General features: G+C 56.2%; 94 protein-coding genes, 1 tRNA gene and 2 pseudogenes (2 of these 97 only partly in view). 49 read left to right on the top strand and 48 right to left on the bottom strand.

The features are described from left to right. The 6 genes from gltB to ACFPLB_RS15630 all read right to left on the bottom strand — a co-directional run. On the bottom strand, nucleotides 1-4,203 hold the 5' portion of the coding sequence (gene gltB / locus ACFPLB_RS15655; protein ID WP_378231325.1) for a glutamate synthase large subunit. 540 nt of this gene lie to the left of the window's left edge; 4,203 of the gene's 4,743 nt are visible here — the first part of the coding sequence; its start codon is at nucleotides 4,201-4,203; its stop codon lies beyond the left edge, outside the window. Between the two features lie 502 nt (nucleotides 4,204-4,705). Then, nucleotides 4,706-5,458 (bottom strand): iron ABC transporter ATP-binding protein, encoded by a 753-nt coding sequence (locus ACFPLB_RS15650; protein ID WP_378231322.1) that lies wholly within the window; start codon nucleotides 5,456-5,458, stop codon nucleotides 4,706-4,708. Then, nucleotides 5,455-6,423: an iron chelate uptake ABC transporter family permease subunit gene (locus ACFPLB_RS15645; RefSeq protein ID WP_378231320.1), complete on the bottom strand. Its 969-nt coding sequence runs from the start codon at nucleotides 6,421-6,423 to the stop codon at nucleotides 5,455-5,457. Before ACFPLB_RS15645 ends, ACFPLB_RS15650 begins: the two co-directional genes overlap by 4 nt. After that, entirely contained in the window at nucleotides 6,413-7,381 is a 969-nt protein-coding gene (locus ACFPLB_RS15640; protein WP_378231318.1) for an ABC transporter permease, read from the bottom strand. The genes ACFPLB_RS15645 and ACFPLB_RS15640 overlap by 11 nt, the downstream gene beginning before the upstream one ends. 78 nt (nucleotides 7,382-7,459) lie before the next feature. Continuing rightward, nucleotides 7,460-8,362, bottom strand: coding sequence for a siderophore ABC transporter substrate-binding protein (locus tag ACFPLB_RS15635; RefSeq protein WP_378231316.1), 903 nt, complete (start codon nucleotides 8,360-8,362; stop codon nucleotides 7,460-7,462). A gap of 562 nt (nucleotides 8,363-8,924) precedes the next feature. Further along, a tRNA-Ala gene (locus tag ACFPLB_RS15630) sits at nucleotides 8,925-9,000 on the bottom strand. Between the two features lie 141 nt (nucleotides 9,001-9,141). Between ACFPLB_RS15630 and ACFPLB_RS15625 the strand changes: the two genes are divergently transcribed. Together ACFPLB_RS15625 and ACFPLB_RS15620 are read left to right on the top strand one after the other, a co-directional pair. Then, entirely contained in the window at nucleotides 9,142-9,432 is a 291-nt protein-coding gene (locus tag ACFPLB_RS15625) for a YggT family protein (RefSeq protein WP_378231314.1), read from the top strand. Between the two features lie 8 nt (nucleotides 9,433-9,440). Beyond that, entirely contained in the window at nucleotides 9,441-9,755 is a 315-nt protein-coding gene (locus tag ACFPLB_RS15620; protein ID WP_378231427.1) for a DUF167 family protein, read from the top strand. Nucleotides 9,756-9,773: 18 nt separating this feature from the next. On the opposite strand, the gene ppa is transcribed toward ACFPLB_RS15620, so the two are convergent. Together ppa and ACFPLB_RS15610 are read right to left on the bottom strand one after the other, a co-directional pair. Continuing rightward, nucleotides 9,774-10,307 (bottom strand): inorganic diphosphatase, encoded by a 534-nt coding sequence (ppa, locus tag ACFPLB_RS15615; RefSeq protein ID WP_378231312.1) that lies wholly within the window; start codon nucleotides 10,305-10,307, stop codon nucleotides 9,774-9,776. 142 nt (nucleotides 10,308-10,449) lie between these two features. Beyond that, nucleotides 10,450-10,956, bottom strand: a complete 507-nt coding sequence (locus tag ACFPLB_RS15610; RefSeq protein ID WP_378231310.1) for a GNAT family N-acetyltransferase — start codon at nucleotides 10,954-10,956, stop codon at nucleotides 10,450-10,452. Between the two features lie 181 nt (nucleotides 10,957-11,137). Here ACFPLB_RS15610 and ACFPLB_RS15605 point away from each other — a divergent pair, with 181 nt between their 5' ends. The 3 genes from ACFPLB_RS15605 to ACFPLB_RS15595 all read left to right on the top strand — a co-directional run bounded on the left by ACFPLB_RS15605 (nucleotide 11,138) and on the right by ACFPLB_RS15595 (nucleotide 12,662). Continuing rightward, the gene (locus ACFPLB_RS15605; RefSeq protein WP_378231308.1) at nucleotides 11,138-11,377 is read left to right on the top strand and encodes a hypothetical protein; all 240 of its coding nucleotides are present in this window, start codon (nucleotides 11,138-11,140) and stop codon (nucleotides 11,375-11,377) included. 3 nt (nucleotides 11,378-11,380) lie between these two features. Further along, on the top strand, nucleotides 11,381-12,250 hold the full coding sequence (gene pdxY, locus ACFPLB_RS15600) for a pyridoxal kinase PdxY (protein WP_378231306.1): 870 nt from the start codon (nucleotides 11,381-11,383) through the stop codon (nucleotides 12,248-12,250). Between the two features lie 202 nt (nucleotides 12,251-12,452). Continuing rightward, entirely contained in the window at nucleotides 12,453-12,662 is a 210-nt protein-coding gene (locus tag ACFPLB_RS15595) for a DUF1858 domain-containing protein (protein WP_378231303.1), read from the top strand. Here ACFPLB_RS15595 and ACFPLB_RS15590 read toward each other — a convergent pair. Then, a complete protein-coding gene (locus ACFPLB_RS15590) occupies nucleotides 12,659-13,354 on the bottom strand; it encodes a Crp/Fnr family transcriptional regulator (RefSeq protein ID WP_378231301.1) in 696 nt (231 codons plus the stop codon). The two genes, ACFPLB_RS15595 and ACFPLB_RS15590, sit on opposite strands and share 4 nt — an antisense overlap. A 196-nt stretch (nucleotides 13,355-13,550) precedes the next feature. Here ACFPLB_RS15590 and ACFPLB_RS15585 point away from each other — a divergent pair, with 196 nt between their 5' ends. Continuing rightward, nucleotides 13,551-13,997, top strand: coding sequence for a pseudoazurin (locus tag ACFPLB_RS15585; protein ID WP_378231299.1), 447 nt, complete (start codon nucleotides 13,551-13,553; stop codon nucleotides 13,995-13,997). 48 nt (nucleotides 13,998-14,045) lie between these two features. Here ACFPLB_RS15585 and ACFPLB_RS15580 read toward each other — a convergent pair whose 3' ends face one another. The 3 genes from ACFPLB_RS15580 to ACFPLB_RS15570 all read right to left on the bottom strand — a co-directional run bounded on the left by ACFPLB_RS15580 (nucleotide 14,046) and on the right by ACFPLB_RS15570 (nucleotide 17,917). Then, nucleotides 14,046-15,170: a sensor histidine kinase gene (locus tag ACFPLB_RS15580; RefSeq protein ID WP_378231425.1), complete on the bottom strand. Its 1,125-nt coding sequence runs from the start codon at nucleotides 15,168-15,170 to the stop codon at nucleotides 14,046-14,048. Between the two features lie 120 nt (nucleotides 15,171-15,290). Continuing rightward, nucleotides 15,291-17,117, bottom strand: coding sequence for a glycosyltransferase (locus ACFPLB_RS15575; RefSeq protein ID WP_378231297.1), 1,827 nt, complete (start codon nucleotides 17,115-17,117; stop codon nucleotides 15,291-15,293). Between the two features lie 278 nt (nucleotides 17,118-17,395). Next, entirely contained in the window at nucleotides 17,396-17,917 is a 522-nt protein-coding gene (locus ACFPLB_RS15570) for a GcrA family cell cycle regulator (protein ID WP_378231295.1), read from the bottom strand. A gap of 348 nt (nucleotides 17,918-18,265) precedes the next feature. Here ACFPLB_RS15570 and ACFPLB_RS15565 point away from each other — a divergent pair, with 348 nt between their 5' ends. The 4 genes from ACFPLB_RS15565 to ACFPLB_RS15550 all read left to right on the top strand — a co-directional run bounded on the left by ACFPLB_RS15565 (nucleotide 18,266) and on the right by ACFPLB_RS15550 (nucleotide 22,405). Continuing rightward, the gene (locus tag ACFPLB_RS15565) at nucleotides 18,266-19,459 is read left to right on the top strand and encodes an aspartate aminotransferase family protein (RefSeq protein WP_378231293.1); all 1,194 of its coding nucleotides are present in this window, start codon (nucleotides 18,266-18,268) and stop codon (nucleotides 19,457-19,459) included. Nucleotides 19,460-19,473: 14 nt separating this feature from the next. Continuing rightward, on the top strand, nucleotides 19,474-20,397 hold the full coding sequence (argF, locus tag ACFPLB_RS15560; protein ID WP_378231291.1) for an ornithine carbamoyltransferase: 924 nt from the start codon (nucleotides 19,474-19,476) through the stop codon (nucleotides 20,395-20,397). A 138-nt stretch (nucleotides 20,398-20,535) separates the two neighbouring features. Beyond that, entirely contained in the window at nucleotides 20,536-21,552 is a 1,017-nt protein-coding gene (locus ACFPLB_RS15555; RefSeq protein WP_378231289.1) for an Hsp33 family molecular chaperone, read from the top strand. Nucleotides 21,553-21,760: 208 nt separating this feature from the next. Then, the gene (locus ACFPLB_RS15550; protein ID WP_378231286.1) at nucleotides 21,761-22,405 is read left to right on the top strand and encodes a carbonic anhydrase; all 645 of its coding nucleotides are present in this window, start codon (nucleotides 21,761-21,763) and stop codon (nucleotides 22,403-22,405) included. Between the two features lie 72 nt (nucleotides 22,406-22,477). Here the strand turns inward: ACFPLB_RS15550 and ACFPLB_RS15545 are convergent, their stop codons facing one another. Then, entirely contained in the window at nucleotides 22,478-23,047 is a 570-nt protein-coding gene (locus ACFPLB_RS15545) for a UbiX family flavin prenyltransferase (RefSeq protein ID WP_378231284.1), read from the bottom strand. A gap of 206 nt (nucleotides 23,048-23,253) precedes the next feature. Here ACFPLB_RS15545 and ACFPLB_RS15540 point away from each other — a divergent pair, with 206 nt between their 5' ends. The 6 genes from ACFPLB_RS15540 to otnK all read left to right on the top strand — a co-directional run bounded on the left by ACFPLB_RS15540 (nucleotide 23,254) and on the right by otnK (nucleotide 30,618). Then, nucleotides 23,254-23,586, top strand: coding sequence for an XdhC family protein (locus ACFPLB_RS15540; protein ID WP_378231281.1), 333 nt, complete (start codon nucleotides 23,254-23,256; stop codon nucleotides 23,584-23,586). Nucleotides 23,587-23,683: 97 nt separating this feature from the next. After that, nucleotides 23,684-25,081, top strand: a complete 1,398-nt coding sequence (locus ACFPLB_RS15535; protein ID WP_378231279.1) for an aspartate ammonia-lyase — start codon at nucleotides 23,684-23,686, stop codon at nucleotides 25,079-25,081. Nucleotides 25,082-25,259: 178 nt separating this feature from the next. Continuing rightward, nucleotides 25,260-26,831 carry a Re/Si-specific NAD(P)(+) transhydrogenase subunit alpha gene (locus tag ACFPLB_RS15530; protein WP_378231277.1) on the top strand — a complete coding sequence of 524 codons (1,572 nt, stop codon included), beginning with the start codon at nucleotides 25,260-25,262 and terminating at the stop codon, nucleotides 26,829-26,831. Between the two features lie 10 nt (nucleotides 26,832-26,841). Then, nucleotides 26,842-28,290: an NAD(P)(+) transhydrogenase (Re/Si-specific) subunit beta gene (locus ACFPLB_RS15525; RefSeq protein WP_378231275.1), complete on the top strand. Its 1,449-nt coding sequence runs from the start codon at nucleotides 26,842-26,844 to the stop codon at nucleotides 28,288-28,290. Nucleotides 28,291-28,590: 300 nt separating this feature from the next. Further along, nucleotides 28,591-29,328, top strand: a complete 738-nt coding sequence (locus tag ACFPLB_RS15520; protein ID WP_378231273.1) for an FCD domain-containing protein — start codon at nucleotides 28,591-28,593, stop codon at nucleotides 29,326-29,328. Nucleotides 29,329-29,358: 30 nt separating this feature from the next. Further along, on the top strand, nucleotides 29,359-30,618 hold the full coding sequence (otnK, locus tag ACFPLB_RS15515; RefSeq protein WP_378231271.1) for a 3-oxo-tetronate kinase: 1,260 nt from the start codon (nucleotides 29,359-29,361) through the stop codon (nucleotides 30,616-30,618). A 106-nt stretch (nucleotides 30,619-30,724) separates the two neighbouring features. On the opposite strand, the gene ACFPLB_RS15510 is transcribed toward otnK, so the two are convergent. The 6 genes from ACFPLB_RS15510 to ACFPLB_RS15485 form a co-directional block, all read right to left on the bottom strand. Next, nucleotides 30,725-31,465, bottom strand: coding sequence for an SDR family NAD(P)-dependent oxidoreductase (locus tag ACFPLB_RS15510; RefSeq protein ID WP_378231269.1), 741 nt, complete (start codon nucleotides 31,463-31,465; stop codon nucleotides 30,725-30,727). A gap of 16 nt (nucleotides 31,466-31,481) precedes the next feature. After that, a complete protein-coding gene (locus ACFPLB_RS15505; RefSeq protein ID WP_378231266.1) occupies nucleotides 31,482-32,477 on the bottom strand; it encodes a transketolase family protein in 996 nt (331 codons plus the stop codon). Next, nucleotides 32,474-33,319, bottom strand: coding sequence for a transketolase (locus ACFPLB_RS15500; protein WP_378231264.1), 846 nt, complete (start codon nucleotides 33,317-33,319; stop codon nucleotides 32,474-32,476). Before ACFPLB_RS15500 ends, ACFPLB_RS15505 begins: the two co-directional genes overlap by 4 nt. A gap of 49 nt (nucleotides 33,320-33,368) precedes the next feature. Continuing rightward, on the bottom strand, nucleotides 33,369-34,196 hold the full coding sequence (locus ACFPLB_RS15495) for an SDR family NAD(P)-dependent oxidoreductase (protein ID WP_378231261.1): 828 nt from the start codon (nucleotides 34,194-34,196) through the stop codon (nucleotides 33,369-33,371). A gap of 2 nt (nucleotides 34,197-34,198) precedes the next feature. After that, entirely contained in the window at nucleotides 34,199-36,064 is a 1,866-nt protein-coding gene (locus tag ACFPLB_RS15490; RefSeq protein WP_378231259.1) for a TRAP transporter large permease, read from the bottom strand. A 174-nt stretch (nucleotides 36,065-36,238) separates the two neighbouring features. Then, complete coding sequence (locus tag ACFPLB_RS15485) at nucleotides 36,239-37,255, bottom strand: TRAP transporter substrate-binding protein (protein WP_378231423.1); 1,017 nt, start codon at nucleotides 37,253-37,255, stop codon at nucleotides 36,239-36,241. A 208-nt stretch (nucleotides 37,256-37,463) separates the two neighbouring features. Here ACFPLB_RS15485 and ACFPLB_RS15480 point away from each other — a divergent pair, with 208 nt between their 5' ends. The 9 genes and pseudogenes from ACFPLB_RS15480 to ACFPLB_RS15440 all read left to right on the top strand — a co-directional run bounded on the left by ACFPLB_RS15480 (nucleotide 37,464) and on the right by ACFPLB_RS15440 (nucleotide 49,268). Further along, complete coding sequence (locus tag ACFPLB_RS15480) at nucleotides 37,464-38,258, top strand: IclR family transcriptional regulator (RefSeq protein WP_378231257.1); 795 nt, start codon at nucleotides 37,464-37,466, stop codon at nucleotides 38,256-38,258. A 35-nt stretch (nucleotides 38,259-38,293) separates the two neighbouring features. Further along, entirely contained in the window at nucleotides 38,294-39,172 is an 879-nt protein-coding gene (locus tag ACFPLB_RS15475; RefSeq protein WP_378231255.1) for a PCC domain-containing protein, read from the top strand. Nucleotides 39,173-39,189: 17 nt separating this feature from the next. Then, nucleotides 39,190-41,472, top strand: coding sequence for a molybdopterin guanine dinucleotide-containing S/N-oxide reductase (locus tag ACFPLB_RS15470; RefSeq protein ID WP_378231253.1), 2,283 nt, complete (start codon nucleotides 39,190-39,192; stop codon nucleotides 41,470-41,472). 424 nt (nucleotides 41,473-41,896) lie between these two features. Next, nucleotides 41,897-42,397, top strand: coding sequence for a sigma-70 family RNA polymerase sigma factor (locus ACFPLB_RS15465; protein ID WP_378231252.1), 501 nt, complete (start codon nucleotides 41,897-41,899; stop codon nucleotides 42,395-42,397). Between the two features lie 11 nt (nucleotides 42,398-42,408). Further along, nucleotides 42,409-43,395 carry a FecR domain-containing protein gene (locus tag ACFPLB_RS15460; RefSeq protein ID WP_378231250.1) on the top strand — a complete coding sequence of 329 codons (987 nt, stop codon included), beginning with the start codon at nucleotides 42,409-42,411 and terminating at the stop codon, nucleotides 43,393-43,395. Nucleotides 43,396-43,533: 138 nt separating this feature from the next. Continuing rightward, nucleotides 43,534-44,976 carry a TonB-dependent receptor gene (locus ACFPLB_RS15455; RefSeq protein ID WP_378231248.1) on the top strand — a complete coding sequence of 481 codons (1,443 nt, stop codon included), beginning with the start codon at nucleotides 43,534-43,536 and terminating at the stop codon, nucleotides 44,974-44,976. After that, nucleotides 44,868-45,980, top strand: a pseudogene (locus ACFPLB_RS15450) (TonB-dependent receptor domain-containing protein); the annotation flags it as partial. The gene ACFPLB_RS15455 and the pseudogene ACFPLB_RS15450, both read left to right, overlap by 109 nt. A gap of 75 nt (nucleotides 45,981-46,055) precedes the next feature. After that, nucleotides 46,056-46,793: an outer membrane protein gene (locus tag ACFPLB_RS15445; protein ID WP_378231421.1), complete on the top strand. Its 738-nt coding sequence runs from the start codon at nucleotides 46,056-46,058 to the stop codon at nucleotides 46,791-46,793. A 492-nt stretch (nucleotides 46,794-47,285) separates the two neighbouring features. Then, the gene (locus ACFPLB_RS15440) at nucleotides 47,286-49,268 is read left to right on the top strand and encodes a BCCT family transporter (RefSeq protein ID WP_378231246.1); all 1,983 of its coding nucleotides are present in this window, start codon (nucleotides 47,286-47,288) and stop codon (nucleotides 49,266-49,268) included. A gap of 259 nt (nucleotides 49,269-49,527) precedes the next feature. Here ACFPLB_RS15440 and ACFPLB_RS15435 read toward each other — a convergent pair whose 3' ends face one another. The 8 genes from ACFPLB_RS15435 to ACFPLB_RS15400 all read right to left on the bottom strand — a co-directional run bounded on the left by ACFPLB_RS15435 (nucleotide 49,528) and on the right by ACFPLB_RS15400 (nucleotide 59,794). Beyond that, nucleotides 49,528-51,924, bottom strand: coding sequence for an aldehyde dehydrogenase family protein (locus ACFPLB_RS15435; protein WP_378231244.1), 2,397 nt, complete (start codon nucleotides 51,922-51,924; stop codon nucleotides 49,528-49,530). 71 nt (nucleotides 51,925-51,995) lie between these two features. Beyond that, nucleotides 51,996-52,955 (bottom strand): deoxyribose-phosphate aldolase, encoded by a 960-nt coding sequence (deoC, locus tag ACFPLB_RS15430; protein WP_378231242.1) that lies wholly within the window; start codon nucleotides 52,953-52,955, stop codon nucleotides 51,996-51,998. A gap of 41 nt (nucleotides 52,956-52,996) precedes the next feature. Further along, nucleotides 52,997-53,941: a ribokinase gene (rbsK, locus tag ACFPLB_RS15425; RefSeq protein WP_378231240.1), complete on the bottom strand. Its 945-nt coding sequence runs from the start codon at nucleotides 53,939-53,941 to the stop codon at nucleotides 52,997-52,999. Nucleotides 53,942-53,960: 19 nt separating this feature from the next. After that, nucleotides 53,961-55,070, bottom strand: coding sequence for an aldose 1-epimerase family protein (locus ACFPLB_RS15420; protein WP_378231238.1), 1,110 nt, complete (start codon nucleotides 55,068-55,070; stop codon nucleotides 53,961-53,963). Continuing rightward, a complete protein-coding gene (locus ACFPLB_RS15415; protein ID WP_378231236.1) occupies nucleotides 55,060-56,058 on the bottom strand; it encodes an ABC transporter permease in 999 nt (332 codons plus the stop codon). The genes ACFPLB_RS15420 and ACFPLB_RS15415 overlap by 11 nt, the downstream gene beginning before the upstream one ends. 14 nt (nucleotides 56,059-56,072) lie before the next feature. Next, nucleotides 56,073-57,050, bottom strand: a complete 978-nt coding sequence (locus tag ACFPLB_RS15410; protein ID WP_378231234.1) for an ABC transporter permease — start codon at nucleotides 57,048-57,050, stop codon at nucleotides 56,073-56,075. 11 nt (nucleotides 57,051-57,061) lie between these two features. Further along, nucleotides 57,062-58,564, bottom strand: coding sequence for a sugar ABC transporter ATP-binding protein (locus tag ACFPLB_RS15405; protein WP_378231232.1), 1,503 nt, complete (start codon nucleotides 58,562-58,564; stop codon nucleotides 57,062-57,064). A gap of 183 nt (nucleotides 58,565-58,747) precedes the next feature. Next, nucleotides 58,748-59,794 (bottom strand): autoinducer 2 ABC transporter substrate-binding protein, encoded by a 1,047-nt coding sequence (locus ACFPLB_RS15400; RefSeq protein WP_378231230.1) that lies wholly within the window; start codon nucleotides 59,792-59,794, stop codon nucleotides 58,748-58,750. A 305-nt stretch (nucleotides 59,795-60,099) separates the two neighbouring features. Between ACFPLB_RS15400 and ACFPLB_RS15395 the strand changes: the two genes are divergently transcribed. Further along, nucleotides 60,100-60,810 (top strand): DeoR/GlpR family DNA-binding transcription regulator, encoded by a 711-nt coding sequence (locus tag ACFPLB_RS15395; protein ID WP_378231228.1) that lies wholly within the window; start codon nucleotides 60,100-60,102, stop codon nucleotides 60,808-60,810. Nucleotides 60,811-61,259: 449 nt separating this feature from the next. Here the strand turns inward: ACFPLB_RS15395 and ACFPLB_RS15390 are convergent, their stop codons facing one another. The 3 genes from ACFPLB_RS15390 to ACFPLB_RS15380 all read right to left on the bottom strand — a co-directional run bounded on the left by ACFPLB_RS15390 (nucleotide 61,260) and on the right by ACFPLB_RS15380 (nucleotide 63,559). Beyond that, nucleotides 61,260-62,024 carry a siderophore-interacting protein gene (locus ACFPLB_RS15390; protein WP_378231226.1) on the bottom strand — a complete coding sequence of 255 codons (765 nt, stop codon included), beginning with the start codon at nucleotides 62,022-62,024 and terminating at the stop codon, nucleotides 61,260-61,262. 264 nt (nucleotides 62,025-62,288) lie between these two features. Further along, nucleotides 62,289-62,771 carry a hypothetical protein gene (locus tag ACFPLB_RS15385; protein WP_378231224.1) on the bottom strand — a complete coding sequence of 161 codons (483 nt, stop codon included), beginning with the start codon at nucleotides 62,769-62,771 and terminating at the stop codon, nucleotides 62,289-62,291. 5 nt (nucleotides 62,772-62,776) lie between these two features. After that, entirely contained in the window at nucleotides 62,777-63,559 is a 783-nt protein-coding gene (locus tag ACFPLB_RS15380; RefSeq protein ID WP_378231222.1) for a response regulator transcription factor, read from the bottom strand. Between the two features lie 637 nt (nucleotides 63,560-64,196). On the opposite strand from ACFPLB_RS15380, the gene ACFPLB_RS15375 reads away from it, so the two are divergent. From ACFPLB_RS15375 to ACFPLB_RS15360, 4 genes are all read left to right on the top strand, one after another. Then, on the top strand, nucleotides 64,197-65,981 hold the full coding sequence (locus ACFPLB_RS15375) for a hypothetical protein (RefSeq protein ID WP_378231219.1): 1,785 nt from the start codon (nucleotides 64,197-64,199) through the stop codon (nucleotides 65,979-65,981). Between the two features lie 142 nt (nucleotides 65,982-66,123). Then, nucleotides 66,124-68,121 (top strand): hypothetical protein, encoded by a 1,998-nt coding sequence (locus ACFPLB_RS15370; protein WP_378231217.1) that lies wholly within the window; start codon nucleotides 66,124-66,126, stop codon nucleotides 68,119-68,121. Nucleotides 68,122-68,251: 130 nt separating this feature from the next. Further along, nucleotides 68,252-70,549: a type I secretion system permease/ATPase gene (locus ACFPLB_RS15365; RefSeq protein ID WP_378231215.1), complete on the top strand. Its 2,298-nt coding sequence runs from the start codon at nucleotides 68,252-68,254 to the stop codon at nucleotides 70,547-70,549. 13 nt (nucleotides 70,550-70,562) lie between these two features. Beyond that, a complete protein-coding gene (locus ACFPLB_RS15360) occupies nucleotides 70,563-71,903 on the top strand; it encodes an HlyD family type I secretion periplasmic adaptor subunit (protein WP_378231213.1) in 1,341 nt (446 codons plus the stop codon). A gap of 88 nt (nucleotides 71,904-71,991) precedes the next feature. On the opposite strand, the gene ACFPLB_RS15355 is transcribed toward ACFPLB_RS15360, so the two are convergent. Next, complete coding sequence (locus ACFPLB_RS15355; protein WP_378231211.1) at nucleotides 71,992-72,201, bottom strand: hypothetical protein; 210 nt, start codon at nucleotides 72,199-72,201, stop codon at nucleotides 71,992-71,994. Here ACFPLB_RS15355 and ACFPLB_RS15350 point away from each other — a divergent pair. Both ACFPLB_RS15350 and ACFPLB_RS15345 read left to right on the top strand, forming a co-directional pair. Next, nucleotides 72,179-72,517 carry a hypothetical protein gene (locus tag ACFPLB_RS15350; protein ID WP_378231208.1) on the top strand — a complete coding sequence of 113 codons (339 nt, stop codon included), beginning with the start codon at nucleotides 72,179-72,181 and terminating at the stop codon, nucleotides 72,515-72,517. The two genes, ACFPLB_RS15355 and ACFPLB_RS15350, sit on opposite strands and share 23 nt — an antisense overlap. Before the next feature lie 342 nt (nucleotides 72,518-72,859). Continuing rightward, the gene (locus tag ACFPLB_RS15345; RefSeq protein WP_378231206.1) at nucleotides 72,860-73,483 is read left to right on the top strand and encodes a transglutaminase-like cysteine peptidase; all 624 of its coding nucleotides are present in this window, start codon (nucleotides 72,860-72,862) and stop codon (nucleotides 73,481-73,483) included. A gap of 323 nt (nucleotides 73,484-73,806) precedes the next feature. On the opposite strand, the gene ACFPLB_RS15340 is transcribed toward ACFPLB_RS15345, so the two are convergent. From ACFPLB_RS15340 to ACFPLB_RS15310, 7 genes are all read right to left on the bottom strand, one after another. Then, nucleotides 73,807-75,324 carry a M81 family metallopeptidase gene (locus ACFPLB_RS15340; protein ID WP_378231204.1) on the bottom strand — a complete coding sequence of 506 codons (1,518 nt, stop codon included), beginning with the start codon at nucleotides 75,322-75,324 and terminating at the stop codon, nucleotides 73,807-73,809. A 16-nt stretch (nucleotides 75,325-75,340) separates the two neighbouring features. After that, nucleotides 75,341-76,291 (bottom strand): ABC transporter ATP-binding protein, encoded by a 951-nt coding sequence (locus tag ACFPLB_RS15335; RefSeq protein WP_378231202.1) that lies wholly within the window; start codon nucleotides 76,289-76,291, stop codon nucleotides 75,341-75,343. Beyond that, nucleotides 76,288-77,205, bottom strand: a complete 918-nt coding sequence (locus tag ACFPLB_RS15330; RefSeq protein ID WP_378231199.1) for an ABC transporter ATP-binding protein — start codon at nucleotides 77,203-77,205, stop codon at nucleotides 76,288-76,290. Before ACFPLB_RS15330 ends, ACFPLB_RS15335 begins: the two co-directional genes overlap by 4 nt. Next, a complete protein-coding gene (locus tag ACFPLB_RS15325) occupies nucleotides 77,202-78,023 on the bottom strand; it encodes an ABC transporter permease (RefSeq protein WP_378231197.1) in 822 nt (273 codons plus the stop codon). Before ACFPLB_RS15325 ends, ACFPLB_RS15330 begins: the two co-directional genes overlap by 4 nt. A gap of 3 nt (nucleotides 78,024-78,026) precedes the next feature. Then, a complete protein-coding gene (locus ACFPLB_RS15320; RefSeq protein ID WP_378231195.1) occupies nucleotides 78,027-78,962 on the bottom strand; it encodes an ABC transporter permease in 936 nt (311 codons plus the stop codon). Between the two features lie 64 nt (nucleotides 78,963-79,026). Continuing rightward, nucleotides 79,027-80,619 (bottom strand): ABC transporter substrate-binding protein, encoded by a 1,593-nt coding sequence (locus ACFPLB_RS15315; protein WP_378231193.1) that lies wholly within the window; start codon nucleotides 80,617-80,619, stop codon nucleotides 79,027-79,029. A 63-nt stretch (nucleotides 80,620-80,682) separates the two neighbouring features. Next, nucleotides 80,683-82,308: an amidohydrolase gene (locus tag ACFPLB_RS15310; protein WP_378231190.1), complete on the bottom strand. Its 1,626-nt coding sequence runs from the start codon at nucleotides 82,306-82,308 to the stop codon at nucleotides 80,683-80,685. Between the two features lie 338 nt (nucleotides 82,309-82,646). Between ACFPLB_RS15310 and ACFPLB_RS15305 the strand changes: the two genes are divergently transcribed. Further along, nucleotides 82,647-83,579, top strand: coding sequence for a LysR family transcriptional regulator (locus ACFPLB_RS15305; protein ID WP_378231188.1), 933 nt, complete (start codon nucleotides 82,647-82,649; stop codon nucleotides 83,577-83,579). Between the two features lie 7 nt (nucleotides 83,580-83,586). On the opposite strand, the gene ACFPLB_RS15300 is transcribed toward ACFPLB_RS15305, so the two are convergent. Both ACFPLB_RS15300 and ACFPLB_RS15295 read right to left on the bottom strand, forming a co-directional pair. Next, complete coding sequence (locus tag ACFPLB_RS15300; protein WP_378231420.1) at nucleotides 83,587-84,615, bottom strand: DmpA family aminopeptidase; 1,029 nt, start codon at nucleotides 84,613-84,615, stop codon at nucleotides 83,587-83,589. Between the two features lie 89 nt (nucleotides 84,616-84,704). After that, nucleotides 84,705-85,454, bottom strand: coding sequence for a helix-turn-helix domain-containing protein (locus ACFPLB_RS15295; RefSeq protein ID WP_378231186.1), 750 nt, complete (start codon nucleotides 85,452-85,454; stop codon nucleotides 84,705-84,707). 270 nt (nucleotides 85,455-85,724) lie between these two features. Between ACFPLB_RS15295 and ACFPLB_RS15290 the strand changes: the two genes are divergently transcribed. Genes ACFPLB_RS15290 through ACFPLB_RS15260 form a run of 7 tightly spaced genes read left to right on the top strand, consistent with a single transcriptional unit; the run spans nucleotide 85,725 to nucleotide 96,555 of the window. Next, entirely contained in the window at nucleotides 85,725-88,433 is a 2,709-nt protein-coding gene (locus ACFPLB_RS15290; RefSeq protein ID WP_378231184.1) for a nitrate/nitrite transporter, read from the top strand. A gap of 17 nt (nucleotides 88,434-88,450) precedes the next feature. Next, on the top strand, nucleotides 88,451-92,200 hold the full coding sequence (locus ACFPLB_RS15285) for a nitrate reductase subunit alpha (RefSeq protein ID WP_378231182.1): 3,750 nt from the start codon (nucleotides 88,451-88,453) through the stop codon (nucleotides 92,198-92,200). Continuing rightward, nucleotides 92,197-93,717, top strand: coding sequence for a nitrate reductase subunit beta (gene narH / locus ACFPLB_RS15280; RefSeq protein ID WP_378231180.1), 1,521 nt, complete (start codon nucleotides 92,197-92,199; stop codon nucleotides 93,715-93,717). Before ACFPLB_RS15285 ends, narH begins: the two co-directional genes overlap by 4 nt. After that, nucleotides 93,714-94,412 carry a nitrate reductase molybdenum cofactor assembly chaperone gene (gene narJ, locus ACFPLB_RS15275; protein WP_378231178.1) on the top strand — a complete coding sequence of 233 codons (699 nt, stop codon included), beginning with the start codon at nucleotides 93,714-93,716 and terminating at the stop codon, nucleotides 94,410-94,412. Before narH ends, narJ begins: the two co-directional genes overlap by 4 nt. Before the next feature lies 1 nt (nucleotide 94,413). Further along, complete coding sequence (narI, locus tag ACFPLB_RS15270; RefSeq protein WP_378231176.1) at nucleotides 94,414-95,145, top strand: respiratory nitrate reductase subunit gamma; 732 nt, start codon at nucleotides 94,414-94,416, stop codon at nucleotides 95,143-95,145. Next, nucleotides 95,142-95,993, top strand: a complete 852-nt coding sequence (locus ACFPLB_RS15265; RefSeq protein WP_378231174.1) for a peptidylprolyl isomerase — start codon at nucleotides 95,142-95,144, stop codon at nucleotides 95,991-95,993. The genes narI and ACFPLB_RS15265 overlap by 4 nt, the downstream gene beginning before the upstream one ends. A 4-nt stretch (nucleotides 95,994-95,997) precedes the next feature. Further along, nucleotides 95,998-96,555: a DUF2478 domain-containing protein gene (locus ACFPLB_RS15260; protein ID WP_378231172.1), complete on the top strand. Its 558-nt coding sequence runs from the start codon at nucleotides 95,998-96,000 to the stop codon at nucleotides 96,553-96,555. Nucleotides 96,556-96,745: 190 nt separating this feature from the next. Here ACFPLB_RS15260 and ACFPLB_RS15255 read toward each other — a convergent pair whose 3' ends face one another. From ACFPLB_RS15255 to ACFPLB_RS15245, 3 genes are all read right to left on the bottom strand, one after another. Next, nucleotides 96,746-98,059, bottom strand: a complete 1,314-nt coding sequence (locus ACFPLB_RS15255; protein WP_378231170.1) for a sulfurtransferase — start codon at nucleotides 98,057-98,059, stop codon at nucleotides 96,746-96,748. A gap of 128 nt (nucleotides 98,060-98,187) precedes the next feature. After that, nucleotides 98,188-98,904, bottom strand: a complete 717-nt coding sequence (locus ACFPLB_RS15250; protein ID WP_378231168.1) for a cytochrome c biogenesis CcdA family protein — start codon at nucleotides 98,902-98,904, stop codon at nucleotides 98,188-98,190. Then, nucleotides 98,905-99,333 carry a TlpA family protein disulfide reductase gene (locus ACFPLB_RS15245; RefSeq protein ID WP_378231166.1) on the bottom strand — a complete coding sequence of 143 codons (429 nt, stop codon included), beginning with the start codon at nucleotides 99,331-99,333 and terminating at the stop codon, nucleotides 98,905-98,907. It lies immediately after the preceding gene. A 205-nt stretch (nucleotides 99,334-99,538) separates the two neighbouring features. Here ACFPLB_RS15245 and ACFPLB_RS15240 point away from each other — a divergent pair, with 205 nt between their 5' ends. Genes ACFPLB_RS15240 through ACFPLB_RS15230 form a run of 3 tightly spaced genes read left to right on the top strand, consistent with a single transcriptional unit; the run spans nucleotide 99,539 to nucleotide 101,615 of the window. Beyond that, on the top strand, nucleotides 99,539-100,750 hold the full coding sequence (locus ACFPLB_RS15240) for a YeeE/YedE family protein (protein ID WP_378231164.1): 1,212 nt from the start codon (nucleotides 99,539-99,541) through the stop codon (nucleotides 100,748-100,750). Continuing rightward, nucleotides 100,747-101,028 (top strand): hypothetical protein, encoded by a 282-nt coding sequence (locus ACFPLB_RS15235; RefSeq protein WP_378231161.1) that lies wholly within the window; start codon nucleotides 100,747-100,749, stop codon nucleotides 101,026-101,028. Before ACFPLB_RS15240 ends, ACFPLB_RS15235 begins: the two co-directional genes overlap by 4 nt. After that, nucleotides 101,028-101,615, top strand: coding sequence for a DUF6969 family protein (locus tag ACFPLB_RS15230; protein ID WP_378231160.1), 588 nt, complete (start codon nucleotides 101,028-101,030; stop codon nucleotides 101,613-101,615). The genes ACFPLB_RS15235 and ACFPLB_RS15230 overlap by 1 nt, the downstream gene beginning before the upstream one ends. A gap of 36 nt (nucleotides 101,616-101,651) precedes the next feature. On the opposite strand, the pseudogene scpB reads toward ACFPLB_RS15230, so the two are convergent. Beyond that, nucleotides 101,652-102,360 (bottom strand): annotated as a pseudogene (scpB, locus tag ACFPLB_RS15225) (SMC-Scp complex subunit ScpB). Then, complete coding sequence (locus tag ACFPLB_RS15220) at nucleotides 102,360-103,403, bottom strand: DUF1403 family protein (RefSeq protein WP_378231157.1); 1,044 nt, start codon at nucleotides 103,401-103,403, stop codon at nucleotides 102,360-102,362. The pseudogene scpB and the gene ACFPLB_RS15220 overlap by 1 nt, the downstream one beginning before the upstream one ends. A 166-nt stretch (nucleotides 103,404-103,569) precedes the next feature. On the opposite strand from ACFPLB_RS15220, the gene ACFPLB_RS15215 reads away from it, so the two are divergent. Next, nucleotides 103,570-103,767, top strand: a complete 198-nt coding sequence (locus tag ACFPLB_RS15215) for a hypothetical protein (protein WP_378231155.1) — start codon at nucleotides 103,570-103,572, stop codon at nucleotides 103,765-103,767. A gap of 262 nt (nucleotides 103,768-104,029) precedes the next feature. Here the strand turns inward: ACFPLB_RS15215 and ACFPLB_RS15210 are convergent, their stop codons facing one another. Further along, nucleotides 104,030-104,188, bottom strand: coding sequence for a hypothetical protein (locus tag ACFPLB_RS15210; protein ID WP_378231154.1), 159 nt, complete (start codon nucleotides 104,186-104,188; stop codon nucleotides 104,030-104,032). Nucleotides 104,189-104,371: 183 nt separating this feature from the next. Here ACFPLB_RS15210 and ACFPLB_RS15205 point away from each other — a divergent pair, with 183 nt between their 5' ends. Beyond that, nucleotides 104,372-105,328, top strand: coding sequence for a glutathione S-transferase family protein (locus tag ACFPLB_RS15205; RefSeq protein WP_378231152.1), 957 nt, complete (start codon nucleotides 104,372-104,374; stop codon nucleotides 105,326-105,328). A 130-nt stretch (nucleotides 105,329-105,458) separates the two neighbouring features. Here ACFPLB_RS15205 and ACFPLB_RS15200 read toward each other — a convergent pair whose 3' ends face one another. Beyond that, nucleotides 105,459-106,355, bottom strand: coding sequence for a LysR family transcriptional regulator (locus ACFPLB_RS15200; protein ID WP_378231150.1), 897 nt, complete (start codon nucleotides 106,353-106,355; stop codon nucleotides 105,459-105,461). A gap of 218 nt (nucleotides 106,356-106,573) precedes the next feature. Between ACFPLB_RS15200 and ACFPLB_RS15195 the strand changes: the two genes are divergently transcribed. After that, nucleotides 106,574-108,628, top strand: a complete 2,055-nt coding sequence (locus tag ACFPLB_RS15195; protein WP_378231148.1) for a M3 family metallopeptidase — start codon at nucleotides 106,574-106,576, stop codon at nucleotides 108,626-108,628. On the opposite strand, the gene ACFPLB_RS15190 is transcribed toward ACFPLB_RS15195, so the two are convergent. Then, the gene (locus tag ACFPLB_RS15190; RefSeq protein WP_378231145.1) at nucleotides 108,625-108,906 is read right to left on the bottom strand and encodes a hypothetical protein; all 282 of its coding nucleotides are present in this window, start codon (nucleotides 108,904-108,906) and stop codon (nucleotides 108,625-108,627) included. The genes ACFPLB_RS15195 and ACFPLB_RS15190 overlap by 4 nt on opposite strands. A 223-nt stretch (nucleotides 108,907-109,129) precedes the next feature. Between ACFPLB_RS15190 and typA the strand changes: the two genes are divergently transcribed. The 3 genes from typA to ACFPLB_RS15175 form a co-directional block, all read left to right on the top strand. Beyond that, nucleotides 109,130-110,956, top strand: coding sequence for a translational GTPase TypA (gene typA, locus ACFPLB_RS15185; RefSeq protein WP_378231143.1), 1,827 nt, complete (start codon nucleotides 109,130-109,132; stop codon nucleotides 110,954-110,956). Nucleotides 110,957-111,352: 396 nt separating this feature from the next. Beyond that, entirely contained in the window at nucleotides 111,353-111,967 is a 615-nt protein-coding gene (locus ACFPLB_RS15180; RefSeq protein ID WP_378231418.1) for a LysE family translocator, read from the top strand. A gap of 87 nt (nucleotides 111,968-112,054) precedes the next feature. After that, nucleotides 112,055-115,343, top strand: the 5' portion of a protein-coding gene (locus tag ACFPLB_RS15175; protein WP_378231141.1) for an NAD-glutamate dehydrogenase. The gene runs 1,487 nt beyond the window's last position; 3,289 of the gene's 4,776 nt are visible here — the first part of the coding sequence; it begins with the start codon at nucleotides 112,055-112,057; the stop codon falls past the right edge of the window.

The raw sequence follows: 115,343 nt of genomic DNA, 5'->3' as shown, positions 1-115,343 counted from the left end.
GGTGTTGCCGACGATGATCGAATCCTCGGCGACGATTTTCGCGTCGCCCGATGGACGGATAATGATCCGGCCGCCCGACAGCCCCTTGGCGACATAATCATTGGCTTCACCGACAAGCTCGAAGGAAATGCCACGCGACAGGAACGCACCGAAGGATTGACCAGCGGTACCGGTCAGTTTTACGCAAATCGTGTCATGCGCCAGCCCCTTATGGCCGAAGCGCCGTGCCACTTCGCCCGACAGCATTGCACCTGCTGAACGGTCGGTATTGCGGATTGGCGTTGTGATTGTAACCTTGCGGCGCGCATCAAGCGCCGGGGCAGCCTGCGCAATCAGCCGGTGGTCAAGTACATTATCGATCGGGTGCTGTTGAAGCCTTGTATGCCGCAGTTCTTCGCGTGGCACGTCGGGCTTGTAAAAGATGCGCGAGAAGTCGAGACCCCGTGCCTTCCAGTGCTCGATCATTGCCTGTCTTTCGATCAGGCCGGTCTCACCGATGATTTGATCGAGTTTGTGAAAGCCCATGGCGGCAAGGATTTCACGCACCTCCTGCGCCACATAGAAGAAGTAGTTGACGACATGCTCCGGCGCGCCCTTGAAACGCTTTCGCAACACCGGATCCTGCGTCGCTACGCCCACCGGACAGGTGTTCAAATGGCATTTTCTCATCATCACGCAGCCAGCCGCAATCAATGGCGCGGTGGCAAAGCCGAACTCGTCGGCTCCCAAAAGTGCGCCGATGACAACGTCACGTCCGGTGCGCAAGCCGCCATCGACTTGCAATGCCACACGCGAGCGCAAGCCATTCAGCACCAGCGTCTGCTGGGTTTCGGCAAGGCCAATTTCCCATGGGCTACCGGCATGTTTGAGCGAGGTCAGCGGCGACGCACCCGTGCCGCCATCATAGCCGGCAATAGTGATGTGGTCGGCGCGCGCCTTGGCGACACCCGCCGCCACAGTGCCCACACCCGCCTCCGACACCAGCTTGACCGAAATATCGGCAGAAGGATTGACATTTTTCAGATCAAAAATAAGCTGCGCCAGATCCTCGATCGAATAGATGTCATGATGTGGCGGTGGCGAGATCAGGCCGACGCCCGGCGTCGAATGCCGTGTCTTGGCGATGGTGGCATCCACCTTGTGGCCGGGAAGCTGGCCGCCCTCGCCGGGCTTGGCCCCTTGCGCCACCTTGATCTGGATGACGTCGGAATTGACCAGATATTCGGTGGTGACACCGAAGCGGCCCGAGGCCACCTGCTTGATCGCCGAACGCTCGGGATTGGGCGACCCATCCGGGAGCAAGGCGTAACGGTCCGGCTCTTCGCCGCCCTCGCCGGTATTCGATTTGCCACCAATACGGTTCATGGCAATGGCAAGCGTCGTATGCGCCTCGCGGGAAATCGAGCCGAACGACATCGCCCCGGTCGAAAACCGCCTGACAATGGAGGCGGCTGGCTCAACCTCATCGAGCGGCACTGGCGTACGGCCATTTTCCTTGGCCATTTTGATGCTGAACAGGCCGCGAATGGTGCGCGCCCTTGCCGCTTCGTCATCGATCTGGCGCGAGAATTCCTTAAAAGTCTCCCATGAGCCGCTGCGCACGGCATGTTGCAGCGAGGCGACCGCATCCGGCGTCCACATATGTTCTTCACCGCGCATGCGGTAGAGATATTCACCACCGACTTCCAGCGCATGTTTCAGCACCGGATCGTCGCCAAAAGCCTGTGTGTGGCGGCGCACTGTCTCGGCACACATTTCGGCCAGGCCAATGCCTTCAATCGCGGTCGCCGTTCCGGTGAAATATTTTTCGACGAAAGCCGATGACAGGCCGACAGCGTCAAAAATCTGCGCGCCGCAATAGGATTGATAGGTCGAAATGCCCATCTTGGACATCACCTTCAATATGCCCTTGCCGATCGACTTGATGTAGCGGGCAACCACCTCCTGTTCCTCGATTTCCGGCGGGAAGCGGCCCTTGCGGTGCATGTCGATCAGCGTGTCGAAGGCAAGATAGGGGTTGATCGCCTCCGCGCCATAACCGGCAAGGCAGCAGAAATGGTGAATCTCGCGCGGCTCACCCGATTCCACCACCAGTCCGACCGAGGTACGAAGCCCCTTGCGGATCAGATGCTGGTGGACGGCGGCTGTTGCCAGAAGTGTGGGAATATCGATGCGGTCCGGCCCGATCTGCCGGTCGGACAACACGATGATGTTATAGCCACCGGCGACTGCCGCTTCAGCGCGCTCGCACAGCCGCTCGATGGCAGCGGGCATGCCTTGCGCCCCTTCGGTGACGGCATAGGTAATGTCGATGGTCTTGGTGTCGAAGTGGTCTTCGGTGTGGCCGATGGAGCGGATTTTTTCCAGATCGGCATTGGTCAGGATCGGCTGGCGCACCTCCAGCCGCTTCCTGCGCGACGAGCCGACGAGATCGAAAATGTTGGGTCGTGGCCCGATGAAGGAGACGAGGCTCATCACCAGTTCCTCGCGGATCGGGTCGATGGGCGGGTTGGTCACCTGCGCAAAATTCTGCTTGAAATAGTCATAAAGCAGTTTTGGCTTGTCGGACATTGCCGCAATTGGCGTATCTGTACCCATCGAGCCGATTGCCTCCTGACCGGTAGTGGCCATTGGTGACATTAGAAGTTTTAAATCTTCCTGCGTGTAGCCAAAGGCCTGCTGACGATCGAGCAGCGACACGTCCGTGCGCGGAGCACGTGGTTCGACGGGTTTCAGTTCTTCCAGAACAAGCTGGGTGTTGCTCAGCCACTGGCGGTAGGGGTGACGGGTTGCAATCCCGGTCTTGATCTCGTCATCGGGAATGATGTGACCCTGATCAAGATCGATCAGCAGCATGCGACCCGGCTGCAACCGCCATTTTTTTACAATCCTTTCTTCGGCCACCGGCAGCGCGCCTGCTTCGGAGGCCAAAATCACCCGGTCATCGTCGGTAACGATATAGCGGGCAGGGCGCAGGCCATTGCGGTCAAGCGTTGCGCCGATCTGGCGACCATCGGTGAAGGCGACCGCCGCCGGTCCGTCCCACGGCTCCATCAAGGCGGCGTGATATTCGTAGAAAGCGCGCCGGTTAGAATCCATCAGCCGGTTGCCGGCCCAGGCTTCCGGGATCAGCATCATCATGGCGTGGGCAAGGCTGTAGCCGCCCTGCCAGAGAAATTCGAGCGCATTGTCGAAACAGGCGGTGTCGGACTGCCCCTCATAGGAAATCGGCCACAGCTTGGCGATGTCGTTGCCGAACAGTTCGGAATCGACCGATGCCTGCCGTGCCGCCATCCAGTTGACATTGCCGCGCACGGTGTTGATCTCGCCATTATGGGCGACCATGCGGTAGGGATGCGCCAGCTTCCATGACGGAAAAGTGTTGGTCGAAAAGCGCTGGTGAACGAGGATCAGCGCCGTCTCAAAACGCGGATCGGCAAGATCGCGGTAATAGGCTCCGACCTGAGAGGCCAGAAACATGCCCTTGTAGACGATGGTGCGCGATGACAGCGAAACACAATAAGCGCCGATGTCGCGATTGTCATTTTCGGCGTAGATACGCCCTGAAATCACCTTGCGCAGGATGAAAAGCCGCCGCTCATAGTCATCATCATTGGCAATGCCTTCCGGGCGGCCAAAAAATACCTGCCGATGACAAGGCTCACTGGCAGCAATGTCTGAAGCCTTTGATAGCAAGGAGTTATCGATCGGCACGTCGCGAAAACCCAGAAGCGGCACGCCTTCGGATTGTGCTGCTTCTGCAATCACATCCTCAATATGGATGCGCATTGCAGTATCCTGCGGCATGAACCAGTAACCGATGGCATAGTGGCCGGGTGGCGGAAGCTGTATATTTTGTTCCGCCATCACCTTGCGGAAAAAGCGATCGGGAAGCTGGACGAGCACGCCCGCGCCGTCGCCCATCAGCGGGTCAGCTCCGACCGCACCGCGATGGGTCAGGTTTTCCAGCATGATGAGCCCGTCGCGCACGATCTGGTGCGACTTTATATTTTTCATCTGGGCGATGAAGCCAACACCGCAGGAATCATGCTCGTTGCGTGGATCGTAAAGACCGTGGGCTTTTGCTGCGCGGATGGGTTCGGTGCGGGTGCTGGCGGTGGTTTTGGTGCGGTTGCTGGCGGTGGTTTTGGTGCGTCCCGTCCGCGCCTGAGCCGTCGCTACAGGTGGCGTCCGATGTATCATCGCCGTAGTCCTTCCATCGCTATATCTATGTCGTTTCCACTCTGCCGGATGAGCACCGGCATCGGGGTGCAAGGCCCGCCTGCTGCGCGGGATTCATCGGAACGTTGAACACGCCCGCAGCCCGACTGTTGCAGTGGGGCAATAAGTCAGCATTGCTGCCCTATAAAATAAATGTCACAGGAGCAGATCATGCGCAAGATGGAAAGATAAAAAAATCTGGCATGAAACGAAATTTAAGTATGAAAAATTTAGTCAGGACGATCTTTTCGGTCTTGGGGCAACAGGCGTTCTGACCGGAGCAAAGTGTGGCAGGTCCATCAACTTGCGCTAAATTTCTGGCAATAGAAGCTCGGCGCTTCGATCAATCCCTGAGCCGATGGAATTTACTCCGGCTTTCTCATTAGAGCATTTCTGCGACGCCAGACGGTTCCGTCTGTACTCACAAAATGCTCATTCAAAGTGTTAGAGCGTCCTTTGTGCGTCCGATTGGACGCACGGCGCTCTAGTAAATCGCCACAAGCCGCTCTGCCACTGTGTGAACGGAAACGTCAGCATCATAGACGCTGCTTAGCAGTTCATCGGTCATGATCTTTTGCGGGGGGCCATGCTCTATGACCGCACCATTCTTCATGATGATGATGTGGTCGCAATAGGCTGCCGCCATATTGATGTCGTGTAGAACCACCACCACCGTTTTGCCAAACTGATGCGCCGTGTCGCGGATCAGTTGCATGATCGTGATGGCGTGCTTGATGTCGAGATTGTTCAGGGGCTCGTCGAGTAGCATGTAGTCGGTATCCTGACAGACGACCATGGCGATGAAAGCCCGCTGACGCTGGCCGCCTGACAATTCGTCGAGAAAACGCTCAGCCAGCTTCTCAAGCCCAAGGAACCCGATGGCGCGCTCGACATGCGCCTTGTCATTGGGCGTGTAGCGGCCTTTTGAATAGGGATAGCGACCGAAGGTGACAAGTTCGCGCACCGTCAAGCGTGCCGACATATGGTTATCCTGACGCAGAAACGACAGCCGCCTGGCGATGACGTCGCCCGGTGTGGTTGCAAGATCAAGGCCATCGACGCGCGCGCTGCCGCCATCAGCCTTGAGCAGGCGCCCGAGGATCGACAGAAGCGTCGATTTGCCTGCTCCATTGGGGCCGATGATTGCCGTGACACCTGATTTGGCCAGTTGCACTGACACGCTATTGAGAACGCAGGTGTCACCATAGGTTTTGGTAAGGGCTTCGACTTCGATCAACGTGCGGCTCCACGAATGACAAGGAGAAGAAAGACAATGCCACCGGCAAACTCGATCACCACCGACAAGGCTGTGTCGAAACCAAACACACGTTCAAGGATGGTCTGCCCGCCAACAAGGAAAATAATGGCCAGCAGTGCTGCAGTGGGGAGAAGGACTGCGTGACGTGCCGTTGGCATCAGCAGATAAGCGAGATTGGCAACAAGCAGGCCAAAAAAACTGACCGGCCCTACCAGTGCTGTTGATATCGCAACCAGCAAGATTACCAGCAGCAGCGTACCCGACACGATCAGATGATGATTGATCCCGAGCGCAATTGCGTGCTCACGCCCCAGCGCCAGCACATCGAGTTTTGGCAACAGCCACCAGATGGCAGTACAGCAGGCGCCAAGGATTGCAGCTGAAAGTGTCAATAAGACCGGGTCGATGCTGTTGAAGCTTGCAAACAGCCGGTCTTGAAGGATGAGAAACTCGGTTGGATCGATAATCCGTTGCAAAAAGCCGGAAATCGAGCGAAACAGCACACCAAATACAATGCCAACCAGTAACAATAGATGCAGGCTGCGCGCCGTGGTTGCAAACAGCCAGCGATATAACAAGCTGGCGAATAACAGCATGGCGCCGGTCTCGGCGACAAACATCAGCCGCTTGTCAAAGCCTGAAACACCGGCTGCGCCAAAGATAAACACCAGAATTGTCTGGAGTAGCGCATAAAGTGCATCAAACCCCATGAGTGACGGGGTAAGGATACGGTTGTTGACGATTGTTTGAAATATCACCGTTGACAGCGCGATGGCGACTGCAACCAGAAGCAATCCCGCCAGCTTCACCCCGCGAAATGGCAGCACGAATGACCAACTGCCGCGCGCGCCAAGCGTCATGAACAGGATTGACGCCAGCAAGCTGGTCACCGCCAAAATGGCAAAGACCAGTGTTATCCTGTGGCTGCGGGCTTCAGGCGACACGGGCCCGGCTCCGCAACAGCAGATAAAGGAAACAGGCGCTGCCAAGCACGCCCATGGTTGCGCCGATGGGGATTTCGTAAGGGGCGATGATGATCCGGCCAACAATATCACAGGCCAGAACCAGCCCGGCTCCCATTAGCGCGACCAGTGGCAGGGAACGGCGCGCATTGTCACCAACCATCAGGCTCACGATGTTGGGCACCACCAGACCGAGAAATGGGATCATCCCGACCGAAACCAGCACCGAGGCGCTGACCAGTGACACAATCACCAGCCCGAGTGTGATGATGACGCCGTGATTGACGCCAAGATTGGTGGCAAAGTCCTTGCCAAGCCCGGCAACCGTAAAGCGGTCGGCAGCTATATAAGCCAGAATGACCATTGCGCCTGAAAGCCACAGCAATTCGTAGCGACCGCGCAGGACAATGGAAAAATCCCCGGTCGTCCATGCACTGAGCGACTGAAGCAGGTTGTAACGGTAGGCAAAAAAGGTGGTCACCGCACCGATGACGCCCGACAGCAGGATGCCAACCAGCGGCACCATCAGGATTGAGCGCAACGGGATGGCCTGCAACAAGCGCAAGAAAAGAGCCGTGCCGAGCAGCGCGAAGAATGCCGCCACCAGCATGCGCCCGATCACCGGCATGTCCGGCACGAACAGCACCACCATCAGCATGCCGAAACTTGCCGATTCCATTGTGCCGACGGTTGAAGGTTCGACGAAGCGATTGCGCACCAGCATCTGCATTAACAGCCCGGCAACCGCCATTCCAGCCCCTGCCAGAACAAGGGCAAATGTTCGTGGCAAGCGACTGGCCAGCAGCAATTGCATCGAGCGGCCTTCAAGCCCTTCTGCCCAAAGCGAGCGCAAGGAGACATCGCTGACGCCGACAAACAGGCTGATGACAGCAAGCGCCAGAATCACAGTGGGTGCTATAAAAACACGGATGCTCTTCATCGGGTTACACGGCTTGCCTTAAATGGCAATGCCGGCCTGAAGGCCGGCGCTGCACAGGTTTTCTTGAAATGGGAAAGGTCAGTTTTTGGCGAGCGCCTCAGCAATTTGATCGATGCTGATACTCATGGCGGTGAGGCCGCCACCAACCAGATACCAGCTGACCGGATCGAGATAGACGACCTGATTTTTTTGCCATGCAGTGGTCTGGTTCACCAGTTCATTGTCGAGCATCTGGCTGGCCGCAACTCCCTCGCGCCCGATGGCCGCATCACGGTCAACGACAAACAGCCAGTCCGGATTGGTTTCCAGAATAAACTCGTTGGAAATTGCCTGGCCATGCGTACCGGTGTCCAGCCCATCAACCGCGGGCTTGAAGCCGTAATCGGAAAAGACCACATCGAAGCGCGATCCCGGTCCGTGCGCACTCATGCGCCCGCCAGTGGTAATCATTACCAGCACATTGCCTGCGTTTTCGGCTGAAGCTGCCAAGCCTGCCAGCGAGGCGTCGAGTGCGGTGACAGCCTTGGCAGCTTCAGCCTGCTTGCCAAAAATTTCACCCAGCGTCACGGCATTCTGCTTGGCGCTGGCGAAAAAATTGGTGCGGTCAACCGTCAGGTCGATGGTTGGCGCCAGCCTGGACAGCTCTGCATATTTCGGCGCAGAGCGACCGCCAACGATAATCAGATCCGGCTCTAGCGCAGCAACCGCCTCGTAATCCGGCTCGAACATCGTGCCGATATTGGCGATGTCGGAATCTGCATATTTTTGTAAATAAGATGGCAAAATACCGGTAGGCAGGCCGTCAATTTCGACGCCGAGCACGTCCAGCGTATCCACAACAGCAAGGTCGAACACGACGATCTTTTGCGGCACGCCGTCGATGTTGGTTTCGCCCTGTGCGTGTTTAACCGGTGCAGCGTAACCGAGCGTGACCGCCGACAATGTCAGCGCCAGTGCTGAAAGGAAGGTTTTGACATTCATAGGACTATTCCATCTGGATGGTTGATCAGGATTTGGCTGTCACATAGAGTGTTGATGCCGACCCTGGTAGAAAAACAATTGCTGAAGTCGTATTTTGCCGCGATATCCATCACGCAATATTTGGCATCCGGTTCAGATCGGCGTCTTTTGCATTCTGGCCCCAGGCACCAGAGGCTGCTGCTGCGGCAAGGCAGGTGTTGAGCAGAAGGGCTTTGATTAGGCCGTTTTTTGGCTGGCGCAACGCTGAAGAGGAAATTTCGACCATAAAAGTCCTGTCTGCTCTTTATTGGTGAGTAAAGTCCTCATATTAATGAGAGACAGGCTGGTCAACATCTAAATCTTAGAACGATTCCAGATTCAGGATTATGCAACACTCATCGCCAAGACGGAGATTTTCTCCCCAAACAGGGTTCTCGTGAGACTACTGTTTCCGGTTCCCGGATAAGCAGAGCATTTCCTGTTGCACTCGATGCGCTGTGTGTTGAGGGTAGCGTCACGCGGGCGGCCAAGGGGTGGTCTCGACACCGTTTGCTGAAAATTTACGTGGCCGTGTCCAGTTTATTGGTGGAGCTGAGGGGGATCGAACCCCTGACCTCGTCATTGCGAACGACGCGCTCTCCCAGCTGAGCTACAGCCCCATCAATGAGAATGATGCATTTATGAGAGCGGGGCAGAAAGTGTCAAGCAGCCAATTTATCCAACTGCATTCGTTTGCAGTTCACAAGGACTTGTCGGCTACTCCTGCAATGGTTACATGTCGCAAATAATCGGAGACCGGCATGATCGCCCTTATCAATACCCTTCTCATGGCGCTCAACCTTTACTGGTGGGTTATCATTCTTTCTGCCGTTTTTTCCTGGCTTTACGCATTTAATGTCGTCAATCCGCGCAATCGGTTTGTGGGGGCTGTCGGCAATACGCTGTTTCGTTTGACCGAGCCGGTTTTGCAGCCGATCCGCCGTTTCATGCCCGATCTTGGCGGTCTCGATATTTCGCCGATTATTGTTCTTTTGGCGATCTTCTTCCTGCAGCAATTCCTGATTACCAGCGTAGCGCCGCTGTTTTATTAGAGCCGGTGCTGGACCTGCCCTGCAAACTGCGTGATGACGGCCTTGATCTTTATGTGAGGTTGACGCCCAAATCGTTAAAAGATGAGCTGGGTGGCGTGGAAGCTTCGGCTGACGGCAAGATATATGCCAGGGCGCGCGTGCGGGCAGTGCCGGAAAAGGGGGCGGCCAATGTGGCGCTGGAAAAGCTGCTGGCAAAAACCCTTAAGGTGCCCGTCTCAAATGTTAATCTGGTGGCAGGCAGCACTGCCCGGCTCAAGACAGTGCGTATTCAAGGTGATGCGCAAGATTTGCAACAGAAATTGAAACAGGCCCTGTCAGAATAACAGGGCCTGTCTGGTTCCTTACTTTGCCGTGCGGGCGCGCTCAAGACCTTCCACAATCATCTGGCGGGCGCGCTCTGCACCATGCCAGCCACCGATCTTGACCCATTTTCCGGGTTCCAGATCCTTGTAGTGGGCAAAGAAATGGGCGATCTGCTCAAGCGAAATTTCCGGCAGATCGGTATAATCGTGCACATTTTCATAGCGTCTGGTGATGTGCGGTGAGGGAACGGCAATGATCTTTTCATCCTGGCCGGCATTGTCTTCCATGATCAGGACGCCGATTGGTCGCACATTGATGATGCAGCCTGGAATGAGGGCACGGGTGTTGCAGACCAAGACGTCCACCGGATCACCGTCGCCGGAAAGCGTGTGAGGAATAAAGCCGTAATTTCCCGGATAGCGCATCGGCGTATAGAGAAAGCGGTCGACAAAAAGGGTGCCTGCCTCCTTGTCCATCTCATATTTGATCGGTTCGCCGCCGACGGGAACTTCGATGATGACGTTGACATCTTCCGGCGGATTGTTTCCCGGCGATATGGCGTCGATGCGCATGTCTTGAGCCTCTTGGGGTTTGTTTGATTGGCAGGGTTTTGGGCAGCTATGACCTTGCGGGTCGCAATAGCGGGGCTTGAGGGCAGACGCAATGCGACGGAACGCACCGACTGTGAATTTTGATATATTTTTCAGAAACGGCTTAATCCCAGATGAAGGCGATTTTCTTCAAGGCCCTGTGCTCAAAGACTTCGACGCCTTCCGCCATATCCTTGCCACCGGCGCCAGCATAAAAAGCAAGCGCATTGGTGTTTTCTTCCAGTACCCAGACAACGAGCCCTTTCATCCCGTACCGGGTCAAATGGCTGCGGGCCGCCGCAAACAGACGGCTGCCAAGGCCGATGCCCTGATATTCAGGGCGCAGGTAAAGTTCATAGATTTCACCCTGCTGGGGCAGTTTGCGGGCACGGTTGCGGCCGATGGTGGCGTAGCCGGCAATGACGCCACCGATTTCCAGAACCAGCACGGTGGCGGTGCGGTGGATGGCGTTGGCCCACCAGTCGCTGCCTCTGCGGTTGATCATCAAGGTCAGTGATTTATGCGGGATGATCCCGGCATAAGCGCCTTGCCAGGCTTCCAGATGTACGTCGGCGATTGCAGCAGCGTCGTGCGGTTTGGCCTTGCGAATATCGATCGTCAGGGTTTTCATGATTTGTTAACCATAATCGCCTGTCAAACGAACGCAAGCCTTGTGCCTGGAGCATTTCTTGCAGTCAGATGGAAATATTTGGCGTCACAATAATATAGAAAAATGCCCTCGATTGAAGATTGTCGTGGTATGGCGTTATGGGACGAAGAAGGCAGGGCTTTAAAGTTTGGGAATCTGCGCCATGGCCACAGATGAAAACAGGCGGCAGCAACAGGAATCACACCGTATCCTGAAAGACATCGCGGCCGAATCTGCTTCGGCCGGGGCGCCTCTTGCGGGGCGGGCGGCAAAAAAGACGGGTGACCCCGGCCAGTTGGATCCTGTTGAAGACTGGGGTATGCGCATTGGCCGGGTGCTGGGCATGGCGCTCACAATCGGGATGGCGATCTGGCTGATTCGTCTCATTTTCAGCAATGGGTAGAATATGAGCACAGATTTGCCGGAGCCCAAACAGGCTGTCATCGTCATTTCCAGCCATGTGGTGCGCGGTACGGTGGGCAACCGGGCGGCTGTTTTTGCGCTGGAGGCGCTGGGCTTTCCGGTCTGGGCGGTGCCGACCGTCACTTTACCATGGCATCCCGGACATGGCCCCGGCACAAGGATTGTTGCGCCACCGCAAGAATTTGCTTCATTGTTGAAAAATCTGGAAGATTCACCCTGGCTGGGTGAGGTCAAGGGTGTGCTGTCCGGCTTTCTGGGGGATTACCGGCAGGCACAGGCGGTGGCCTCATTGGTGGGGGCGGTCAAGGCGCGCAACAGCCAGGCCCTTTATGCCTGCGATCCGGTGATCAGCGACAAGAACGGGCTTTATGTGCCGCAGCAATTGGCCGAGGCCATGCGCGATCAACTCGTGCCGCTGGCCGATATTGTCACGCCCAACCGCTATGAACTGGCCTGGATGGCCGGGCGCGATCTGCCGGATCGTGTCGCGCTGGCCAAGGCGGCGCGGGCTTTGTGCGCCAAAACCATGCTGGTGACTTCTGCTCCATCACGGGCAGCGGGACGGATTGGCAATCTTCTGGTTGAGGGCACACAGGAAATATTTGCAGAACACGACCTGATTGCCGACCCGCCCAATGGTGTTGGCGATCTGACTGCAGCGCTTTATCTGGCCCGGCTGCTTGGCCGGTTTACCTCTGCTGGCGCGCTACGGGCCACGACAGCCTCGGTTTATGAACTTCTGCAAAGAGCATCCTTGCGCGGCAGCAATGAATTGCAGATCGAGACCGATGCCCACAGCCTACTGCATCCTTCAGCCGAGGTGGCGCTTCAGCATGAAAGGCATGCCTGCTGAGGTTTTGCCCTGTGCTTACGTCAGGGCTGGTTATTTGTGTTTGCGCAAAGTCACGCATCTGTAAAGCCGATAGGCTTTGCATGATGTCATGATTAAAGGCGCTCTTGCGATGTCCTTCTCAAAGCAGAACCAGCCCAGATCATTTGATGTTTCCATCTTCTTTTGAGCAAGGTCTTGATAGCAGGAAGGACCCGCGCGGCGCATGGCCACCAATATGAAATATCGGGATGACATGAGCATGAATGAAATCATGCGGCAATGGCCAGCCACCATTCGTGTCGTGCTCGATCATGGCTTGTTATGCGTTGGTTGCCCGATAGCGCTTTTTCACACGGTTGATGATGCAGTTCGTGTTCATGGAATTGATGGTGAAGAATTTCGCAAGGCGTTGATGGAAGCCATTGAAGGTTAGGTTCTTCCTTCGGCCAGCAGAAGCAGTGCATGCGGGTCGGTAATGTACACTTGCATCCGCCCGCCACTAACCAGTTTTTTTGTCTCCCATGCGGTCAACAGTCTGCTGACTGTGTGCAATGTGGTGCCGGTCATTTCAGCAATGTCCTGGCGGGAAATGGGAAAATCGATCAGGATTCCGTTGTCTGTTTTGCGTCCCGATTGATGCGCCAGCCGCAGCAAGGCATGGGCCACCCGCCGTTCAACCTGCTGGGTGGCCATCTCGATCACCTGTGTCTGCACATCGTTTAAGCGCACACCGACCATTTTATAGGTGTTGAGACCAAAGCCCGGCCATTTTTGTACAAACTCATTCCACAACTGGCCATTCCATATCAGCACAACGCAATCCAGAACCGCCAGGGCTGTTGCCGGATAGGTATCGCGCCCCAGCGCCTGGGCAATGCCCATCAATTCACCGGGCATGATATAGCGCATGATAACCTGCTGGCCGTCAGGCGTTGTCTTGAGAACGCGCACCCGCCCATCAAGCAGCAGGAAAAAGGATTGCGCCTCCTGATCCTGTTCAAAAATGGCAGCCCCTTCCGCAACACGGCTGGATCGGGCGCTTTGGATAATATGAACCAGCGCATCCGGCTCCAGCGCTTCAAAGGGCGGCAAATCGGCAATCAGGCAGGGGTCAAGGCGATTCAATCTGCATCTCCAAATGAGCGCCGGACTTTCTCACGTCACGCTTTCGACAACAAGCTCTCGTATCAGTATCTGCATATGCGCTGTGTTTGTATTTTCGCAAAGTTGCATGTGGTTGTTCACGCTATATATATCTTATCGTCAGACGGGTCCGAATTCTGGATGAGGCCTGAAAGGCTGGACAAGAAAGGAAGAAATCATGAAAAAAATACTTCTCGCTGCAGCACTTGCCTCGGGAATGCTGGCTATTTCTGCGCAGGGTGCGGCAGCGGCTGAACATGAGGTCCAAATGCTCAACAAGGGCGAGAAGGGCTCAATGGTGTTTCAGCCTGATTTTGTCCGGGCCGAGCCGGGCGATACGATCCGCTTTGTGCCGGTCGATAAAGGCCATGATGCCGAGTCGATCAAGGGAATGCTCCCCGAAGGAGCCGAGCCTTTCAAGGGCAAGATCAACGAGGAAATCGTCATTACCGTTGATAAGGAAGGCGTTTACGGTGTCAAATGCACGCCGCATTACGGCATGGGCATGGTGATGCTGATCAGCGTTGGCGCACCGGTCAATCTGGAAGAAGCCAAGGCTGTCAAGACGCCGGGCAAGTCGAAGAAGGTGTTTGCGGAATTGTGGGATATGGTCCCGTCTTCCTAAAGCATTTTGTGAGTACGGATGGTACCATCTGTGCCCACAAAAAATGCTCTAGCATAAGTTTTTTGTGGGCAGGTGGACTGTGAAGGTTGATCCCTTGCCGGGTTCCGACTGGATGGACAGTCGGCCCTGATGGCGTGTGAGAATATGCTTGACGATGGCAAGTCCCAGACCTGTGCCCTTGCGTGACTGGGTGGTTTGCGTATCGATGCGATAAAAACGCTCGGTCACGCGGGGAATATGTTCTTCGGCAATACCGGGTCCAAAATCACGGACGGCGACCTCAATTCCGGGATGGGGAGGCGTGTTGCTGCTAGTGATGGTGACAATGATGCGTTCGCCGTCACGCCCATATTTGCAGGCATTTTCCAAAAGATTTTGAAACACCTGATAAAGCTCGTCATGGTCGCCGGCTGTCTGTGTGGGGCTGTCAGTAAAGTCACATTCAATGACAAGGCCGCTTTCCTCCGCAAGAGGTTTCAGCGAATTGAGGACGCTTTTAACAATCTGCTTTATATCAACCAGCGTGCCGGGTTTGAGATTGGGTTTCATCTCCAGCCGTGACAGCGACAACATGTCGTCAATCAGACCAGCCATGCGCCCGGTCTGGTTTTGCATGATCTGAAGAAACTGCTCATGCGCGGCCGGATCATTGCGGGCGGGGCCTTGCAAGGTTTCGATAAAACCGGCAATCGAAGCCAGCGGTGTGCGCATTTCATGGCTGGCATTGGCAATGAAGTCGGCCCGCATCCGGTCGATGCGGCGCGCTTCGCTCTGGTCCTTGAACATCAGCACATAAAGCTGTGAACCATGTCCGATCGCAGATGCGGTGGCCTGATAAACACGTTCGACCGGCAGCTTGTTGGTAATATCGGCAGATTGCGAGCCATTATTGGCCAAAACTGTTTCAATCAATATCTGCATTTCCGGCGAGCGAAATTTGAGTTGCAGCGCCATGCCTGCGCGCAGATCGCCAAAAGCTTCCTGCGCTGCTGCATTGGCATGGATAATGGCGGCATTCTCATCAAAGATGATCAAAGGGTCTGTTACGGCTGCTGCAAGATTTTCTGCCGACAGGTCTTGCAGCTTGTCGGTTCTGGGGGTGGTTGCATGTTTCCTGCCGGTCTTTTTTGCATGAGTTTGAAAGCCGGTTTTTTGCAGGGCTGTGCGCCACATATTATGCAGGAAATGCCCTGGAGCATGTTTTTGTCGGCTGTTTGAATCGGCCAAGATGCTTCTCGTTAAATTCTTGTTTGCGTCGCATATGCGCTGCGTCAGGCAATTGTATGAACCTTACTATATGAAAGGTCTGTGACAAGAAGCTGTGGGATCGTGCAAAGTCGACAATTTTTCAGACGGCGGCGTCATGGCCTCATGCGGGGTCTTTTCCCATTTGAATGGCTGACGCCACAAGTGCCAGATGGCCCGCCAGCCTGCCAGCGACATCATCACCCAATAGACCGGGGTCAAAAACACGATCCTCCAGAAACCGTGCTTTTGTGGTGGGTGCAGGGTGCGCCAGCCCAGCAGCAGGAAAGCAAAATAGCCAAGAGACACGTTGATCAGATCAAGGGCCATCAAGGCAGGAAAAAGGATTTCATTTGTCATGCCGAGCTGAAGGCGCAGGAAGAGAATGAAAAATGTTAGCAACAAGACCGGATGCAGGAGGATGGAGGCCAGCATTCCTGCAAACAGCACCTGTACTAGCAGGTAGGAAAAAAGGCCCAGATCGCGGCCCAGTGCAGCAGGGGTGCGCATATGGACCAGCCAGGTTTGCGCCCAACCCTTGAACCAGCGGGTGCGTTGGGGAATCCAGACCTTGAATTTGCGAGGAGCCTTTTCCCGGGTGGGAAGTGACAGGACATCAAGCCGGTAGCCAAAGCGGGCAAGCCTGACGCCCAGATCGGCATCTTCTGTCACGTTGAACGGGTCCCAGCCGCCGACAGCTTCCAGTGCTTCCCGGCGGAAATGGTTGGAGGTTCCGCCCAGCGGCAAAAAAAGCCCCATACGCGCCAGAAAAGGCAGCAATCCATAAAAAAGCGCCCGGTATTCAAAGGCGAACATGCGTGCCACAGCACTTTCATGGCCATTGGAAATTTCCAGCGGGGCCTGAAGAACTGCAAGTTTGGGACTGTTGCGCCGGAATTTTTCCCAGGCTTGCGCAAGTTGCAGGGGATGGGGCCAGTCCTCGGCATCATAAAGCACAATCAACTCGCCACTGGTCAGAGGCAGCGCATAAGAAAGCGCTTTGGGCTTGGTGCGCGGCCCGACAGGTGGCACTTCGATAATCTCGATATGGGCAGGCAAGGTGCGGGCGCGAAGGGCAGCCAATGTCTCAAGATCATCGGCTTCACAGACCAGTTTGATTTCCAGCCTGTCTCTCGGCCATATGATCCGCTCCAGTGCAGTGAGCAGATCAGGAACGATATTGGCTTCCTTGTAAAGCGCGACCAGCACCGAATAGACCGGTGCGTCAGTCCGGGGGAGGGGCGCGGCCTTGCTTTTTTCAAGGCGTGTCGAAAGAGCGGCCGTAATGCGCAAGATCACACAGGCAAGAAAGAACAAGGTTGCAAGCAGGTGAATAAAGGTAAGCACCTGCAAGGGCTTGAGCAGTATGGCAACGGGCAGCAATGTTATGAGCACACCCACCATATAACCCTGCCACGCATTGACAACGATATGGGCAGACATTTCAGGATGTCGATCGGCCAGACCTTTCGTGGCGATATGCAGCAGCATCGGGCGAGCGCGTTCAATCAGCGCGGCACGTAAAATGCTTTCATCGACAATCCGCACCCGTGGCGCCAGACGCGAATACTTGCGCAAACTGGCCTGCAAACGCTCAAGCCGGATTACTCTTGTCGATAGCAGGAAATAGACCTTGTCATCATCATGCAGATATCTGACAGGCAGGTGACTTTTATGTCTGCGCAGGAGCAGGCGAAGCTGTTCGTCGCTGACAAGAAAGCGGTGCGGGTCGATCGTATCGAGCCAGGCCAGTCCCAATTGCCCGGTGAATGCCCGGATATCTGCCGGGCATTGCTGGTCGTAATCTTCACCTCTGGCTTCACCTCTGGAAAGAGGCGCATCATCTTTGCCAATTCCATACATCATCCGAAGCATGACACCGCCTTGTCATGCAGGACCGGGTTTGTTCAGCTCTTTACATATATGCAGACAATAAATCCCCAGTCTGGATTGACCATCCAGACAGCCCCGCCATTTGAATTTATATATCTGACGATCAAGCTGCTTTTGATGAGTAAGTCTGAGTGAGGATCGCCAGATATACTTTATTTTTTTGCTTTACTGGCAAGACGCTAACATGGATTTTTATTTGATCAACAATAAAAAACCCCGCCTTGTGGCGGGGTTGTCCGTGGAAGCAGCCGGTGTCTGGATTATCGAGCGCGGCGGCGCTCGGAAGCTGGCTGGAAAGCCAGTCGCGCATGATAGGCGCAATAAGGGCCGGATTCACCTGCCTGATTGCCGCAGAAACTAAAGTCGTCAGAAAGAGGATCGCCATTTGGCCATTTGCAGGTCTGCTCGGTCAGTTCCGTCAGATCAAGGCGTCGTGAAATCGGCACAACAACATCATCGACAGGCCGGTTGTCCTGCCGCAGGACAGGTTTTGCATCGGGCTGTGCCTGCAAGGTTGTGGGCGCCACGCTGGCAGCGGCCCGCGCAGGGCTGGCAGCCGCGCGGGTTGCGGGTCTGGCTGCCGGTGCTGCCGATGCGGTCGCCTTTTTCTGGCGTGCGGGAGCAGTCGTTGCCCGGCCACGACCAGACAGTTTCATGCGGTGCACTTTTCCGATAACGGCATTACGGCTGACGCCGCCGAGCTGCCCGGCAATCTGGCTGGCGCTCAGGCCCTCGGCCCATAATTTCTGCAAGAGCTCAACACGCTCGTCAGTCCAACTCATAGACTGTACTCCTTTGAACAGACGGATTCCAGAATCCTTCCTCGTGCCAACAATAGCTGGTTGGACACCACATCTATGTGGAGGATGGGGGAGGCCGTACTAAATCTGGTTATGCCCGACCTATGAATACAATAGGTGTGGACTCCGTGACAAGAGTCTGCACCCGATCCCGAATCAGTTTTTGCAGTTTTCCCCAGCTTGCCTTGTCTTGCGGCCCGCCGGATCCGGAATATGGGCCGGAATATATGGGTATGAGCTTTCCATTGACAGAAACTTGCAAAACCCTGATAAACTGAAAAGGCCGCCGATTGGGCGGCTTTTTAGTTTCCGGTTTCGGAGAGATATATAATGAGCGGTTCGGCGCTTTACGACACTTTTGCCCGCATACCACTGGTTTTTGAACGTGGTGAGGGGTCGTGGCTGATAACGGAGAAGGGCGCGCGCTACCTTGATTTTGCTGCAGGTATTGCGGTCAATTCGCTTGGTCATGGCCATCCGCATCTGGTTGCGGCCCTGACAGAGCAGGCCGGCAAGCTCTGGCATCTGTCCAATCTTTATGAAATCCCCGAACAGACACGGTTGGCGCAGCGTCTGACCGATGCAAGTTTTGCCGATAAGGTGTTTTTTTCCAATTCAGGCGGCGAAGCGCTTGAATGCGCAATCAAGACCGCGCGCCGCTATCATTATGTCAATGGCCAGCCCGAGCGCTATCGGACCATCACCTTTGAAGGCGCCTTCCATGGCCGCACACTGGCAACGATCGCCGCTGGCGGCCAGCAGAAATATCTGGAAGGTTTTGGTCCGAAGGTCGATGGGTTCGATCAGGTTCCGTTTGACGATATGGACGCCCTGGCAAAGGCGATCACGGATGAAACCGCTGCCATTCTGGTTGAGCCGGTTCAGGGCGAGGGGGGCATCCGTCCCATTTCCTCACAATCATTGAAGCGTTTGCGCGAATTGTGCGACACGCACGGTTTGCTGCTGATCTATGATGAAGTGCAATGTGGTGTTGGGCGCACCGGCAAGCTGTTTGCCTATGAGTGGAGCGGTGTTGCCCCCGACATTATGGCTGTTGCCAAGGGTATTGGCGGTGGTTTTCCGGTGGCGGCTTGCCTTGCAACAGCAGAAGCGGCCAAGGGCATGACGGCTGGCGTGCATGGCACCACTTTCGGCGGCAATCCGCTGGCCATGGCGGTTGGCAATGCGGTGCTTGATGTGGTTCTGGCCGATGGCTTCCTTGATGAGGTCAAGCGCAAGGCGCTGCTGTTCAAGCAGGGATTGGCAGCCATTGCCGATGAGTTCCCGACGGCAATTGCGGAGATTCGCGGTTCTGGTCTGATGATGGGTCTGAAATGTGGCGTACCGGCTGCTCAACTCAATATGGCCTTGCGCACTGAAAAACTGCTGGCTGTTCCTGCCGGTGACAATGTCATTCGCCTGTTGCCGCCATTGACTGTGACGGATGAGGAAATCCAGCAGAGCCTTGGCCGGATCCGCGCTGCTGCGGAAACTGTCGCGAAAGCCCCTGCCGAAGCCAAGTGATCGGAAAGCCCTAGATGAGCCTACGCCATTTTACCGACCTGTCTGCCCTGTCTGCACAGGTATTGCGCGCCATGCTGGAGGATGCAGCCCGGCGCAAGGCGCGCCTCAAGGCCGGAGCAAGAACCCGGCCGCTTGACGGCAAGGTTCTGGCCATGATCTTCGACAAGCCCTCAACGCGCACCCGCGTGTCCTTTGATGTGGGCATGCGCCAGCTTGGCGGTGAAACCATCATGCTCACCGGCGCTGAAATGCAGCTTGGACGCTCCGAGACCATTGCCGATACTGCAAGAGTTTTATCACGCTATGTCGATGCCATCATGATCCGCACCATGGAGCATGAGCGCCTGATCGAACTGACCGAAAACGCCAGCGTTCCGGTCATCAATGCGCTGACCGATGATACGCATCCTTGTCAGATCATGGCAGACCTGCTCACCTATGAAGAGCATCGCGGCCCGGTTGCGGGGCGCACCTTTGCCTGGACGGGAGATGGCAATAATGTGCTGCATTCCCTGATGGAGGCCGCCGCGCGTTTTTCCTTCAATGTTAATGTTGCGGTGCCGCAAGGAAGCGAACCGGGACAGAAATATGTGGACTGGGCGCGTGACAATGGCGCAAAGATAACCTTCTTTTCGACGGCTGAAGAAGCGGTTGCCGGTGTCGATTGCGTGGTGACGGATGCCTGGGTGTCGATGAACCAGGAACACAGGGCGCGTGGCCATAATGTGTTTTTGCCGTTTCAGGTGAATGCGCAATTGATGGCCAGGGCCGCTCCTGACGCGCTGTTCATGCACTGCCTGCCTGCACACCGGGGCGAGGAAGTGACCGATGAGGTGATCGACGGGCCGCATTCGGTAGTGTTTGATGAGGCGGAAAATCGCCTTCATGTGCAAAAGGCCATTCTGGCCTGGTGCCTGGGGGCTGAAGAGGCTGCTTGAAACGGTTGAGATGCGTGCCTATCTCCGGCGCACCATCCCATAATCAAAGATGCCCTGCCGGTCCTTTATGAAAAGGAGCGGCTTTGTGGCCGGAGACAAGCCATGCCGGATCCCAGCCAAGTGAGCGGAAACAAAACCATGACCCGTGAGCCGAAACTCGGTGAATTCGGCCATGCGGGGGATGACCATGTCGTGCCTTTCGAGGTTGCGTCTCTGGATGTGCGCGGGCGTGCTGTCCAGCTTGGTCCCATGCTGGACGCTATCTTGTCGCGTCACGCTTACCCTGAGCCGGTGGCCCGGCTTTTGGCGCAGGCCAGTGTGTTGACGGTTTTGATGGGCACGTCACTGAAATTTCAGGGCAAATTCATTCTTCAGACCCGCACGGACGGGCCGGTCGATATGCTGGTTGCTGATTTCAGCACGCCGGATGCGCTGCGCGCCTATGCAAAATTTGATGCGGACAGGCTGGCGGCACTGGAGGCTGAAGGCAAGGCTGATGAGGTCAGCCTGCTGGGTTCGGGCGTATTGGCGCTGACCATTGATCAGGGCGCGCATATGCAGCGCTATCAGGGCATTGTGCAGCTTGACGGCATCACATTGGAAGAAGCCGCGCGCGTTTATTTCCGCCAGTCGGAGCAGATTCCGACAGATTTGCGTTTGTCAGTTGCCCGCCAGCTTCTTGCCGGGGGTGTCGAGCAATGGCGCGCGGGCGGCATGTTTGCGCAATTCCTGCCGCAAGCGCCGGAACGTATGCATATGCCCGATCTCAATGGCGGCGATGGCGATGAGGCCGATCATGGTGATCATCCGCAAGACGATGCCTGGCAAGAGCTTCTGGCGCTGCTTGGCACCATCGAGCCGACAGAGCTGGTTGACCCGATGGTTGGCGCCGAGCGCCTGCTGTTTCGCCTGTTTCATGAGCATGGCGTGCGCGTGTTTGACAAGGTGGAAGTCGCGGATCGCTGTTCTTGTTCCTCGGAGCGGATTGAGGGCATGTTGCGCGGCTTTACGGCTGAAGAAATTGCCGACAGCATCGAAAATGGCAGCATCCGTGTCGAATGTCAGTTTTGCTCAAAAGTTTATGAATTTGATCCGGCTGATTTTGGCTCTGTCGAAAATGAGAGCATTGTTGCGCCGTCAGACGGTTCCGTCTGACGGCGCAACAATGCGGTGAGAAAAAGAAGCTGGAGCAGTAGAAGCAGCTGTCGTCAGAACGCCCGCTGTTCTAAGCAGCTTGTCGCATCAGGCATGGCCAAATCCTGAGATAAATTCCAGTAACTTTGCAAATTTTGGGATTATCCATTGATCCGCAGGGCAGCTTGCCGGTAAACCACAATATCCCTTACCGAAAAGTGCTGCCAATATGACCAATCTGCCCGAACACCTCCTCCATGGATACCGCAATTTCATGCAGGGCCGCTATAGTGCCGAGAGCGGGCGCTATACTTCTTTGGCGCATGAGGGGCAGCACCCCGAAACCATGATCATTGCCTGCTGCGATTCGCGCTCGGCGCCTGAAACCATTTTTGATTGCGGGCCGGGCGAGCTTTTCGTGTTGCGCAATGTGGCCAATCTGGTGCCGCCTTATGAGCCCGATGGTGTGTTTCGCTCCACTTCGGCGGCCCTTGAATTTGCGGTGCAAAGCCTGCGGGTAAAAAATATTGTCGTCATGGGCCATGGCCGCTGCGGCGGCATCAAAGCTGCCCTTAACAATGGCGGTCCGCCGCTTTCGCCAGGTGATTTCATTGGCAGGTGGATGAGCCTGATCGGTCCGGCCGCCGAAACGGTTTCGACCAGCACGCTGATGACAGCCACGGAAAGGCAGACCGCGCTGGAGCGGATTTCGATCCGCTATTCGCTGGCCAATTTGCGCAGTTTTCCTTGTGTAAGCATTCTTGAAGGCAAGGGAAAGCTGACGCTTTATGGCGCCTGGTTTGACATCTCGACCGGCGAATTATGGGTGATGAACAAGGAAACCGGCGATTTCGAGCGACCCGAACTGGATTAGAACTGTTTGATCCCGGGCTTTTGAGACGCATGATCTTGTCTAAAAAGTCTGCAACTTTTTTTAGGATCAGGTTTAAGGCCCAAACTCTTTCCAGCGCCGCACCATCGGTAGCTCCATATTGAAAAGATCAAGAGCCCGGCCAACACTTTGGGTGACAATGTCATCCAGACTTTGCGGGCGGCTGTAAAAGGCTGGCACTGGCGGCATGATGATGGCGCCATTTCTGGTCGCCTGCGCCATCAGTTCGATATGACCGGCATGAAACGGCGTTTCGCGTAACATCAACACAACCGGCCTGCGCTCTTTCAGACAAACATCGGCAGCGCGCACAATCAGGTTGTCATTATAGCAATGGGCAATACCACTCAGCGTCTTGATGGAACAAGGCGCCACCAGCATTCCACAGGTTTGAAACGAACCGGAAGAAACCGCCGCACCAATATCGCGATAATTATGGATGACATCGGCCAGATCGCGTATCTGCGCCGGGCTGATGTCAATCTCTTCTTTTGCGGTTTGCAATGCCGCGGGCGAAATGATGGCGTGGGTTTCAATGTCTTGCACTTCGGCCAGAAGTTGCAGCGCCCGAACACCATATATGACACCTGACGCTCCGGTTATGGCAATAATGATGCGGCGCATATTCATTCCTTTGAAACGGCAATTTTAAAGAAAATCAACGCCGTCTGGAGCATTTTGCGAGTACAGATAGCACCATCTGGCGCAAGCACAAATGCGACTGGATAAAAGCAGAGCGCTTGTCCGCTCAGGCCTGATTTGTCATCATGCCCAAAATGCTGAAAATTCTCTTGTCACAGAATTCAGGCTGGCCTCAAAGGTGATCTCAAATGCCCCTGTCTCATGATCTGCAAAACGACCCCCTTTCAATTGGCGAGAAATGGCTGAAGGAGGGGCGAGATGTGGCGCTGGCAACCGTGGTTGAAACCTGGAACTCGGCGCCGCGTAGAACAGGCAGCCAACTGGTCATCGATGCAGACGGACATTTTGAAGGCTCTGTATCGGGCGGCTGCGTGGAAGGAGCCGTCATAACAGAAGCGCTTGACGTGATTGAGAGCGGGCAAGCAAAAATGCTCGACTTTGGCGTTGCTGATGAAACCGCATGGCAAGTGGGTTTGTCCTGCGGCGGGCGCATCCGGGTCTATGTGGAAAAGCTGGAATAAGGCTTTAAACTGTCTCGTTATCTTTCAAATGGTTGATCGCTGCCGTAGCCTGTGCAAAAGCAGGATCACACCAACAGCAGATATTCGAGACAAAAGCATGCTGGCACAAAATCGGACCGAACAGGATTTTCTGGGCAAGATGGAACTTCCCAGAGACACGCTCTATGGCATTCAAACAGCCCGGGCCCTGGAAAACTTTCCCATTACCGATGTACCGGTCAGCCATTATCCTGAACTGGTCGTGGCGCTGGCCATGGTCAAGAAAGCCTGCGCGCTGGCCAATCTGGATACACAGGTGCTTGAAAAGAGCCTGTGCGACGCCATTGTCGGTGCTTGCGACGAAATCATTGCCGGACAGCATCATCACTATTTTGCCGTGGACATGATTCAGGGCGGGGCGGGTACCTCAACCAATATGAACGCCAATGAGGTGATCGCCAATATCGCCTTGAAAAATCTTGGCGCACAGCCTGGCGACTATCACAGGCTTCATCCCAATGATCACGTCAATCGCTCGCAATCCACCAATGATGTCTATCCGACCGCCATGCATCTTGCCATACTGGCCCAATGCAAGGTGCTGACAATCGCCCAGGACCAGTTGCGTCAGGCTTTTGCCGACAAGGCAGCCGAATTTCGCGCAATCAACAAGGTCGGGCGCACCCAGTTGCAGGATGCGGTTCCCATGACGCTGGGCATGGAATTTGCCGCTTTTGCCTCGACAATCGAAAAAGACATCGCCCATATCGTGCAATTGAGCGAAGATCTGAAAGAAATAAACCTTGGCGGCACCGCCATTGGAACCGGCATCAATGCGCCTGAAGGCTATTCAAAAATTGTCGCCGCTCATCTTTCGCAGATCAGCAATTATCAACTGACCCCGGCCAGGGATCTCATTGAGGCCACCTCAGATGTCGGGGCTTTGGTCGCCTTTTCTTCCGGGTTGAAGCGCATTGCCCTAAAACTGTCGAAAATCTGTAATGATCTTCGCCTGCTCAGCAGCGGGCCACGCACCGGCCTTGGCGAAATCATGCTGCCTGCCGTTCAGCCCGGCTCTTCCATCATGCCGGGCAAGGTAAACCCGGTCATCCCCGAAGTCGTCAATCAGATCGCCTTTCAGGTCGTCGGCAATGATCTGACCGTGAGTTTTGCTGCCGAAGCCGGACAGATGCAATTGAATGCGATGGAGCCGGTAATACTGTTCAACATCCTGCAATCCACCCGGATTCTTACCCGGGGCATGAATGTCTTACGCCAGCGTTGTGTTGACGACATTGTGGCAGACACAAGACATTGCGATATGCTGGTCAATAACAGCCTGGTCGTTTCCACGGCTCTGGTGCCGAAAATCGGCTATGAAGAGGCCGCGCGTATTGCCCGTCTGGCTACAGATAATGGTTGTACGGTTGCAGAAGTCGTCGCCGATCTGGGGATCATGACGGCAGATGAATTTGCCGCGCTCAAACAACAGACATGGCTGGCACCCGCAAATTGATTGGTGTTGCATTCTTTTAGAGGTTTCACAGGCGCAATTTATGCTTTGCACTTTCCTGCCAGTCTTGAATCTGTAAAAAAGATCAGATGACAGACAAGGCGAATCGGCTCCTGTCGGGGCCGGTTTTCTTTTATCTTTATATTGGTGCCGCATCTTGGTGCGGTCGGGAGCGCAGTTGATGAAAATCGGGGCTTTGGCGGAAGATTTTACAGGCGAAAACAGGGTCGCACTGACCCCGGATTCGGCTGTGCAATTACAAAAACTGGGCCATGAGTGCCTGATCGAGGCAGGCGCGGGCGACAAGGCCGGTTTTCCCGACAGCGCCTATGAAGCAGCCGGTGTTGTCGTCGTGAACGGGCGCGAGGCGCTGGTCAACAGCGCCGATGTGCTGGTCAAGGTTTTGGCGCCGCAGCCGCAAGACATCGATTTGATGAAAAAAGGCCAGACGCTGATCTCGTTTTTCTGGCCAGCCCAGAACCCGGAACTTCTGGAGCAGGCCAAGGCCCGCGGTGTGACGGTTCTGGCCATGGATATGGTGCCGCGCATCTCGCGCGCGCAAAAAATGGATGCCTTGTCGTCGATGGCCAATCTGGCTGGCTATCGCGCCGTCATTGAAGCGGCCAATAATTTTGGCCGGTTCTTTACCGGGCAGGTTACCGCAGCAGGCAAGATTCCGCCCGCACGGGTGCTGGTGGTGGGTGCTGGCGTGGCCGGTCTTGCCGCCATTGGCGCCAGTGTCAGCCTTGGCGCCATCACCTATGCGTTTGATGTTCGCCCCGAAGTGGCCGAGCAGATTGAAAGCATGGGGGCGGAATTCGTCTTTCTGGATTTTGAACCGACACAGGACGGTTCTGCAAGCGGCGGTTATGCGCAACCCTCATCGCCGGAGTTTCACGCCAAGCAACTGGAAAAATTCCGCGAACTGGCGCCTCGGGTCGATATTGTCATCACAACAGCGCTCATTCCGGGGCGGCCCGCACCCAAATTATGGACACAGGACATGGTCGCCGCCATGAAGCGCGGTTCGGTCATTGTCGATCTGGCGGCAGAGCGTGGCGGCAATTGCGATCTGACCGTTCCCGATCAGCGCATTGTTACAGACAACGGCGTGACCATTATCGGTTATACGGATTTCCCCAGCCGGATGGCGGCGCAGGCTTCAAATCTTTATGCCAGCAATGTGCGCCATATGCTGGCCGACCTGACGCCGGGCAAGGATGGCGTGATCAACCAGAATATGGAAGATGACGTTATTCGTGGCGCCACCGTGGTACATGAGGGTGAAATTACCTGGCCGCCACCGCCCCCCAAGGTCAAGGCAATTGCCGCTGCCCGGCCAAAGGACAAGCCAAAAGAACTGACGCGCGAGGAAAGACTGGCGCAAGAGGCTGCACAGGCAAAGGCGCAGACACGCTCGCAAGCGCTGCTGCTGACTGGTTTTGTTGCGATCACAGCCCTGCTTTCGCTTTATGCGCCGCCCAGCTTCATGGGCCATTTTATCGTGTTTGTGCTTGCCTGCTTTATCGGCTTTCAAGTCATCTGGAACGTGTCTCACAGCCTGCATACGCCCTTGATGGCGGTGACAAACGCCATTTCCGGCATCGTCATTTTGGGCGCTGTTTTGCAAATCGGAACCGGAAACTGGCTGGTGCTGGTGCTGGCCGCCATTTCGGTGCTGATTGCTTCCATCAATATTGTCGGCGGCTTCCTGGTGACACGCCGGATGCTGGCTATGTTCCAGAAGTCGTGAGGGCGCGGATATGACAATTGGTTTGACACAAGGCGCCTATATTGCGGCGACCGTTCTTTTCATCCTCTCCCTTGGCGGCCTGTCAGGTCAGGAAAGCGCCAAACGCGCCGTCTGGTATGGCATTGTGGGCATGGCTCTGGCGGTCTTTGCCACCATTTTCGGGCCACAGGTTTCGCTTGACGGCATGGTCTGGACCGTTCTGGTGGCCATGCTGGCGGCCGGCAGTGTTTTAGGCGTCATGGTCGCCATTCGCGTCCAGATGACCGAAATGCCGGAACTGGTGGCGGCCCTGCATTCCTTTGTCGGTCTGGCCGCCGTTTTCATCGGCATCAATGCCCATCTGGAAGTGGCCCGGATCGCCTTGATGGACGAGGCGACGCGCAGTTCACTTTTGGGTTTTGCCTCGATTCTGGCTGGCAAGACACAGGTTGAGTTGAACATCTTGCGCGTTGAGGTGCTGCTCGGCGTCTTTATCGGTGCGGTCACCTTCACCGGTTCGGTGGTTGCCTTTGGCAAGCTTGCCGGGAAAATCACCGGCAAGGCGACAAAACTTCCCGGCGGCCATGTGCTCAACGCCATAGCCGCCCTTGCCTGTATCGTTCTGCTGGTCGTTTATGTGCAGACGGAGCAATTGTGGCCGCTGCTGGTTGTGATGCTGCTCGGCTATTTCATCGGCTATCATCTGATCATGGGCATTGGCGGGGCCGACATGCCGGTGGTGATCTCGATGCTCAACAGCTATTCCGGCTGGGCAGCCGCGGCAATCGGCTTTACCCTTGGCAATGATCTGCTCATTGTCACCGGCGCGCTGGTCGGCTCATCAGGTGCAATCCTTTCCTACATCATGTGCCGGGCCATGAACCGCTCCTTCATCTCGGTCATATTGGGCGGCTTTGGCTCAACCGCATCGGTTGCTCAGGAAATCGAGGGCGAGCAGGTCGCCATTGACAGCGAAGGGGTGGCGGCTGCACTGGAAGATGCCGACAGCATTGTCATCGTGCCCGGCTATGGCATGGCGGTGGCGCAGGCCCAGCAATCCATTTCCGAACTGGTGCGCCGCCTGCGGGCCATGGGCAAGCAGGTGCGTTTTGCCATTCACCCGGTTGCCGGTCGTTTGCCCGGCCATATGAATGTGCTTTTGGCTGAAGCCAAGGTGCCTTACGACATCGTGCTGGAAATGGACGAGATCAATGACGATTTTCCCGATACCGATGTGGTGATTGTTGTCGGCTCAAACGACATTGTAAACCCCTCCGCCCAAGAAGACCCCAACAGCCCGATTGCGGGAATGCCGGTTCTGGAAGTGTGGAAGGCAAAGCTGGTGATTGTCTCCAAGCGCGGGCAGGGCACGGGCTATTCGGGCATTGAAAACCCGCTGTTTTACAAGGACAACACGCGCATGTTTTATGGCGACGCCAAGAAAAGTGTTGATGAGTTGTTGAAATCAATCAGGGATTGATTTTTTTAAAAACATCGCTGGAAACGCCGGGAAGAGGGGGCTTCCCGGCGTTTTTTATGAAAGCATTTTGTGAGCACAAATGGCATTATCTGTGCGCAAGCACAAATGCGGCTAAAACAAGAGATTAGAGCATTTCATCCGTTTCCATGAAAACAAGAAATGCTCTAAAACAAAAGTTTCTTCCCAAGAACCATGATTGACAATCAGCCTGTCAAGCTGTCATACCAATAAGCAGAAAATACTCTGGCAGAGATGGCCGCAGGCTGGTCAAGCAGTTTTTTTGGTGAGGAATCTTTGGGCATGAGTGGTTTTGACGAACCGGTTCACCTGCGCCGTGATCGGTTGTCGGACCAGATCGCCAGGGATCTTGAAGCGCGTATCCTGTCTGGCGAACTGGCAATTGGCGATCGCCTGCCCTCCGAGCGGGACCTGATGGCCCATTATGGCGTGGGGCGCCCAGCCGTGCGCGAGGCTCTGTTGTGGCTGAACAAGACCGGAATGTTATCCATATCGACCGGCGATCGTTCCCGTGTCACCGCGCCTGACCCGCGCGACTTGCTGCAGCTTCTTTCCGGAACGGCCAAAATGCTGGTCATGCGCCCCGAAGGCATTCGCCAGTTTCAAAAGAGCCGCATTTTCGTTGAAGTTGCCATGGTGCGCGAAGCTGTGCGCCAGGCCACGCCCGACGATATTGGCGAACTTGAACATCTGCTGCACGAAAATATAAAACATGTGGCCGATATTGATGCTTTTTCAGCTTCCGATAATGCGTTTCATCAAGGAATTGCCCGCATTGCCCGCGATCCGCTTCTGGATGTGCTTTATGAGGTCGTTCTCGATCTTCTGGAAGCGCAGCGCTACAAGTCGCTGAGCCATCCTGAAGCCCTTGAAAGAGCCGTGGCTTGTCATCGCAACATTTTTACAGCCATCCGCGACCGGGATGCCGACCGCGCCGAAGCGGCCATGCGCGAGCATCTTGAGACCGTCATTTCAACCTATTGGGACATTCATGCCAGCAATCAGCCCAACAAAGGCTGATGGCAACAGAAATTTGAAGGAGCTTGAACCATGCTTTTAGGCTGCATAGGCGATGATTTTACCGGATCGAGCGATCTGGCCAACACCTTGTCGAAGCAGGGAATGCGGGTCACGCAGTTTTCCGGCGTTCCTCAAGGCGCGGCTGATCCTTCCGTCGAGGCCGGTATTGTCGCCCTCAAATCACGCAGCATTCCTGCCGATGAGGCCATTGCCCAGTCCCTGAAAGCTCTTGAATGGCTCAAGGCGCAAGGCTGCACTCAGTTTCTGTTCAAATATTGCTCAACCTTTGACAGCACGCCTGAAGGCAATATCGGTCCGGTCGCAACTGCATTGGCTGAGGCGCTCAATGCTGAAAAAGTGGTTGTCTGTCCGGCGTTTCCCGGGGCAGGGCGCACCCTTTATCAGGGGCATTTGTTTGTTCATGACCAGCTTTTGAATGAAAGCGGCATGGAACACCATCCGCTAAACCCGATGACCGATGCCGACATCCGGCGCTGGCTGGCGCGCCAGACACAGTTGAGCGTGGGCCATGTCGGCTATGAGCATGTGCGCCAAGGTGCAACCGGCATTGCCGCAGCCCTTGATCAGGCAAATGCCAGCGGTGCAAGGCTGATTGTCGTTGATGCGGTGACCGATACCGATCTGATCGAGATCGGCACCGCCCTTGACGGGTTGCCGCTGATTACCGGCGGTTCCGGAATTGCGCTTGGCCTTCCTGAAAATTTCCGCCGCCGTGGCCTGCTGGCGGGAACCGGCAATAAATGGACAGGTGTTGCCGGACAAAGCGTGGTGCTGTCAGGCTCCTGTTCCACGGCAACGCGCGGTCAGGTGGCGCGCCATAGTCAGGCTGGTTTGCCGATGTTTGAGATTAAAGCTGATGCAGCCATTGCCGGACAGCTTGAGCCCAAACATATTGCACAATGGGCCTTGAAGCAGACAAAGCGGCCGCTGATCTATTCTTCCGCCGACCCGCAAGTGGTGCGCCAGGTGCAGGAAACCTATGGGCGCGAGCGCGCAGCCGATGCCATTGAGGGGCTGTTTGGCGCCATTGCCCGCGAATTGGTGGCAGGCGGCATTGGCCGGTTGATTGTTGCCGGTGGCGAAACCTCTGGTGCAGTGGTTGAAAGCCTGACAATCGAAGCACTCGAAATCGGCCCGGAAATAGCCCCCGGCGTTCCCGCCCTGCTGGCCACCAGCCGCGATGGCGACAAGCTCGCCCTTGCCCTGAAATCCGGAAATTTCGGCGGGCCTGATTTCTTTGCCGATGCCGACAGCCTGCTCTCGCCTTAGAGCAGCGGAAGCTGCGTTCTGACGAACGTAGCTTCCGCTGCTCCAGCTTCTTTTTTAGCCGCATTTGTGCGACGTCAGATGTAACCATCTGTACTCACAAAATACTCTATTTGGCCATCAGCCCGGAGACCGTAAAACCGCCATCGACAGCTATTACTTGCCCATTGACGTAAGATGACACCTCGTTGTCCAGCAATATCATGGTCATTGAGGCGATCTCATCAATCGTGCCGTAGCGTGCGAGCGGGACGCGGGATACCCAGTCATTCCGCGTCTTCTGATCATGCCATTTCTGCGCCATAGGAGTATCCACCGGCCCCGGTGCTATCGCGTTGACACGAATACTGGCAGGCGCAAGCTCGACAGCCATGATGCGCGTCATCATATTGACGGCACCTTTCGAGGTTCCATAGGCTACGCGGCCGACGCTGCCCTGGATACCGGAAACGGACGTGATGTTGACGACAGCTCCCCCTTCCATGTGGCGGATGGCGGCCTGCGAGACGATGAACGCACCAACGACGTTGACGTCGAGCATTTTGCGGAACTGCTCCGGCGTCGTATCCTTAAAGGCCACGTTCTGGCCGATGCCGGCGCAATTGACGAGCGCGTCGATCCGCCCATATTTCTTGGCAATTTCATCTATGGCCGATTCAATTGCGTCCTGATCGGTGATGTCCACTCCAAAGGCCATAACGAGATCGGCGGGACTGGAGGTCGCTAAAGTGTCGAGCGCGTCTCCGGGCAGGTCAAGAACGGCGCATGTCCAGCCGGTGGCGATGGCACGCTCCAGAATGCCGCGTCCGATGCCGGACGCGCCGCCTGTGAGGATGAGTATCTTCTGCATTGTTCCGGTCTTTCCGTTACAACCACCGCCGAATGCTTCTGGAAACCGCAGCGCGCGTAATCCCATAGCGCTCCTGCAGAACTTCCAGCGTGCCGGCAGCCAGAAAGCGGTCCGGCAGGGCAATGCGACGCATTTCGCCTGTAACGCCGTTCATGCTCAGGCAACTGGCAACCGCTTCGCCGAGGCCGCCTACAGAAGAATGATTCTCGGCGGTCACGATAAGTCTGCCGGTGCGCTTGGCTTCCCGAATGATCGTCATTTCATCCAGTGGTTTGATCGTCGGAACGTGCAGCACGGCGACATCGATACCATCCGCCTGCAGTTCCTTGGCGCTGTCGAGCGCACGCATCGTCATAAAACCGGTGGAGATGATCAATACATCGCGACCTCCCCGCAGCAATGCAGCTTTTCCCAGTTCGAACCGATAATCATACTCGTTCAGAACCGAAGCAACGTTGCCACGCAGGATGCGCGTATAGACCGGTCCCGGATAATCGGCGATCGCAGGTACCATCTGCTCGATTTCATCCGCATCGCAGGGATCGATGACAACCATGTTCGGCATCGCGCGGAAAATGGCGATGTCGTCGGTTGCCTGATGACTGGGTCCGTATCCGGTGGTCAGCCCCGGAAGGCCTCCGATCAGTTTGACGCTTGAATCCTGTTCGGCCACGGCTTGAGAGATGAAGTCGTAGCAACGGCGTGAGGCGAAAGTCGCATAAGTCGTCGCGAAAGGAACAAAACCTTCCTTGGCCAATCCGCCAGCGGCGGTCGCCATCAACTGCTCTGACATGCCCATCTGATAAAAGCGGTCGGGAAACGCCTCTGCAAAAATATGCATATCGGTGTATTTCGCCAGATCCGCGCTCATGCCAACGATTTCAGGGCGGGTTTGCGCCAGTTTGATGAGGGTGCGGCCGAAAGGCATCGCCTTCGTAGGATGCCCTTCGTCGATAGAGGAAGCTGCGATTGCAGGTGCATTGCTTTTTGTCATCATCGTAGCTCCGCTCATTTCTTTCCTCCTTGCTTCAACGCTTCAAAGGCGTGTTTCCAGTCGTCTTTCTCCAGCCTGATGAAGTGGCTCTTCTCGCGCCCTTCAAGGAAATCGACACCGCATCCCATCTTTGTGTCGCATATGATGATACGAGGTTTTGGTTCAGGGTGCTCACGGGCGCGGTCGAACGCTGCCACAAGGGCGGACATGTCGTTGCCGTCAACACGCTGGACGTAGAAGCCAAAGGCTTCGAACTTATCCACGACCGGCTCGGTATTCATCACAGTCATGGACGGTCCGTCAGCCTGGACCTGATTGAAGTCGACAATGGCGATAATGTTGTCGAGCTTGTAATTGGACGCAGAAATAGCTGCTTCCCATGTCGGGCCTTCGGCCAGTTCACCGTCGCCCATCAGCGTGTAGATGAAGGATTTCGATTTTTTGCGCTTAAGGCCCAGGCCCATGCCGACGGCCATCGGTAAACCGAGCCCGATCGATCCTCCCGACATTTCAGCACCCGGCGTGTAGGAGGTCATTCCAGACATGGGCAAGCGGCTGTCGTCTTGCGCATATGTCGGCAATTCTTCCTCCGGAAGATAGCCTGCCGCGACCAGCACCGAATAATGGGCGATGCCGTAATGTCCGACCGAAAGCAGAAAACGGTCGCGCTCTTCCCAATCGGGCTGGTGCGGGCGGTGGTTCATGGCATGGAAGTAAGTGACGGTCAGAACATCGGCGACGCCGAGAGCCTGGGCAATGTAGCCCTGTCCCTGCGTCTCGGCCATCACCAGCGCATTGTGCCGGACGCGATAAGCGTGATCCAACAGCATGCTGTTATGCAGGTTTGCGTGTTTGTTCATCGGAATCCTCGTATTTCTACTGGCGCATAGCCGCGCCGGAAGGGCATTGTTAAAAGGCGCGTGCGGAACAGTTTTGGCCGCCATCTACGGGGAGACAAACCCCGGTGATGAAACCTGCTGCATCCGAAGCAAGGAAAAGGGCTGCCTGCGCCACATCCTCCGGCTGGCCATTGCGACGCATCGGAACCATGGACAGTCGCGCCTGCCGCATTTCCTCCGCCGAGGCATAGGCACCGGCTATCGCCTGCTGCAGCATGGGGGTTTCTATGGCGCCCGGTATCACGCAATTGGCGCGTATGCCGCAACTGGCATACTCCATCGCGATGGACACTGTTGCCTGGTTAACGGCCGCTTTGGCGGCGGAATAGGCAAAGTAGGCGTAGCCGGTCCAGCGTATGGCCGCCAGAGAAGACACATTCACAATTGCGCCTTTGCTGGCCCTGGCCATGAAAGGCAGTACAGCCTTGCAGGTTCGGAATACGGTGCCAAGATTGAGATCGAGAGCCTTGTGAAAATCCGCTTCACTCAGCTCTACCGGCCCGCCCATGATCGTGGCCCCGATGTTGTTGTGAAGGACATCGATGCGACCAAAATCCTGCTGGACGGTGGCGGCCAGTATCTCCATCTCGTTCAAGTCTGTGGCATCTGCACTGATGGCAAGAGCAACACCGCCTTCACGCTCAATGGCTGCCCGGGTACGCTCGGCTGCATCAAGGTCGCGATCCACGCAGATGACTTGCGCACCTTCGGCAGCGTAGGCGCGGGCTGCCGCGCCTCCATTGTTCCAGCCGTCTACGGGTCGGCCTGCTCCAATGACCAGAGCCACCTTGCCGACAAAACGCCCGCCGACGCATGTTTTGTTATTTGAACCGGTCATGATCAAAGCACACTCAGCGATATCCAGGGAAAGGCTGCAATCATCACGAGGCCTGTGACCAGCGCCATAATGTATGGCCAGATGGCGCGCAAAGCGTCATCTGGAGGCACATTGCCGATACGACAGGCAAGATAGAAGCCGATGCCGATGGGGGGCGCCATCAAACCGATATTCATGGCGACCACTACGATCATTGCATAATGGACAGGATGCATTCCAAAACCTGCCGCGATCGGAAACATCAGGGGCGACATCAGCACGAGAGCCGGCAGACCCTCAAGCACGCAGCCCAGGACAAAAAAGATCACGATCGACATGGCGATGAAAGAAAATACGCCACCGGGCAGGTTAGCGGCAAAATCGGCGATGGTCTGGCCCACCCCCGCCTGCGTAATCGCCCAGGCCATTGAAAGCGCAGTACCAAGGATCAACAATATCGCGCCGCTCATCGCCGCTGTGTCAACCAGCATCTTGTAGATGGTGCGATATGAAATGCCGCCATAGAGAACAATTCCGATGGCAAGAGCATAGACCACGGCAATGGTGGAAACTTCCGTGGCTGTCGCAACGCCGCTGGATACAGCACCGCGGATAATAAACGGCAGAACCAGAGCGGGCGCGGCGATAACCAGCAACTGGAGCACCACTTTCAACGGTGCGCGCCGCACGCCTCCCATCGATTCTTTTCGAGCCCGCCAGCGTGCCAGCGCCATCAATGCCAGCAGCAGGACGATTGCGACGACGAAACCGCTGGCGAACAGATCGGCGATGGAAATTCCCGCAACTGCACCCAGCACAATCAAAACGATGGAAGGCGGCACAGTGTCGGCCATTGCCGCACCGGTGGCGAGTTGCGCGATCATTTCCGGCGGCTTGTTGCCGCGGCGCTTCATTTCAGGAAAAAGAGCCGGCGCAACGGTGGCCATGTCCGATACTTTCGATCCGGAAATTCCGGACACGATAAAAAGCGACGTGAGCAGAACATAGGACATGCCTGCCTTGACGTGTCCGAGAATGGAGGCGAGAAAATCAACGATCGTCTTGCCCATGCCGGTCGTGTCGAGAAGGCATCCTAAAAGCACGAATACCGGCACTGACAAAAGGATCACGCCGGACATGCCTTCATCCATGCGGCCAATCATGACATAGGCCGGAACGTAGGACGCGAAAGCGAGATAGCACAGCGTTCCAAGTCCGAAGCAGAAGGCGATGGGAACGCCCGACGCAAGCCCGAATGCAACGATCAAAACCAGAAAGAAGGCGAGCGAGACGTTCCCTATGGCAATAAACTGGTCGGACAACACCCAGAATATCGCCGTCAAAGCTGCAACGACCAACGTGCCGATAAGAATTTCCCGAAGCGAATGTGCACGAAACGCGTGAGCGATCAGCAAGCCCAGCATCATCGTGAAACCGACGGGGATGCCCGCCACGCGAAACGTATTGGGAATGTGAAGGGCCGCCGAGGTAATGAACCATTCCTCGTAAGCATATTCATAAGCGATCGGCAGCATCCCGATCAGAAATGCTGCGACCGCTGCAAGCGCGGTGGCTTCCACAGGTCCCTGCAGGCGATCAGGCAAAAGCCGCAGGAACAATGTCAACCGCAGGTGCTCGTTTCGATCCAGCGCAATCGCAGAACCAAGCATGGCAAGCCAGATGAAGCAGATGGAAGCCGCCTCCTCGACCCATACCAGAGGCGTATTGATAACATATCTGGAAATCACACCGGCCATGAGCAGCACCACGACTGCCGCCATAAGGAGCGCGGATACGAACTCCACAGGGCGCATGAATGAGGAACCGGCGCGAGCTTCAGGGTTCTCGCTGACTTCACCCACGATGAAGTCTTCGCTCACAACTGTCATATTCTTATCCGTTCGAATTGCGTTCTGGCCAAGGTCCGCCATATGCGGCGGCGAGCGCGCCTTGCGTCAGAACACCGTGCGTCCTGGCGGATGCACAAAGGACGCTCTGACCCTTTGAGAGAGCATCGGACTGCTTCGATGTCTCAGGGCGCGCTCAACCAGCGACAACTATCCTCAGGCGAGAGGGCCGGTTACTTTTTCCAGCAGCGACCATGCTTCTTCGCCGTAGTTGTTTCTCCATTCGCTGTAGAAATTGGCTTGCCGGAGCTGTTCGCGGATCGGAGCGGGATCCGGCTCGTTGAATTCCAGGCCATGCTCTTCCAGCGAAGCACGAAGCGTCTCGTTCAGCCGGTCGATGTCTTCCCGCTGCTCAAGAGTCGACTGCTCGATATTGCGACTGACGATTTCCTTGATGTCGTCGGGCAGGCGCTCCCAGGATCGCTGGTTGGCCAGCATCCAGAAGCCGTCCCACATATGGTTCGTCAATGAACAGTATTTCTGAACCTCGAATAGCTTGCCCACGTCAACGGTCGAGAGAGGGTTCTCCTGAGCGTCGACAATGCCAGACTGAAGTGCGGTATAGACCTCGTTCCAGTTGATGCTTGCCGGCGCGCATCCAAGAGCCTGAAACATCGACGTCCACAACGGGCTGACCGGAACCCGAATCTTCAGACTGCGAAGGCTTTCCGGGCCTTCGATCGGTCCGGTCGAGGTCGTTATCTGCCGGAACCCGTTATTGAAAATCTTGTCCATCACATGAAGGCGGGACGCCTTGATCTTGTCACGAACATAGGCGCCGAGCTCGCCGTCCATCGCAGACCAGACCTGCCCGGTATCCTTGAATGCAAAGCCCATACCGTTGATGGACGCAACAGGCACCAGCGATGACAGGATGATGCCCGACAACGTAAAGAATTCGACCGCGCCGGAGCGCACCTGATTAAGCGTGTCGGTATCGGAGCCTAACTGATTGTTGGGAAATATCTGCAGTTGAAAGCGACCGTCCGTTTCTTCCAAAATCCTGTCACGGGCTTCTTCCATCCGGTTGTTCATCGGATGGCCAAGTGGAAAATTATTGGCAAATTTATATCGAAACTCGGCGGCCTGAGCCTTGCCCGAGATAAGGGCCGGCGCAGCAAGGGCGCCGATGCCTGCTCCGATAAACAAACGTCGATTCATTTTTTTCAACATTGATTCCTCCTCCAGTTCTTTGGCTCTCGCGGATTCTTGCGCCAGGGTGGCGTTCAGGCACCTGCAAACTTGCCAGCGATAAAGACCATATAATGGAGTAATTCGAGAATCGATCAAAATCAATTTGAAAAAGGCAATGTATTTCAATATGATGATTAATTAGATAGTCCACTATGTGGACTGTACTAAGAAATCAGGGGTGGAAGAGGTGTCCGGAAGTCAGAGTATAGAGCGCGCCACTCATCTGTTGGCTCTTATCGCTGAATGGCATAAAATCGGTGCTTCGCTTGCGGAACTCGTTCGCGCCAGCGGGCTGAAACAGCCGACCGTTCGAAGGCTGCTGATCGCGCTGATCCGATCAGGTCTGGTTTCGCAAGATGAAGTCACCAGACGTTATTATCTGGGCATTACGGCGTATCTTTATGGCACGATCGCTTCAGACAGATTTGCAATGCACACGATGGCCGACGAGTCGGTCCGACGTCTGGCGGAGCGGTCCGAAGACACCGCCTTCTTTTGCTTGCGCGAGGGACTGCATACGCTATGCATGCGTCGCGAAGAAGGGCTTCACCCTATTCGGTCGCATGTTCTCAATGCGGGTCAGCGTCATCCGCTCGGCGTCGCCGCGCACGGAATTGCGATCCTGGCAAGCATGGAGGATCGCGAGATTGAAACTGTTATGTCGGTACATCGCGAATATTACGCCAGCCATTATCCGATGTTGACGGAAACGGTTCTCAGACAGGCGATTGCGGAGACGCGGAGACGCGGTTGCGCGATAAACCGCGGCATTTTCCATACCGGCGCATGGGCGATTGCCGTAGGCATTCGCGGTCATTCGGGCCGTGTCATCGGTGCCTTGTCGATCGGCGCCATTGAGGGTCGCCTCAACGAAAGTCGACAGCCTGAAATCATCACCATGCTCAAAGGCGAAGCCCGGAAGCTGGAAGCACGGTTGGCCGAGGTCCATACGCATTTCTCATCCGAGAGCCAGCAAGCATAGATTTAGCTGCCATCACAACAAGGGGACAAACCCAAGTGACAAATGGAAACCCGGTCACCCGCCATATCAGGCATCCCGGTCCTGCCAATGAAATCCGCTTGCGAAGTCTGTCGGCAGGCGGACGTTCGGGGACGATCCGCTTGCAGGCCGGCGCTGTGCTGATGGATGCGATCGCCGCCCATCTTGAGCCACTGGAAATCCGCAGCGCCGCTCTCGATCTTTCGTCGCTCGTGCTTGGCCCCATGCAATTTGTCATGCCGACTTATTCCAGGTCGCCGGAGCATGTCGCCTATTACAGCGAAACCAGATTCCGGGATGGGCCTGTAACCATAGAAGTCGGCACAGCGACATATGGTTCGCGTGACGGGCGACCGTTCCTGCATGGTCACGTGCTTTGGCAGGATGCGGATGGCACGGGCAAGGGCGGGCATATTCTTCCCATGGACTGTCGAATCGGTGGCGACTGCGAAATTGCCTTCGTGGGTTGCCGGGAAATCGCAATGGACGCGCGGTTCGATCCTGAAACCAACTTCACTCTATTCGGCCCGCATCATATGAATCCCGATTCGTCTTCTTCGGGAGATCTGATCGTTGCGCAAATACGGCCCAATGAGGATCTGGTAAGATCGCTGGAACGTATCTGCACCGATCACAATGTGCGGTCCGGACGCATAATGAGCCTTATCGGCAGCACTGTGGGCGCCCGCTTCGAAGACGGGCTTTCGATCGATGAGGTGCCCACTGAAATTCTGGGGCTGACAGGGACATTCGAAATCGGGAAAACAGGCCAGCCGTACCTCGATATTGAAATCGCGTTGATCGATGCGGCTGGAAACATTCACCGCGGGCGTCCGAAGCGCGATGAGAACCTTGTTCTGATCTGCGTCGAAGTCTTCATTCAGTCTCAAGATTGATTGCACAGGAATTACCAATGACGCGTTATACAGCTTCTCACTGGGGTATCTACGAATTCGATGAAGGCGAAACCCCGACGAAACTGCGCCCCCTCCGGACCGATCCCGACCCTTCGATGATCGGGGTTCACCAACTGGATCCGAAACTTCTGGAAAGCCGCATACGGCGTCCTGCAATTCGCAAAAGCTGGCTTGAATACGGCCCCGGTGCACGGCCTGAGTTACGGGGCAGGGAACCTTTCGTGGAGGTTGAGTGGGACCATGCGCTCGACCTTGTCGCTGCCGAACTTGCGCGCGTTACAGGCGAATATGGCAACAGTTCCATTTTTGGCGGATCGTACGGGTGGGCGAGCGCCGGCCGTTTTCACCATGCGCAAAGCCAGGTTCACCGGTTTCTTAACAGCATTGGCGGTTATGTGCGCCATACCGGCTCCTACTCGCTGGGAGCGGCTCACGTCATCCTCCCTCATATTGCCGGCACGGTAGATGGTCTGAGTGCAGACCATACGACTTGGGATATCCTGGCCGAACATACTAAACTGTTTGTCACTTTCGGCGGCGTACCTGCGAAGAACGCGCAATCTTCGCCCGGCGGTGCGGGCCACCACCGCGTTGGTCCGGGGCTGAAGGCCATGGCGGAAAATGGCGTACGCTTCATCAATATCGGCCCCTGCAACGACAATATCGCAGAAGAATGCAACGCTGAATGGATCCGGTGTCGGCCGAATACCGATGTCGCGCTGATGCTGGCCGTGGCCTGGCAGATCGTGAGTGATGGCAAGCATGATTGCGCCTTCCTTGACCGCTGCACCGTGGGTTTTGAGAAATTCCTGCCCTATCTTCTGGGTGAGGATGATGGCGTTGCCAAAACGCCTGCCTGGGCGGCTGAAATAACAGGGGTCGACCCCTCGCGCATCGTCAGTCTGGCACGCGAGATGGTGGAGGCCCGCACGATCATCAATGTCGCATGGTCGCTGCAGCGGGCTCATCATGGCGAACAGACATTCTGGATGGCGATTACCCTGGCCGCCATGATTGGCCAGATCGGCTTGCCCGGAGGCGGCTTCGGCGTGGGTTACGGCCCGATGAACGCTAACGGTTCGCCACATCGCCGGCTTTCCGGCCCGACGCTTTCACAGGGTCACAATGCCGTGCCGGATTACATCCCCTGCGCCAGAATTACGGACATGCTGCTCAATCCGGGCGCGGTTTTCATGCATGATGGCGCTGCGCGCACCTATCCTGACATTCACCTGATCTACTGGGCCGGAGGCAACCCCTATCATCACCATCAGGATTTGAACCGGCTGAGCCGTGCCTGGCAAAAGCCGCAGACCATTATCGTGCACGACCCTTTCTGGACCGCGAGCGCCAAACGGGCGGATATCGCCTTGCCGGTCACGACGGCGATGGAGCGCGACGATATCGGTTACGCCACGCAGGAAGGTTTTCTGGTGGCGATGCGTCAGATTGTCAAGCCATTCTGTGACGCCCGCTCCGACTACGAGATCTTTGCTGCACTCGCTGCGCGGATGGGTACAGAAAAAATCTTCACAGAGGGCCGCAATGAGCAAGCCTGGCTCACACATATGTATGAAAATATGCGCGAGCGTTGGAAGCAGAATGGAGTCGAATGCCCCGATTTCAAGACTTTCTGGACCGACGGCCTGGTGGACCTTACGCCAGAGTCATCCTCCCGTACCATGTTTGAGGCTTTTCGGCAGTCGCCAGCGGAGCACCCGCTGACCACACCTTCCGGCCGTATCGAAATATTTTCTGAGACAATCGCGTCGTTTAACCTGCCCGATTGCAAAGGCCATCCCGTGTGGTTCGAACCCCGGGAATGGCTCGGGGCGGCAAAGTGTGAAGCCGACGAATTGCACCTCCTGAGCGACCAACCGGCGCGCAAGCTGCACAGCCAACTGGATGCCAGCCCTTACAGCGCGGCCGGCAAGATAAACGGACGGGAATGCGTATATATGAATCCCGCCGATGCTGCGGCTCGCGGTCTTGCTCACCACGACACTGTTGAGGTCTGGAACGGGCGTGGCCGGTGTCTGGCATCTGTAAGCATCACCGAAGAGATCATGCAGGGCGTCGTGAGAATCGCGACAGGCGCCTGGTACGATCCCGATGAGACCGGTCTCGACCTGCATGGCAATCCCAATGTGCTCACGCTGGATATAGGCACATCCTCACTAGCTCAGGGATGTGCTGCCCAGACCTGCCTCGTGCGGGTTCGAAAGCCCCTTACCCAGGTAAAGGCTCCCAATCCGTTCAACCCTCCCCCACTGATATGAACAAACGGGCTGGCGCTTTGGAACATATGTTCACCGCTATTCACGTGGATGATCTGGCCAGTGATGTAGCTGGCCTCATCGTCGCCCGAAACGCCATCATCTCTCCGTAGTCCAACGGTCGCGCCTGGAGTATTTCTTGTTTTTACGGAAGCGTATGAAATACTCCAAGCTCTTGTTTTAGCTGTATTTGTGCGGCGTTAGATGATTCCATCTGTACTCACAAAATGCTCTAAGGCCAGATCACCAAACTCAAACTCATCGGCGTGACCTGAACCAAAGATGCAGCGAGTTTGCGTCAGATCCCCGTTACGACGCCGATTGACAGAAAGTGAGATGAACGACCCGATATTGCTTATTCTTGATAAAAAAAGTAATGTTTATGTTCCGGACACAGTCCGGCATTCACAGAATCGGGAACGACACAATGGCTGGAAGCTCCAGACAGCAGACCCATATGCTCTATGCCGAGCACCATGGCTGGTTGTTTGGCTGGCTACGCGGCAAGATCGGAAATGCCAGCGATGCTGCCGATCTTGCTCATGATACGTTCGTAAGAATTCTGGCATCGCGGCATCTGCCTGATAATCTCGGGCAGGAGCCGCGGGCGCTTCTGGCACATATCGCCAAAGGCCTCGTCATCGACCACTGGCGCCGGCAGGATGTCCAGCGCGTGGCGATGGAGGTGCTTCGGCATCTTCCCGAAAGTTTCATGCCTTCGCCGGAGGAACGGCTGGTGATGGTGGAGGCTCTGGTGCGGGTGGACGCCATGCTGGCAAGCCTTCCCGCCCATACCCGACAGGTGTTTCTGCTCGCCCAGCTGGAGGGGTTGACCCTGAAGCAGATATCAAAACAGGCGGGCATGCCGGTGATCACGGTGCGTCGGCATATCCGCAAGGCGCTTCTGGCCTGCATGTCCACGCTGTAGGGGCCAGAGCAATGCCGCATCGGACCCTCGACGACAATCCTGCCGGTCTCCCGAACCAGAAGCTGCTTGAGGAGGCGGCGGACTGGGCCATCGCCTTTCAGTACGAGGCGCCCGATCCCCGGCGAGAGGCGCAATTCCGGGAGTGGCGTGGTCTCAGCGCAGCACATGAACAGGCATGGGAGCGCGCCCGGCAGGTTTTTGCCACCTTCGGACAGGTGCCGACACCGCTGACGCGCGAGGTGCTTGAGCGCTTGAACCATGCCTCGGCGCGTCGCCGGACCCTGCGCCTGCTGGCGGGTGGGGCCGTGCTTTTCCCCGTCGGCTTGTCACTTGCGAGCCATCAGCCATGGCGGGAATGGTTTCCAGATGAACGCACCGCTGTCGGCGAACGCAGGACCATTGCCCTGCCGGACCGCTCGGAACTCACGCTCAACACCGCAAGCGCCGTCAACATTTCCTTCACTTCGGCGCAGCGTCGGCTGCAACTGGTGGCCGGAGAAATCCTGATCGCCACGCAGCCTGACCTGCCGGGATTGAAACGACCACTCCTTGTCGAAACGCCTTACGGAACAGTACGGGCACTGGGCACGCGTTTCAGCCTGCGCCTGCTGGAGGACGGGTCGTCGCGGGTGTCGGTGTTTCGCCATGCGGTCGAAATCACCCCACAGCACGGCGCTCCCCGCATCCTGGAGGAAGGGCAGCAGGTCCACTTCACCGCGACGGAAGTGATGCAGCCCATGCCGGTCAACGAGAATTCCGGGCTCTGGCAGCAGGGAATGCTGCTGGCGCAGGATATGCGGCTGGGCGATGTCGTGGCCGAGCTTGCACGTTACCGGCGCGGCTTCCTGAACTGCGATCCCGCCATTGCCGGGCAGCGGGTCTCGGGCTCGATCTCGCTTTCCGATACTGACAGGGCCCTGGATCTTCTGGAGCAGACCCTTCCGGTGCACATTGTGCGGGGCACATCCTATTGGGTAAGCGTTCAGCCGCGCGGATGAAACAGGGCGCCAGCCCGCAAAAAATTCGCTGTGGCATGATCACTTTTTCGTTCTCGTCCGGTGAAGCAGGTAAGGGGCGTCCAGCCAACATTCATCGTAGCCCGCGGCCCTTCCTCCCTATCAATCAGGACGAGCAGCATGAACACATCCCAGCGCCCGCGATCCCTCACGCTTCGCGCGCTTGCCTCCACCACCAGCAAGGCAACACTTCTGAGCTCAATGCGCCTCATGGCGCTTGGTGCGGTGCTGGGTGCCGGACTTGCCGGACCAGCGATGGCGCAGGCACGCGATTACGCGATCGGACCAGGCCGGCTGAGCGATGTGCTGGCCCGTTATGCGGCGGCCTCGGGCGTCCAGCTGGTCTATGATCCGGCCTCCCTGTCCGGCCTGAACAGTTCAGGGCTTTCCGGCAGTTACACGGTCGAGCAGGGTTTCTCGAAGCTTCTTTCGGGCAGCGGGTATCAGTTGCAGCGGGCCGGGAGTGAAAGCTATGTGCTGGCGCGGCCCGGAAGTGGCGCTTCGTCCCCTCTGCCTCAGGACGGGGCAACGGTTCTGAGCACCATTCAGGTGACAGGCAAGGGCGCTAACCCCGCAGATGCCCCTTATGAGACCTCGAATTCAGGCGTCAATATTTCCGCGCAGCAGATCGAGCGCTATCGCGGAACAAGCCCGGCGGACATTCTCAGGAGCGCGCCCGGCGTCTATTCCGGCCAGAGTCGCGCCAGCGGTGGCATCGATGCCAACATACGCGGTCTGCAGGGGCAGGGGCGCGTTCCGGTCACGGTCGATGGCGCCCAGAATGCGATCTCCATGTATCGCGGCTATCAAGGCATCGCCAATTCGACCTTTATCGATCCCGACTTCATCGGCGGTATTTCGATAGAGAAGGGGGCAAGCAACGGACCGGGAGGCGCGGGTGCCATCGGCGGCATGGTCTCCATGCGGACCCTGAACGTCGATGATCTTATTCCGGAAGGCGAAAGCTTCGGCGCCCGCATCAAGCTTGAAGGCAGCGGCAACACCACCTCGCCCTGGACGGAGCAGTCGAAGCGCCATGCAGCCAATTCAGGTGAACGGGCGACCGGTGACTATCTCTGGAAGCTGCCCGGCACGAATGTCGAACGACCCAATCCCTTCAATCTGAAATCCGGTTCTGCAAGTGTGGTTCTGGCCGGCCGCAGTGAGAATGTCGATCTGGTTGGCGGTTTCTCGTGCCGGCTCTCCGGCAATTATCACGCCGGCAAGAACGGCAGCGCCGCCTCGAAGCCGACAGACTGCGACAATGCCGCGGGACGCGACTGTGCGCTCGACTGGTACAGGAAGGGACTTTCGATCTATCTGCCCGGCGAGGAAGTTCTCAACACGTTTCAGGATGTCTATTCCGGCCTGTTGAAAGCACTTTCCGCTTCGACGACGATCACACGCTGGAGCTGGGCTACTCGCTCTATGACAGCACGTTTGGCGAACAATACGCCACCGAACTTGCCAGCGACAGCGATTCCACCTATCAGCGCAGGCCTTCCCATGTACGGGTCAATACCTATACCAGCCGTTATCACTGGGACCCCGACAGCGACCTGATCGATCTTAAATGGAATGTCTGGGGCACCTCCCTTGCAGAAGAGACGCAGGCCGTCTCCGGCACCATCACCAAGTCCTCGCATATGAGAGGCACTGACCTTTCCAACACCTCGCGCTTCAATACGGCCGTGGGGGATCTGTCGCTGCAATATGGCCTGTCCTATCTCTACGAGGATACAAAACCCATCGAACTAAACGGCAATGTGCGTCCGCGCGAAGGTGATCGCTGGGAAGCCTCCGCCTTCACCAATGCGAGCTGGCAGGCGCTGGACTGGCTCAAACTGGATGGCGGCCTGCGCTATCACCGTTACCAGTCCCGCAACAAGACGCCCGGCAATACCGATGCCGTGCAGAAGGACGATGCTCTCGATTATTCGGCCACGGTCACCGTCATGCCGGTTGAGGGCTGGCAGATCTACGGCAGCTACAAGAACGCCTCGCGCCTGCCCTCCATGCTGGAATCCGCCGGTGGTTTTGCGACCGTAGTCGATCCTGACCTGCGTCCGGAAACCTCGAAGACATGGGAAGTGGGCACGAATGTCAGCAGGGACGGCGTGTTCGCCGCGGATGACAGCATCAGATTCAAGCTCGGCTATTTTGACAGCACCATCGACGACTACATAAACCGCACGCGCATCAGCTCTTTCCAGATGGGCATCCGCAATATCGACCAGGCAAAATTCTCCGGCGTCGATCTTTCTGCACGCTATGAACTGGGCGGCTTCAGCGCCGAGCTGGGTGGCTCCTATTACACCAATGTGGAATATTGCCCGGTGCTGGCCGCATGCGTGAACTCGTCCCTGTCAGGCGACTATGCAACCAATTATGTGCCGCCACGCTATTCACTCAACTTGACCTTGACGCAGAAGCTGTTGGAAGACCGGCTGATGCTGAGCGGGCGGGTGACGCATGTCGGTCCGCGTGCGGCGGATGCCGAGGCGGCCGGACAGGGCGGATCGGCTATCATCGCCCAGATTCCATGGAAGCCCTATACGCTGGTCGACATTTCGGCGGCGTACAAGCTGACGGACTATGCCACCCTCAACCTGGCGGTTGAGAACCTGACGGATGTCTATTATGTGGAGCCGCTGAGCCTGACCCGCGTGCCTTCTCCGGGCCGCACGGTGCGCATCGGCCTGACAGCGGACCTGTCCGCGGCTACACTCAATGGCGGCAATCGTGGCGATGCCCCGCCATCCTTCGACTGGACAGGTGCCTATGCGGGCCTGCATGCAGCGTCGGGTCTGTCCGGTTTCCAGATGGCCGATTTTTCGCGGGACGGGGGTCCCGGGCAGAACTATCGTTTCAAGGATACCAGCCTGCGTGCTGCCGGCCTTCAGTTCGGCTACGATCATCAGTTTGCAAACAATATCGTTGTCGGCGCAGGCGGTGAATTCTCCTGGCTCAAGGCCGACAACAAGGTGATGCAGATCGCCGGTCGCGAAAGAGGAAGTGCCCACGCCAACTGGCTGGCCAGCGTGCAGGGACGCATAGGCTATGCCATAGGGGATGTCCTCATCTACGGCACGGCAGGTTACGCTGTTGCCGACATGCGCGGCGGATATGACAGCGCACGGCGTGTATCGGGTGAACTGGTATGGTCAGGCACTTCGGATACGAGCCGGTTTTCGGGCTGGACCGCCGGCGGCGGCATCGAATACGCCTTGTCGAAGAACATCACCGTCAAGGGTGAGTACAGCTTCGCCAACCTCTCGAAAGGCAGTTTCAACCCGCCCGAACTCGATGGCTCATCCTATAGCTGGAAGATCAAGCCGCGCATGGACCAGCTTCGGCTCGGCGTGAATTACAGGTTCTGATCCTTTCGATACTGCTTTGTTGAGCCAAACCGTTTCCGGCTGAAATTGCCTCATGCCGGAAACGCAGTGCCCATGAGGACAGTACCCATGAGAACATGGTGTGACTTTCCATTAAAGCGTGTCGCTTTTCCTCCAGATTCATGCGACCCGCTTTAAGACTTTGTTTTTACGCATGTCTTTATCTCGAAACTGGTTCTTAAGTTCGAGAGACAGGCTTTAGAGCATTTCATCCGTTTTCGTGAAAACAAGAAATGATCTGGCTGCCTGCTAACATCTTGCGAGATGAAAAATGCATGAGCTGTCTTAAAATTCGCAACAGAGCCAACGTTAATTATTTTCTGTTATCCACATGATATCAAAGATGATATCTTTGATATGTCACGGTATATCGTGCGATGTTTGCGCGATCCTGCATCTTGTTTTCTCGTATCCAACCAAATGACCTCACACCATTCTAAACAAATCAGCAGGTCCTGTCCCTAAGGATGCGTCATGTTCGGTTTTGTCATCAACGCGCCGGTGTTCTTCGGATCAGTAGGCGTGATCCTCCTCTTCCTTTCTATTGGTGTTCTGGCACCCAAGCAGGCGGAAGCGATCTTCACCGGTCTGCAATCGGGAATACTGGAAAGTTTCGGCTGGTTCTATCTGCTGGCGGTGGGGATATTTCTGCTCGCGGTCATCATTCTCTGCTTCAGCCGGTATGGCGACCTGAAGCTGGGGCCGGACGATTCCGAGCCGGACTTTCGCTATGCCTCATGGGTGGCGATGCTGTTTGCGGCAGGCATGGGCATTGGCCTGATGTATTTTGCCGTCGGCGAGCCGATGACGCATTTTGTGGTACCGCCGACCGCTGAACCCTTGACGCCGGCTGCACAGCGCGAAGCCATGAGCGTCACCTTCTTTCATTGGGGCATTCATGCCTGGGCGATCTATGCAGTGGTCGGCCTATCGCTCTGCTATTTCGGCAATCGCTATAATCTGCCGCTGACCATCCGCTCCGGCCTCTATCCAATTTTGAAACACCGTATCAACGGGCCGATCGGCCATGCCGTGGATATCTTTGCGATCTGCGGCACCGTGTTCGGCTTGGCGACATCGTTGGGTTTTGGCGTATTACAGATCAATGCCGGACTTGATTACCTGCTCGGCATCGAGATGAGCACAACGGTGCAGGTGGTGCTGATTGTCGTGATCACCCTCGTTGCCACCTGGTCGGTCGTCTCCGGACTCGACAGGGGCGTGCGCATGCTCAGCGAACTCAATCTGCTCGTCGCAATCGGTCTGATGCTGTTTGTGCTCATCGTTGGGCCGACGACGGTCCTGATGCGTGACTTCGTCCAGAATATCGGGCTCTATCTCGACTCTTTCCTCCTGCGCACCTTCAATACCTATGCCTATGAGCCGACGCCGTGGATCGATTCCTGGACATTATTCTATTGGGCATGGTGGATCTCATGGTCGCCATTTGTCGGCATGTTCATCGCGCGCATATCGCGCGGACGGACGGTCAGGGAATTCATCGTCGCGGTATTGTTTATCCCTTCGCTCTTCACATTTTTCTGGATGACGGTGTTTGGCAATACAGCCATGTTTATCGACCAGACCATAGCTGCGGGGCAGGTGTCCGCGGCGGTTCTTGAGGACGTGTCTGTCGGCTTGTTTGAATTCTTCAGGTTCCTGCCCTGGCCGGCATTCACTTCTACGGTGGCAATCTTCCTCGTGGCGATCTTCTTCGTAACATCGTCAGATTCCGGTTCGCTGGTCGTCGATACGATTGCTGCCGGCGGCGAAACCGAAACCACAACAATGCAGCGCGTCTTCTGGTGCGCCATGGAGGGGCTGGTTGCGATCGTTCTGCTCATGGCGGGAGGCCTTGCGGCATTGCAGTCGGCGACAATCGCCTCCGCCTTGCCCTTTTCTCTCATCATGCTGGCGCTGGTCTATAGTCTCTACAAGGGCATGCGGGCTGATATGGCCCAGCAGCGGGCAAATAATGGCGTGCGCCGCAGCCAGGCTCATCCCAGGTCGGGGCTTACCTGGCAGCGCAGGCTTGCGCTCGCACTTAATACGCCAACCGGGAAAGACATCGAGACATTTATCGAAAGCACTGGCAGGCCCGCACTTGAGGCGGTAGCGGAGGAACTGATCAAGCGCGGCAGGCCAGCCACCGTCGCAATGGACGGCGACAGTCTCTCGCTTGTATCGCCCGCCGAGGGTTTGCGCGATTTCGTCTATGGCATCCAGCCTGCCAGCCACAAGCTTCCTGCCTTCACGGCTTTCGAGGCAACAAACATGGAAATGCGTCACGAAGCCCGGACATTCTTCTCCGATGGAAGCAAGGGTTATGATGTCATGGGCATGTCGCGGGAACAGATCATCGCTGATGTGTTGGGCCAGTTCGAACACTATCTGGCAATGATGTCGTCCCTTGAAACAACCCTTGTCGTCGAAGCGCCGGAACATGGATCGGCCTGAGATTCAGCACGCACACGCCGATCTCTGTCTGCTTTTCCAGGAAGCCCCACATCTGCCGTCTGGTGGGTGTGGACGTTAACTATTGAAGCACGCTTATATAAGGTAGCTTATAAGTTAGAGCATTTCTTGTTTTCATGGAAACAGACGAAACACTCTAAGTTCTTGCTTTAGCCGCATTGTGCTTGCGTCAGATGATTCCATCTGTACTCACATGCTCTAGAAATAGAATGCCCGGTCGATTGACCGGGCCTTTATTTGTTTATGCTCCGTAAGGAATCCAGATATTCTTGACCTGAATGGCTTTGCGTAAGTAGTCGCGGCCTTGCGCTTCTTGAGTGTTGCTCCAGTTTGGCAAGCGACCATTGCTGACCCAAGTGGCTTTAAGGTTTCCGGCCGATGCTTTTTCAACCATGGCGCTACCGTCCTTTGAGCCAAAATACCAGAGCGACGCCACTTCATCATGCTCGGCCAGTGTCTTGGCCAGGACATCACGCTCACCAGTGATGATATTGATGACACCGCCTGGCACGTCCGATGTGTCGAGAACCTGATAGAAATCGCCAGAAATCAGCGAATGACGGCTTGATGGCACGACAACTGCGCGATTACCCATCGCAATGGCAGGCAACACAAGCGAGACCAGCGACAAAAGCGGAGCTTCATCCGGACAGACAATGCCGATCACCCCCCATGGCTCATGCATGGCAAGCGTCACATGGCGCGATTTGGTTGAATGCACCGCGCCGTCGAATTTATCGGCCTGTGCTGCGTAATAAAAAATACGACGCAGGGATGCTTCGACTTCTTCGGCAGCTTTCTTTTCGCTGACACCGGTGCTCTCAACGAGGCGAGCCACAAATTCGTCGCGGCGTGCATCGAGGTTTTCACCCAGGTAATAAAGCACCTGTGCCCGATTATGAGCGGTGGCGCTGCCCCAGCCTGATGCTTTGGCCGCCGCCTCAACCGCATTGCGGATATCCTTGCGGTTGCCAATGCCGGCCTGACCGATAACTGCGCCGCCTTTGCCTGTAACCGAATAGCTGTAGCCACCATCAGGACGAGCCTGCTTACCGCCAATATAGTTCTTCATCGTGCGGTCAATGCCGTCGATGGCGAACTTGTTCTGGCCCGATGGCAAAGCAGATGGCACGAAGGTTTCAACTGCCTTGGGCGCAACAAGCGCCTTTTCCCAATCGGCCGTGAGATATTCGTAAAGGCCTTCGCGTGCTCCTTCGCGACCGTAACCGCTCTCACGGTAGCCGCCAAACCCTGCGCCTGCATCGAGCATATTGGTGCAGTTGATCCAGACAACACCAGCCTTCACGCGCGCTGCGAGGTCGAGCGCAACATTGATGTTCTCCGACCAGATGGAGGCGGCAAGACCGTAACGCGTATTGTTGGCGAGCGCCACAGCCTCATCCGGCGTGCGGAATGTCGTGGCGGCGGCGATTGGGCCAAAGATTTCCACCTGGCAGACCGTTGCCGCCTGATCGACCTCAGTGAAAAAACCGGGCGCAATATAATTGCCCTTGGCAGGCAGCGGATCAGGCGTCTGCCAGAGTTGGCCGCCTTCATCGATACCTTTCTGGATCAGATCAGATATGCGTTTCACCTGAGCAGGTGAGACAATGGCGCCAACATCAGTGGATTTGTCGAGCGGATCACCGACGCGCAGGCTTTCAAGCCGCTTTTTCAACTTGGCATAGAAGCGATCGGCAATGCCTTCCTGTACCAGAAGACGTGAACCCGCGCAGCAGACTTCGCCCTGGTTGAACCAGATGGCGTCGACGACACCTTCAACGGCGGCATCGATATCAGCATCTTCAAATATGATGAAGGGTGACTTGCCGCCAAGCTCCAGTGAGAGCTTCTTGCCGGAACCTGCAATCTGCTCGCGGATGATGCGGCCCACTTGTGTCGAGCCGGTGAAAGCAACCTTGTCGACACCGTCATGACCGCAGACGCTCGCACCCGTTGTGCCATCGCCCTGCACGATATTGACCACACCGGCAGGCAGGCCAACTTCGTGGCAGATTTCTGCAAAGGCAATAGCGGTCAGTGGTGTGAGATCTGCAGGTTTGAGCACCACCGTATTTCCCGCAGCCAGGGCCGGTGCGATCTTCCACGCCAACATCAACAATGGGAAGTTCCAGGGGATCACCTGACCGCAAACGCCAACCGGCGAGAAGCCCTTGAACTCATCTTCAACCATCTCCGCCCAACCGGCATGATGGTAGAAATGACGAGCCGCCAGCGGAATATCAATGTCGCGGGTTTCGCGCAGCGGTTTGCCATTATCCATGGTTTCCAGAACCGAGAGGAAGCGTTCGCGCTTCTGGATATGGCGGGCAATTGCATAAAGATATTTTGCACGTTCATGGCCGGATAGTTTCGACCATTTGCCAAAAGCGCCACGCGCGGCTTTCACAGCCTGATCGACGTCTTCCTCCGTTCCAAGCGTGATCTCCGCAAGCCTGTCGTCATTGGCGGGATTGACCACGGCAATGGTTTTGCGGCCGTCCGGTTTGATGAAGGCACCGTTGATATAATGACCGAAAGAACGGCCATGCTGTTCCAGCCACTGCTTCACATCGCCGTTTGCTTCAGGGGAAGGTCCATATTCCATGGTCTTCAGAATATCCTTGATGGGTCGCATTTTATGTTCCTTGCGAGCATTTCCGGCAAAACTGCGTGAGCGTTTGCGCAGGAGAGTGCGAAATGCCAAGTTTAAGCAGCCGCGTGACGATTGGCGCTTGAATAGCGTCCGGTCACGAAGTGCTCTAATTGTCGTTCAATATCGCCGAGCATCGATGAAGCGCCGATGCGGAAAAGGTCGGGCTCAAGCCAGCGATTGCCGAGTTCTTCTTTTATGAGGGTGAGCCAGGCTAGCGCATCCTTGGCGGTCCTGAGACCACCGGCAGGCTTGAACCCGACGATCTGTCCCGATAGCTCGCCGTAATCGCGCAATGCCCGCACCATGGTAAGGCTGACGGGCAGCGTCGCGTTGACATCTTCCTTGCCGGTTGAGGTCTTGATGAAATCAGAGCCTGCCTGCATCGCAACCATTGAAGCGCGATAAACATTGGTGAGCGTGTTGAGATCACCGGTTGCGAGAATGGCCTTCATATGCGCCTCGCCACAGGTTTCGCGCATGGCGGCAATTTCGTCATAAAGCGCCGACCAGTTTTGTGTCAGCACATGTTCGCGGGTAATGACGATGTCGATTTCGTGCGCACCTTGCTCAACCGCATAGGTGATTTCTGCAAGGCGCAATGGCAAAGGTGTCAGGCCTGCGGGAAAACCTGTTGCCACAGAGGCTACGGGAATGCCGGAGCCCTCCAGCGCTTTGACTGCATGGGAGACCATGGTCGGATAAACACAGACTGCGCCAGTGGTTATGTCTGCATCAAGCAGGCCGAGGGCTTCAAGAATGTCATCGCGCACGGGGCGGCGCGCTTTGGCGCAAAGCCTGCGCACGCGCCCGGCAGTATCATCGCCGGCAAGTGTCGTCAGGTCGATGCACTGGATTGCACGGACAAGCCATGCTGCCTGATATTCTTTCTTGATCGAACGTCGCACCGGCAGCGTTGCAGCACGGCGTTCCGAGGCGCTGCGGTTCACGACAACATCTTCAAACCATTCAGGCTTGAGCGCTGTGCCATTATTGCGGGGAAGGGTTTCGGTCATTTTATTGTCCGTCTGTGAGGCTTGTTGACGTTCAAGAGCCATCAGGCGCGTTCGATCAAAGGCGCGTGGTCACGGCAGAACGTTTCAAATTCATCGATACTGGCATAAGCTTTTTGGGTGCCGGGTCGGGTAATGGAATGAGCGGCATAGAGCGAGGCTTTGTGAAGTGCAGCTTCCACATCGCCGGTCTCTGCATAAAAGCGTGCAAACGAGCCGATAAAGGCATCGCCTGCGCCTGTTGTGTCTTTCGGTGTAACTTTGACCGGCGGGATATTGACGACCTCGGTTGCGGTAATCATGCGTGCGCCACGTCCGCCCAGTGTCACGATGGCCGTACGGATACCACGCGCAATCAGCGAGCGGGCGGCAATGACGATCTCATCATCCGTGCCGGTTGGAAGGCCCGACAAAAGAGCAAGCTCGCTCTCATTGGGCACGAGGAAGGTTACTTGCCGGATACGCTCAGGATCAAGATCAGCCGCTGCGGGAGCGGGGTTCAAAATGGTTTCGATGCCATTTTCAGCGGCAAAAGCGATGGTATGGTAGACGGTCTCGACCGGCACTTCCATCTGCATGAGGATCAGGCCGCATTCCTTCAGATCATCGGCAGCCTTGTCGACTTCGGCAGGCAGGAGGTTTGCATTGGCGCCTTTGACAATCAGGATCGAGTTTTCGCCTGAAGGTTCGACGAAGATGGGGGCTACACCGCTCGACTTGCCCGGCACTTTGATAACGTGCCGCGTATCGATGCCAAAGCTGTCGAGATTGCGGATCGTATTATCGGCAAAGACGTCATCGCCAACGCGCGTTACCATCATCACATCGGCGCCGAGGCGTGCGGCTGCAACAGCCTGATTTGCTCCCTTGCCGCCGCAGCCAATTTCGAACATTGGTGCTTCAAGCGTCTCGCCGGGGCCAGGCATACGGTTCACATAGGTGATGAGATCCACCATGTTGGAGCCGACCACTCCGATTTTTCTGGTCATGAGAAGTTCCTTTGAAATTTCAGAGCGCCCTGATCCTGGCTTCAAACTGTTCGGCGGCAGGCTGATCGAGATAGCCAACGCGCACGGGGAAGATAGCGCGCTCACCCGACGCCAGTATCCGCACATTGTTCTTGGCTTTTTCGGCGAGATAACCTTCCGGCTCGCAGGTGGATGGCAGGGCAAAGGCTGCAACCTGCGCATCGCCATTGACGAGAATCCACCGCACGGTTTTCGGAAAAGCCTCAACCGGATAGGAGATCGCAAAGCCGCCGCCATCGGCTAACTGCATCATCTGGTGGGTCTTGCCATCGGCATCTGCTGGCAAGCCGCGAATGTAGAAAACCTGCTCGGGATCATAGCGCTCCGGCTCATCAAGCACTTCCATCACGGCAGGATCAGCGGCCAGTTCATCAATCAAGGAGAGGTAATCATCATTGGGTGTCACATGGCCCGGAACGGCTGTGCGTACCTGCACCTGATCGGGTGTAAAGGCGACCGGCTGCACAATGCGCGCGTCTTCGTCATAGGCGAAATTGACATGGCACATATACATCAGCTCCATCGGAGCTGATGACAGGTTTTCAACATCCATGGTGATGTTGAAGAGCGTTTCCTTCGCATGAAGCCGAACGCTTGGCCGGGCCAGATAATGCGCGCCAAAGCCCATGACATATTCATATTCGCCAGTGACTTCGACAAAGCTGCCCTGTTCATCCGCCCCGAACAAAAGCCCTGCCTTGTCCATCTTTGCGCAGGCCATTTCACCATGCAGAAGGTGATTGTCCTGCGGCGAAGGGCAACCATTACGCAAGATTCCACTGTGAAAAGCAAAGCATCCATAAGTCTCGACGATGGTGGTTGCCGGGCGCGGCATGGAGAAGCTGTTGCCCATGGTCAGATCAATGCCATCGAACTCTGCGCCCCATACCATCTGCCCCATGAATGGAAGTACGATGATATTGCCGCGCTCGTTTTCGATCAGCAGTGCCTCAACGCCGCTTGGATAGCAAAATGCGGTAACGCTCAAACCATCCGCACTGGCAATTATATGCGGCTGCTCGGTAAAATCCTGACGGCGAAGATGAAATTCGATGTTTTGTCCAATGGTCTGCATGAGATTATCGGCCATGATTGCGCGACGCATTGATCGCGATGACAACAATAAGGAATGCGCCCCAGATGAAGTCGATCAGGTGGTTGGAGAACCGCATCATCTGGAAGCCCGAGGAAAGAAGCATCAAGGCGACTAGCGCGATTGCGATGCCAAGCACACGCCCTTTACCACCAGCCGGATTGGTGCCGCCAAGCACCGCAATCAAAACTGCCTGCAATAGATAGGATGCGCCGTAGTCAGACTTGGCTGCATTGGTGCGTCCCGACAAAATAATCCCGGCAAGCGAAGAAAGAACGCCGATCAGCATGTAGGAATAAAGGATCATGCGCTCTTTACGGATGCCGGCAAAAACTGCTGCACGCGGATTGGTGCCAATCAACATCAGATTGATGCCAAGCGTGGTGCGGGTCAGCAAAGTTCCGACGAGAATGCAGACCATGATGAATAGAAGGAAAGGCGTGGCGATGCCCATGATCTTGCCATTGCCTACCCAGTTCCAGGCATCGGGAAAACCAACGATGGCAGGCCCGCCGGTAAGCACCAATGCAAGCCCCATCAGAACTTGTCCGGTACCAAGTGTCGCCAGAATGGGCGTGATGCGGAGTTTGGCAATCAGCAGTCCATTCACTAGCCCGGCCGACAACCCGATAAGTATAGCGATCAGGATACCGATGATCGTATAGAACAGCATGCCGGAGCCAGATGCTTGCGCTGCCTGCACCATTGATGAGTGAAAATAGACCCCGGCTACAATGCCTGCCAGATTGGCGATGCCGACCACCGAAAGATCAATGCCGCCGGTCAGCATTGCAATCATCATGGCGATGGCGAGGATGCCAAGCTCGGGCATGATGTAGCTGATGGATTCGAAATTGTAGTAACGCAGGAACTTGTCCGGGTTCATCCAGGTCATCAAAGCAAACACGATAATCGTAATGACGACGAGCTGGATGATGCTGTTGTCTCCGCCAAGGATGCGGCGCATGTCGAATGACTGTTTCATGTCGCGTTCTCCCTTTAAGCGATGCTTTTGCGATCGCGCCATGCCGTAATAGCGGTAGCTGTTATGATGATGACGCCGACCACGACGCGTTGCCATGTGGTGTCGACCTTCATGATGATGAGCGAGTTCTTGACCATCACGAGCATGAAAACCCCCATGAGGGTGCCCAGCACCGTGCCGCGACCGCCAAAAATCGACGCGCCACCAAGAACCACGGCTGCAATAACGTCGAGTTCGAGGCCGACAAAGTCACGCGGATTGGCAAGCCAGATCATTGATGAATGCAAAAGACCTGCAAAACCTGCAAGCGCACCGGCCACGCAATAAACGAAGAAGATCGTGTGGCGTGTATTGAAGCCCACTCGATTGGCTGCTTCTGGTGAACCACCATAGGCATAGACACTGCGCCCGATCATCGTATGGCTCAGGATCAGATGGATCATCAGAGCAATGGCCAGATATACAACGAACATTGCAGTCAGGCCGAAAGTCGTGCCTGTCGCCGATGTTAACGAGACCACATCGGCTTTGCCAAACTCAATGAGTTCTTTCGGCATTTTATTGATGTTCACGATGCTGGTGCCGACAAGACCCAACACAAGGCCGCGCACGATAGAGCCGGTGCCAAGCGTCACAATCAGCGGGATCATCTTGAAGCGATGGATGATGAAGCCATTGAAAGCACCGAGCAGCAGACCGATAAGCGTTGCCGCCACAAAAGGGATGAACACCCCGTCATAGCCAAGATACACCATCGCGCGCACGGTCAGATACATGGCTGCAATAGCGAAAGCCGTGACCGAAACATCGATGCCGCCGGAAATCATCACCAGCAAAACACCGAGTGCCATAATGCCGATCACGACATTGGAGCGAAGGAGGCCAAAAATATTATCCAGTGACCAGAAGGCTGGATTGATAAGGCCGATAATAATCATTGCAAGGAGAAGCACACAGGCAATGATAAATTCAGTACTGCGAAAGAATTTCATGTGCCGGTTCCTCAATTCAACGTCTTGAGCCGGTCATTGACGGCGTCTTCTGTCATGTTTTCACCGGAGAGTTCATCGACGAAACGTCCACGATGCATCACCAGCACACGATTGCAGTTTTGAACCAGTTCCGGCACATCATCGGAAATCATCAGAACGGCCAGACCTTCATCCTGTGCGAGTTTGCGGATGATGTTGTGAATCTGGGCCTTTGAGCCCACGTCCACGCCAACTGTCGGTCCGTTGAGGATCAGGATTTTGGCGCCGGTCAAAAGCCAACGCGCCAACACAACGCGCTGTGCGTTGCCGCCGGAGAGATGGTTGACCGGCGTATGTGGACCAGGAGCGACAATGCTCATTGCCGAGAACATATCGCGGGTGGTTGCAGCAGCCTTTTTGCGATTGATGAACAGGCCGCGCACGAATTTATCGATTGAGGTGACAATAATATTCCGCTCAATGGATTGTGTCAGAAAAAGCCCTTCCGTGAGACGGTCTTCCGGCACATAGGCAACACCGCAAGCGATACCGTCCTGAACCGTTTTGGGATGAACTGGCTTGCCTTCAATCTCCACCGAGCCAGTAAAGTCGGGCTTCATGCCAAACAAGGCCAGCACAAGCTCTGTACGACCTGAGCCGATAAGACCGGAAATTCCAACTATCTCGCCTGCATGAAGTGTCAGGCTTGCATTTTCAACGGAACCTGGAACAGCAAGATTTTCGACTTTAAGGCTCGGCGTGTCGGTTGCGCCCTCACGTGGCGTCCAATCATAGCTATGGGCTGTGAGTTCTTGTCCGGTCATGGCATGGGTAATCGTCGGCTCGTCAAATTCGCTGATCGGGCCTTCGGCAACTTTCTTGCCATTGCGAAAAATGGTCAGCCGTTCGCTGATTTCCAGCATCTCACGCATCTTGTGGCTAACGAAAAGAACGGCAATGCCTTGCGCCTGAAGATCGCGCACGATCTTAAACAGTGCATCAACTTCGTGCCTTGTAAGCGCGGTTGTTGGTTCATCCATGATCAGCAGCCGCGCATCGGCCATGACGGCGCGCGCAATTGCTACGATTTGCTTGCCGGAAGTTGGCAGGCTGTCCACATCAGCATCCAGGTCGATCTGAATTCCAAGACGGTCAAGTGCCTGCTGCGCAAGTTCGCGCACGCGCTTCCAGTCAACAGCCTTGCGACCTTCCATGAGAAACGTGTTGATCGCGAGATTTTCAGCGACCGTCAGGTTTCCGAACAGCGAAAAGTCCTGATAAATAACCTGAATGCCGTGATGTACCGATTTGAAAGGGTCGAGCTTGCCGACGGCCTTGCCGTTGATCAGGATTTCACCGTCTTCGGGTGTATAAACACCGGACATGATCTTGATTACAGTGGATTTGCCTGAGCCGTTTTCGCCAGCAAGGCAGTGAATTTCGCCGGGCTTGATGGCAAAGGACACATCGTCCAGCGCTTTCACGCCGCCAAAGCGTTTCCCGATATGGCGCAATTCGATCAGGTTTTCAGTCATGGAGGCCTCGTGCAAGGCTGCAACTGCAGATGGAGCGGGGAGAAAGAGGCATGGGCCTCTTTCTCCTTGTTCAGCAGCGCTTAGGGCATTTCTTGTTTTTACAAAAACGGATGAAATGCTCTAAGCTCTTGTTTTAGCTGCATTTGTGCGACGCCAGATGTAACCATCTGGCTACAAAATGCTCTAGAAATCGTACTGATCCATATTTTCCTTGGTCACACCGACCCAGCCTGCACCATAAAGCATGTTTGGCCTGGAAGCATCAGGAGCAAGAAGGCTTTCATAGCCGGGAAGGCCCATGTTCAGGCCAGCCTTGATCTGGTCGTTCTTCTTTTCAAGTGCCCCAACAGCCAGCATGTTCATGGCATAGCCGGCAACTGCCGGATCCCAGAACTGGATATATTGAATATCGTCGTTCTTAAGATATTCGCCAGCAACCGAAACAAGGCCTGTGCCTGCGAAGAAGACCTTGCCCTTAAGGCCACCTTCAGCAATCAGACGACCTGCACCGGCCGAAGTTGGCATTGGAGCACCAAGAATACCGGTAATGTCCGGATATGCAGTCATTGCTTCTTTGAGCTTGGTATAATCTGTGTTGGCATCGTCATAGGTTTCGAGGCGCTCGGTCACCAGTTCCATTTCAGGGAAGTTGGCCTTCTGATATTCAACCGCACCATCGATCCATTCCATCTGCGATTTTGCGGTCAAGCCGCCGACAGTTGCGACGTATTTGCCCTTGCCGCCCATCGACTTGCCGAGTTCCTTCATCAGGTTTGCGCCATAAGCCTTGTTGTCAAAGGCTTCAATGTTGAAATCGACATTCTGAATGTTTGATGCTTCGTGGCTGATGACAACAATGCCGCGTTCACGAGCCTTTTTAAGGACCGGCTCGACCGCTTCCACCGAAAATGGAACGATAGCGATGGCATCAACGCCCTGAGCGATAAGATTTTCGACAATCTGCACCTGAGCGGCGGCGTCTGCCTGGCTTGGGCCGACCATCCATACATCATTGCCGGTATCGGACTTGAACTGCTCGACACCATCGCGCATGCGATCAAACCATGCGATGCCATCAACTTTGACCACGGTCGCAATCGTATACTTCTTGTCGTTTGCGCTTGTGATCAGGTCCGTGTTGACCTTGGATGTGTCGACTACGCCTTCAGCGAAAGCATGTGGCATGGCAAAAGACATGGCGATAGCCATGGAGGCGATAAATTTCTTCACTGGTGATTTCCTCCCTGAAAACGATAGCTCCCGCTGGAACGCAATTGTGCAAACGGGATTGGTGACCATTGATTTACGCTGATGCTTGGCAATGCGATGCTCACACCAGAGTCTCCCCCATTGCAGCCGCCGTTTGCGGCAGTCGCAAAATTCTCCTCACGATCCAAATATAATGTTATGATCGCATCATTATGTTTGGATCGTTTCATATTATTGTTTGACCTGTCAAGTGCAATCCAGCACAATATGCCCGCACCGATGAAGCGGGTTAAACGCGACTAATCTTCAATTGAAATGGGGACCCAGTGAGCAGGATCAGCCGAAAAGATGAGCGGATTGCCAAAATCTTGGCTCTCGTCGAAGAGGTAGGCGTAATACGTCTTCGGGATGCGGCCACAAAGCTGGGCGTTTCCGAAATGACAATCCGCCGTGATATTGGCCGCAACACGGGGCGGCTCAATTGTTTGGGTGGATACATTATTCCTGTACAGGATGGCACAAATGGCAGTGATTACGTCTTTGATCTTGAAAAGGATTGCCATGCCAACGCCAAGATTCAGGCCTGTGCCGCAGCAGCGGCCCTGATTGAGCCGCACGATACAATCTTCATTGATTGCGGCACCACGACACCGCATCTGGCGCATCTCGTTCCACAAGACCAGTATCTGACGGTCGTCTGTTATTCGTTGAATATTGCTGAGATACTTTCACGCCGAAGTGATGTTCGGCTCATTGTTCTGGGTGGCGTATATCATCCGGAAGCCGCATCTTTTTCCAGTGACGAAGGCATTGAGGTGCTCAAACACCTCAATATAAACAAGGCGTTTTTATCGGCCGGCGGGGTCGATGAAAAACATGGCGTAACCTGTTCTCATTTTCATGAAGTGCCGATAAAGCAGATGGCTATACAGAGAGCCGTACAAAAATTTCTTATTGTTGATGCAAGTAAACTCGGCAAGGTTCGCGCTGCCCGCTTCGCAGGAATGGCTGATTTTAACGGTGTTATCTACAAATAGAGAGGCTCGTTTTGGAGATTGCTCCAAGGCTATTGCCAAGTTGTTTGAAGCTGGTCGCAAGGTCGTAGAGATCCGGTGGCTATGCGGTCATTTCACATATCGCGCTGCGAGCATCACTAAAGCATTTTGTGAGTACAGACGGAATCGTCTGGCGTCGCAGAAATGCGGCTAAAACAAGAGATTAGAGCATTTCATCCGTTTCCATGAAAACAAGAAATGCTTTAAAGTCTGTCTCCCGAACTTAAGAATCAGTTTCGGGATAAAGACATGCATAATAACAATAGCTTAAAGCGTGTCGCGTGAATCTGAAAGATCGCGACACGCTTTATGTCTTCTGCCTGCCGTGCGAAAACGCGCCCGCACTGATCGTAGTGATTTTTCATAAAAATGGATGAAATGCTCTGGTCAATTCCGCATTCTTGGGAAGAATGGCCACAGGTCCTGCGTCCTTACGAAGTGGACATCTCCATCGCGTCAGCCCGCTTTATGTCTCTGTGCCGATCCTCGACCAGTCCCAGCTTCCAATAGCTGGAGATGTACAACCGCTCCGGGGTCAGGCCACGCTCCCCCCGCAAATAGGTCCGGGCACGCCGCATTGCGTCGAATTCGGTGGCGCACCATGCGTAGACGTTCCCTTTGCCCCAGGGTACGGACCTTACCGCTTGCTCGAAGAGTTCGGGATGATGGCCGGGTTCCGGATTGATCAGCCAGTGAATATCAACACCTGCGGGATGCCGCAAATCCTGCCGGTCCGCTTCCGTCTGAACCTCGATCACCGCATGGCCGACCGCGTCTTCCGGCAGGGCGGCCAGATTGACAGCAATCGCCGGTAAAGCGGTCATGTCACCGGCCACAAAATACCAGTCCACATCGGGCGGAAGCGGTTTTGCGGGGCCGGGGCCGCCCGCACTGATGCGCTCGCCCGGCTCGACGGTTTCTGCCCATAACACCGCCGGTCCCCCGACCCCGTCGCTGCCATGGAGCACGAAATCAATGTCCAGCGCAGTAGGGGTCTGGTGACGGATCGTGTAGGTACGGACAAAAGGCTTGTCGGACGGTGCCGCACCGGGGATGCGCAGTTTCAGATATCCGCCCCCCTGACCGGTGGGAAAGCCTTCCAGAGCTTCTCCGCCGATCGAAACACGGCGCATGTTTGGCGTAATCAGGCTTGTGGACAAGACCTCATAGATTCTTGGTTCCGGACGGGCGCTCATCTGTCTCCTTTTTAGTCTCCAATGGGGAAGGCGGCGTTGCTGTGACCGCTCATCCGCTTGCCCGGGTAGCATTTTGCACCAAGGCCATCATAATTCTTGAGTATTACTATCAACTATTTATCGCCATGAGAAGGCGGTTGGGCTGCTGTGTTCGACATCAAACGTGATGCCAACTGTCTGAACACAGAAAACGGGATGGGTGATTTGTGCCCGAGTGGAAAATTGCGTTGCAAGGGCTGGCTGGGGCTGACTGGAAGCGCAGCTTCAGGTGGGAAAGCCGTATTTATCGGCGATGCGCCAGAATTCCTTGTTGATGCTCACCAGAGAATCGATACTGGCGCGTATCCGGCGCATTTCCGGTTCATCAAGAGCCTCGATCTTTCCATATTTGATCTGGTCCTTGTTGTCGAAAATCCGCATCAGCTGCGTGATGCCTTTTCCGCTGTCGGGATCGAACGAATAAATACAGTGATTGAACTTGTTGCGCAGCTTGGCCTCTTCCGAAAGTCGCCTGGTCGCTTTCAGAACCTGCACCCGGCAGTCCGCTGGCGTCTTTTGCATCTTGGCGAGCCGTTCGACCAGATCGATGCGCGCCCGTGGCGTGTTGAGCGTCAGGAAGATGACGATTGCCGTTTCCTTGTCGACCCTGGCAAGACCCGCAATGATGTGAATCAGCAGGCTTTCCGTATTGGTCCATGTATAGTTGAGTTGCCCCACCAGCAGAAGAATATCCTGAAGTCTGGGCATGGCGGTCAGCCGTCGGGAGCGCGGTACAACTGATCGGCGTTATTGCCGGTGCGCTCCAGATACATGATGGCCGCCTCGGTTCTGTTATGAACCCCAAGCTTGGTGATGATATTGTGGATATGTATCTTCACGGTATGTTCGGAAAGACCAAGGTCGGCTGCGATGATCTTGTTCTGGTTGCCCTTTGCGACCTTTGCCAGAATTTCCAGTTCGCGTGCCGTAAGTTCAATCATGACTTCTCCCCCCGCCTGCTGTCGGATCTTGTCATGGAACTGCCCACCTGCATTATCCACGCCTGAACCATTGCCCTCCGCGCGGAAGATTGCTGCAGGAAAATATTCCCCTCCCTTCAACATGATATGCAGGATCGACAGCAGAACGTCGAGATTCACATTCAGCGGCAGGACCCCGCGTATCAGGCAGGAATCCATTCTTTGAAGCTGGCTTTCCATTATGCGTGAATTGCCGTCGATCATGATCGCCGTCGTCGCGGAAGGGTGACGCTCCGCCAGATCTGCCTGATAGCAATCCAGATCGGACACAAGGCGTAAATCAATCAGTATAAGCCGGGTTCTGGTTTCAGGCTCCGCACATGCCAGTTGCAATTCTTCTGCATGCCTGACGGATATCCATGGAAACTTTCTTTCTATTGCAGCTTCTATCGCGTCAGAGATTGTGCCGGGAGGAGAGACAAAGAGCATCGTCCCCAGGCACTCTCTTCTTGTGAGAACAGGTGCCGAGAATCCGACACCAGAACCACTCGTTACTTTACTCAGAGTCCGTATCATCTGAGATGCCCCTACCACAATACTAAAGACCTACACTAATCGCAGGCGGGCTATTCCATTAAGATACAGTAAACTATGTTTTAGCAAACCGGAATAGATCGAATAGGCTAAAAGAGATCCTGGAGCATTTTGTAAGTACAGATGGTACTATCTGACGTCACACAAACGCGGCTAAAACAAGAGCTTAGAGTGTTTCATCGGTCGCTCCGCACTAAGCGCTGCAAATAGCGATTATTCTCAAATCCTGCCCGCATGCACAGAAGTGACCTCGCCAGCCCGCTCGCCGATTGGGTTTAGATCGATATGTCATCTTATGCGTCTGGCTGCTCCGCTGCAAACTGGCTGTCCGGTTCAAAGAGCGGGAAATCAGGTTGTGTGTGATGCAACTCGTATTGTGTAGCAACGACGCCTGAGAGTTTTTAGCCCCCCTCCCGAACCCAATAACAACAGGGAACAAGTCGGACACGGAGGAGGAATATCTTCAAAAAAATCATGCAACACCTCATGGCGGGTGGTCGCGTCGTTCTCGCGCCCGGATGCCAGACACTCACCCTATATTTCAACATCCGCGCGGTGAAGGCCCTAAGGAGATGAATAGCGGTCAAGCTGTTGCGGTCTGAAGATCGAGGACAAGATCATGGGACAGCAAAGACACACCAAGCCCAACAAACACAACAACAAGCATAATAATCATAATCAGGATGATCCAAACCAAAGCCAGCATGAGCAGCAGAACCAGGGTCAGCACGAGTATCAGAACCAGGGACAGTTTGAGCAGCAAAACCAGGGCCAGTATGAGTATCAGGGCCAGCATCAGTCGAGCCATTCCAGCAATCTTAACGGAAATGGCAATGGCAATGGCAATCTGAACGGGAATGGAAACCTGAACGGCAATCTGAATGGCAACATCAATGCCAGTCTCAATGCCAACGCAAACCTGAACAAGAACGTCAACGTCAACAAGACCGATGTCGATGTCACGGTTGACGTCGATCTCGGTCTTGACGGCTATGAGCCGAGCGATAACGACTTTGCCGATATCGACATGGACGACAGCGCGATTCAGGGGATGTTCAACATCCAGTTCAGTGACATCCTGAACGGTGCGCTCGGCGGCGAAGGCCATGATGTCGCCAATGTCATCAATCAGGTCGCCAATATTCAGGACGATGACCGGCTTGATACGGCCATCGTCAAGAATGACGCCCCATTCGACCAGAACCTTAATGCCGATGGCGGCTTCGCCAAGGCTGGTGATGGCATCAATGGCGGCGGCACCGGCGGCACCGGCGGCGGCAATGCCAGCGCCGATGGCGGCAATGGTGACGATGGCGGCTATGCCAATGGCGGCGCCGGCAATGGCGCCTGGGGCCAGGGCGGCTTCGCGCTCAGCTTTGCCGATGGCGGCAAGGGTGATGGCGGTTTTGCCGATGGTGGCAAGGGCGATGGCGGCAACGCGACATCCGGCATGGCCAATGGTGGCATGGGCGATGGCGGTCGCGGCGGCAGCGGTGGTGACGGCGTCGGCGTCGGTATCGGCGCGGGCCTCGGCCTCGGTGCGGCGGCGGCGTTCGCAGCTGGCCTTGGTGATGGCGGCAAGAATATTGCCGGTGATGGCGGCGAAGGCGGCAATGGCGGCAGCGGCGGCAGTGGCGGCAGCGCCGATGGCGGCAATGCTTCCGCCGGCGGTGGCGATGGCGGCTTCCATGATGGCGGCTTTCCCTCCTTCAAGGGACCTATGAACCATGGGAAAGGCGGTCGCGACGATCAAAACAGCAGCGGCGATAATGATGCCGATGCTGGTAATGGCGGCGGCGCCGGTGGTGGCGGCGGCGGTGGCGGCGGCGGCGGCGGCGGCGGTGGCGGCGACGCCACAGACGCCGGTGACGGCATTGGTGCAGCCTTCGCCAAGGCCGGGGCCGACGGCACTGGCACCGGCAGCGGTACTGGTAACGGCACGGCTGGCGATGGCGGCTATGGCGGCTATGGTGCAGGTGGCGATGCCACCAGCGGCGCGGCAAGCGCTGGCGACGGCTTTGGCGGCGACGCCTGGGCTGGCGGCGGTGACGGCGGCCCGGCGCTAAGCGGCGCATGGGCCGATGGCGCAGGCGGCGACGGCTTTGGTGGCTGGGCGTTCGGCGGCGACGGCGGTGACGGCGGTGCAGGCGGCTATGCCTATGCCGGAGATGGCGGCTACGGCAGTGCGGCCGGTAGCTGGGGTTCTGGCAACGGGGATGACGGCTTCGTCACTGGCAACAGCACAGCGACGTCTGACGGCATCATCAACACCAGCGCCTTCAATCAGGACATCGTGATGGGAGCCAATCTGCAGCAGAACGCGATCGACATGACCGTGGTCGGCGGCAGCCTCACCAGCACCGTTGCCGGTGAAGATCTGGGTCATGACGGCCTCGACGGCTGAACCCGTCGCACAGGATCTTACCACCCGGTGAGATCGCTTTACCCCCGGACTGCGCGGGAGATCGCGCAGTCCCCTTAAATCGGGAATTTCTGATGCCGGTCGCCTTCAGCACCGGCAGGGAAGGGCAGAAAAGGTTCGTGTCATGACGACAATGGACAGGATCACGGAAGAAATTGCACATTTCATCGGCCTGTTCGGTGTTCCCAGCGAAGATGCACGGATCAGGGATATCTACGAGGATTTCACGCCCGACCAATCCACCCCGACCATACCCGACGAGGCAAATGTTGCAGCCGGGACGCCCGCCGCGCCATATGAGCTTCTGGGCTTTGAGCCATGGGTGAATTATTATTCTCCCGGCCCGCAGATCGTAAAACTGTTTCCAAGAATTTCCGTGAAGCTCGAGAAGATCGGGGTTCCCGAAGACGGGCCGGACCAGATCGCCTATTCCGGCTTTTTGTGGCCCAGACATCTAGCCGGTTCCTCCCAGAGCCAATTGCCGCAGATCGAGCCGCCGGGCTCGGTCGTCAACCATCTCAATCAGTTGATACATCTGTCAGATAACGACTATTTCGGTGTCGGCGACCATGGGCTGCGGTTTTCGCCGGAAGCGGTCGACAATGCTTCGCTGCTTGATTTTGCCGATGAAGCGCTGGCGCTGTCGCCAATCGGCGAACTGGAGCGTCCCGGCTCCACCGAAGCGATCAAGGATTTGATCCCCACCACTTTAGCCAGTCTGGAGACCTTCAGCCTTGACGCCAGCGGCCCCGCGCAGGTGTTCCTGCACAAGGCGGTGACCATCGACGGTATCTATGTCAATGGCGAACTGGTTGAAGAGGCTCCTGACATTGCTGATTACTATTCCTTCGAGGATGAAGAGGACGAGGCCGCAGATGGCGAGCCGGATTATAATGCCCAGCTGACGCCCGATGGCCATTTTATCGTTGATGTGTCGGTGGAGCTGGACGCTGGCGGCAATACGCTCGTCAACAATGTCGTGATGAAGAATTTCTGGACGGCGGCGACGGTGACGGCGGTGGTCGGCGATCATATCGAACTCAACGCCATCATCCAGATCAACGCCCTGTGCGACAGCGACTCCATTACTTCAGCAATTGCGGGCTGGACGCAGGACGACGCCGTCAACCAGTTTCTCAACATCGCCACATTCGAGCGCATCGACGCCATGGAGGATCACGAACCAGCGGGCACTGGTGCGGTAAGTTTCCCAAAACACTGGGTCGTCACCGAAATTTCCGGCGACCTCTTGATCGTGAACTGGCTCGAACAGTTCACCTTCCAGAGCGACAATGATATCGGCATCGTGTCCTCATCAGGTGTGACGACGAAGATCATTGCGGGCGATAATCTGGGCGTGAATCAGGTGTCGATCTATGAACTGGCCTTTACCTATGACCTCATCATCATCGGCGGCTCCTGGTATGACGCCAATATCATCCAGCAGATGAATGTGCTGTTTGATAATGATCTCATCGGCGCGGTCTCCGCTTTTGAGACGACCGGCGAAGGCTCGGTTTCCACATCCGGCAATCTGCTCTGGAACCAGGCCCATATCGTCAATATTGGCGGGGCCGATAATTACGACGCGCTGCCTTCCCACTATCTGGAAGCGGCGAACAATCTTGCCGCAGGCAATGAGACCATTCCCGGCGGCGTTCTTGATGATGCGATGTTTGCAGGTCTGGGCGCGCTGCGCGTGCTTTATATCGAGGGCGACCTGCTCAATCTGCAATATATCAAGCAGACCAATATTTTGGGTGACAGCGACCAGATTGCGCTGGCGATGGATGCATTCGGTCCGCATCCGGAAGCTGCATGGACATTATCGACCGGGGCCAATGCACTGCTGAACAATGCCGGGATAGTGGATCTGGATTCGCTTGGGAAAACCTATGTTGGCGGCGAGCAATATTCGCAGGAATTGCTCATCCAGGCCGAACTGGTGTCGAGCAAACCTGATTTATGGGGGCAGGATCCCGATGCGCTGGTGAGCGAGGCGGTCGCTTTCCTTGACGATGCGATGATTGCCGACAGTTCCCATGAAGCTGCACCGGGCGTTTACATCGCCGATGATCTTGACGCGCCAAGCAGCGACGGACTGCACACGATGCTTGGCTAAAACAATAACTTATAGTGTTTCGTGATGTTTCCGTAAAAACAAGAAATACCCTGGAGCGCCATATGTGCCTGCAAATTGACAAGGGACGTTGGGGGAAACTGGGGACGCTGGGGAAACTGGGAGAAAAAACATGCCCGACGACCGCTCAGGGCCGGACGCGCGTGAATCGTCAACCGAACACAACGCAACGCCCCCGCCAAGCGTAACGCATTCAAATGACATTCCTGCAAAGCCGCCCTGCGCGCCAGGCGACCGGCCAGAGAACTGGCCGGGGGACGGATTATCGGAACTGCTGAAAGCCCAGCAGGCGGCGATCGAAAAGGCGTTCAGCGAAATCGATCTGGCGGTGGATGAATGTTACAAATCGGCCTGCGATAAGGCGCCCGCGCCGCAAAACCCGTCTCCCGCGCAACCAGTCAGGCCCGACCGGCCCCAGCCCGACCAATCTCAACCCAACGGAGCTCAACCCAACGGACCCCAACCTGATGGGACGCAAGGTGCGGGGCCTTCCCGGCCTGTCGCGCAAGAGCCGGAAGGCATGGTCACGATAGATGCCGAGCGTGGTCCGCTGATGGCTCGCGCTGCCCCTCCCAAGACCAGCCCCCCTAAGACCAGACTGGCTGCCAGCAGCGGCAAGGGAGCCGGGGGCGGAACTGGCGGGGGATCAGGTGGCGGGTCGGGCACCGGCGGCGTCTTTCACACCCGGCTTGGCCCCATCGATTTTACTGAAAGTCTCAAGGCCGGCATCAGCGCGGTGCGCAAGAACCTGATGGTGGTGATGATCTTCACCATCGCCAGTAATTTTCTCGTGCTGGCGATTCCGATCTATCTGTTTCAGATATCCGACCGCATCCTGACCAGCCGCTCGATCGACACGCTGATCATGCTGACGCTGGTCATCGTCGGGGCGGTGATCTTGCAGGCCGTATTCGACGCCATAAGGCGCTTCATCCTGATGCGCACGGCGGTCGAGGTTGCCGCGCAGCTTGGATCGCCGATATTGAGTGCAGCGGCGCGTGCCTCGCTGCATGGCAGCGGCCGCGAATATCAGACGCTGGGCGATTTGCAACAGGTGCGTTCCTTCCTCGTTTCACGGACCCTGCTGTCATTTCTTGACGCCCCTATCGCGCCGGTCTTCGTGGTTGCGATATATCTGATCCATCCGCATCTCGGCTGGATCGTCGTCCTGACCGCAGTCGTGCTTCTGGTGCTCACGCTGCTCAACCAGCGCGCCACCGCCGTCCCGTTCGGCGAAGCCAACACGGCCCAGTCAAAGGCCAATCTTCATCTGGAATCGATGTCGCGCAACTCCCAGATCATCAATGCGCTGGCGATGATACCGGAAGCCGTGCAAATCTGGGGCAGGGACACTGCATCGTCGCTGAAGTCGCAGGTCATCGCGCAAGACAGAAACATCGTCTTTGCTGCGCTTTCAAGGGGCGTGCGCCTGCTGACCCAGGTGGCCATGCTGGGATGGGGCGCGTTTCTGGCGATCGAAGGCGAGATCACGGGCGGTATGGTGATCGCGGCCTCCATCATTGCCGGTCGCGCACTGGCTCCGATCGAAGGCGCGATCGAGGGCTGGAACCAGTATAGCCAGTCGCGCGCCGCCTATGGCCGCATCACGGCGCTTTTGAAGGCCTCGCCGCTGAATTTCGAGCGTCTGCAATTGCCGCAGCCGGAAGGCCGTCTCGATGTCGAAAGGCTGCTTTACGTTCCCCAGGGCACCAAGCGTGTGGTCCTCAACGGCATTTCCTTTGCGCTGTCACCGGGCGATTCGCTGGCCATCATCGGCAATTCAGGGGCTGGCAAGACAACGCTGGGCAAGATGCTGGTCGGGTCGATTCTGCCGACCTCAGGCAATGTCAGGCTCGACCTGATGGATTTGCGCAATTGGGACCAGCGGCAATTCGGCGTCAATATCGGCTACCTGCCGCAGGATGTGCAGCTCTTTCCCGGCACGATCAAGGCCAATATCGCGCGTATGCGTGGCGACGCCACTGACGAGCAGATCTATCAGGCAGCAAAGCTCGCCGACGTCCATGAGATGATCGCCACCTTGCCGCATGGCTATGAAACCATGGTCGCCGCCGATGGCACACCGCTTTCGGGCGGCCAGAAGCAGCGGATTGCGCTTGCCCGCGCCTTCTTCGGCAATCCCAGAATGGTAATCCTCGACGAGCCGAATTCCAATCTCGACAGTGCCGGTGACGCAGCCCTCATCCGCGCGCTCGAACATGCAAGACAGCAAAAGATCACCGTCGCCACCATCACGCAGCGACCGGCCCTTTTGAGCGGCGTCGACAAGATCTTGCTGCTGGTCAACGGAACCGTCGCCCTGTTTGGCAAGCGTCAGGAGGTTCTGGGGGCGCTGGCTTCGCGCGGCATCAGTATTGAAGCCGGCTCGTTCGGTCATCAGTTGCAATAGGAGCTGGCAAGAAATGACAACTGATATCGCCAAGGTTCACGACCTGGAATGGTATGGAGAAGTTCCACGCTCGATCCGCAAGCATACGGTGGTGGGCATTTTTCTGCTTGCCCTGACCTTCGGCGGCTTCGGCGCATGGGCAACCACAGCCCCTCTTGCCGCTGCCATCATTGCCCAGGGCAGTTTTGTTGCCACCGGCCAGAACAAGATCGTGCAGCATTTTGAGGGCGGCATCATCAAGGAGCTTCTGGTCAGTGAGGGCGATGAGGTTGTCGAGGACCAGCCGCTGGTGCTGCTGGACGAGACCGCGGCGCTGGCGCGTGAAAGAGAGCTTTTCCTGCGCAGGGCGCGGCTTGATCTGATTGTGGCCCGGCTGACCTCGCAATTTCGTGACGAAGAGGAGATGACAATCCCGGTACAACTCCAGCCGCATGTGAACGATCCCGACGTCGCGGTAATCCTGGAAAGCCAAAAACTCAATTTCGAGGCCCAGCGCCGCAAGCTGATCGGTGAAGTCTCGCTTTTGCAGCAGAATGTCAGGTCGCTGGAATTCCGGGCGCAAGGCTTTACCCGCCTGCGTGATTCCACCATCGAGCAACTGGCGCTGCTGCGCGATGAATATAAGGGCAAGAAGACGTTGCTCGACAAGGGATTGCTGCGCGCCACCGAGATCAACGCCATCTTGCGCGCCATCGCCGACGCCGAAGGGCAGATCGGCCGGCTTGAAGCCGAAACCTCCGAAACCAAGGCGCAGATCATCAAGGCGCAACAGGAAATCGCCAGAACTGAAGGCAGATACCGCGAGGATGCGCTGGACCGGCTTCAGACGGCGCAAGGCGAGCTTGACGTGGTTCGCGAGCAATCGCGCGAAGCTGAAAGCGTGCTGCGCCGCGCAACCATAAATGCGCCGGTTTCGGGCACTGTCGTCCGCTCCTATTATCATACGCCCGGCGGTGTGATCGAGAGCGGCAAGGGCATCATGGAAATCCTGCCAGCCGATGTGCCGCTGATCATCGAGGCGCAGGTTCCGCGCAACGATATTGACAGCATCACCACCGGACAGGCGGCGACTATCCGGCTGGTGGCGCTGAACCAGCGCACTACTCCGGTTCTGGAGGGCAAGGTGTTTTATGTATCTGCCGATGCATTGCAGGACGCCCGGTCGGGACCGGGTCATGAGGTCTATGTGGCGCGCATCAGCCTGCCAGCAAGCGAGCTTGCGAAAGTCAGCGGCTTTTCGCCAACGCCGGGCATGCCAGCCGAGGTCATGATCCAGACCGCTGAGCGGACTTTCTTCAGCTATCTCGCCAAGCCGATTACCGACAGCATGTCGCGGGCCTTCGCCGAGCGCTGAGAACCTGTCTCCCGAGACTTGAGAACCAGTTTCGGGATAAAGACATACGTAAAAACAAAAGCTTAGAGCATTTTGCAGTCAGATGGAATCATCTGACGTCGCATAAATGCGGCTGGAACAAGAGGTTAGAGCATTTCATCACATTCTCATTGCAATCAACAAAAAGAGACGGCGCCGGGTTTTGCCCGGCGCCGTCATGAAAAGCTGGAATACAGCTTGCTGGATTGGCGATGTCAGCGGCCGCCGCCTGAGCCGCCGCTGCCACCGGAACCACCATGGCCACCGCTACCGCCGCCATGGCCACCGCTGCCGCCGCCGCCACCATGGCCACCGCTACCGCCAGAACCACCATGGCCGCTGCCGCCGTTACCGCCGCCGTTACCGCCGCCGTTGCCGCCATTGTTGCCGCCATTACCGCCGTCGTTGCCGCCGCCGCCATTGTCGCCGCCGTCAGATCCGCCATTATTGCCGGCTCTCGTGGGGGTGCCAAAATTGTTCCCGTCACCATTACCAAAGCCTGCAACAGCCTGAATGAGGGACGTGGTTATCGGGGGGCATTGTTGAAGCTCGGCGCGCGAAAGCAGGGCTGTCCTGTTCTGCGCGACGCAGCATAGTGAAAAATTTTCCTCCGTCAGCGGCTGGCACTGGGCTGCCGATAGAACGGGACGGGGGCTCTCTTGTGCGAGAACCGTAGGGATCGTGGCGCCCAACGACAGGGCGGCGACCGAACCCGCCATTACAAGGCGGCTCGTCAAAGCGAGGTGACTGGTCAACATGACAACCTCCGTTAGGACCAGGTTAAACATAAAGTCGTCACAAACCCGACTACAAGGCTTTCTTCGGGAGGCAACGAACCATCAGTATGTCAGTCTTGTGAAAGCTGTGAAATTAATCACTGCAACAGTTGATTAAACAATTTCAGCTAGACAAAATGATCGGCGCCCGGAGATTCGAATATGTTTCCTCCCCTTGCAGTGGCCCTTGCAACGGCTGCACTCGTCCTGACAGGCTGTGTGTCAGGCGACGTTACCCAGACAACCTCCAGTCTCGGTTCCCTGGCCAACAGCTATGCGGCCGGGGCCAAAACCATGCAACTTGGCGGCCACGCCTTTGCCCCGCCAGCCTTTTATGCCTTCTGCAAGCTGGAGCGCCGCCTGTGCGGCACGACCGGCTCGACCAGAACCGTCACATTGACGCCGGAACGCATGAAGGAACTGAAAGCCGTCAACCTGTCAGTGAACAGGCGTATTACCGAGCAGCACGACATCGTCTCCACCGGCAAGGAAGATGTGTGGAACCTGCCCACTAGCGTGGGCGATTGCGAGGATTTCGCCATTCTCAAGAAACATGAACTCATGAAGCGCGGCTGGCCGGCATCCGCCCTTTTGCTGACCGTGGTGACCAGTATGGGTGAGGGCCATGTCCTGCTGACCGTGCGCACGGATCAGGGTGATATGGTGCTGGATAACAAGACCAACCAGATCAGGAACTGGTCGCGCACCTCTTATCGCTATTTTGCCCGCCAATCCCAGACCCGGCACGGAAAATGGGACCGGATTGCGGGAGCGCGCGCTGCCTGAGGAGCGGCCCGGCGTGGTTGTGTTGCAATGGCTGACTGGAAGATCACAGAGGCCCTATAATTTCTTTGTCAAAGTCATAGACAGGGTCAATGATTGCGTATTTTCTGGCTGCAGGGTCTGTAACGATATATTGGATCGAGCCTAGAGCGTCCTTTGTGCGTCCTGTCGGACGCACAAAGGACGCTCTAACTCTTTGAATAAGCAGTGGAATTATCCAAAAGCCGATTCTACTTTTTGGTCCGATGCTCTAAGCGCGGCTCATAAAAACCCGTTACTTCTGGTTGCAGGGGCAATGAAAGCCTCCCTTGATCAGTCTCGCCGTTTCAATCACTCACCCGAACACTATACTCAAAATCCTTGTCGAGTGGCCAGAAGGGCCGCGGCAACTGGCTGTAAGGGCGTCGCTCTGCTTTTGGTGTTGCCAGCGCGCCTGAATCACAGACAATGACCTTGCCGGCGATCGGCTCAAAGGCAGCCCGAAAATGCTGCATGGATTTCAACACCAGCACCCGCCGTGCCGTCGGCTCGATGCCAAAAGCCCGCAATTGCTGAAGATCAACCATTTGCTGAGCTTCAGAAACAACCAATATCTCGATTCCGGCAACATCCAGAACCGCTGTTGGCCCAAAACTATGGTGCAATCCCCCCTGTATGGGGCCATCACCAATATAGCTCCCGTCGCAAAGGAGGCGCAGCACGCCGGTGACCGTTAAAGGCCCGCCACCGAAATTTGCATCTCCCTTGCCGCCGATTGTGATCGTGACCGTTTCGCCCTGCCGGTGCTGATGCAGTTCACTTGCCGCTGCCGGGTCGATCATCGGGGCAAACGCTGCCCCTTTTACGCCCGCATCAAGCAGTGCTTTCAGCAATGCCGTTGAATCGCCATAAGAACCAGCGCCGGGATTGTCGGCATAATCGGCAATAACCAGCGGCTTGTCGCCATCCCAGGCAAGCGCTTCACGGGCTGCCTCTTCCACCTCAATGAAAACATTGCGCTTTTTTGTGCGCCCCTGCCAGATTTTTTCAGCCAGTTCCAGCGCCACCGCCTTTGCCGCACGTTCAGCTTGCGGGCTTTTTGTATCATAGGTGGCAAGCACGGTTGGCCCCGCACACGCCACATCGGCTCCGGTAAAACCGGCATTGACGGAAACGGCAAGCACACCATCGGTTTCGGCAGCACGGGCCCTTTCATAAAGCGCAAGCGTTTCAGGAATATCGGTGCGGCCGGAATTGGCTTCATCAAGCATCGGCACATGTGCCCGGACCGTGCGTGGGGCAATTTCACCGCGCATGGTGCGGTCTAAAATAGCGGCCGCCTGGGCGCCGACTATGCGCATGTCAATATGCGGATAGGTCTTGTAGGAAACAAGGATCTGCGCCTGGCGCACCATTTCTTCCGAGGCCATGGCATGAAGGTCCAGCGTTGCGGCAATCGGAATTTCTTCTCCCAGTTCGGCCCGTAACAGGCTCAACAGATAAGCTTCGCCATCGGCGCAAAATTCCGGCACCATCGAGCCATGCAGGCCAAGCAAGACGCCATCAAGGCGGGTTTTATGGGTGCGCGCCGCGTCCATAATGACACCGGCAATAGTGTCATAGGCTTCTTGTGTCACACGCCCACCCGGCACCGCATGGGCTGAAATGGCATGGATGACGGTCCAGCCTTTCTGCTCGGCCACATCCATAAAGCCTGCCAGTTCGGTATTGGCATGGCGGCGCGCTGCAAAGGCTTCCTCGCCGACAAACAATGTATCTGCCTGAAATTGTGGCAGACCGGTCAGATAGCGTGAGAATGTATTGCTCTCATGCATGAATTCAGCCGTTAAAACGGTAAAGCTCATTCAGGTTAAAACCTTTTTATTGCGCCAGACGCACATGATGACTATCGCCGATCGCAACCAATGTACTGGGCTCAGGCGTTTCGTCAGGATTGGGTTGACGTGACAGGTCGGGTGAAAAGCGCATCGCATCTGGAATGGGAGCGGCTGGCGGCAGCTTGCGCGCCCCGGTCAGGATCGCATCCGGGTCCGGCACCGAGCCAATCAGGCGGCGTGTATAAGGGTGGGTCGGGCGGCTGAAGATTGAATGCCAGTCACCTTCTTCAACCACACGGCCAAAATACATGACCGCAACCCGGTCGCTGACATGCTCAACCACGCTCAAATCATGGGAAATCATGATATAGCTCAGGCCCAGCGTCTCTTGCAGGTCAAGCAGCAGATTGATGATCTGCGCCTGAATGGACACATCGAGCGCCGAGACAGGTTCGTCCAGAACCAGAATTTTCGGATTGAGCATCAAGGCCCGCGCAATGCCGATCCGCTGCCGCTGCCCGCCAGAAAACTCGTGCGGATAGCGATTAGCGTGATCGGGCAGCAGGCCAACGCGCACCAGCATCTCCCCAACCCGCTCATTGGCCTCGCTGCCACTGGCAATCTCATGCAAGGCAAGCTGTGCCGACAACATGTTGCCAATGGTCTGGCGCGGGTTGAGCGAGGCATAGGGGTCTTGAAACACCATCTGTGCAATGCGGGCGCGCTCCTTGCGGCCGGGTGCATCTGCTCCGGTGATCGGCTTTCCTTCAAACAGGATTTCGCCCGAAGTCGGCTCCTGCAAGCCCATCACCGTCAGTGCGGTGGTGGATTTCCCGCAACCCGATTCACCCACAATAGACAGGCATTCGCCTTCATTGAGCGTCAGGTTCACACCCTGAACAGCGCGCAATATCCGCTTTTGTCCAAAGATCGTCTTGCGCGGCAGGGAAAAGTGAACATCCAGATTGCGGATTTCCAGCAAGGGTGTGCTCATGGCAGCGCCTCCGCAGCTACAGAACGCGGCGTAATCAGCGTTGGCACATCGCGCCCGCGCTCATCACTTGCCACCATATCGTCAAGCTCGGTCAGGCGGCCACGTGTTGCAACGGTGCGTGAGCCCAGACGCGGGCGCGCTGCCAGCAGGCCTCTGGTGTAGGGATGCAGCGGATTTTCAAACAACGCCTTGGTGTCCTGCTCTTCCACCAGCCGCCCCTGATCCATGACCCCGACCCGCCCGCACATATTGGCAATCACGCCCAGATCATGGCTGACCAGCAAAACGGCAGTGCCTTCAGCCCGGCACAGTTCGGCAATCAATTCCAGAACACCTGCCTGCACCGTCACATCAAGGGCGGTGGTTGGTTCATCGGCAATTAAAAGGTCGGGGCGGCAGGCCAGCGCAATGGCGATCATCACCCGCTGGCGCATTCCGCCCGACAATTGATGCGGATAGGCGCGCGCGCGCTCTTCAGGTGCAGGCACACGAACGCTTTCCAGCGCCTCAACGGCTTTGTGGCGCGCGTCGCGCCAGCCAAGACCGCGATGCACGACAAACATTTCGGCAATCTGGCGGCCAATCGTCACCAGCGGATTGAGCGCCGTCATCGGCTCCTGAAACACCATCGCCATGCGGTCGCCACGCAGGCGGCGTCTGGCGCGCTTGCCAAGCTGCAACACATCCTGACCCTGAAAGTGAATGGAACCGCCGGTGATGGCCAGCGGGGATTTCAAAAGTCCCATCACCGACAGGCCGGTGATGCTTTTGCCGGAGCCGGATTCACCCACCAGCCCATAGGTTTCCCCCGGCAGAATATCGAAGGAGACGCCATGCAAAAGCTGGTTGCCCGCGCCAATGCCGATGCGCAGGTCGCGCACTGATAAGACCGGATCGGGAAGGGAACTGCTCATGTTCTTGCCGTCCTCATATGAGGGTCAAGCATATCGCGCAGACCATCGCCCAGCAGGTTGAAGCCAAGCACCGTCATGAAGATGGCAAGGCCGGGAAAGACCGCTGCCCAGGGGGCAGCGCGCATCAGTTCACGCGCATCAGACAGCATGTTGCCCCAGCTTGGCTGCGGCGGGCGAATGCCCACGCCAAGGAAGGAAAGGGCTGCTTCCGCCAGAACCGCACTGCCAATGCCAAGTGTGGCGATGACCAGCACTGGCCCTAGAATATTGGGCAGAACCTGTGTGCGCATGATGTTGATATCGCCAAAGCCTGCCGCCTTGGCCGCCTGCACAAAGCCCTGATTTTTGAGCGACAAGGTGGAACTGCGGGCAATGCGGCAGGTCCATGACCAGTTGGTCAGCCCCAGCGCAATCAGCAGGCTTGGCAGCCCCGGCCCCAGCACAGCCATGATGGCCAGCGCAAAAACCAGTGAGGGAATGGCCAGCATGACATTGGTCAGCCCGTTGACCAGATCATCCCACCTGCCACCAAAATAGCCAGCCGAGACACCAAGGGCGGTGCCGATGCAGGAATTGATAAGCTGCGAGACAAGCCCGACCGTCAGCGACACGCGCGCCCCGTAAAGGATGCGCGAAAACACATCGCGGCCCTGCCCGTCCGTGCCCAGAAAATACTCCGAACCGGGCGGCGTTTCAGAAACCATCAGATCGGCGTCAAGGATCGGATCGTAAGGAGCAAACCAGCCAGCCGTGACGGCTGCCATGATCACGATCACCACCAGTGTCAGGCCGCAGACAAAGTTGAAGCGCAATTGCATGGCTCAATCCACCTTGATGCGCGGGTCAATCACGGCATAGGCGATATCGACCAACATGTTGATAACCAGAAACCACAGGACGATAACAATCACCGTTCCCTGAACAACGGGAATATCGCGGGTTGAAACACTGTCGACCAAAAGCGAGCCGATGCCCGGCCAGGAAAACAGCTTTTCAATTACGATGGCCTGTCCCATCAGCGAGCCGATCTGTAACCCAAGCGTGGTCAGGATCAGCACCAGCACATTGCGGGTGACATGCGCGCCGATCAGGCGCGGTTCCGCCAGCCCCTTGGCGCGCGCCGTGCGCACAAAATCGGCATTCATCACATCCAGAACGCCCGCCCGCGTCGTTCGCGCCAGAAGCGCCATGGGCGAGACGCCCAAGGCAATGGCGGGTAAGATGATGTGGCGGAAACTGCCCGGCTGATAGCCAAAGCTCGGCAGCCAGCCCAGTTGCAGGGCGAAAAAATACATCAAGAGCAGGCCGAACCAGAATTCAGGCAGCGACAGGCCCGAAACGGCGACCACCATGGTGCCGGTGTCAAATATGCTGCCCGGCTTCAAGGCGGCGATAAACCCCAGCGGAATGCCGATACCGGCAGCAAAGGCCATAGCGGCCAGCGCCAGTTTGACCGACGGCCACAGCCGTGGCTCGATCACCCCCCATACCGCTTCGCGGGTCCGGTAGGAAATGCCGAGATCAAAATGCGCCAATCCCCACAGATAGTTCCACAGGCGTACCGGCCAGGGCTTGTCCAGCCCGAATTGCGCATTCAGATGCGCCATGACATCGGCATTGGTGGCGTTGCGGCCTTCAGCCATCAGGCTTGAAATGAAACTGCCGGGCACAACGCTGAAAATCACAAAGATAATCAGGACGACCGCCAGCAATGTCGGGATCATTTGCAGTGTGCGACGAAAGATAAAACGTAACATAAGCAGACCTTGCCTCCAAGGGCGGGACCGGAAACCGGTCCCGCCAACCTATCAAGCTGATCTGCTACTTGCGTGATGCAGGTGCGCTGTCGTCAATCCAGATGTCTTCATAATCCTGGATCGCCAGTTCCATGGCATTGGCCTTCAGGCCCTGCACCCATGGCTGATAAGCCATCACGGCCTTGTTGTAGTTGAAGAACCAGACCGGGGCCTCTTCCTGCAACAGATTATTGGCCTGCTTGAGCAGGTCGATCTGCTTTTGTGCATCGGTCTCATCACCGGCTTCCTCAATCAGCTTGTCAAAGTCGGCATTGCTGAACTTGACATAGTTACAGGCGCTTTGAGGCGTGGCGGAATGAAAGCAGGTCAGGAATTTCAGCGGGTCGGGGCCCGATGAGTTTGACCAGATAAAAGCTTCAAAATTGTCAGACAGGATCTTGTCGGACAGGACCGCGCTTTCTACCGGCTCTGCCGAAACCTCAACCCCGACCCTGGCCAGCATCGGAATGATGGCTTCAATGATCGGCACACCCCAGCTTTCATTCGAGGTGCCGATAATCGAAAATTTCAGGCCCGTTTCAAAGCCTGCCTCTTTCAGCAACTCCTTGGCTTTATCGGGGTCATAGGCATAAGGCTTGGCGTCCTGATCAAAGGCAGGCGACGAGACCGGCAGCCAGGACACGGCCGGATAGGCCTTGTTCTTCAAAAGCTTTTCAACAATCAGGTTCTTGTCGATGGCGTAGTTGATGGCCTGACGAACCCGCTTGTCCTTGAAAGCCTCGACATTGGGATTAAAGCCCACATTGCGGGTATAGACTTCGGCCACTTCAAGAATATGGTCCTTGAGCGCTTCTTCCTGCCCATAGGCTTCATATTGTACGGGGCCGAGCACGCTGACATCGATCTCACCATTGCGGAAGGCGACGTCGCGGGCGGCAGCTTCACCCATCAGCATGATGGAGAGCTTGTCGAGATGCGGCTTTCCTTCCTCGTAATAATCGTCGAATTTCTCAAATTCGACTTTTGAGCCGGGCGTATAATTGACCAGTTTGAAAGGCCCAAGCCCGTTTGGTTTGGAAGCCAGTTGATCTTCCGGGTAGTCCTTGGAATAGATCGGCGCAAAATTCGACATCAGGTTCCAGCCCGGTTCGGCCAGATTGATGAAGGTGATTTCAATGGTCCGGTCGTCGATCTTTTTCAGGCCGGAAATATGATCGGCAGTGCCCGCCTGAAACTCGGCGACACCGGCAATCTGCAACATCTGCTCGGCGCCCGGCAGCGCCTTTTTCGGATCGGCCAGACGGTTGTAAGACCAGATCACATCATCGGCATCGAAACTGTCGCCATTGTGGAATGTCGCTTCGCGCAACTTGTAGGTATAGGTCTTGCCATCGGCAGATTTTTCAACCGATTCAGCCAGAGCAAGCTCAGGCTGGCCGCTTTCGGAGTTCCATTTGTAAAGCGAACTGTTGAGCGCCTTGGCCACGATCTCGTCTTGCGTGTGCGGCGAGGCGGTAATGTCGAGCGACATGATGGAATTGCCGTAAGGGGCGGTGAAGATAAATTCTCCGCCATCTTTCGGGGTTGCGTCTTGCGCCAGTGCAACAGGCGCCGTTCCAAGCATAAGGGCCCCAATCAGGCCAAATCGCATTTTCATACCAATATTCTCCCTAATTTATGTTCGTTTCCCCGTTTGAGCTGCCCTCTTCATGAAAACAGCTCAATTTCTTTCATAGACGATACGCCCGTCCAGAATTGTCATTTCACATTGCGCATGCCGCAAAATTTCCTCCGGGTCGGCGCTCAGAAGATTATGCGAAAAAACAGCAATATCCGCCAGCATTCCCGCCTCCAGCCGGCCTTTGACCTTTTCAGCGCCCTGACTATAGGCCCCATTTTCCGTATAGGCACGCAAAGCCTGTTCAGGCGTCAATATCTCGGTCTCATCCATGAGTGTCGCCTTATGCGTCTTGCGCGTCATCATGGCATAAAGATCGGGGAAAGGGTTGGGCGAACAGACCGGTGAATCGCTGCCGGTGGCAGGCTTCATTCCAAGCTGGTCCCAGGTGTTGATCGGATAAGAGCGCAGGCCGCGCTCTGGTCCCAGAACTTTTACATAGGCATCGCCGAAATCATAGATGAAAGCCTGTTGCGGCACCGGCAGAATGCCTGCCTTGAGCATGCGCTGGTTGAGCGCATCATCGACATAGCCGCAATGCTCGATCCGGTGACGGTGCGTGTGGGCGGGATCGGCGGCGCGCAAACGCTCATAGGCGCGGATCAACTGCTCAACGGCGGCATCGCCAATGCCGTGGCAGGCCAGCGAATAGCCCAGCGCCGCATAGCGTTCGACCAGTTCAAAAAGCTGCGCATCCGGCAGCATCTGCACGCCAAAATTATCCGGCTCGTCAATATAGGGCTGGCGCATCCAGGCGGTGCGTCCACCTGCCGAGCCGTCGGTAAAGATTTTCACCGCGCCAATACGGAACATGTCGCTGCCCTGACCGGTGACAAGGCCCATTTCATGGCAGGGCTCGACAATCGACGATCCGGGATCGCCCAGCAAGGTTGCCCACACCCGAACCGGCAGGCGGCCGCTCTGCTCTGCCTGCTGATAGGCCTTGATCTCGGTCATGCCGTCGATCTGGCCAACGGCTGCATCCATGCAGGACGTGATGCCGAACTGCAAAAGATGATGCCCGCCCGCCTCGATCGCCTCGATGATACCGGCAAGCGAGGGGGTCGGCTGAATATCATAGACGAGGTCCTGGGCGTTTTCCGCCAGCAGCCCGGTTAAAACACCATCGGCGCGTCCGATCAGGCCGCCATCCGGGTCGGGCGTATCAACAGTAATGCCCGCCAGTTCCAGCCCGCGTGAATTGACGATGGTGACATGACCGCAAGCGCGCGTGACCGAAACCGGATGGTCAGGCAGGGCGGCATCCAGTTCCTGCGCCGTTGGCATCAGCCCGTCGGAATAGCGGGTCTGGTCAAATCCACGCGCCGTGATCCATTCGCCTTTCGGTGTTTGGGCAGCGCGCATTTGAAGCGCTTCCAGAAGGGCGCTGCGAGTGGGGGCAGCATCGGGTGTTGCATCAACCTTGCCGCGCAAAAGACCCGTCGAGATCAGGTGCAGATGCGCATCATTCAAACCCGGCATGGCAAAGCGCCCGGCCAGATCAATGATCTGTGTGTCGGGGCCGGTCAGAGCCTTGATGTCGTCGTTTGAACCGCAGGTCAGCACCTTATTGCCAAGGATCGCGATCGCTTCTGCAACCGGATTTCCATATCCGGTCCAGATGATGCCGCCCTGCAAAACAAGGTCGGCCTTTTTAGTGGAATGCATGATCCTTGCGGTCTCCCCTGTGAAAGGACAGTCTTGCTACCCGTTCTGATCCTGGCCCCATATCAGCCTTGTTCCGGCCTGATTTGTTCAGGTTGCGGTTTCTGCCTTCTCAAGGCCAATTCGGTTTTAGCAATTTATCATGCAAAATTTGCATAATGATGATATTTGAACAGGATACGCCCTGATTTTTTACAGTAAGCCAACCAGCCTCAACAAAAGTTAGAGCATCGGACCAAAAAGTAGAATCGGTTTTTGGATAATTCCGATGCTCATTCAAAGAGTTAGAGCGTCCTTTGTGCGTCCGACAGGACGCACGGCGCTCTAAGGGAAAAAAGCAGATGGAAATCAAATGGCTGGAAGATTTCGTAACGCTTGCCGAAACATCGAGCTTTTCGCGGGCGGCTGAAATTCGCAATGTCACGCAACCGGCTTTCAGCCGGCGTATCAAGCAGCTTGAAACATGGCTGGGCGCCCCCCTCATCAGCCGCGCCACCATGCCTGCTGAACTGACTCAGGCAGGGCTTAATTTCCTTCCTGTCGCCCAGGAGACGATCCGCACCTTCAGTGTCGTGCGCGAATCCTTGTGCCCGCCTGTCGAGCAGGGGCTGGTTCGATTTGCTGCGCTCCACACCTTGACCATTACTTTTTTCCCGCAATGGATACAGGAACTGCAAGACAATAGCTGTAAATTTGGAACCTCCTTCATTGCCGACAGAGGCGGTATCGAGGCCAATCTGACGGCGCTGACCGATCGTGAGACAGATTTTTTTCTCACCTATGCGCATCGTGATGTGCCGTTTCACCTTGATCGCAACATGTTTTCCTCTTTGACCATCGGCACCGACCGGCTGATCCCGGTTGCCGCCCCGCAATTGCTGGCGGAGGGGGCAAGACAGGCAAAAGCCATTCTGGACAGGTCAGATATCGCACCCTTGGCCTTGCCTTATCTGGGCTATGGCCACAGTTCGTTTTTTGGCGTGGCGCTTGACCGGCTGTTTCTCAAGCAGCCGTCCTTCCGGCGTAAAACCGTGCATGAAAGCCCGATCAGCGCCAGCCTGCGGGAACTGACCCTGGCAGGTGCGGGCCTGTGCTGGCTGCCGGAAAGTCTGGTCCGGCAAGATATTGCTCAAGGCGATCTGATTATGTGCTCAACGGACCCTTTCTGGACACTTGATCTTGAAATCCGGCTCTATCGGAGTTCAAAAATACCCCGTAATGGCGTGCTGGAATCCATCTGGCAGGCGGCACAGAAACTGGCGGAAAAATCTTAGTAAGGCTCTAGCCTGCCTGGCCCAGCCAGTCGCGTAAAGCCGGGATTTTTCGGCCATTGCGCCCCATCACCGATTTTGCCGCACATAGAGCGTTGAGAACGGCTTCAGCAGTTGCCTCCACCGCAGCCTCAAAAACATGGTCGATATAATCGTCATGAAGGCGCGAGATTGTGCTGATGGGCAGGCAAGGCTTGTGCGGCTTTGGATCGGCAGTGGTGAAAGCAATGGAAACATCGCCGCTGCCATGGCCCCAAAAAGAGCCAAGGCGGGCAATGCCTGCACCCGCACGGCGCGCCACACGGCCCAGTTGCCGCTCTTCCAGCGGCAGATTGGTGCCAAGCACAATAATGATCGAGCCGCTTTCAGGCCGGGGCGGAATTTTGGGATCGGGTCTGCGTCCATCCGGCAAGATGAGATCGCCAGCCCTGCCGAAATTGGAAAGCACCAGCGCGCCCAGCGTAAAATTTTCCTCCCCGATTGCAATCAGCCGGGAAGCGCTGCCAATCCCGGCCTTGAAACCAAAGCTGGTCATGCCCGCGCCCGCCCCGATATTGCCCTGTTCAACCGGGCCATGATGGGCAGATTCCAGCGCAATTTGCGCATTTTGCGGGGTGATGAGGCGCGCCTGAATGTCATTGATGGCGCCATCATTGCATTCGCACACAAGCGAATTGACGGTGCCGGTCGTACGCCCGATTTCAGGATTGGCGGCAATGGCTTCCTCAATCAGCGCCTCAATGCAAGGGGCTACCGAAAATGTATTGGTCAACAGGATTGGCGTTTCGATGGTGCCAAGTTCCGCCAGTTGCATCAGCCCGGCCGACTTGCCAAAGCCGTTGATCACCTCGACTGCGGCGCGAACCTTGGATTGAAACAGATTGCCATCATGCGGCTTTATGGCTGTGACGCCGGTTGCCACGCCGTCTTCAATGCGGGTCCAGTGCCCGACAAGGACACCGGGCACATCGGTGATGCTGTTGCCCGGGCCGGGCTTTAGCCGCCCGGTGTTCAGTCCCAATTGCCGTGCTGCACCCATTTTCAGTTCCCGCCTCATTCAATCCCCGCTTCATTCAATCAAAGACTGTTATCTCACCCTGTCACCTTGTCGCGGCAGATATGAGGGGTTTATGCTGTGCGCCTCATATTCATATTGTGCTTGGAGTCAGGCCTTGCAGAGCGTTTGACCGGCTCATCCATCACGGCGTCCGGCAAGGCCAGCGCCGTCAGTTGCGCGCGGTCGGTAATGGTCAGGCGCATGCCCTGAACCTTGAGACACTGTCCTTGCAAGGCTTTGATCGAGCGTGACAGGTTTTCAGGCGTCATGCCGAGATAAGAGGCCAAATGGCGCTTTTCCACCGGCAAGACAATGCTGTCAGCAGCGTTTTCATGGTCTGAGCGCTGCAATATATAGGCGGCCAGCCGCTCAACGGAACTGCGCAGCTTCAAATTCCTGGTCTGGCGCACAAAACCGCGATAGCCATTGGCCAGTTCACGCATCGCCGCCATGGCGAAATCAGGATCATGGCGTAGTGAGACGCGCACATCGGCCACCGGAATCATGACGATTCTTGACCGCTCCAATGTCCGCGCCGACATCAGATAGGGCTCGTCACACACACAGGCTGCCAGAATGAAGGTCGAAACCGGCTGCACCACCCCCATCACCGTGCTGCGCCCGTTCCAGCTGGCGAACAATTCAACAGAGCCATCAATGAGGATATGCAGGAAATCAGCAAAATCACCCTGCTCAATCAAGTCGAGCCGGGGTGGAAAGACCTGTGAATAGGCAATCTTCATCAAGCTCTCGAAGGTCGGCGTCGACATTTCCCGAAACAGGGGAAGGCGACGCAATTCCGACTTTCGATCATCAGTCATTCGGGAATGCCCCGCCTTTATAAATTGATACTTATCAATTTTTTCTTTGAATTATATCAACAAAAGATGCAAGCCCTTTATTTTAACGACAAAAGACAATGAAAATCTGCTGTCTCCTCGTCCAAAAATCATCCGGATCCTGCGGCAAAGTTGGAATTGATCTAAATCAACGACACTGGTGCCTTATGCCTGTTTGATGGCACGTGAACCAAACCAGATAGCCAAGGGCCCGCTCGCCAAGGCGGCCTGAGGCCAGCCATGACGGGTCACATGATGCCAAGCCACAGCCAACAGCAAAGAGCCCTCTGGCTCAGCACGCTCGCTTTTACGCTTTGCTTTGCCGTCTGGACGATTTTTTCCATTATCGGGCTGTCGATCAAGGATGAGCTTCAACTCTCCGAGTTTGAATATGGCGTGTTGATCGCCACGCCGGTGCTGACCGGCTCGCTGATCCGCCTCATCCTTGGCGTCTGGACCGAGCGCTTTGGCGGACGGCTGGTGTTTTCCGCCCAGATGATTTTAACCGGGCTCGCCACCTTTGCGATGACCTTTGCCAACAGCTATTTTACCTTCCTGCTGGCCGCTCTTGGCGTGGGGCTGGCCGGTGGCTCCTTCATCATCGGCGTCGCCTATGTCACCAAATGGTATCCGCAGGCAAGCCAGGGCACAGCACTTGGCGTCTTTGGCATGGGCAATGTCGGTGCGGCGGTAACCACGTTCCTGGCCCCTTTCGCGCTGGTTGCATGGGGCTGGCAAGGTGTGGCGCAATTATGGGCGGCGATCATCGCTGTCATGGGCGTCGTCTTTTATCTTCTGGCCAAGGATGATCCTGATTTTACAGCGCGCCGCGCGCAAGGCATTTCCGCGCCAAGTCTGGCCGAGCAGTTTGCGCCGCTGAAGAAACTTCAGGTCTGGCGTTTTTCGCTCTATTATTTTTTCGTCTTTGGCGGCTTTGTCGCGCTGGCTCTGTGGCTGCCCTATTATCTGGTGCAGGTCTATGATGTCGATATTCGCACCGCCGGTATAGCGGCTGCCATATTCAGCCTTTCAGCCAGTATTTTCCGTGCTTATGGCGGCGTGCTTTCCGACCGTTTTGGCGCCCGCACCGTCATGTACTGGACGCTCGGCTTTTCGGCGCTTTTCCTGTTCATGCTGTCTTATCCGCCCACCGATTATGTCATCCGCGGCCGCCATGGCCCGATTGCCTTTTCCACTGAAATGGGACTGTGGCCTTTCGTGGTCACGCTGTTTGCGCTGGGCTTTTTCATGAGCCTTGGCAAGGCCGCCGTCTTTCGCCATATCCCGGTTTACTATCCCAAACATGTCGGCTCGGTCGGCGGGCTTGTCGGCATGATCGGCGGGCTTGGCGGCTTTGTCTTGCCAATTATTTTCGGCGCGTTGCTGGATGTCACCGGCATCTGGACCTCAGCTTTTGTGCTGCTGCTTTTGATCGTCGTCGTCTCGCTTGGCTGGATGCATTTTTCAATCCGCGCCATGGAGCGGCAAGCGCATGGGGCAGCGCTCGACCGGCTGCCCAACTTCCCCGAACTGGCCGAAATTCACGACCCCGACCGCACGGTGATGGCGCGTGTCATCGACGACTGGCGCCCGGAAGACCCGCAATTCTGGAACGACAAGGGCAAGAAGATTGCAACACGCAATCTGTGGATTTCAATCCCCGCTTTGCTGCTGGCCTTTGCCGTGTGGATGGTCTGGTCGGTGGTGGTTTCAAAACTGCCCTCGATCGGCTTTGATTTCACCCAAGATCAACTGTTCTGGCTTGCGGCCCTGCCCGCATTGTCGGGCGCAACCTTGCGCATTTTCTACAGTTTCATGGTGCCGATTTTTGGCGGCAGGCTGTGGACGACACTTTCAACCGCCTCGCTGATGATCCCGGCAATGGGCATTGGCTATGCGGTGCAGGACCCGACAACGCCCTATCTGATCTTCATTGTTCTGGCGCTTTTATGCGGCTTTGGCGGCGGCAATTTCGCCTCATCCATGGCCAATATCAGCTTCTTTTATCCGCGCTCGGAAAAGGGCAATGCCATGGGTCTGAATGCCGGACTTGGCAATCTGGGCGTCTCGGTCATGCAGTTTCTGGTGCCCCTTGTCATCACCGCCGGCGTGTTTGGCGCGCTGGGCGGCGCACCGCAATTGTTGCCAGATGGCAACCCGATCTGGATGCAGAATGCCGGTTTCATCTGGGTGCCGTTCATCATGGTCTCAACCGCGCTGGCCTGGCTTGGCATGAATGATCTGGCCGATGCGCGCTCTTCGTTTCGTGAACAGGCAGTGATTTTCACCCGCACCCAGAACTGGGTGATGTGCCTGCTTTATGTCGGCACATTCGGCTCTTTCATCGGCTATTCGGCAGGCTTTCCACTGCTGTCGGGGCTGGCATTTCCTGAAATCAATGCGCTGCAATTCGTCTTTCTCGGACCTTTGATCGGCGCGCTGAGCCGTGCTGGCAGCGGCTGGCTGGCCGACAGGATCGGCGGCGGGCGCGTCACCTTCTGGGTGTTTGTGGGCATGATTTTCTCGGTGCTGGTGGTGATCTGGGGCCTGCAAAGCGCATCTTTTTCCATCTTCTTTGCCGGTTTCATGGCGCTGTTTTTCTTCACCGGGGTCGGCAATTCCTCAACCTTCCAGATGATCCCGGTTATCATGCGCAAGGAAATTGCCCGGCTTTATCCCGACCGGAGCGTTGACGAACAGCGCCGCCAGTCGGAGCGTGAGGCGGCCGCCATCGTCGCCTTCACCAGCGCCATTGGCGGCTATGGCGGCTTTTTTATCCCCAAAGCCTATGGCACCTCGATCGGCCTGACCGGCGCGCCGCTTGCCGCATTGTGGGCCTTCCTTGCCTTTTATGTCCTGTGCCTCGTCGTCACCTGGGCGGTTTACACCCGTCGTGGCGGCCTGCTGCACGATATTGAACGCGGTCGTCGGGCGATGCCTGCCGCCATTCCTGCCCGATAGTCTTTAGGAGACCAAAGATGAGCCATCTGCTGGATCGACTGAATTTTCTGACCTCCTTGCGAAAAGATACGTTCGCCGATGGTCACGGCCAGACGACAATTGAAAACCGCGACTGGGAAGATGTGTATCGCCGCCGCTGGCAGCACGACAAGATTGTGCGCTCCACCCATGGGGTCAATTGCACCGGGTCCTGCTCATGGAAGATCTATGTCAAATCCGGCATCGTCACATGGGAAACCCAGCAGACCGACTATCCGCGCACAAGGCCCGACATGCCCGACCACGAGCCCCGCGGCTGCGCGCGCGGCGCGTCTTATAGCTGGTATCTTTACAGCGCCAACCGGGTCAAAACCCCGCTTATTCGTGGCCGCTTGATGCGACTGTGGCGCGAAAAGCGCCGGACAATGAGCCCGATCGAGGCATGGACGGCTATCCAGAACGATGCGGCGGCCCGCGAAAGCTACACAAAAATTCGCGGCAAGGGCGGGTTCGTGCGGGCAAGCTGGGATGAGGCAACCGAAATCGTTGCTGCCGCCAACGCCTACACGACAAAGAAATACGGGCCGGACCGGGTGTTTGGCTTTTCTCCGATCCCGGCCATGTCGATGGTGTCTTATGCGGCGGGCACGCGCTATCTGTCGCTTCTCGGCGGCACCTGCATGTCGTTTTATGACTGGTATTGCGATCTGCCGCCAGCCAGCCCGCAAACATGGGGCGAACAGACCGACGTTCCTGAATCTGCCGACTGGTATAATGCCGGTTATCTTCTGATTTGGGGGTCCAACGTGCCGCAGACGCGCACGCCGGACGCTCATTTTTACACCGAGGCGCGCTATAAGGGCACCAAGAGCGCTGTCATCTGCCCGGATTATTCCGAGGCCGCCAAATTCGGTGACATCTGGCTTCATGCCAAGCAAGGCACGGATGCAGCCCTTGGCATGGCGTTTGGCCATGTCATTTTGCGCGAGTTTCACCTTGACCGGCAGGTGTCCTATTTTGAGGATTACTGCCGCAAATATTCCGACATGCCGATGCTGGTGCGCCTTGACCGCCAGGGCGAGCGGCTGGTTCCGGGACGCCAGTTGCGCGCTGCCGATTTTGCTGATGGGCTTGGCGAGAAAAACAATCCCGACTGGAAAACGGTCGGCATTGATGAAACCTCGGGCAAGATTGTCGTACCCAATGGCTCGATCGGTTTTCGCTGGGGCGAAAAGGGCAAATGGAACCTTGAGCAAAAGGCTGGCAAGCAGGAGGTCAAACTCAAGCTCAGCCTGATCCATGATAAGGATCATGACGAGGTTGCCGGTATTGATTTTCCTTATTTTGGCGGTGCCGCCGCCAACGGTTTTGAAGTCGATGACCGCGGCGAGATTTTAACCCGCAATGTGCCGGTGAAAAAGCTGAAACTGGCCGATGGCGAAGAGGTTCTGGTCGCCACGGTGTTTGATCTTTTATGCGCCAATTACAGCCTTGATCGCGGGCTGGGGGGCGCGCATGTCGCGGCCGATTATGATGCCGATGTGCCTTTTACGCCTGCCTGGGCCGAGCGCATCACCGGGGTGCGGCGCGACAAGATCATTCAGGTCGCCCGTGAATTTGCCACTAACGCCGAAAAGACCAATGGCCGTTCCATGGTCATTATCGGTGCGGGAATGAACCACTGGTTCAACATGGACATGAATTACCGCGCCGTCATCAACATGCTGGTGATATGCGGTTGTGTCGGCCAGTCGGGCGGCGGCTGGGCGCATTATGTGGGCCAGGAAAAGCTGCGCCCGCAAACCGGCTGGACACCGCTGGCCTTTGCGCTCGACTGGGCGCGCCCGCCGCGCCACATGAACTCAACCAGCGCCTTTTATGCCCACACCAATCAGTGGCGCTATGAAACGGTTGGCGCCGCCGATATTTTATCGCCGACCGCACCGGCAGGCGATTGGGCAAAATTGAGCCTGATCGACTATAATATCCGTGCCGAGCGCATGGGCTGGCTGCCTTCGGCCCCGCAATTGAAAACCAACCCGCTGGAGGTGGCAAAAGCCGCCCAAAAAGCCGGTATGGATGTTCAGGACTATGTCGCCAGAGGCCTGAAAGCAGGCACATTGCAAATGTCTTGCGAAGACCCCGACGCCCCGGAAAACTGGCCGCGCAATCTGTTTGTCTGGCGCTCCAACCTGCTTGGCTCATCCGGCAAGGGGCATGAATATTTCCTGAAACATCTGCTGGGCACCGACCACGGTGTGCAGGGCAAGGATCTGGGCGAGGAAGGCGGCATGAAGCCGGTCGAGGCCGTCTGGCACGATGAAGCGCCGGAAGGAAAACTCGACCTTCTCGTCACCATCGATTTTCGCATGTCGACCACGGCGGTCTATGCCGACATCGTGCTGCCAACGGCAAGCTGGTACGAAAAGGACGACATGAACACGTCCGACATGCACCCGTTCATCCATCCACTGCAGGCAGCGGTCGATCCGGCCTATGAATCAAAAACCGACTGGGAAATTTTCAAGGCGATCGCCAGGAAATTTTCTGAAATCGCCCCGGAAGTTCTGGGGGTTGAAGCTGATGTGGTGCAATTGCCGATGCAGCATGACAGCCCCGGCGAACTGGCGCAAAGCGTGGTGGCCGACTGGAAGCAGGATGAGTGCGAGCTGATCCCCGGTGAGACGGCCCCAAACTATATCGCCGTCGAGCGTGACTATCCCAACCTTTACAAGCGCTTTACCTCCATCGGGCCGTTGATGGAAAAGATCGGCAATGGCGGCAAGGGCATTGCCTGGGATACCAAGCAAGAGGTCCATCATCTGAAGGCGCTCAACGGCACCGTCATTGAAGAGGGCGCGACCAAAGGGCTGGCGCGGCTGGATACGGCCATTGATGCTGCCGAAATGATCCTGATGCTGGCGCCTGAAACCAATGGCGAGGTGGCGGTCAAGGCATGGGAGGCGCTGGAACAGGCCACAGGCAGGAAGCATCGCCATCTGGCAGCGGTCAAGGAAGATGAGAAAATCCGCTTCCGCGACATTGCCGCCCAGCCGCGCAAGATCATCTCGTCGCCGACATGGTCGGGCATTGAAAGCGAGGATGTTTCCTACAATGCCGGCTGGACCAATGTGCATGAACTGATCCCGTGGCGCACGGTCACCGGTCGCCAGCAGCTTTATCAGGACCATGAATGGATGCGCGCCTTTGGCGAGGGATTTGTGACATGGCGGCCACCGCTTGACCTGAAAACCGTCGGCAAGGAGGCGACCCGCTCCTTGGCGCAAGGTGAGCCGCATGTGGTCTTGAATTTCCTCACCCCCCACCAGAAATGGGGCATCCACTCGACCTATACCGACAATCTTTTGATGCTGACGCTCAATCGCGGCGGGCCGGTGGTGTGGATGTCTGAAATCGACGCCCAAAAGGCCGGGCTGGTCGATAATGACTGGGTGGAAGTCTTCAACATCAATGGCGTCATCACCGCGCGCGTCGTGGTCAGCCAGCGGATGAAGGAAGGTTCGCTGTTCATGTATCACGCACAGGAAAAGATCGTGAACACGCCCGGCAGCCAGATCACCGGCAAGCGCGGCGGCATCCACAATTCTGTGACCCGCATTGTGCTCAAGCCCACCCATATGATCGGCGGCTATGCCCAGCTTGCCTATGGCTTCAACTATTACGGCACGGTCGGGTCCAACCGTGATGAATTCGTCATCGTGCGCAAATTGTCGAAGGTCGATTGGCTCGACCAGCCCGCAACCCAGTTACCGGAGGCAGCGGAATGAAAATACGTGCTCAGATCGGCATGGTGCTCAATCTCGATAAATGTATCGGGTGCCACACCTGCTCCGTCACCTGCAAGAATGTCTGGACCAGCCGCGAAGGCGTTGAATATGCCTGGTTCAACAATGTCGAAACCAAGCCCGGCATCGGTTATCCCAAGGACTGGGAAAACCAGAAACGCTGGAATGGCGGCTGGCAGCGCACCAAAAGCGGCGCGCTGCAACCGCGTCAGGGCAGCAAATGGCGCATCCTGTCCAATATTTTCGCCAATCCCGATCTGCCTGAAATCGACGATTTTTATGAACCGTTCGATTTCGACTATGACCATCTGAAATCCGCGCCGGAAATGAAGGCTTTTCCAACGGCGCGGCCACGCTCGAAAATTTCGGGCGAGCGCATGGAAAAGATCGAATGGGGGCCGAACTGGGAAGAAATTCTTGGCGGCGAGTTTGAAAAGCGCTCAAAAGATTACAATTTCGAGGGCATTCAGAAGGAAATTTACGGCCAGTACGAAAACACCTTCATGATGTATCTGCCGCGCCTGTGCGAGCACTGTCTCAACCCGACCTGCGTGGCGGCTTGCCCATCTGGAGCAATCTACAAGCGTGAGGATGACGGTGTTGTTTTAATTGATCAGGAAAAATGCCGCGGCTGGCGCATGTGTGTGTCGGGCTGTCCCTACAAGAAGATCTATTACAACTGGTCAACCGGCAAATCCGAAAAATGCACCCTGTGCTATCCGCGTCTTGAAAGCGGCCAGCCGACGGTGTGTTCGGAAACCTGTGTCGGGCGCATCCGCTATCTGGGTGTCATGCTTTATGACGCCGACAAAATTGCTGAAGCGGCGGCCACGGAAAACGAGCAGGATCTGTATGATGCCCAGCTCGGCGTTTTCCTCGACCCCAATGACCCCGAAGTGATTGCGCAAGCGCGTGCCGCCGGTATTCCCGAAGACTGGATCAAGGGCGCGCAAAATTCGCCGATCTGGAAAATGGCGATGGAATGGAAGATCGCCTTCCCGCTGCATCCCGAATATCGCACCTTGCCGATGGTCTGGTATGTGCCGCCACTGTCACCGATCCAGAATGCGGCGGAAGCTGGCAAGATTGCCGCACAGGACGATATGCCCGATGTGCGCAGTTTGCGCATTCCGGTGCGTTATCTGGCCAATATGCTCACCGCTGGTGATGAAGCACCCATCGTCTCGGCGCTGGAGCGGATGCTCGCCATGCGCTCCTATATGCGCTCCAAGACGGTCGATGGCGTCGTCAATCTTGGTGTCGCCAAGCGCGTTGGCCTGGCTCCGTTGCAGATTGATGAGATGTACCAGTTGCTGGCCATCGCCAATTATGAGGACCGCTTCGTCATCCCGACCACGCATCGCGAACTGGTTGAAGATGCCTATGACCTGAAGAGCGGCTGCGGTTTCACCGATGGCAATGGCTGCTCATCCGGCCATTCGGGACAATCGCTGTTTGGGGCTAAAAAATTCCGCAGCCCACAGGAGTTCATCGCATGAAAACCTATAAGGCGCTTTCCGCCCTGTTGACTTACCCTGAGACCGAGCTTCAGGAGGCAATTCCGGCCATCAGGACCGTTCTTGACGAGGGGCTGCTGACGCAAGTCTCGATTCATGCGCTGGAGCCGCTCTTGTCCTCGCTTGAAACAGACGATCTTTATGATCTGCAAGAGCGCTATGTGCTGCTGTTTGACCGCTCGCGGACCCTGTCGCTCAATCTGTTTGAGCATATTCATGGCGAAGGCCGCGACCGGGGTGGGGCCATGGTCGATTTGCTTGAAACCTATCGGGCAGGCGGCTTTGATCTGGCAGGCGTTGAACTGCCCGACCATCTGCCGGTGCTGCTTGAATTCTTATCGACCAGGCCGGTGACTGAGGCCCAGTCTGTTTTAAGCGATGCCGGTCATATCATTCTGGCGCTGGCCGAGCGCCTGGAGCGGCGCGGCAGCGTCTATGCCGCCGTCTTTCAGGCTCTGGTGGCGATTGCCGCCGCCGACGCTTCCACAGAAGAAGCCCAGGCGCTTCTGGCACAGGAAGACGACAATCCCGAAGATCTGGAAGCCCTTGATGCGGTGTGGGAAGAGGCGATGGTGACCTTTGGCCCCGACCCGAATGCAGGCTGCCCGATCAGTCGTGACATTCTGGCCCGTATGGACCCCGCGCCTGCCGGGGCACCGCGCGAAATGGGAGGCTGATATGAATTATCTTGTCTTTGGCGTCTATCCCTATATCGCCATCACGGTGATGTTTGCCGTCAGCATCATCCGTTATGATCGTGATCCTTTTACGTGGAAATCGAAATCAAGCCAGCTTTTGCGCAAACGGCAATTTGTTCTCGGCTCGGTGCTGTTTCATGTCGGTGTGCTGGCCATTTTTGCCGGGCATCTGGTCGGGCTTTTGACCCCGATCCAGATTTTTGATTTTCTCAGCGTCAGCCATGAAGCCAAGCAGTTGATGGCCATCGGGCTTGGCGGCATTGCCGGTATCATGGCGCTGATCGGTGGTGTTTTGCTGCTGCACCGGCGGTTGTTTGACCCGCGCATCCGCGCCAATTCCACACTGGCCGACACCGGCATCATGGTGCTGTTGATGGCCCAGCTTGTTTTAGGGCTGGCCTCGATCCTTGTCTCGCTCAACCATCTTGATGGCGCAGAAATGGTCAAGCTGATGAACTGGGCGCAAGGCATCATCTATTTACGCCCCGGGGCTGCCGATTATCTGGTTGGCGTCCACTGGCTGTTCAAAGCCCATATCTTCCTTGGGCTGACGATCTTCCTGTTGTTTCCGTTCACGCGGCTGGTCCATATGTTCTCGGCCCCCGTGCGCTATCTGTGGCGGCCGGGCTATCAGATCGTGCGCTCAAGGCGGGGGGCAAAACCGGCCCGCTCCGGCCTCGAGCCGCTGCCGCGCATGGAGGCGGGAGAATGAGAGTTCTTGATCTGACCAACGCGCCGGTGCCGGTCACCGTTAACGGCATCACCATCGCCCCTGAAGCGATTGCCGCAGAAGCACAAAACCACCCCATGCCCAAAGGCAGCAAGCCAGGCTGGGCATGGAAGGCAGCAGCGCGGGCGCTGGTGTTGCGTGAAGCGCTGTTGCAGGAGGCACGCACAAAAAATATCGAGGCTGCGCCGATCGAGCTGGAAGAAGGCAAATGGGAAACGCAGGATGAGGCGTTGATCCGCCAGCTTCTGGAACAGGCCATTCCGGCGGCCACAATCGATGAGGCGGCCTTGCGCGCGCTTTATGATGATGCACCGGAGCGGTTTCGCGGGCCATCGCTGTTTGAGGCAGCCCATATATTGTTTGCCGCCAACCCTGAGGATGCGGGCGCAACACTGCTGGCGCGCCAGCAGGCCGAGGCGGTTCTGGCTGAATTAAAACGCGATCCACGGCGTTTTGCGGCACTGGCCAAACAGTTCAGCGCCTGCCCGTCGCGTGAACATGGCGGCATGCTTGGTCAATTGGCTTCGGGCGATACCGTGCCTGAATTTGAAGCTGCCCTTGCCGTGATGGAAGAAGGCGAAATTTCAAAAACGCCCCTTGAAAGCCGTTATGGCTTTCATCTGATCCGGCTCGATGCACGGGTTCGTGGCGAGGTTTTGCCGTTTTCCACTGTCCTGCCGCAATTGCGCGAAGCACAGGAAAAAACCGGATGGGTGCGCGCCAGCCGCGCTTATATTGATGCGCTTGCCGCCAAAACCACAGTGACCGGGATTGATTTGAACGAAAAACCGGAGAAGGTTGAGCACTCAGCGGTCAGAAAAGCAGGATAAGATAATGCAGCTTGGATATGTCAGTGTGCAGGGCCGCGGCGAGATCGATCTTCTGCTGGCCGATGTTGTGGCCCGCCTTGAAGCCCGCAACATAGCTCTGGCAGGCACGGTGCAGACCAATATCGAGCGCAGTGACCGCCGCCATTGCGACATGGATCTGCGCCTGTTGCCGGATGGACCCATTGTGCGCATCAGCGTTGACCGGGGCGCTGAAGCCCGCGGCTGCCGGCTTGATGCCGGAGTGCTGGAACAGTCTGTCTTATGGGTGACAAAGGCGCTGGACGGGGCCGAATTTCTGATCGTCAATAAATTTGGCAAGCAGGAGGCCGAAGGCAAGGGACTGACCGGCGTAATTGCCGAGGCGCTGGAACGCGGGCTGCCGGTTCTGGTCGGGGTCAATGGGCTGAACCTGCCATCTTTCCTCGATTTTGCCAGCGATATGGCGACAAAGCTGACACCGGACGTGCAAAGCGTGGCGGACTGGTGTTTTGCCGCCTTGGCTGAAACAAGGCCGCAGACCAGGTCTGTATCGGTAAAAGAACCGGCAATAATGCCCGCATGATCTTTGCACTCATGCAGCGTGCAGACATGAATTGACCCCCGAAGCTGGTTCCCAGCTTCGGGGGTCATATTTTAGTTTATACGTATGATCTTGTCTGAAAGGTCTGCAACTTTTCTAAGATCATGCTCCAAGTTCTTGTTTTAACCGCATTTGTGCGACGCCAGATGTATCCATCTGGCTGCAAAATGCTTTAGCCCCGGCGCATCGCACCGTTTTCCCAGCCCTCGAACTTGCCGGTGAAGAAATTCACATTTTTAAAGCCCAGCAGTGACAAGACCGTATAGGAATGGGTCAACTGAACGCCGCCGCGCGTGAACAAAATGATCTGCTTGTCGGGCGTTACGCCTGCTTCTTCATAAAGCTTGCGCAACTCATCCGTGTTTTTCAAAACCCGGTCATCATTCAAGGTGCTGTCCCAGAATACGTTGACGGAGCCTGGAATCTGACCCGCTGCATAGTCAGATGGGGCGCGCACATCCAGAACAACCACGTCCGGATTGCCAGACAGTTCCTGAACCTGTTCGGCACTCAGGAAATGCGGGCCTTGCGCGTCATTTTGGGAAATATCCTCGCCGGTGAAGGCATAATTGTTGAGCGCAAGCGCTTGTCCGGCTGCCGGATCGCGGCTCCACTCATCCCAGCTTTCATCATAGATGCGCACATTGGTGTAGCCCAGATTGCGCAGCGCAATATAATTATTGGCAGCAGCAACACCCGAACCGCAATAGGACAGGATTTCCTTGTTCTTGTCGATGCCGCGCGAGATCAGCAGATTGTTGATGACATCCTCAGGCAGAACCTTGCGATCCTCGCTCAACAGGCGTGAGGCGACAATCGACTTTGCGCCCGGAATATGTCCATCGACAAAAGCATCCGAATTGCGACCATCGACAATCACAGCCTCGGGCGACTGGAGCCGGGCTTCGACATAGGCCTTGTCAACGCGCATGTCATGCTTGTCGGTAATCTTGAAATCGCTGGCGGCAACTTCGACAGGCCCGGTCTCCAATGTTCCGGTAAAGGCTCCCACGCCACCATCCAGCACATGGATGTTTTTAAAGCCTGCATATTCAAGCGCAATGAAGGCGCGACCCGGCAGTGACGTAGTGTCATAAATCACCAGCGTTTCGCCATTGTTGAGACCGGCGGCGGCAATGACCTCTTCAATCACGGCATCATCTTGAAACTCATTGCGGATGCCATCACGCTCCGAAACATTCAGTGCCGCCCAGGGCAGGTTGACTGCGCCGGGAATATGGCCTTTCTCAAAAGCCGCCGGCTGGCGCACATCGACGATTTTTGCACCCTTGTCTGCAAGTTCGGCAAATTGCTCGGCACTGACGATAATCGGATAGCCGGCTTCCTGCGCCTGAGCGGCCATGCTGATCAGCGAACCCGGCATTGCGGCGCTGATGACGGGGGCTGCAATGGTCAGGGCTGCAACAGACAGGGCGCTGGCGGCCAGAAGGGTTTTGGCGGACTGGTGAAGGGTTGAGGAAAACATTGAGAAAAAACCTTTCGAGATATTCGATGCCGCAATGTCCCAAAGATTACCGATGCAAACAATGAACAGACTGCCAAAACCGGGCATGGATGCGAAACAGTTTTCTTATTTTAGCGCATATCTTGAAATCAGTTGACGACCAGACGTTCCCAGCCTGTCAAAAGCGCTTCCCAGCCGGGAAAGATTTTAAACAGGATAATCTGGAATGTCCGGTCAAATCCAAACCAGATGGCCAGCCCAACCAGCAGGATCACCAGCCCCATGATCTGCTGGATGCGGGCGCTATGGCGCTTGAGAACATTGATGCGCTTGTAAAGGCGGTGGCCAAACAGCACGGCCAGCCCCATGGGAATGGCCGTTCCAAGGCTGAAGGCAAGGGCAGTTGCAGAAGAGTGCCATGTTGTCTGCTGATTGAGCGCCAGCGTGATGACAGACGCCATGATCGGCCCCACACATGGTGTCCAGGCAAGGCCAAGGCCAGCCCCCGTCAACAGCCCGCTGCCAAAGCCCGATGACGTGCCAGCCCCCGCAAAACGGTTTGCAAGGGGGGCGGCCAGCATTTCAAACCGGCTCTTTAAAACAGGCACGGCAAGAACCAGCCCCATAACAATAAAGATCAGGGCCGCCACTGTTCGGTGAATGTCCGGCGGGATCGAAAACTGGCGCACCAGCAGGCTTAAAGCCAAAGTGACGCCGCTGAAGAACAGGGCAAAGCCGATGATGATGCCCGCAGGGCGCAGCCGCCCACCAATTGCCGAATTGGCAAGAATGACAGGCAGCAGCGGCAAGACACAGGGTGACAAGACCGTCACCACGCCCGCAACAAATGCGAAAAACAGGCTCATTTAGCGGGTATTTTCATTAAGCCCGGCAACCCCGCCGGCATTCCACAGCTTTGCGCTGTTGGCATCCTTGTCGAGAAGAACGAATGTGTCCTGATAGGTGACGCCATATTTTGCCTTCAAGTCTGTTTCCGTATCGTAATCTGCAATGATCACAGTGATGTCCGGCTCAATATCGGACCATTTTTCGGAAAGCTCCGTCAGGGTCAAAATGCAATTGGGGCACCAGGTGGCAAAGAAAAAGACAACCGCTTTTGTTTCCTGCGCGGCGATAGCGGCAAGATCGGTCACACCCGGCTCATACTGGACAAGTCGGGCGCGGCTTTCTTCGGTCTGCGCGGTTTCGGCAGCAGCAGGCAGGCTCACCAGAGGGGCGGTCGCAAAAGCAACAGCCAGCGCCAGCGCGACAGCACGAAATGATTGATATTTCACAGTCTAAACCTCAATAATAATGTTTTTTGGGATAATATTTTTTGACAAATTAGCCTTGTGCAGCCGCGACCGGAAGGAATGGGGTTTTGCCAGCAGTCAAATCCACGCGCTTATATTTCAAAACAGGTACATTGCATGGAACGGCATTGCTTCAAGCAACAGGGCTGCCATGGGATAAGGCAGGCACAATTGAGAAACTGGACCCATGACGACTGCGATTTTAGATATACCCTTGCGCAAGCCGCGCATTGATTTGCCGCCGCTCCTGACGGTCAGTGTTGCACTCCTTGCCGGAGCCATAGCCCTTGCACTGATTGTCAGCGTGACGCAGGCATTGCTGTTTTTAACCGGCGGGCTTTTGGGCCTTGCGCTCTATCAGGCCTCTTTCGGCTTTACCGGCGGCTGGAGACGTTTCGCCACCGAGCAACGCAGCCGCTCCATGCGCGCCCAGTTCATCATGATCGGGCTGACCGCCATCATCTTCATTCCGCTGATGAGCGGCAGTTTCGACATGGGCCGCACATTTGCGGGCGCCTGGGCGCCGGTAGGCGTATCTGTGGTGTTTGGCGCCTTTTTATTTGGCGCCGGCATGCAGCTTGGCGGCGGCTGCGGCTCAGGCACGCTCTTTACCGTTGGCGGCGGCAGCGCGCGAATGCTGGTCACCCTGCTTGGCTTCATCACCGGGGCCACGATCGGCACCTGGCATCTGCCGTTCTGGCTGGCGCTTCCCTCCATGCCAATCGTGCGCCTTGGCGACACATTCGGCGGCATGGGCGGCACGCTTGTCACACTGGCCGGGCTGGCCATCATCATCGCTTTTTTGGCCTTTGTTGAAAAACGGCGGCATGGCTCTGTTGAATCCGTCTTTTCAGGGCTGCGCGATTTTAAGCCGTCAAACTTTCTGCATGGCCCATGGCCGCTGATTTTCGCAGCCCTTGTGCTGGCGCTGGGCAATGTCCTGACGCTTTTTCTGGCCGGGCACACATGGTCGGTGACCTATGGCTTTGGCCTGTGGGGCGCAAAAGCTTTTGAAGCCATTGGCATTCCGGTTTCCGACTGGGCGTTCTGGAAAATTCCTGCGCAGGCCAACGCGCTTCGCCAAAGCGTGATTTATGATGTCACTTCAGTGATGAATTTCGGCATTATTCTAGGGGCCGCACTGGCTGCTGCACTGGCCGGGAAATTTGCGCCAAAGGTGAAGGTGCCGCTTTTGTCATGGGTGGCAGCCATTCTTGGCGGCCTGCTTATGGGCTATGGGGCAAGGCTGTCTTTCGGCTGCAATATCGGCGCGCTGTTTTCCGGCATTGCCTCAGGCAGCCTGCATGGCTGGGTGTGGCTGGTCATGGCCTATCTTGGCAGCCTTGGCGGCATTCTGGCGCGCCCGTTCTTCGGTCTTAATGGGTTCAAAAAATCATGAGCAACAAGAATACAACGCTTTTTGCCGCATCCATGCTGGCCGCGATCGGGGCCATTGTTGCAGATCATGTCACCAGTGAGGCGCCTGTGGCTACCCTTGCACAGGAAGAAGGCTTCAACCCTTGCGCGGCTGCTGCCCCACCACCGGCACCGGGCGAGCGCAATTATGATGACATTGCCAATGAATACAGCTCCGATGGGGCAGCCGCGCCCTTGCCCGCTCCCTTGCCAGAACCGGGGTCGGCTGATCTCAACCCCTGTTCAGCAGGTCTGCTGTAATGGATAATGATGTCAAAACCCGCGCCCGTCAGGAAATTGCCTATTGCGAGGCCATTCTGGCAAAATCCGGCTTGCGGGTTTTGGACCGGGTTTTGCCAAAAGATGGGCTTTTGACCTGGAAACATTATCCAGAACCGGATGTCTATGATCCGGTGCAAGGGGCGCAATGGTATTATCATTGCCATGACGACAGCGCCGCACAGGGCGAGCACGGCCATTTTCATTGTTTCGTGCGGCCAGACGGACGCCAAAGCCCTGCCTGTCATCTTGTCGCCATTGGCGTTGACGCGCAAAGCCGCCCGACGCGGCTGTTTAGCGTCAATCAATGGGTGGTGGGCGGCCAGTGGCATGATGCGGCCACCACAAATGCGCTGCTGGGGCGCTTTAATGTCGAACTTGCAACGCCCGATTATCTGGTCAATCGCTGGCTGACCGGGCTTGTCGCGCTTTATGAAGATGAAATTGCAGCGCTCAATATCGAGCGTGACACAAGGCTTGCAGCCTTTGATCGGCCTTTTTCAGAACTGCTTGAGGATCGCTCAATTGAAGTTTTGACACAATTGCCGATCCCGCCTTCATTGCTCTAAAGCGTGTCGCAATCTTTCAGATTCACACGACCCGCTTTAAGCTTTTGTTTTTACGCATGTCTTTATCTCGAAACTGGTTCTCAAGTCTCGAGAGACAGGCTCTAAGACATCTGCCAGCAATTTGTCCTTTGACAAAAGACCCGCATCTTCCAGCGCTTCAAAATCCGGCAGGTCGCGCAGCGTCTCAAGCCCGAATTCCAGCAAGAAATCTTTTGTGGTGACATAGGTGTAGGGCGCACCGGGTGTGGGGCTGCGCGGGCCTGAAGCAATCAGTTTTGCCCGGCGTAATATGCCGATCAGATCCCGCGAAATTTCCCGACCGAAAAAATCAGACAATTGCGCACGGGTGATGGGCTGGAAATAAGCAATCATCATCAACACCAGAATTTCCGGTTGCCGCAGATCAGAACCGCCCTCCTCCCCGCCAAGGGCGGCACGAATGGCATCGCCATAAACGGGGCGGGTCAGATGTTTCCAGCCCCCCCGCCACGGCAACCAGGTCATAGGGCCGCCCCCGTAATTCTTCACGAATATCGGCAATCAGCAGATCAAGATTGCAATCCTTGCCGATAATCTGCGCCAGCATGGGGCGGGTTACCGGCTCGCTGGCCGCAAAAATGACGGCCTCAACCCGCGCCATCCATTCGCGCCAGCGCATATCGGCCGGCAGATGCTCAAGCTCCCGGTCAAGCAGCGGCCGTTGCTCATTGTTCCGGCGCGTTCTGGTCAAATGCGGATCCACCATCACAGACCGTAAATACGAAATGTCGGGCGTCCGGTCAGTTCCCGCACCACACCAAGCTCGACCAGCCGATCAAACAGACGGCGCAAGCCACGTTCACTGATGCCATTCATCTGCACACTGCGTGTGGCAATCAACCCATCCTCATTCAACAAGTGTTCAACAATTTGCAAGGCTGCCCTGGCGCGCAGTTTTGGCGCAGCCAGAAGAAGTTTTTGCGCCCGAAGCTCCAATGTCACAGCCAGATCATGCGCATGCAAGGCCGCGCGCGCCAGCCTGACAAGCAGGTCTTTCAGGTCCTGATCCTCTTGTGAAGCCGGGGCTGGCTGACCGTCCATGCGCGCCATGCTCGCCATGCGCCGCCGCGCCAGCCCTTGCACGCCAAGCAGCGGCACCACATGGTCCCAGCCCAGTCGCCGGGCCAGCACCAGATCGGCAGCGAGCGCGCCAACAGCCTGCCCCAGCCCATGCCGCTCACAGGCAATCACTGCCCCTGAAAGACTTTGCGCCAGTCCCGGACTTTGCACCAAAAGGGCAAGTTCGTCCGCCAGTTCATCAAGAGCCCGACTTTCGCGCGCTGCATAGCCAAAACCTTTAACGAGAAGGGCAAGATGTTCCCGCGTCAGCAGCGTTTTTACAGGACGCGTTACCAGCCGCTGCCAATTATGCGCTATTTGCCCGGCCGGGCCCGGATCATCGCCTGCACGTGTCAACAAAACTGCATCACGCAAAGCAGCCTCATCTTCACTGCGCCCGCCAGCACGCACGGTGCGTGCAGCCGCGCTCAGCGCCAGTCGCTGACGCCAGACGCCAAAACCTGCCTTCGCCCCTGCCTCATGCCGGCGCACAAGAAACTCAAGCCCGGCAAGGGCTGCCCCCGCCGTCAGGGCAAGGTCGGCACTTGTCTGGCCGGCCAGATTTTTATCATCGCGCAATATTTGCCGCAGCCGGTGTGCAACAACCGGCAGCGGCTTTGCCTCGGCCCCTTCCGAACCGGGCGCCGCCTTGCCTGTGCGGCGGGGAAGCGTTTTGTGAATCAGAACCATCGTTCTTTTAAAAAAGGAGCTGCCGCTTTTGATGTGAAAAAAGCTATTGCTGAAAACGATGGCGCATAACGGCGTTTTATACAATCATATTCACACAAAAGCGCCGCATAAAGCCCACAAACCTTTTTCTGATTGAGACATGATTGTCATAAATGTCGGATAGTCAGTGGCTATCATGGTCAAGATATCTGTTCCCTCAATCATCAGAATCATGCCCCCGCAGGCCGACGCTTCCGGCCTCGCCGAGGTGATTGTCGAGGATGACACCGGCAAGACCTTTGCCCTTCAACTGGACATGGAAGCTTGCACAGCCCTGCAACAAGCCCTGCTTGAGCTGGAACGACGGTTTCTGGAGATCGCCTAGAGCGCCGTGCGTCCTGTCGGACGCACAAAGGACGCTCTAACTCTTTGAATGAGCATCGGAATTATCCAAAAACCGATTCCACTTTTTGGTCCGATGCTCTAAAGCCTGTCTCCCGAGACTTAAGAACCAGTTTCGGGGTAAAGACATGCGTAATAACAAAAATTTAAAGCGTGTTGCGTGAATCTGAAAGATCGCGACACGCTTTAAGCGGTTTTACTCCACTCAAATAAAATGCTTGAACTGCATTTACGCGGCAGACAATTCAACGCAATCGGCAGCAAAGCGTGACCGGAGAAAACCCTATCGGCACGCCGGTTTTATCAACCGTGACATAGATAGTGACCAGAACGATGATGCCGGGCATGACTGTCTTGACGAGGATGGATTTTGCAAACGCATCCCGGCGCACAGTTGGAGCCATTGCAGCAAATTCCGGGTCTTTCGCCCGGTAAATTCCTGTAGAGAATTTCTTCCATTTCAGATGCAATCATCTTCTTTTCAACAGGGTTATCTCCTGATCAGATAAATGTCATCTTCTTCACAATCACAGTGCGGCACGGTTTGAGCACACAAGCTGAACGCCGGTTTATTTGAGAATTTTGGCATGCTCGTAAACGGAAAATGGACCGAAGATTGGCAACCCGTCCAGGCAAAGGACGCAAAGGGCGGCTTTGTGCGCCAGACCTCCAGCTTCCGCAACTGGGTCACCCCCGATGGCAGCGCCGGGCCGACCGGCGAAGCAGGATTTGCCGCCGAGGCCGACCGCTATCACCTTTATGTCGCCTATATTTGTCCATGGGCCTCGCGCACCCTGATTGCCCGCAAGCTGAAAAAGCTCGACAATGTCGTTTCCGTCTCGGTGGTGGAGCCGGAATTGACCGATCAGGGCTGGCGCTTTGGCAATTATCCGGGTTCCAACACGGATGAGGTGAACGGCGCGATTTATCTGCATGAACTCTACAGCCGCGCCGATAACAATTTTACCGGCCGCGCCACCGTTCCGGTTTTATGGGACAAGAAGCGCAACACCATCGTCAACAATGAATCTGCCGACATTGTGCGCATGTTCAATTCCGGCTTCGGAGCGCTTGCCGATGAAAGCGTCGATCTTTACCCACAAGCTTCAAGAGCCGACATTGACGCACTCAATGCGCGCATTTACCCGGCGCTCAATAATGGCGTCTACCGCGCTGGCTTTGCCACCACGCAAATTGCCTATGATGAAGCCTGTCACGGCGTTTTTGCCATGCTGGACGAACTTGAAACGCGGCTGGACAACACCCCGTTCCTGCTTGGTACGGCCTTTACCGAGGCCGATATTCGCCTGTTTGTGACGCTGGTGCGCTTTGATGCGGCCTATCACGGCCTGTTCAAATGCAATGTACGCAGTCTGTCCCAATATCCCAATCTGAGCACCTATGTGAAGCGGGTGCTCGACATTGCAGGCGTGCGCGAAACGGTCAATATCGACCACATCAAGAAGGGCTATTATTCCATCAAATCGCTCAACCCCAATAGCATCGTGCCCAATGGTCCTGATCTGAGCGATCTTGGTCTTTAGAGCCTGTCTCTCGAACTGGGAACCAGTTTCGAGATAAAGACATGCGTAAAAAAAAAGGACTAGAGCGTTTTGCTGTCAGATGGTTACATCTGGCGCAAGCCTGAATGCGGTCAAAACAAGAAAATCCGGTTCAGTCGGTCTGCCCGGCCCTGCCAGCCAGCATATTGAGAAACGCCTTGCCAGCACGTGTCTGATGGCGCTGGCGCTGGCGGATGACATTAAATGCCCGCGACGGCAATTCAAACGGCACAATGACCAGCCGACCGGCATCGACACCCGCCTGTGCGACGGATTGAGAAACAGCAGTGGCAAGCTGGCCAGCGGCCACCGCATTGCACACAGCTTCATTTGAAGGCAATTCGATTGCCACATCCAGATCGGATGGCTGCACGCCATGGGCGCGCATGGCTTGCTCAAAGCTGGACCGCGTCCCTGATCCGTTCTCGCGCAATACCCATTGCAATTTGCACAGATCCACAGGCGATCGCAGTTCCTTTCCCGCCCAGGGATGGCTCTTGCCGATCACAATCACCAGGCGGTCATAGGCGACACGTTCAGCCCAAATGCCCGGATCATCGATAACACCTTCGATAAAGCCGAGATCTGCGGAGCCGACATTGATTGCCTGCACACATTGGGCGGTGTTTCCCGCCATCAGCCGCAAATCGACCTGCGGATAAAGCTGCCGGAAATTTACCAGATGCTCCGGCAGCCAGTAGCTGGCGATTGTCTGGCTGGCAAAAACGGAAAGGACGCCACGCGGCGCACCGCCAAGATCGGCCAGTATCGCTTCCGCCGTTTGCACCGTTGCAAGAATGGTGCGCGCCTCACCGGCAAAAATCCGGCCTTCCGCCGTCAATTCGATCCGACGCCCGATGCGGTGGAAAAGCTTGATGTTGTGACGGCCTTCCAGCGCCGCGATCGCGCCGCTGACCGTTGACTGGGTAAGATTGAGGCTTTCAGCGGCACGTGTCACATGTTCACGCTCGGCAACTGCCAGAAATATCCTGAGCTGATCAAGTGTCACGAATGATTGCCTCCGGCATATGGCAATTTATCTATACTAAAGCCTGTGTCTTGAAATGGGTTCTTAAGTTTAAGAGACAGGCTCTAGAGCATTTCTTGTTTTTATGGAAACGGGTAAAATGCTCCAGGTTTTTGTTTATACGCATGACCTTATCCGAAAAGTCTGCAACTTTTCCAAGATCATGCTCTATGCAATTCCAATCTGCCGAAAGGTGTTTTATGTCCAGCGCACAGACCATTGACCTTGCCAGCCATCCGTTGACTTTCTGGACGGGACCGCTTGGTCTGCCGGATTTTACCCGCATTCATGATGCGGATTTCGGGCCGGTCTTTGATGCAGCGCTGAGCGCGCATCAAGCTCAGATTGAGGTGATTGCCGCAAACGAAGCTGCCCCTGACATTGAAAATACGCTTGTTGCACTGGAGCTTGCGGGCAAGCCTCTGGCGCGGGTGTCGGCTATTTTCTGGTGCAAGGCGGGTGCCAACACCAATGAGGCGATCCAGAAGCTGGAGCGTGAGATTTCACCCAAAATGGCACGTCATTTCACCTTTATCGCCATGAATGAACAATTGTTTGCCCGCATTGATGCGCTTTATGCCATGCGCCATGCGCTTGGGCTGGATGGTGAGACTCTGCGGGTTTTGGAAAAAAGCTGGAAAGGGTTTGTGCGCTCGGGCGCAAAACTTGAAGGTCGCGCTAAACAGCGGCTGGCCTTGATCAATGAGGAATTGTCGTCGCTGGGCACTGAATTTGGGCAGAATGTGCTCAGCGATGAGCGCGACTGGGCCTTGTTTGTCGATGACAATGACCTTGCCGGTCTGCCGGATTTTCTCAAAAATGCGATGGCGGAAGCGGCTGCTTTGCGCGGGCAGGCGGGGCGCTATGCCATCACGCTGTCGCGCTCGATCTATGAGCCTTTCACCAGTTTTTCTGAGCGCCGTGCTTTGCGCGAAGTGGCATGGCGCGCCTTTACCATGCGCGGTCAAAATGGCGGGGCCAGTGACAACACCAAAGTGGTTCAGGACACGCTGAAGCTGCGCGCTGAAAAAGCCCGCCTGCTTGGCTATGACAGCTATGCGGCGCTGAAACTGGATGACACCATGGCCAAGACCCCGCAGGCGGTTCATGATCTTTTGGACCCGGTGTGGAAAAAGGCGCTGGCAAAAGCTTTGGAAGATCAAAAGGAACTGGAGCGGCTGGCCGGGGAAGCGGGCAGCAATGAGGCTTTTGCGGCATGGGACTGGCGCTTTTATCAGGAAAGACTGCGCGCCGAGAAATTTGCCTTCGATGAGACCGAATTAAAACCCTATCTCCAGCTCGACCATATTATTGCCGCCTGTTTTGATGTGGCTGGCCGTCTGTTCGGCATCCGCTTTGAGGAGCAGTCCGGCATTGCCGCCTGGCATGAGGATGTGCGCGTCTTTACGGTGAAAAATGCCGATGGCTCTGAGCGCGGCCTGTTTTTAGCCGATTATTTTGCTCGTCCTTCCAAGCGTTCCGGGGCATGGATGAGTTCGTTGCGCTCCGGCTATCGGCTGGGGGAGGGGTCTACGCCGGTCATTTATAACATCATGAATTTTGCCAAGCCGCCAAAGGGTGAACCGGCGCTGCTGTCCATGGATGAGGCCAAAACCCTGTTTCATGAATTCGGCCATGCGCTGCACGGCCTGCTCAGCGATGTGACCTGGCCCAGCATTTCGGGCACCAGCGTCAGCCGCGATTTTGTCGAACTGCCTTCGCAGCTTTATGAACACTGGCTGACGGTTCCCTCCATATTGGAAAAACATGCGCGCCATTACCGCACCGGCCAGCCTATGCCAAAAGCCTTGCTGGACAAGATGCTGGCAGCCCAGACCTTTGGCGCTGGCTTTGCTACGGTTGAATTTACCGCTTCGGCGCTTGTAGACATGGCCTATCATGCAAGACCGGATGCTCCGGCAGAGCCGCTTGTCTTTGAAGCGCAGACGCTGGCCGAACTTGCCATGCCCGATACCATCGCCATGCGTCATCGCACACCGCATTTTGCCCATATCTTTGCCGGTGATGGTTATTCAGCGGGCTATTATTCCTACATGTGGTCGGAAGTGCTTGATGCCGATGCTTTTGCCGCGTTTGAGGAAACGGGCGATCCGTTCAATGCTGAACTGGCTGAGCGGTTGCGCTGCAACATTTATGCTGCTGGTGGCTCAAAAGACCCGGAACAGCTTTATACGGCTTTCCGTGGCAAGATGCCGACAGCAGATGCGATGATGGAAAAGCGTGGTCTGGTTTAGCCTGGATAGCAGGTGGTGGGCACATTCGGCCATGTTGCCTTTGCGCAACCGGCATCCTTCTGGCGTTTTTCAAAGGCGGCGCTGACCGGGCCGGTCACCATGGGATCGACCCCGTCAGGGGCATCGGAAAACAATTGCTGTGCTGCGGTGACGGATAAAAGCATGTCCGTCGGGTTGCCTGCCTTTGTATTGGCCATGGAATGGGCTGCGCCACCGGCAAGGACGAGGCCTGCGCATAGCAGCGCAAGATAAAACCCGTTTTGCGTTGGTTTTGGCATGGTGATGTTCCGTCGCCTTTTGCAAAGGGTTGCTCCAACCCTTGGTTAACAGAAACTATCGCATTAGAACCTTTAACGAAGCCTTAACAAAGTGTGGCTGCGGTTTTCTTTTGGGCGGCCCTTTCGCATTTGCGAAAAAACCTGTATGAGCGGGCAATCGAAAATGATGGCGTGGGTGGCCAGCCCGTTGGTCGCCGCTGTCACTGTCCCAGAGAAGATAACAATGAAACTCCGTAACATCGCGATCATCGCGCATGTTGACCACGGCAAGACGACGCTGGTTGATGCGCTTTTAAAACAATCCGGCTCGGTCCGCGACAACCAGCGCGTGGCAGAACGCGTCATGGATTCGGGCGATATCGAAAAAGAGCGCGGCATCACCATTCTGGCCAAGGCAACTTCGGTAGAGTGGAAAGACACCCGCATCAATATTGTGGACACCCCCGGTCACGCTGATTTCGGCGGCGAGGTGGAACGCATCCTCAATATGGTCGATGGCGTCATTGTGCTGGTCGATTCAGCCGAAGGCCCGATGCCGCAGACCAAATTCGTGGTTGGCAAGGCATTGCAGGTGGGCCTGCGCCCCATCGTCGCCATCAACAAGATCGACCGGCCTGATGCTCGCGCCAGCGAAGTCATCAATGAAGTGTTTGATCTGTTTGCTGCCCTTGACGCCACTGACGAACAGCTTGATTTCCCGATCCTTTACGGTTCAGGCCGCGATGGCTGGATGGCCGCCAGCCCTGAAGGCCCGAAGGATCAGGGTCTTGCGCCCTTGTTTGATCTGGTGCTTGACCATGTGCCTGCACCCAAGGTGGCGGATGGTCCGTTTCGTATGATCGGCACGATTTTGGAAGCCAATCCTTTCCTTGGCCGCATCATTACCGGCCGCATCGAAAGCGGTACGCTCAAGCCCAATCAGCAGGTCAAGGTGTTGCACCATGATGGCACGGTTCTGGAAAACGGTCGTGTTTCCAAGATTCTGGCCTTTCGCGGCATTGAGCGCCAGCCGATTGATGAGGCGCAAGCAGGTGACATTGTCGCCATTGCCGGGCTGTCCAGGGGCACAGTTGCCGATACATTCTGTGATCCGTCGCTGAATGAGGCGCTGCCTGCACAGCCGATTGATCCGCCGACGGTGACGATGAGCTTTATCGTCAATGATTCACCGCTTGCCGGAACTGAAGGCGACAAGGTGACAAGCCGCGTCATTCGCGACCGTCTGCTCAAGGAGGCGGAAGGCAGCGTGGCGCTGCAAATCGAGGAATCGGCAGACAAGGATTCCTTTTATGTCTCGGGCCGTGGTGAATTGCAGCTTTCGGTGTTGATCGAGACCATGCGCCGTGAAGGCTTCGAGCTTGCCGTGTCGCGTCCGCGCGTCGTGATGCAAAAGGGCGAGGATGGCGAGGTTCTGGAACCGGTCGAGGAAGTTGTCATCGACGTGGACGAAGAACATGCTGGCATCGTTGTGCAGAAGATGAGTGAGCGCAAGGCCGAGATGGTCGAGTTGCGACCTTCCGGCGGTGACCGCCAGCGGCTGGTTTTTCTGGCCCCCACTCGCGGCCTGATCGGCTACCAGTCCGAACTTTTGACCGATACGCGCGGCACGGCGGTCATGAACCGTCTGTTCCACTCCTACCAGCCTTACAAGGGCGAACTGCCTGGTCGCGTCAATGGTGTACTGATTTCCAACGAGCAGGGCGAAGCTGTCGCCTATGCGCTGTGGAATCTGGAAGATCGCGGGCCGATGGTTATCGATCCGGGCGTCAAGGTCTATCAGGGCATGATCATCGGTATCCATTCCCGTGACAATGACCTTGAGGTCAATGTGCTTAAGGGCAAGAAGCTCACCAATATCCGCGCCGCCGGCAAGGATGAGGCGGTGAAGCTGACACCGCCGATCCGCATGACGCTGGAGCGGGCGCTGTCATGGATTCAGGATGATGAGCTGGTGGAGGTGACGCCAAAGTCGATCCGCCTGCGCAAGCTCTATCTTGATCCCAATGAGCGCAAGCGCTTTGAAAAGCAAAAAATATCAGGCGCTGCCTGATCCGAGCAGATCATTCATTACAGGTAAGAAAAAACCCGGCGCTTTTTGCGTCGGGTTTTTTTATTGATTTGAAACCTGACTCTAAAGCGTGTCGCAATCTTTCAGGTTCACGCAACCCGCTTTAAGCCTTTGTTTTTACGTATGTCTTTATCCCGAAACTGGTTCTCAAGTCTCGGGAGACAGGCTTTAAAAAGTTGCAGACCGTTCGGATCAGGTTGCAAAGAAGCAGAAGATGTCTGGTCATGGCCGCCCAAAAGACTATGATCGCCGGATGAGGGCATTTTGTTTCACCGGAGATGGATGAAATGCTCCAAGCTTTTGTTTTAACCGCATTTGTGCGACGTCAGGTGGAATCATCTGTACTCACAAAATACGCTCGTTGCGGAAGCCTGTATGATGGACCTGACATCTTTGTTCATTTTTGCGGCGGCATTGTTTGTTGCTGCCGGGTCGCCAGGTCCATCGGTCGCCGCGCTTGTGGCGCGTGTCATTTCCACCGGCTTTCGCGGTGTGTTTTTCTTCCTGCTTGCCCTGTGGATCGGGGAAGCCATCTGGCTGTCGCTGGCGGTTTTCGGGCTGGCTATGGTGGCGCAGACCTTCCTCCTTGCCTTCCTCGTTCTGAAATGGGCGGGTGTCTTTTATCTGCTTTATCTTGCCTGGAAGATGTGGACTGCCCCGGCCGATATTCGTGGTCAAGCCCTGCCACAGGCCGGTTCGCCTTTGAAGATGTTTTTTGCGGGCATGGCCATCTCGCTCGGCAATCCGAAGGTGATGATGTTTTATCTGGCGCTGCTGCCGACCATTATCGATCTGCAATCCGTCACCTTGCTTGGCTGGCTTGAACTGACGCTGACCATGGCCGTCGTTCTGGTGGTGATCGATGTCTCGTGGGCGCTGGCTGCTGCACAGGCGCGTCGCCTCCTGAAGAGCGGGCGCGCCATGCGGATCGCCAACCGTATCAGCGCCACGACAATGGCAGGCGCCGCCATCGCCATTGCCGGGCGCTCATGATGAGGACCATGGCGTCGGAAACCGCAACTACGCGTGGGTATAAAACACAATCATATGGCTGTTATTTGCCAAAAGGAAAGATGCATCATGGCTATTGAGACAACCGGGTCTGGAAATTTGACACTTAAAACCCGGCTTCTGGATCTGTTGCTGGCACGTGCGCCTGATGAAGACATTGCAGCCTATGCGCAGGCTGATCTGGAGCGGGCGGCAGACTTGGCCGAAAAAGCGGTTGCAAGCCATGGCAAGGGCGAGAGCCTTGTGCGTATCGAGACACAGTCTGGCATTGTCCGGCAGGGGCGCCCGGTTACAGTCATCACCATCATCAATGACAATATGCCGTTCCTGTTTGATTCCATCATTGGTGAAATCAATGAGGTGGTTGGCGAGGCATGGTTCGTCACCCATCCGGTCTTGAATGTGCAATACGCCCAGTCTGGTGAGATTGAGGTTCTTGACGAGGTGGGCGGGGCAGAAAATGGCGAGGGTAAAAACCGCCTGAGCCTCATTCAGGTTCATGTCGGGCGTCTGAGCGATGAAGAGGCGGCCACATTAGAGCACAGGCTGGTCAGGATATTGGGGCAGGTGCGCAGCGCCGTTCAGGACTGGAAACCGATGCTGGCGCGGCTTGATCAGGCCATTGTCGGCTTTTCCCGCTTGCCGGGCGGTCTGAGCCAGGATGCCGCGGCTGAAGCGGTGGCCTTTCTGGAATGGCTGCGTGATGATAATTTTACGTTTCTGGGGATGCGTGAATATACATATAGCGGCAGCAAGGAGCAGGGTGAACTGGAACTGGCTGATACAGCCGGGCTTGGCATTTTGACCGATCCCGATGTTCTGGTGTTGCGCCGTGGTACGGAATCTGTGACCACAACGCCTGAAATCCGCGCTTTCCTGCATGGGCCGGAACCACTGATCGTCACCAAGGCCAATGCCAAATCATTCGTGCATCGGCGTATCTATCTCGATTATGTGGGCATCAAGACCTACAGGCCGGATGGCAGCCTGGCGGGTGAATTGCGCATTGTGGGCCTGTTTACGTCTGCCGCCTATACGCGCTCGGTCATGACGGTTCCTTATCTGCGCTCCAAGGTGGAGGCGGTGATTGAAAAATCGGGCTTTGATCCGCATGATCACGCAGGCAAGGCGCTGCTTAATGTGCTGGAAAACTATCCGCGTGATGAGTTGTTCCAGATTTCCGTGCCCTTGCTGCAAAAATATTCAGGCGTGGTGCTGGCGCTGATGGATCGCCCGCGGGTGCGCGCTCTGGTGCGGGTTGACCAGTTCGATCGCTTTGTCTCGGTCATCGTTTTTGTGCCGAGGGACCGCTATGATGCCGATAGCCGCCAAAAGATTGGCGACTATCTGGCAGGCGTTTTTGATGGACGTCTTTCTGCCTATTACCCGGCGTTTCCGGAAGGCGGACTGGCGCGTATTCATTTCATCATTGGCCGCTCAGACAGCAAGACGCCTGTGGTTGAGACTGCGGAAATCGAGGCGCAGGTGCGCGCCATTGTGCGCAGTTGGGAAGATGCGCTGCGTGAGGCTGCCGGGCCACAAGGCATCGATGCGCAGATTGCCGAAATTGCCGCCCGTTTTCCGCAAAGTTACCGCAACAGTTTTAGTGCGCAGACCGCCATTGCAGATGCTGAACGCATTGTACAGCTTTCTGCCAACAACCCGATTGTCATCGACTATTATCGCGATAATTTGCAGACATTGCAGCAGACTTCGCTCAGGATCTATCATTATGGCAGCCCGGTGGCTCTGTCGCAGCGTGTGCCAATTCTGGAAAATCTGGGTTTTCGTGTCATCAGTGAACGCACTTTCGAGGTCAAGGACGAAAACAGCGACAATATCTTCCTCCATGACATGGAACTGGAAAATGCCTATGGTGGCGCGGTCGATCTGGCCGATGGCGGGGCGCTGTTTGATGACGCATTCCTGAGCGTCTGGCATGGCGAGATGGATAATGATGGCTATAATGCACTGGTGCAGACGGCCGGGCTTTCTGCCAGTGAAATTCTGGTGCTGCGTGCCTATGGCCGCTATCTCCAGCAGGCAGGTATTCCGCAAAGTCAGGACTTTATTGCAGCCGCATTAAACCGCTATCCGGAAATCGCGCGCAATCTTTACGCATTGTTCGGGGCCCGCTTTGACCCGGCCTTGCGCCAGGATGAGGCGGTGCAAGCCCGGCTTGACGCCGATATCAGGAGCGGGCTGGAAGCGGTTCCCAATATTGATGATGACACGATCATTCGCCGTTATCTCAATCTGATTGAAGCAACACTGCGCACCAACCACTTTGTCGAGGGCAAGCGCGAGAATGGCTATTCACTTGCCTTCAAGCTTGACCCGCGCGCCATAGAAGGGCTGCCCGAGCCGCGGCCATGGCGTGAAATTTTTGTCTATGGTTCGCAGGTTGAGGGGGTGCATCTGCGCTTTGGTCCGGTCGCGCGCGGCGGTTTGCGCCTTTCCGACCGGGCACAGGATTACCGCACCGAAGTTCTGGGGCTGGTCAAGGCCCAGCAGGTCAAGAATGCCGTCATTGTTCCGGTTGGCGCCAAGGGGGGCTTTTATCCCAAGCGCCTGCCGATTGGCGGCAGTCGCGAAGAGGTGTTTGAGGCCGGTCGTGCAGCCTATGTGAATTTTGTCTCGAGCATGTTGCTGATTACCGACAATATCGGCGCTGAGGGCATGATTGCGCCGCAAAATGTGGTGCGTCACGACAATGACGATCCCTATTTTGTTGTTGCTGCCGACAAGGGCACGGCGACTTTTTCCGATACGGCCAATGCGATTTCAGAGGCCCATGATTTCTGGCTGGATGATGCTTTTGCCAGTGGCGGGTCGGCAGGCTATGACCATAAGGGCATGGCGATCACGGCACGTGGCGCCTGGGAGGCGGTCAAGCGGCATTTCCGTGAAATGGACCGGGATATTCAGACAACGCCCTTTACCTGTGTGGGGGTTGGCGACATGTCGGGTGACGTGTTCGGCAATGGCATGTTGCGCTCAACGCAGACAAGGCTGATTGCCGCCTTCGATCATCGTGACATCTTCATCGATCCCGACCCGGATGCGGCATCTGCTTTTGTTGAACGGCAAAGGCTGTTCAAGGTGCCGCGCTCAAGCTGGCAGGATTATGACCAGTCGAAACTTTCGGCTGGGGGCATGATTGTTTCGCGCTCACAAAAATCAATCACGCTGACACCGAAAGCAGCTTCTGCCATTGGCATCGAAAAACTGGTCGCTACGCCGGTCGAGGTGATGCGCGCCATTCTGGCCGCCCCGGTTGACCTGTTGTGGTTTGGTGGCATCGGCACCTATCTGAAAGGTGCCGATGAAGCCAATCAGGAGGTTGGTGACCGGGCCA

The organism is Aquamicrobium segne (assembly GCF_042656785.1).
Taxonomy (GTDB): Bacteria; Pseudomonadota; Alphaproteobacteria; order Rhizobiales; family Rhizobiaceae; genus Mesorhizobium; species Mesorhizobium segne.
Note: the sequence above shows the minus strand (reverse complement) of the source record. Positions and strands in the feature narration are given on the sequence as shown.

Excerpts from the sequence above, each read along its gene's own strand:
- ACFPLB_RS15520 (WP_378231273.1), top strand. The coding sequence starts at position 28,591 with ATGAGTGGTTTTGACGAACCGGTTCACCTGCGCCGTGATCGGTTGTCG.
- ACFPLB_RS15390 (WP_378231226.1), bottom strand. The coding sequence starts at position 62,024 with ATGAGCGCCCGTCCGGAACCAAGAATCTATGAGGTCTTGTCCACAAGC.
- ACFPLB_RS15605 (WP_378231308.1), top strand. The coding sequence starts at position 11,138 with ATGGCCACAGATGAAAACAGGCGGCAGCAACAGGAATCACACCGTATC.
- ACFPLB_RS15235 (WP_378231161.1), top strand. The coding sequence starts at position 100,747 with ATGAGCAACAAGAATACAACGCTTTTTGCCGCATCCATGCTGGCCGCG.
- ACFPLB_RS15315 (WP_378231193.1), bottom strand. The coding sequence starts at position 80,619 with ATGAAAATGCGATTTGGCCTGATTGGGGCCCTTATGCTTGGAACGGCG.
- ACFPLB_RS15375 (WP_378231219.1), top strand. The coding sequence starts at position 64,197 with ATGGGACAGCAAAGACACACCAAGCCCAACAAACACAACAACAAGCAT.
- ACFPLB_RS15535 (WP_378231279.1), top strand. The coding sequence starts at position 23,684 with ATGCTGGCACAAAATCGGACCGAACAGGATTTTCTGGGCAAGATGGAA.
- narH (WP_378231180.1), top strand. The coding sequence starts at position 92,197 with ATGAAAATACGTGCTCAGATCGGCATGGTGCTCAATCTCGATAAATGT.
- ACFPLB_RS15380 (WP_378231222.1), bottom strand. The coding sequence starts at position 63,559 with ATGATACGGACTCTGAGTAAAGTAACGAGTGGTTCTGGTGTCGGATTC.
- ACFPLB_RS15230 (WP_378231160.1), top strand. The coding sequence starts at position 101,028 with ATGGATAATGATGTCAAAACCCGCGCCCGTCAGGAAATTGCCTATTGC.
- typA (WP_378231143.1), top strand. The coding sequence starts at position 109,130 with ATGAAACTCCGTAACATCGCGATCATCGCGCATGTTGACCACGGCAAG.
- ACFPLB_RS15570 (WP_378231295.1), bottom strand. The coding sequence starts at position 17,917 with ATGAGTTGGACTGACGAGCGTGTTGAGCTCTTGCAGAAATTATGGGCC.
- ACFPLB_RS15385 (WP_378231224.1), bottom strand. The coding sequence starts at position 62,771 with ATGCCCAGACTTCAGGATATTCTTCTGCTGGTGGGGCAACTCAACTAT.
- ACFPLB_RS15210 (WP_378231154.1), bottom strand. The coding sequence starts at position 104,188 with ATGGCTCCAACTGTGCGCCGGGATGCGTTTGCAAAATCCATCCTCGTC.
- ACFPLB_RS15260 (WP_378231172.1), top strand. The coding sequence starts at position 95,998 with ATGCAGCTTGGATATGTCAGTGTGCAGGGCCGCGGCGAGATCGATCTT.
- ACFPLB_RS15360 (WP_378231213.1), top strand. The coding sequence starts at position 70,563 with ATGACAACTGATATCGCCAAGGTTCACGACCTGGAATGGTATGGAGAA.
- ACFPLB_RS15370 (WP_378231217.1), top strand. The coding sequence starts at position 66,124 with ATGACGACAATGGACAGGATCACGGAAGAAATTGCACATTTCATCGGC.
- ACFPLB_RS15335 (WP_378231202.1), bottom strand. The coding sequence starts at position 76,291 with ATGAGCACACCCTTGCTGGAAATCCGCAATCTGGATGTTCACTTTTCC.
- deoC (WP_378231242.1), bottom strand. The coding sequence starts at position 52,955 with ATGACCGAAACCCTTCCCCGCAATAATGGCACAGCGCTCAAGCCTGAA.
- ACFPLB_RS15640 (WP_378231318.1), bottom strand. The coding sequence starts at position 7,381 with ATGAAGAGCATCCGTGTTTTTATAGCACCCACTGTGATTCTGGCGCTT.
- ACFPLB_RS15295 (WP_378231186.1), bottom strand. The coding sequence starts at position 85,454 with ATGACTGATGATCGAAAGTCGGAATTGCGTCGCCTTCCCCTGTTTCGG.
- ACFPLB_RS15285 (WP_378231182.1), top strand. The coding sequence starts at position 88,451 with ATGAGCCATCTGCTGGATCGACTGAATTTTCTGACCTCCTTGCGAAAA.
- ACFPLB_RS15265 (WP_378231174.1), top strand. The coding sequence starts at position 95,142 with ATGAGAGTTCTTGATCTGACCAACGCGCCGGTGCCGGTCACCGTTAAC.
- ACFPLB_RS15355 (WP_378231211.1), bottom strand. The coding sequence starts at position 72,201 with ATGGCGGCGGTAGCGGTGGCCATGGTGGTTCCGGTGGCAGCGGCGGCT.
- ACFPLB_RS15405 (WP_378231232.1), bottom strand. The coding sequence starts at position 58,564 with ATGACTGAAAACCTGATCGAATTGCGCCATATCGGGAAACGCTTTGGC.
- ACFPLB_RS15565 (WP_378231293.1), top strand. The coding sequence starts at position 18,266 with ATGAGCGGTTCGGCGCTTTACGACACTTTTGCCCGCATACCACTGGTT.
- ACFPLB_RS15340 (WP_378231204.1), bottom strand. The coding sequence starts at position 75,324 with ATGAGCTTTACCGTTTTAACGGCTGAATTCATGCATGAGAGCAATACA.
- ACFPLB_RS15490 (WP_378231259.1), bottom strand. The coding sequence starts at position 36,064 with ATGACAGTTGTGAGCGAAGACTTCATCGTGGGTGAAGTCAGCGAGAAC.
- ACFPLB_RS15545 (WP_378231284.1), bottom strand. The coding sequence starts at position 23,047 with ATGCGCCGCATCATTATTGCCATAACCGGAGCGTCAGGTGTCATATAT.
- ACFPLB_RS15420 (WP_378231238.1), bottom strand. The coding sequence starts at position 55,070 with ATGGCCGATAATCTCATGCAGACCATTGGACAAAACATCGAATTTCAT.
- pdxY (WP_378231306.1), top strand. The coding sequence starts at position 11,381 with ATGAGCACAGATTTGCCGGAGCCCAAACAGGCTGTCATCGTCATTTCC.
- ACFPLB_RS15290 (WP_378231184.1), top strand. The coding sequence starts at position 85,725 with ATGATGCCAAGCCACAGCCAACAGCAAAGAGCCCTCTGGCTCAGCACG.
- ppa (WP_378231312.1), bottom strand. The coding sequence starts at position 10,307 with ATGCGCATCGACGCCATATCGCCGGGAAACAATCCGCCGGAAGATGTC.
- ACFPLB_RS15575 (WP_378231297.1), bottom strand. The coding sequence starts at position 17,117 with ATGCTTCGGATGATGTATGGAATTGGCAAAGATGATGCGCCTCTTTCC.
- ACFPLB_RS15240 (WP_378231164.1), top strand. The coding sequence starts at position 99,539 with ATGACGACTGCGATTTTAGATATACCCTTGCGCAAGCCGCGCATTGAT.
- ACFPLB_RS15455 (WP_378231248.1), top strand. The coding sequence starts at position 43,534 with ATGAACACATCCCAGCGCCCGCGATCCCTCACGCTTCGCGCGCTTGCC.
- otnK (WP_378231271.1), top strand. The coding sequence starts at position 29,359 with ATGCTTTTAGGCTGCATAGGCGATGATTTTACCGGATCGAGCGATCTG.
- narI (WP_378231176.1), top strand. The coding sequence starts at position 94,414 with ATGAATTATCTTGTCTTTGGCGTCTATCCCTATATCGCCATCACGGTG.
- ACFPLB_RS15320 (WP_378231195.1), bottom strand. The coding sequence starts at position 78,962 with ATGTTACGTTTTATCTTTCGTCGCACACTGCAAATGATCCCGACATTG.
- ACFPLB_RS15350 (WP_378231208.1), top strand. The coding sequence starts at position 72,179 with ATGGCCACCGCTACCGCCGCCATGGCCACCGCTGCCGCCGCCGCCACC.
- ACFPLB_RS15555 (WP_378231289.1), top strand. The coding sequence starts at position 20,536 with ATGACCCGTGAGCCGAAACTCGGTGAATTCGGCCATGCGGGGGATGAC.
- ACFPLB_RS15465 (WP_378231252.1), top strand. The coding sequence starts at position 41,897 with ATGGCTGGAAGCTCCAGACAGCAGACCCATATGCTCTATGCCGAGCAC.
- ACFPLB_RS15255 (WP_378231170.1), bottom strand. The coding sequence starts at position 98,059 with ATGTTTTCCTCAACCCTTCACCAGTCCGCCAAAACCCTTCTGGCCGCC.
- ACFPLB_RS15190 (WP_378231145.1), bottom strand. The coding sequence starts at position 108,906 with ATGCCAAAACCAACGCAAAACGGGTTTTATCTTGCGCTGCTATGCGCA.
- rbsK (WP_378231240.1), bottom strand. The coding sequence starts at position 53,941 with ATGACCAGAAAAATCGGAGTGGTCGGCTCCAACATGGTGGATCTCATC.
- ACFPLB_RS15310 (WP_378231190.1), bottom strand. The coding sequence starts at position 82,308 with ATGCATTCCACTAAAAAGGCCGACCTTGTTTTGCAGGGCGGCATCATC.
- ACFPLB_RS15305 (WP_378231188.1), top strand. The coding sequence starts at position 82,647 with ATGGAAATCAAATGGCTGGAAGATTTCGTAACGCTTGCCGAAACATCG.
- ACFPLB_RS15415 (WP_378231236.1), bottom strand. The coding sequence starts at position 56,058 with ATGAAACAGTCATTCGACATGCGCCGCATCCTTGGCGGAGACAACAGC.
- ACFPLB_RS15365 (WP_378231215.1), top strand. The coding sequence starts at position 68,252 with ATGCCCGACGACCGCTCAGGGCCGGACGCGCGTGAATCGTCAACCGAA.
- ACFPLB_RS15635 (WP_378231316.1), bottom strand. The coding sequence starts at position 8,362 with ATGAATGTCAAAACCTTCCTTTCAGCACTGGCGCTGACATTGTCGGCG.
- ACFPLB_RS15440 (WP_378231246.1), top strand. The coding sequence starts at position 47,286 with ATGTTCGGTTTTGTCATCAACGCGCCGGTGTTCTTCGGATCAGTAGGC.
- ACFPLB_RS15345 (WP_378231206.1), top strand. The coding sequence starts at position 72,860 with ATGTTTCCTCCCCTTGCAGTGGCCCTTGCAACGGCTGCACTCGTCCTG.
- ACFPLB_RS15485 (WP_378231423.1), bottom strand. The coding sequence starts at position 37,255 with ATGTTGAAAAAAATGAATCGACGTTTGTTTATCGGAGCAGGCATCGGC.
- ACFPLB_RS15330 (WP_378231199.1), bottom strand. The coding sequence starts at position 77,205 with ATGAGCAGTTCCCTTCCCGATCCGGTCTTATCAGTGCGCGACCTGCGC.
- ACFPLB_RS15435 (WP_378231244.1), bottom strand. The coding sequence starts at position 51,924 with ATGCGACCCATCAAGGATATTCTGAAGACCATGGAATATGGACCTTCC.
- ACFPLB_RS15580 (WP_378231425.1), bottom strand. The coding sequence starts at position 15,170 with ATGTGGCGCACAGCCCTGCAAAAAACCGGCTTTCAAACTCATGCAAAA.
- ACFPLB_RS15530 (WP_378231277.1), top strand. The coding sequence starts at position 25,260 with ATGAAAATCGGGGCTTTGGCGGAAGATTTTACAGGCGAAAACAGGGTC.
- ACFPLB_RS15595 (WP_378231303.1), top strand. The coding sequence starts at position 12,453 with ATGGCCACCAATATGAAATATCGGGATGACATGAGCATGAATGAAATC.
- ACFPLB_RS15195 (WP_378231148.1), top strand. The coding sequence starts at position 106,574 with ATGTCCAGCGCACAGACCATTGACCTTGCCAGCCATCCGTTGACTTTC.
- ACFPLB_RS15525 (WP_378231275.1), top strand. The coding sequence starts at position 26,842 with ATGACAATTGGTTTGACACAAGGCGCCTATATTGCGGCGACCGTTCTT.
- ACFPLB_RS15325 (WP_378231197.1), bottom strand. The coding sequence starts at position 78,023 with ATGCAATTGCGCTTCAACTTTGTCTGCGGCCTGACACTGGTGGTGATC.
- argF (WP_378231291.1), top strand. The coding sequence starts at position 19,474 with ATGAGCCTACGCCATTTTACCGACCTGTCTGCCCTGTCTGCACAGGTA.
- narJ (WP_378231178.1), top strand. The coding sequence starts at position 93,714 with ATGAAAACCTATAAGGCGCTTTCCGCCCTGTTGACTTACCCTGAGACC.
- ACFPLB_RS15300 (WP_378231420.1), bottom strand. The coding sequence starts at position 84,615 with ATGGGTGCAGCACGGCAATTGGGACTGAACACCGGGCGGCTAAAGCCC.
- ACFPLB_RS15585 (WP_378231299.1), top strand. The coding sequence starts at position 13,551 with ATGAAAAAAATACTTCTCGCTGCAGCACTTGCCTCGGGAATGCTGGCT.
- ACFPLB_RS15180 (WP_378231418.1), top strand. The coding sequence starts at position 111,353 with ATGGACCTGACATCTTTGTTCATTTTTGCGGCGGCATTGTTTGTTGCT.
- ACFPLB_RS15250 (WP_378231168.1), bottom strand. The coding sequence starts at position 98,904 with ATGAGCCTGTTTTTCGCATTTGTTGCGGGCGTGGTGACGGTCTTGTCA.
- ACFPLB_RS15410 (WP_378231234.1), bottom strand. The coding sequence starts at position 57,050 with ATGAAATTCTTTCGCAGTACTGAATTTATCATTGCCTGTGTGCTTCTC.
- ACFPLB_RS15495 (WP_378231261.1), bottom strand. The coding sequence starts at position 34,196 with ATGACCGGTTCAAATAACAAAACATGCGTCGGCGGGCGTTTTGTCGGC.
- ACFPLB_RS15205 (WP_378231152.1), top strand. The coding sequence starts at position 104,372 with ATGCTCGTAAACGGAAAATGGACCGAAGATTGGCAACCCGTCCAGGCA.
- ACFPLB_RS15510 (WP_378231269.1), bottom strand. The coding sequence starts at position 31,465 with ATGCAGAAGATACTCATCCTCACAGGCGGCGCGTCCGGCATCGGACGC.
- ACFPLB_RS15610 (WP_378231310.1), bottom strand. The coding sequence starts at position 10,956 with ATGAAAACCCTGACGATCGATATTCGCAAGGCCAAACCGCACGACGCT.
- ACFPLB_RS15550 (WP_378231286.1), top strand. The coding sequence starts at position 21,761 with ATGACCAATCTGCCCGAACACCTCCTCCATGGATACCGCAATTTCATG.
- ACFPLB_RS15460 (WP_378231250.1), top strand. The coding sequence starts at position 42,409 with ATGCCGCATCGGACCCTCGACGACAATCCTGCCGGTCTCCCGAACCAG.
- ACFPLB_RS15540 (WP_378231281.1), top strand. The coding sequence starts at position 23,254 with ATGCCCCTGTCTCATGATCTGCAAAACGACCCCCTTTCAATTGGCGAG.
- ACFPLB_RS15500 (WP_378231264.1), bottom strand. The coding sequence starts at position 33,319 with ATGAACAAACACGCAAACCTGCATAACAGCATGCTGTTGGATCACGCT.
- ACFPLB_RS15505 (WP_378231266.1), bottom strand. The coding sequence starts at position 32,477 with ATGAGCGGAGCTACGATGATGACAAAAAGCAATGCACCTGCAATCGCA.
- ACFPLB_RS15220 (WP_378231157.1), bottom strand. The coding sequence starts at position 103,403 with ATGGTTCTGATTCACAAAACGCTTCCCCGCCGCACAGGCAAGGCGGCG.
- ACFPLB_RS15470 (WP_378231253.1), top strand. The coding sequence starts at position 39,190 with ATGACGCGTTATACAGCTTCTCACTGGGGTATCTACGAATTCGATGAA.
- ACFPLB_RS15625 (WP_378231314.1), top strand. The coding sequence starts at position 9,142 with ATGATCGCCCTTATCAATACCCTTCTCATGGCGCTCAACCTTTACTGG.